The following is a 115,343-nucleotide window of genomic DNA, read 5'->3' on the forward strand; positions in this document are numbered from 1 at the left end:
GAAAAAGAAATATTAGTCTAAAATCAAAAATAGAAATTCAAAAAATTTTCAAAGAAGGTAATCTAATTAGATTTAGCAATCTTAATCTTAAAATGTTTTATAAATCAAATGGTTTGATTTATTCTAGGCTTCTTGTTACCTTTTCTAAAGGTTTTAGGAGTTCTGTTAAAAGGAATCGCATTAGAAGGCTTTTTAAAGAAGCTTTTAGGAAAAGATTGGAATTATTAGAAGACGTGGCTTTGGATATTATTTTTGTAGTTTCTTGCAATAGGTTAGCTTTGACTTATTTTAGTATTGAATCTCTTATGAAAAGTTTGGTTTTAATGGTGTTAAAGGGGCGGAGCATAAGTGAATCAAAGTAGAAGAATTTTAAGAACGGTTTATTTGTCTTTATTTTTAATAGGTCTTTTTATGCTTATTAATGATATTTTTTCTTCAAACATTTTAAGTTCTAAGTCTTCTTACAAAGAATTGCAGTTTGATTTAAACAAAAATTTTGATGATAACGAAATGTTTTTAAGTAAAAGTAATGACTTAGACTTGATTAATAAGTCTAAAGATATTGTTGTGGAAACAGGGATATATGTTGCTACTTTTTCGACATTTGGAGGAAATTTGGTTTCATTGAAGCTTAAAAATCATTTGAATTTGGAAAAAGATCCTACAGATTTGATTAATATTGATTACAAAAATGAAATTTTTTTCGGTGTTAGTTTTGACTATTTAGTAGAGGATTTGTTTTTGTATAAAAAGATAGATGATTTTAATCATGAATTTAAAGCTTATTTTAAAAATAATGGTAAAACTTATGAATATGTAAAGAGGTATACATTTTCGAAAAAAAATGAATACTTGCTGAAATTTAAAGTTACTGTAAATGGTCTTGAGGATTATAGCTTATTTGATATTGATTCTTATAAAATTATTTTTAGTTCTGAGGTTGAAAGGCTTAGCGATAAAGCAAAGCTACAATATAATAATTATTTGTCTCAAATAATTTATTATGACAATAAGCTTAAATATGGTAAAGATGGTCTAAGGATTAACAATCCTAGATGGATTGGTTCTAGTACTAAGTATTTTGGGGTGTTAGTTTGTAAAGAAAATATGGAAGTTGAGTTTAAGAAGGAAAGAGGAATTCTTAAATCGTTTATTACCAATAATATTGGAAATAAAAAAAATGTTAGTGATGAGTTTTTTATTTATGCTGGACCTAAGGATAATAGGTATCTAGATGTTTTTGACAAGAATGATGACAATACCTTTGGTTTGTCTGATATTGCTTTTGGAATGTCAGTTGAAAAGAGTTTGTGGTATTTGATTCAAGTTCCTATGCAAATGGTGATGCAAGTTTTTTATGATGTTATACCTAATTGGGGACTTTCAATTATTTTTTTGACAATTGTTGTTAGAATACTTATATTCCCTTTGACATTTAAGGGATTTAGAGCTACTGCGGAGCTTTCCAAGCTTCAACCCAAGATTAAAGAGCTTCAAGTAAAGTTTAAGCATGATCCTAAGAAGTTGAATGAAGAGATGGGAAAGCTTTATAAAGAAGAAGGAGTTAATCCTCTTGGAGGGTGTCTTCCTGTAATTTTGCAGCTTCCTATATTTTTTGCTCTTTATTCACTTGTAAATAATTTATTTTTTTTAAGAGGAGCTAGCTTTATTCCAGGATGGATTGATGATTTATCTATCGGTGACAGTGTATATCATTTTGGATATAAGCTTCATTTTGTTTCTTGGACCGATATTAGAATTTTGCCTTTTATTATGATGTTTACTCAATTGGGATCTACAATTGTTAGCTCTAATATGGATTTAAAAAATCTTGGAGCGCAGCAGAAGTTTTTGTATTTTGGAATGCCCATTATGTTTTTTTTCATACTTTATAATATGCCATCAGGGCTTTTGATATATTGGATTACAACAAATATTTTTACTATTTTGCAGCAATACTATATAAAGATGCATTTGTCTTAAAGGGGGAATAATATGAGCTATGAATTTTACGGAAAAACCGAACAAGAAGCAATAAAGAAGGCAATGAGAGATCTAGAATTAAAAGAAGGTGAGTTTGATGTAGAAATTTTAGATAAAGAAAGAGTTGGATTTTTATTTAAGAAAGAAATGATTAAAATAAGGGTTTCTCCTCATGTAAAGGAGGCTAAAAAAGGCGGCTTTGAAATTAAAATTGGTGATGAAATTTGTGATAAAATTTTAGAATTTGTAAAAGAAATGCTAATTAAAATGGGATATTCTGTACATTTGACAATAGAGCCCAAAGAAGGGGGATATGTTAAGATTTCTATTGAGACAGATAGTCCAAATATTTTGATTGGACGAGAGGGTAAAAATTTAGATTCTTTACAGCTTTTAACAAATGTTTATGCCTCTAAGCTTATTGGTGAAAATAGTGCTTTTAATAGGGTCATATTGGATATTGGAGATTATAGAGAGCGATTTAAATCTAGGTTTATTAATTTAGCAATAAATTCTTTTCATAAAGTCAAAAGAACCAGGCGTTCTATTTTGTTGCCATCAATGAATCCTTTTGAAAGAAGAATTGTTCATACAACTTTAAATCGTTATAGTGACATAAAAACTGAAAGCGAAGGAGATGGAAATATAAAAAGAATAAGAGTCTCTTATGTTAGAAACAATAGGTTTGGTATCAATAATTCTCGCAGTTATCAAAAAAGAGATATTGGTTTTAAAAAATAAATTTATGGTACTACTTTGTGTTGAATTTTAAAGAGGAATAATAGTATGAAGATTTTTTTAACCGGAATTGCAGGTTTTATTGGATTTCATGTAGCTAAAAAGCTTGTAGAAAAAGGGCATGAAGTTTTAGGCATAGATGTATTAAATGATTATTATGACCTCAAATTTAAGCATGAAAGGTTAGAGGCTTTAGGTTTTTGTTCTAAGGATGTCAAAACCCGTAAGATTATTAAGAGTGAAAAATATAATAATTTATCTTTTGCTTATATTGATATACTAAATAAAGATAAACTGTTAGAACTTTTTAAAGAGCATAAATTTACGCATGTTTGTCATTTGGCTGCTCAAGCAGGTATTAGAGATAGTCTTGAAAATCCTGATAGCTATGTTTCAATAAATATTGTTGGGTTTTTTAATGTTTTAGACGTATGTAGAGTTTATAAAGAGAACATCAAACATTTTGTTTATGCTTCAACATCATCGGTTTATGGTATAAATGAAAATATACCGTCTAGTGAAGATTCTATTACAGATCACCCTTTAAATTTATATGCAGCTAGTAAAAAATCTAATGAGATGATAGCGCATGCTTATAGTGCGTCTTTTAATATTCCTACAACAGGGCTTAGATTTTTTACGGTTTATGGAACCTATGGAAGGCCCGATATGGCTTTATATTTATTTTCAGATGGAATTAAAAATGATAAACCCATTAATATTTTTAACAATGGAAATATGGCCAGGGATTTTACATATGTGAGCGATATTGCAGATGGTGTTTACAAGGTGTTGAAAAATCCGGCTAAGAGTGATTGTAATTTTGACGTTAAAAATCCAAATTCGTCAACATCTTCTTTCCCTTACAGAATATATAATATAGGAACTGGACACGCAACTAAATTGCTAGATTTTATTAGAGAGCTTGAAGCAAATTTTGATAAAAAGGCCTTAAAAAATTATATGCCTATGCAAAAAGCAGATGTTGTGGAAAGCTGTTGTGATATTTTAAAGCTTAAAAATGATGTGGGGTATGAGGCTAAAATTTCTATTAAAGAAGGAATAAAAGAATTTTCACAGTGGTATAAAATGTTAGAGTCTACCAAGAAGGTTTGACTTTAAACTTTTTTATGCAGAATGATAGATTTTTAATAAATTTTATATTTGCTTTTGTTTTAATAATTAATTATTGATTGATTTAAATTCAATTTTAATTCTTAGGTGTATAATTTATTATTATAGGCATTTGATAAAAGAAAAAATAAAATAGAAAGGAGTTATATAAATGGGTGTTTTAGATAAGATTAAACCAGGTGTGGTTTATGGGGAAGAGCTACATTCTTTATATGAAATATGTAAAAAAGAAGGATTTGCTATCCCTTCTATTAATTGTATAGGAACAAATTCTATTAATGCAGTTTTGGAGGCGGCAAAAGAAATTAATTCTCCTATTATGATACAATTTTCTAATAGTGGTTCTGCTTTTATTTGTGGGAAAGGATTAAAGATGGAAAAACCGCAAGGAGTTTCAATAGTTGGAGCTATTTCTGGCGCTATGCATGTTCATTTAATGGCAGAGCATTATGGTGTTCCTGTTGTGCTTCATACTGATCATTGTGCTAAAAATTTACTTCCTTGGGTTGAAGGACTTTTAGAGTATGGTGAAAAGTACTATAGCCAGCACAAAAAGCCACTATTTTCTTCACATATGTTAGATTTATCAGAAGAGCCCATTAAAGAAAATATTGAAATTTCTAAAAAATTCTTAGAAAGAATGGCAAAAATTGAAATGTTTTTAGAAATAGAGCTTGGAATTACAGGTGGGGAAGAGGATGGAGTTGATAATTCAGATAGAGCTATGCATGAACTATTTTCTACTCCTGAGGATATTTATTATGGATATTCAGAGCTTTTAAAAGTTAGCCCAAATTTTCAGATTGCAGCAGCTTTTGGAAATGTTCATGGAGTATATAAACCAGGGAATGTTAAGCTTACTCCAAAAGTTTTAAAAGATGGTCAAGATTATGTCATATCAAAAACTGGAGTAAATATTGCTAAGCCAGTTTCTTATGTTTTTCATGGGGGGTCTGGATCTACAATCGATGAGATTAATGAGGCACTTTCTTATGGTGTTGTAAAGATGAACATTGACACAGACACGCAGTGGGCTGCCTGGGAGGGTGTTTTAAATTATTACAAAAAAAATGAAAGTCGTTTGCAAAGTCAATTAGGAGATGGTAAGGACATTGATGTTCCAAATAAGAAATTTTATGATCCAAGAGTTTGGTTAAGAGAAGCTGAGGTTTCTATGAAGGAGCGTGTGAAGATTGCATGCAAAAATCTTAATAATATTAATAGGAATTAAATAAAAATTAGTGAATTTTTATTTGCAAGCTGCTTTTTGAGCGGCTTTTTTATTGCTCTATTATATTTTAGATATTGAATTATAAAATTATTGATTATTTGATGTATTTTTTCTACTATTTATCAGGTATCTTTTTTATTATTTTTGTTTATTTTTCAAAACTTAAATAAAATATTAATTTATTTTTAAAATTATTGTTAATTGCTGTTTTTATGAGATTGTTTTGATTTAGAGGTAAGCAATTATAAGATTGTTTCTAAATTTTAAAAAAGCATTTTTCTTTAGATTGACTTTATGTGTTTTTATAGTGCTTGTTGTTTATGAAAAATTAAACTTGATCCTTGGGGATTTAATTTCTCGAAAGAATAGCAGGTTAGAAAAATTTCAAGGATTTGGATTAACTGATTTTTATAATTTTAAATGTGTATGGTATAAGCTATATTATGAATTAAGTGTCATCAGCAACAATATTGATTCCCAGTTCTTTGAGTTGTTCATTTGAGATTTTAGAAGGAGAATTATCAAGAGGGCTTGCTGCAAAAGAATTCTTAGGGAACAGTATTACATCTTTTATTGAAGTTGATTTTGTCATCAGCATTATTAGCCTATCAATACCAATAGCAATGCCACCATGATTAGGAGCTCCATATTCTAATGCTTTTAGAAAAAATCCAAATCTATCTTCTGCTTTTTCTTTTTGAAATCCTATTATGTTAAAAATTCTTTGTTGTAGCTCTTTATTATGTATTCTAATTGAACCTGAACCAAGCTCTACGCCATTTAAAACAAGATCATAAATTTCCCCTATGGTTTTTTTTGGATTTTTTTCTAAATTGGCAATATATCGCTTTTTGGGAAGGGAGAACATGTGGTGAGCTGGTGTATAGGTTTTTGTATTTTCGTCATATTCAAATAATGGAAAATCGTAGACCCATAGAAATTTAAATTTATTTTCATCTATTAGTCCAAGATCGTTTGCAATTTTTATTCTAATTTGACCCATTGCTTTACATGCAGTTTCCCACTTGTTATTAGCTGTAAAGAAAATTATGTCATTATTTTCTAGAGAATAGGTTTTTATTAATTGCTGTTCTTCTGTTTTTAAAAATTTTGCAATTCCTCCAGAAAATTTATTGTTTTCAATTTTTGTAAAATAAAGTCCTTGTGTTTTGTAAAGCTTTGCAATTTCTTCTAAATTATTTATTTTTGTTCTTGAAAACTTATCAGCTTTATCTTTTACTATTAAAATTTTAATTGAACCTTTGTTTTTTAGAGTATCTTTGAATATATTAAATTCTGAATTTTTTAGATTGCGACTTACATCTTGTAATGCAAGTTCAAATCTAGTATCTGGTTTATCGCTTCCATATTTGTTCATTGCCTTTTTGTATGTTATTTTTTTGAATTTTTTAGGTAAGTAAATATTAAGGCAATTTTTAAATATTAAAAAAAGCATATTTTCTATTAATTTGAAAATATTTTCTTTTTTGATAAAGCTCATTTCAAGATCAAGCTGCGTGAACTCTGGTTGTCTATCTCCTCTTGAATCTTCGTCTCTATAACAACGGGCTATTTGAAAGTATTTATCAAATCCTGCTATCATTATAAGCTGTTTGTAAAGCTGTGGAGATTGAGGTAATGCATAAAAAGATCCTTTGTGAATTCTTGATGGGATTACAAAATCTCTTGCGCCTTCTGGAGTTGATTTTACAAAAGTTGGAGTTTCTAGCTCTAAAAATTTTCTTTTTATGAAAAAATTTCTAATAAGATGAGTAGCCTGACATCTTAAAATGATTTTATTTTTCAAGGAATCTCTTCTTAAGTCTAAATATCTATATTCAAGTTTTGAGCTTTCACTTGCATTATTGTCATCCTCTATCATAAACGGCAATTCATTACACTTTGAGATAATTTCAATGTTTTTTGCCAATATCTCAAAATATCCTGTTTTCATATTTGCATTTATCATGTTAGGAGGTCTTTTTATTAGCAGTCCTTGAATTTTAATGCAGTATTCGAGTTTTATTTTTTCTGAGATCTTTAAAAGGTGCTCTTCATTTATTAGAACTTGAGCTTTTTCATATCTATCTCTTATGTTTAGAAAGGTAAATTTTCCGTGGTGTCTAATTTTTTTTACCCAAGCATTTATTTCAACTTTTTTGTTTATCAATTTTTCATTTAATTCATTACATTTGATAACTTTAAACATAATTTAGCTCACTATTATATTATAAATTTCTTTATCTGTTTTTGCATTTAAAATTTCTTTTTTATACAGATCAACTTTGCCCACAACAGATGCTAAAATTCTAGGATAGCTAACGTAATCTTTTGCTGGACACAGTATTAATATAAAAACATGACTTAAGTTTTTGTCAAGAGCATTAAAGTCAATTCCTTCATGGCTTATTCCTATTGCAATATGTATTTTTGATATTAAATTTGTTTTTAAATGAGGAATGGCAAAACCCTCTTTTAGTGCAGTAGTAATTAATTTTTCTCTTTCCATTAAATCTTGGAATATTCTTTCTTTATCAATTTCAATGTTTATTACGCTTAGAAGCTCTCTTATTACATCAGCCTTATTGCTTGATTTTAATTCTAGAATAATGTTTTCCTTTTTTATTCTTTTATTTAGGTTGATATTGCTAAGGATTTTATCATAATTTATTGAGTAATCCAGTTTTTTTGCTTTTAAAGAGACAGTTTCAACTTCTTTGGTTATTTTTTCTAGATTTAAGATTGTTTCTCTAAAAAGATCTTGCATTATAATTAAGTGATTATTTGGGCATTCGAATGTGATTTTACTACCTTCTCGCTTTATTGAGAAAGATATATTGTTTTTTCTTGCATTAATATATTGTGAAGAATCATTTTTAATTTGTTGGGTGAAAAATCCTTCTTTTCTTAACTCATTTTTCAAGTCCCATATAAGAATTTTGGCTAAATTATCATATTCAAATGATACGCATATGTTTGTATTTTGATCTGTTGGTAGTTCTTTTTTGAGTCCGCTTTTATTTATTTTAAATAAAAAGTTTATTATGGGTGTTGCAACGATTGTTGGCAAAAATACCATTATTATTATGATTCCAAATATTTTTTGGCTAATAAATCCTGAAGATAATGCTACATTTGCCATAATAAGCGAAACTTCTCCTCTTGGAACCATTCCTGTTGCAATTTTTAAGGCCCCAAGTTTATTAAATCCCAAAAAGAGTGCTGGAATAAAGCAAAATATACTTTTAGTAATTATTGCTATTGTGCTAATTGCCAATCCTAAAATAAGAACTTCTTTTGAAATTATTTCATTAATATCTGACATAAGTCCGATTGATGTAAAAAAGATCGGAATAAAAAATCTTTCAAAGATTGTTAGTTTATCTTGAATTACGTATACAATATCTGTTTTTGACATGGCAAGTCCAAATACATAGGCTCCAACAACGAAAGACATTCCTAGATTTTGGAAAATGCTTGCAATAGTAAGGGTTATAGAGAGTGTTATTACGGTTGCTAAGGTGACACTGTTTAATTTTTTCAAAAGTCTTGAGAGTGTTTCTGACATATATATTAAAGAGAAAGTTAAGCATAGCCAAATTACTATGTTTTGAATTATGGCTTTTATTGAGCTTGCTATATCAAGATCTGATATAGATCTTGATATAGTTATTACACTTGTAAGCATAAGCATTGAAAGCACATCATCAATAATTGAAGTTGAGATTATTGTTACTCCTTCTGAGGTGCTCATTTTTTTCTTTGCTGAGAGTATGCTTGCTGCGATTCCTGCTGATGTTGGGGTTCCAATTATTCCAATAAAAAGTGAAGTTGGACTTATTAGAGGAACATTAAAAATTATGCTTGCCATTAGTACAAAACTTGTGAAGGTTCCAACAACCTCTGTTATTCCAATAATTCCTCCGCGTGGTAAAAATTTGATAAACAATTTTAAGTCAGTTTCAAGTCCTGCTGTGAAAAGCAATATTATTGAAGCTATGGTAGAGATTGCAAATATTTTTTCATTTATTAAATAATTTTCTCCAATTTGAGTTATTCCTAATGGGAATAATAAAGGTATTTGAATTTTTCCAAAGGCATTAGGGCTTAGAATTATTCCCGCTGTTATTTGCCCTATTACTTTTGGAATTCCTATTTTAGTCACTAGATTGCCTATTGAAATAGATGAAATTACAATGATTGCCAGACTCATTACGAAAGCCGACATTTTTACCTCAATGTCGTATTTTGTTGAGTATGAAAATAGAAGATTAGGCAAGTGTATCAATATTGTTATGTAAAAAAATTTTTTGTTCATTTTTCAAGCTCTTTTGAAAATTACATTTTAGTGAATTTAACAAATTTTTAATTGCCAGTTTTTCTTTTTTCCCTATTACTGTTATTTTTACTTTTTCTTTGTATATTATTCCCAATATGATAATTCCGATTGTAGACTTTGCGTCAGCTTTTCTGCCATCTTTTGTTGTTATTTTTATATCGCACGAAGAGTGTTTATTTGCGAATTCAGCAATGATGTTTGCTGACCTTGAATGTATTCCATCTTTATTTATTATTTCAATTTCTACTTCTTGCATTTTTTACTTATCTTATTTGTTGTTTTTTTTCTCTTTCTCTTTAGTTGCTGTTTTATAAAGTCTTGCTATTGCGCTATCAATAAGATTGAGAAGTATTTTTCCATCTTCTCTTATATGTATTATTTTCCCCCAATTAAAGTGAATATGTGCGTCCAATTCAAAAAGCTCATGTTCTTTTTTAATTGTAATTTTTAAATTATCAATATGTTTTTTGATATGAGTGTCAAATTTTTCTAACTTTTTAAGAATAAAAATTTTTTCATTCTCATTTAATTTATAATTAACCGTTTGAATTTTAGGTTCCATAATATGTTTTCCCTTTCTCAGATTTTAATTCATTTCTATACTTATTAACTGTTCTTCTAGAAATAGAGATTCCCTTGGATTTCAGTATAGCAGAAATTGCTTTATCTGACATCTTTTTATTTGTTTCTAATAACTTTTTTACTGTTATTTTAATGCTTAATTTTGAAAATTCATTTGTTTTTGCTCCACCAACAGAGCTAAAGAGCTCTTTGATTAATATTGTACCCCATTCGCATTTTAAGTATTTATTTTTTATTGCTCTTGATATTGTTGATTTTGATACACCAATTTTTTCTGATAAAATGCCCAAGTTCATTGGCCTTAAGCTTTTAAAACCTCTTCTTAGAAATTCTTTTTGCAATGTATATATAGCTATTCCTATTTTTGCAAGTATTTCATCTCTATATCGTAGGGATTCGATTAACCATTTTGCTTTTTTTTGTTTTTGGGGATTTTTAATTGTTCTTTTAAGTTCTTTTTTAAATATGTTAACTTCTTTGATTTTAATTTTAAATTTGTTATTGTGATTTATTATTAATATATCTGGATCGACATAGAAATTGGTGTCGTCTGGATCTTTAAATTCGAGTGTTGGATTGGGGTTAAGTTTTTGTCTAATAATTTCTAAAGCTGTGTTAAATTCTTTGCTTCTTATTTTGAGCTCTTCTTTTAACTTTTCTTGAGTTTTTTCAAGAAGCTCTGCTTTTTCAAGAATTTTAATAATATTAGCTTCTAATTTATGATGTTTTGCTTGTAAAATTAACGATTCTATTATGTTGGGAACACAAATTCCAATTGGATCAAATTTTTGAATAAGTTCAATTATTTTTTTTACTTTTTCTTTTTCTTCCTTTTTGAAAAGATCGTAAGGGTTTATTATATGAAAACCCTTGCTGTTTAGATTGTTTATTAGTATTTCGCCTATTTTAAGTTCATCTTCATTTATTCTTTGAATTCTTAGTTGTAGCAAAAGATGCTCTTTTAAAGAAGTATTTGTTTGTGTTTTTTCAAGAGCTATGTCGTGTTGATTTTTTATAATATCACATTCTTTATAAAAAATTTTTTTAAACCTATATGTTTTCAATGTTTCAAAAAATATTTTATTTGAGTCTATTTCTAGGCATTCGTTATTTTCGCTTTCTTCTAGTACAAGCTTTGTTAATTCTTTTTGATTAAGACTCAATATTTTTATTGTTTGTATTTGAATTGAGTTTAAATTTTGGGATAATTTTAATTTTTGTTTAATCATATTTACATTAATGTATAAAAAAATCCGCTAAGTATAATTACTAATGCTGGGCTTATTTTATTGTAAAAAAATAAAATAAAAAAATTAATTCCCACAATAGTCAAGGTTCTCAAAAGTTCTGTTTTGTTGTTTTCTATCTTTAAATATGTGTTTTCGAGCAAAATGATTATTGTAATTATCCACAGTGCAACAATAATAGGTTTTAGATTCTCTAGGCAATAATTTAAAAAGCCGATTTTGTGTAGTATTAGGAGGATTATAATCATTATTATTATTGGAGCTGTTATTAATGCCGCTGTAGCAATTATTGCTCCTGCAATTCCTGCAGTTTTCATTCCAACGTATGTTGCTATGTTTGTTGCAATAGGCCCAGGGGTTATTCTTGATATTGTAATCATATTAACAAATTCTTCTTTTGTTATCCAATGTTTATTATTAATTATTTCGTTGTTTATTATTGCTGCAATTCCATTGCCACCTCCGAAATTTAATAATCCGATTTTTAAAAATGTAATGAATAAATTTATTAAAATCAACCGATATCCTTTTCCTGTTTAGTTAATATTTTTTTTATTGTTATATATTTAAATGTGTATACCAAAAAGAAAATTAACAATATGTATGATATTCTTATTTTTAATTTAAAGATTGCAAAAATTATAAGAAAACATATTGTCCATTTTATTACAGAATTATTCAACATTTTTTTTGAAAATTTTAAAACAACGGTTATCATTATGATAATTGAAGATATTTTTGCACCTTCGAGAAATTTTTCAACATGTATGTTATTCGGTACTAATTTTAAGTAAAAGAAAACCATTATTATTGCAATAATGGAAGGTAAAATTCCAGCAACAGTTAGCAAAAGTGCGCATGGGAAACCCCCAAGTTTTCTTCCTACTAGGAATACAAAATTAATCGCTGTAACTCCAGGAATAACATTTGATGTTGCTAGTATTTTATTAAAATCGTCCTCAGATATTATTTTTCTTTTTTTAACAAATATTTTTTTAAGCTCAGATATAATTATTAATCCTCCACCAATTGTAAATGTTGTTGTTTTAAAGACAAGTAAAAACAGGTCCAGAATTTCATATATTTTTTTTTGCTTCTTTTTATGCATTTGTTTTGTCAAATTTAGTAAAAACCTTTGAATACTAATTTTATCACAAATATTGTTGTAATGTTCATTTTGTTGTTGAGCAGCGGTGATGAAGATATGCTTTATTGTGGCTTTAAAACATTGAATTATTGTTTTTATTCGGGTTTATATTAGAAAGGTTTGTTTGCTTTTTGTGCTATAATTCAATTAATTTATGCGAAGCTTAGAAGGAAAGTTTAATTTGTTTAAGGAGCTTTTTATATTTCAAGATTATTTTAATTATATTATTGAGGGTGTGGTAGGTTATGGTTTAAAAGTTTCGATTGCTATAGCACTATGGTATTTTTTAAAGTTAATAGTTAATAAAATGGGAAAAATTTTATTTAAGACTTTAGAAAAGTCTAGATTAGAGGAGAAGTTGGAGGCTACAGTTTTTAACTTTTTAAAATCTTTTTTCAAAATATTAACAGACTTTGTTATTGTTTTAATAATATTGCCATATCTTGGGGTGCCTACAACATCTATTATTGCTGTATTTGGATCATTAGGGCTTGCCATTGGACTTGCTGCTCAGGGCATTTTATCTAATTTTGTTAGTGGATTTATTGTTTTGAATTCTAAATTTTTTAAGTGTGGAGATCATATTAAATGCGGAGATGTTGAAGGTTTGGTTGAGGATATTCAAATTTTTTTTACCACACTTAAAACATTTGACGAAGAAATTATTAAAATCCCAAACAGCAAGCTTACATCTAATTTTGTTGTTAATTTTTCGGCAAATTCTAGAAGAAGGGTTGTGTTTTCGTTTCAAGTTCCCTATGATACGAATATTGGTTTATTAAAAGATAAAATAGAAGATTTAATGATTTTCAATAATAAGAAATTTAATGTTGAGATTTGTTCTCCTACTCTTATTGTTAAAAAATATACTCCCTATTATATAGTTTTGCAGGTTAGATTTTTTGTTAATACAGAGGTTTTTTGGGATTTTAAATATTTTATTGGTGAGTCTATTAAAAATGTTTTATTGGATATGAAAATCAAGTTTCCAATTTGTTTTGCACCTTTTGATAAGCTATATTAATGATTTTTTTCTGCAATAATTTCTGAGTAATAGTTTTCAATTTTTTTTGTGAAAAAATGACTGGAAAATTTAGTAGAGTATTTTTTTGCATTTTGTTTAAATGTTTTTAGTATTTTATCATCTTTTATTACTTTTTCTATGCATTGAGATAAGTTTTCGTACTTTTTTATTAAAAATCCGTTTACTCCCTCTTTTATTACGTCTTTATATATATAATCATTTATTAAAATAGCGGGTATTCCAGCAGTTAATGCTTCTATTACTGTCATTGGATATACTTCACTTTTTGATAGACTAGCAAAAATATCGGAAATTTTGTAGTAATAGCATATTTCTTCCCACGGAATTGTTCCTATTAACAATATTTGTTTTTCAAGCCCATGTTTAATGCTAAAATTTTTTATTTCCTTTTCTTCACTTCCTTTGCCAATGATGATAAGCTTATAATTTTTGTTTTGCATTAAAAGGTCTTTCAAGTGTATTACTAATGAATTTATGTTTTTTTCTTTATTTATTCTGCCAACAAAGATGATTATTTTGTCTGTTTTCTTTATATTGTGTTTTTTCAAAATTTCATCTTTTTTTTCTTTGCTTAGAATTTTTATGAAAAGCTTTCTATCAACTCCATTTGGAATTATTTTATATTTAGAATTATTTGAAAGTTGAAAATATCTTTCTTTTGCTTTGCTTGATGGGTAAATAAAATATTTTATTTTGTTATAATGTTTTCGCATCATTTTATCGGGTTTAATAAAATATTTAAAAATTCCCAAGTAATGCAAATAATAATCCCACATTGTATGACTTGTGTGAACTATTGGTATGTTTTGTTTTAATGCAATTTGTTTTCCAATTTTTCCCATAGAAAACTCGGAGTGAGTATGAATGATGTCTGGTTTATAGCTTTGTATTATTTTATATATTTTTCTTTTGTTGGGAAAAGCTATTACAGCGTCAAGTTTTTTATTTATTTGAATAGATAAGCATCTGTAAACATTTTTTTCGTTTAAAGCTGTTTTGGATTTTGGACAAAATATGTAAACTTCATAGCCATTTTTTTCAAATCCCTCTTTAATTTGTTTTATTGATGTTGCCACTCCATTTTTTTCTGGAATATATGTATCTGTAAATATTGCAACTTTCATATTCTCCTCCTAGCTTAAGTATAATATATTTGGCACTTGGATTATAATTTACTTTGATGCAAGTGGTTTATTTATTGTTGGGTAATGAGCAAGGTTTAAAAGAAGCTTATTTAAAAGAGCTTTTAATTAAAATGGATGCTTTTAAATCGGAAGTTTTAGTTACTAAAATTTTTTTGTCAGAACTCTCAGCTGTGGAATTTGCTGAGAAACTGTTTTCTAATTCTTTTTTTTCAAAAAAAGAAATTTTTATTGTTTATGAATCTGAACTTTTAAAAGTAGGAAAAGATTTAGAACTAGTATGTAATTCAATTTTAAAATCTAATAATAAAACTGTTATTTTTGTTTCTAATAGCAATACATGTAACATTGATTTTAAAAATAAGCTTAAATTTATAAAAAAAGTTTTTTATGAGATTTCTGATGATGATAAATTTACATTTGTGAGAAGAAATTTTTTAAATCTTAATATTAAAATTACAGATTCTGCAATAAATTTAATGCTTTTAATGTTAAATTCAGATACTAAAATTTTGAAATTTTATATAGATTCTTTTGCGCTTTTTGCCAAGAATAATACCATTGATGAAGAAGATATAACTTCTTGGATTAGTTTTATTCGCTTTGAAAACACTTTTTCCTTATTTAATTCAATTTTGAGAAAAGATATGACCCATTCTTTGATCAAGATTAAGTCTATTTTGGATCAGGGAGAAGATTTGATTAATGTTTTGATGAGTCTTATTTGGCAATTTAAAAGATTATTAAAGGTGCAAATAGATTATAATGTATGTGGGAGCTTGCAGAGCGCATTAAATAAAAATAAAATCTTTTTTTCATTGAATAAAATTTATAGAGTAGGGATTAAAAATTATTCAATTTCAGAAATTAAAATTGTTTTGAAAATTTTATATAAGTTTGATTTATATTTGAGAATTTATTCTAAAAATATTCATCAAAATTTATCATATTTTTTAATATTTTCAATTTTAAAGCTTAATAATAATTTTTTAATGCATTGTTCTTCAGAATCAAAATTTAATTTTTAATGTATGAAGCAAAAATTAATTTGGATTGGATTGTTTTGTTTTTTGTCTTGTAGATCTGAATCTAGATTGGCAGAAATTGTTTTAATAGAGTTTTTTAATTCTATTAAAAATTTTCAAAGCAGTCCTGAAATATTTTTTAAATATTTGAATATTCCAAGTGATGATGATCTGAGAGCAAAAATTCGTGGGTTAAAGTCTCAAGCAAAGGACGATTTCATTTTTTATCCTTTATTTTTTAATAATCTAAGATATGAGATAATAGGTAGAAAAAATATTTCTAAGGGCTTTGAATTTGAAGTTGTTATTAAAAATATTAACTTTCAAAACGGGATAGAAAAATTTTTGGCCAAATTAAATAAAATTGAAGGAAGATCTTTAAATATTAAAAATTTAGAAAAAAAAGAGCGCAAAAAAATATTTAACAATTTAATAAATAAAGTTGTTGAAGAGTTAGATAATTTTGATTACACCGAGATTGTTCATTTTTTTAGAGTAGTTAAGAGTTCTTCTGAAGGTTATAAAATAGAGCTTTTGGGAGATGTTTTGAATATACAGGTTAGAAATAAGCTTATTAATGATCTTTTTTTGGTTTTATCGCCTGGAATTTCAAATAGTGTTTTATTTTAAAAGAATGTTAATAAATAATAATCTAGTTTAAAATTCTGTAATTTTATCGTTAATTTAGAGGTTATATAAAATTTAATTGAATTTAAAATTTATTTATCTTGATTATGATTTTTTATTGAGTTTTCTTTCATTGCAAATTCTTTTATTCTTTTTGCAAGTTGAATATTTACTTTTATTTTTTCTGAAATTTCATTTTCACTTAAAGGCAATATATCCTTATAGGTTCCAATTGATTTTAATATTTTTTGGGCTGTTTTTTCTCCAATTCCATGTATTTTTGTATACAATGGGCTTATTTTTTCTCTTCTTTTTTTGTTAAATCCGTTGGCCCTTCTGTGTGCTTCGTCTCTTACATTTTGTAGTATCCTAAGAGCAGGATGTCCTTGGGGCAGATTTATTCCTTTTTTGTTAGTTGTTAAGAATATTGTTTCTTGTTTTTTTGCCAACGAACAGACTTTAACTTTATTTTCTATTTTTAAGCCCTTTAAGATAGAAAAAGCAGCATTTAATTGTCCTTTGCCTCCGTCAATTAAAATTAAATTCGGTAGTTCTAAGTTGTTATTGATTATTTCTGAATATCTTCTTGAGATTACTTCTTTTATTGCCTTAAAGTCATCAATTTCTCCCTTTAATAGTGATTTTAGTTTGTAAAGCCTGTAGTTTTCTTTAAAAGGTATTCCCATTTTAAAAGTAACCATAGAAGCTACTGTTTCTTGACCTTTAAGATGAGCAATGTCAAATCCTTCAATTATTTTGGGAAGTTTGTCCATTTCTAGAAAAATTTTCAAACTCTCAAGTGCTTTGTTGTTTTTATTTTCATATTCTCTTAAAGATAATTCAGCATTAGATATGGCCATTTCCATTATTTTTAAAATTTCTTCTGTTTCTTTGTAAATAATTTCTGTTTTTGTATTTTTAATTTCATTTATTAGTTTTTCAGCATTTTTAGTGTCGATATCTTTGAGAAAAATATGAATTTTGTCTGGCACTATCATATTAATAGATGTATAATATTGAATCAAAAATTGTAAAATCAGTTCATTTTCTTTACATATACTCTCATCAAAGTTTGCATCTCTTTCAACTAATTTCCCATTTCTGTATTTTAATACTATTATTGTATTTACATTTTCTCCCGGATGAACATGTACATAGTCTATGTTTAAATTGTTGGTTTTTGTAACGATTTGAATTTGATTGATTTCTATTAAAGAACTTTTAATTTCTTTTAATTTGATCGCAGTTTCAAAATCTTCTTTTTGTATGGCAAGTTTTAATTTGATATCAATTTGGCTTAATATTTTGGATATATTTCCGTTTAGTATGGATTTTGCCTTATCTAGCTCTTTTTGATATTCTTTTTCAAGGTTTTCTTTGTAGCATACTCCAAGGCACTGTCCCATATGGTAATATAGGCAAGGAGCATTGGATTTTTTTTTACACTTTCTAATCTTAAATGTTTTGTTAATAAAATCTAATACTTGGTCTAATTTTTTTACATTGGTAAATGGTCCAAAATACTCGCTTTTGTCATTAATTATTTTTCTAGTTTTGAAAATTCTTGGATATTTTTCATGGGTTATCCTGACCATGGGATAACCTTTTCCATCTTTTAATTTTACATTGTAATCAGGTTTGTGAGTTTTGATTAGATTGCACTCTAGAAGTAATGCTTCGTATTCGCTATTTGTTGTAATAATTTCTATTGATTTTACATTTTTCATTAATATTTTGATTTTGTGACTATTTTTTTCTAAAAAATAACTTTTTACTCTTGATCTTAGATTTTTTGCTTTTCCAATATAGAGTATTTTTTTATTTTCATTTAGCATTTTGTAGCAACCGCTTGTGGTTGGAAATTTTATTACTTTTCCAAATAAACTTGTTAGGATCTCTTTCATAATATCAGGCAGTTTTTAGATTTTAAAAATCATCTTATGATATAATATTATATCATAAGGCGGCTTGTTTTATGTTTTGTGGTATTTAAAAATATGAATAATAACAAATAAAAGGTCAAAAATGAGATTAATTTTAATGCTCTTGCTATCTTTTTTGTGCTTTTCTATTCTTTTATCTCAAGAATTGAAGTTGATACTTGATTCGAAAAAAAATTTTAAATTTATTCAAGATTCTAGCAATGTTACTTTTGAAAGGGATATGAGGGGTTTGCTTGGTATTTATCTGGATAGATATAAAGCTTTTTTAGATTTGAATAATATTGATTTGCGTTTAGAAATAGGAAGAGATAATAAATTAAAAGATACATCTTCAAATTATTTAGTTAGTGCAAAAAGTTTGAGAGTTTCAAATGAATTTCGTAATGTTTCTAATGGCTCTTTAATTTTTTATTCAAATCAAAATCCTGTTAAGTTTAAGCCATTAACAAAGAAAGCTTTCTTTTTTTCAGGCAATACCGTTTCTGATTTTACTATTAAGTTTTGGGTATATAGAACAACTTCTGTTACAGGAGAAATTATTTTTAGTTGGGATGGTTATAAAAAGATTAATAATTCGTGGGTAGATCAGTCTATTAGATTAGAAAGTGATGAGGGAAATTTTGTTTGGGTTTTAAACAATGTATTTTTAAAAGACAATAAAAATCCTATCAAAATTAGAATGAAAAGTAATGATGATTTTATTCCAAAGAAATGGCATTTACATACTTTAAGATATAGACAAAAGGATGGCATACTTGAATATTTGATAGATTCTAAACCTCAGGCAATAGAATATGTAACAGATGACAGGAAGGAAGGATCAGGATATTTATTAAGTATTGGCAATTTTATTGATTTTACCTTGGGAACTTATTTTACTGGTGCGGTTGAGAATTTGGAAATACATAAAAGCTTTGAAGAGGTTAACAATGCTTTTTTTTCAAAGAATATGGGATACATTATTACAGAGCCTATCAAGCTTTCTAAATATTATTCTCAAATATTATCCTTTGATGTTGATTCTAATGTTCCTAAGGATACAGAGATTGTTTATTATTATAGATTAGATAATAAGGTATTTTATGATACAGATATTCATGGGAATATTAAAAAAAATTTAACTGGGGCATGGATTCATTTTGATCCTAAAAAAGATTTTCCAGATTCAAAGATATCAAAATATATTCAAATAAAAGTTGAATTTTATCCTAGTGGAGATTCTGTAAGCAGCCCTTCTCTTTATAGCATGTCAATCACTTACGTTCCTGAAGCAGCTCCATTTCCACCTGTGATAACAAAAGTTATTCCAGGCTCTAGAGAAGTTTTTATTGAATGGATTCCTGTTGTTAATAGTAGTGTTGAAGGGTATTACATTTATATTGGGGTTGCCTCTGGTAATTATCATGGAAAAACCAGCGGGGTTTTAGCTTCTCCTATTGATGTTGGAAATCAAACTTCTTTTAAGATTACAGGGCTTGAAGACGGAAGGCTTTATTATATTAGTATTGCTGCTTACAATTTGGATAAAAGTGTTAATAAGACTTCTTTTTCAAAAGAAATTTCTGTAAGGCCTATGGAGATTTTTAAAAAATATGAATAACTTTAGCTTTGAAAAAGCTTTAAATTTTTATAAAAATGGTGACTTTAAAAGTTCTCTTGACAATTTAGATGTTTTTGATGAGAATTTTGATTCTCTTTCACTTAAAGCACTTATTTATTTCAAGAAAAAGGATTATAAAGCTCTTTTATATGTTTTAAATACTTATCCTGTTGTTTTGAGTGAATATAATTTTTTAGTTAAACTTATAGATTATGGCAAAATTGAAAAAAATAAAGATGATCTAGGTCCTTTTGAGAATTATAATTTAGGTGTTTTTTATTTCAATTTAAAAGAATATGAACTTGCTTTAAGTTGTTTTTTAAAAGCTAAAGAGCAAAAATCTGATTTTGTACAAGCTTTAAACAATAGCGCTGTTTTATTTGAAATGTTGGGCAACAAGGACGAGGCTTTAAAATTATTTTTTGAGGCTAGAGATTTGGATCAAAACAATTCTCTGGTTAAGCTTAATATTTGGATTTTAAAAAACAGTAAACCCTTTCAAACAGTAAGCTTTTTAAAGGTAGATAAAATTTTTTTTGATGCTAACCTTGCTCTTGTTGTTAATTATTTAATGTATTATTTCTATTCTATTGGGGAAATAAGCAGAGCAATTAAGCTTTCTGAGAAATTTTTAACAGACTCTCATTATTCTAAGTATATTTGGCACAATAGGGCAACTATTTTTCATAAAATAGGCAACATGACGCAAGCTACAACATCTTATGTTAAAGCCATTTTAAGTTTTCCAAATATTTATACAATTTACAATATGCATATTGCAACAGTTGAACTTTTAAAATTTTCTCCTAAAAAGGCTATTGAGAGAATGGTTAATGATTATTCTAACTTAGACTTGATATATTTGTATGCAACCTTATTTTTTCTTAGAAATCGTGATCTTGAGGATGCCTATTTTTACATGAAAAAACTTTGCGAGCTTAATCCAGAGCCTTATTCAAAATTTTTAAAATTACTTGAGTCTAGTGAGGATATGTTAATTGAAGCTCTGCTTGAAGAATTTGCAGTATCTTTAAGAACAAATTGGTATTTAGATTATTTATTTTTTATTGACAATTCTTTAAATTTGAGAGATCCTGTTTTTGTTTTTGATCACAATATAAGAATAAATACATATATTTGGAGAATTAAAGATGAGTGCATTGAATTAAAATTTAGCAACAATGAGGAAAAAATGGTTCAAGAGGTCTTGCATGAAGAATGTATTTGTCCTGAAATTAACGTTTCTATTAGGGATTTTCAAAATTTAATAGAAGCTTATAAAGAGTTTAGAATAAATTACTAATATTTATAATTTATTTGGTTGACAATAATAATATCTCTAAGATAATATGTATTAATGTTATAGGAGAGATGCCAGAGTGGCCGAATGGGGCTTCCTGCTAAGAAGTTGTCCTTTTAAAAGGGGACCATGGGTTCGAATCCCATTCTCTCCGTAATTATTTAAATCTTGACAGTGTGTACTTTATTTATTAAAATTTGTTTTAACTCTGGAGAGGTGGCAGAGTGGTTTAATGCTACGGTCTTGAAAACCGTTGTAGGTGTAAGCCTACCGTGAGTTCGAATCTCACCCTCTCCGTAATTATTATATTTGATTTTAAGTATTAAGATTGAGGGTTTTTGTTGGGCCGATATTCATTTTCTGTGTTTTCATGTATGGGGAATTGAAATTCAATTTTATCGCAGTCATTACAGTCAATTGAGAATGAATCATAAAAAACTATAATTTGGTTATTTTTAAAGTAATATTTATATCTTGGAAAGATTGTTGTGAATTTTTTTTCTAATTCTTTTGGATTGAGTTTGTCTTTAGCGTAAAAATTTTTAATTCTGCTTTTTAGCTGTTCTTTCAATACGTTTATTAGAGAGTCTAGCTGATCTTTTGATATTATTTCTGAAATTTCTATTTTTTTGTTTCCTTTTAAGTTTAAAGAATAATATTTCAAGAAAGTGCTTGATTCTTTTTCTTTGAAAGATTCTTTATATAAAATAGATGTAATGCCAATATTTTCATTTTTAAATATTGTAAAGCTGGAAAAATAAAAATATTCATTTTTTGAGTTTTCGGGTTTTGATATTTTATTTTCGATGTCTTTTTTCCATTTTTTTATAAGATTTTCAAATTCAAAGTTTGAGTTTTCCATAAAAGGAATTTTTGCATCTATGTGGAGAATATTATTGTTTTTTAGTATTTCATTTTCTTTAATATTTTTAGTTTTAATTATGAGCTCAGGATTAACTGCACTTGAAGCTTTTTTAGAGCATGATAAAATAGATAATATTGAAAGAAAAATGATTATTTTAGTTTTCATCAACTTCTCCATTTTCTGTTGAATGTTTTTATTGTAATAAATAGTAATTTTTATTACAATAAAGATTAATTTTATGTGTCCATAGCTCAGTTGGATAGAGCGTTAGATTGCGATTCTTAAGGTCGGAGGTTCAAGTCCTCTTGGACACGAAAAGTTTGTTAGTTTGGAGAGATGGCCGAGTGGCTTAAGGCGCACGCTTGGAAAGCGTGTATACAGTAAAATGTATCATGGGTTCGAATCCCATTCTCTCCGATTCCTAGGACCCGTACTATCAAATATTGCTGAATCCCGTCAGGACTGGAAGGTAGCAGCGGTAAGCGATTTTTTTGATGAGTACGTAAGTCTTAGGTTTAATTTTTAACCAAAATACAATGCTTTGCTTATGTTAAGATATGGATTTATCTTTTTAAAACTTTCAATTTTAGTATATTTTTAGGAACCTTTTCTTTGTTAGATATTTTTTATGTTTCATAAAATTCTTTGGGAATTCTTTTAAAGTAATAGTTCTGAGATATAAATATGTTGTATAGTATATATTTACTAGTATTTTACTTATTAAAGCACAGGGAGGTAAAAAGTTAATGGCGTCTTCAAGAGGCACTGCTCTTAAGAAACGCCCCAGAGATTTCAACTCTCTTGAAGGGCAAGATTTTGTTGTTGAAACTCTAAAGCATTCTATAGAGAAAAATAAAATAGCCAATGCCTATATCTTTTCAGGGCCAAGAGGCGTTGGCAAGACTTCATCAGCTAGGGCTTTTGCTAGATGCTTAAATTGCAAGAATGGTCCGACAGTTATGCCTTGTGGGGAATGCAGCAATTGTAAATCTATTGATAATGATAGCAGTCTTGATGTTGTTGAAATTGATGGTGCTTCAAACACCTCAGTCCAAGATATTAGACAAATTAAAGAAGAGATAATGTTTCCTCCTGCAATTTCTAAATATAGAATATATATTATTGATGAAGTTCATATGCTTTCCAATTCTGCTTTTAATGCTCTTTTAAAGACGATTGAAGAGCCTCCCAATTATATTGTTTTTATTTTTGCCACTACAGAGTCACATAAGCTTCCAGAGACAATAAAAAGCAGATGTCAACATTTTAGTTTTAAGCTTTTATCTTTAGAAAAGATTTATAATATGCTTAAGAAGGTTTGTTTTGAAGATCATATTAAATATGAAGATGAAGCTTTAAAATGGATTGCATATAAAAGTAGCGGTAGTGTAAGAGATGCTTATACTCTTTTTGATCAGATAGTTTCTTTTACTGATTCTAATATTAAATTAGATCAAATAAGATCTAAGATGGGTTTAACTAATGATGAGTTTTTGGAGAATTTGTCAGTTAGCATTCTTGGCGAAGATATAAAAGAGTTAATTTGTGTTCTTGATTCTATTTTTTCAGCTGGAGTGTCTTATGAGCAATTTCTTTTAGATTCAATCGAATTTTTTAGAGAGGCATTATTTTTAAAGATAGGTATTAAAAATTTTGAGTTTATTGGAATTAAATCTGAGAATTTGAGAAAGAAATTAATTGAGTTTGATTTGAACTATCTTGAGAGAATTATTGTTGTTTTGCTGGAAACTTACAGAGATTTGCAATTTTCGGTTAATCCAAGATATGAGCTTGAGATTAATTTTATTAAAATTTTAAGGCTTAAAAATTATATTCCAAATCATGTTTTAATAAAGCAAATTCAAAATCTTGAAGACAATTTGTTAGAAAATGTTGCCGTAGATTCAAACAATTTTGATGCTTTGGTAAATAATAAGAACGAAGATGATTCGGCTTTTATTACAGCAGAATCTAGCTTAAAATGTGAATTTCCCGAAATCAAATCCTTAGAGAAAGAGGAAGCTAATTTTGATGGAAATTTGTCAACAAAAATTGATAAAAATCTTATAAAGACCAATAGTATTGATGAGATTGATGAAATTTTTATTGAAGATGATAATTCAAATAAAGCAAATGATTTTATTAATATAAGAGATAAATTTATTTATATTGTTTCAAGATATGTTCAAACTTTAGTTCATTCAGGAGAAGTTGTTATTGATGATAATATTCTTTATTATAAGGTGTTTAGTGAGTTTGAGTATAATGAGCTTCAAAATTATAAAGGTGAGATAAGATCTGAATTTTATAAAGAATTTCCCAATTTAAGCATTGTGTTTCAGAAAAATTTTAAAAGCCTTGAAAAGGATTTTGAAAAATTAGAAACTGTAAAAAATATTTTTGGAGCAAGTGAAGTTCTGGAGGAATAAAAATATGGCAGTAAATCCGTTAGATTTTTTGAAAAATATGTCTAGCGTTAAGAGTAATATTGACAATATTAAAAAGGAAATTTCTAAAATTACGGTTTGTGGCAAAGCTGGTAGCAATATTGTTGCTATTGAGATGGATGGCGAATTTAATGTTAAAAAAGTTTCAATCAATAAGGAATTTTTTGATGATTTAGACAAGGATGCTTTTGAACAAATGGTTAAATCTGCTTTAAATGATGCTGTTTCTAAGGTTAAAGAAGAGATAAAATTAAAAACTATGGGGGTTCTTCCTTTTGGAATGTAGTTTTTAATTTTTAAAGGTTATATTTTGATTTTTCAATATAATATTAAGCGTTTTACAACTTGTAGTATTCCATATAAATTTAATTAATCAGATATAATTTTTGTATTGAATAAGTATTTTTATTTATTTAATTATTTTTAAATACATGTCCTAAATTTTAGGAGGATTTATGTCAATGTTATTGCAAAAAACTTTATGTATTATTAAGCCAGATGGAGTTAGGAGAGGCTTAATTGGTGATGTAGTTTCTAGATTTGAAAGAGTGGGTTTAAAAATTGTGGCTGCTAAAATGCTTATTGTTGATGAGAGTTTAGCAAAAAAACACTATTTATATGATGATATTGTCTTTAGGCATAGTGAGACGGTTTGGAATTCTTTAATTAAATTTATTTCAAATTCCCCTGTTTTTGCATTTGTTGTTGAAGGGGTTGAAAGTATTGAGGTCGTTAGGAAGCTTTGTGGCGCTACTGAGCCAAAATTAGCCATTCCCGGAACAATACGAGGAGATTTTTCTTATCATAGTTTTAAGTATTCAAATGAAAAAGGTTTTTCAATTTACAATGTGATTCATGCATCTGCAAATGAAGTAGATGCAATTCGCGAAATACCAATTTGGTTTAAAGACAATGAAATTTTAAGCTACAAAAGAGATGATGAATTTGAACATTATTATTGTTAATTTTGATAATCTATTTTTTTAAAGTAATAAGTTTTAAATTGCTTTTAATGCTAGTCTAAAATAAGGACAATTTTTGTACTTTTGTTTTAATTTTTGTATTTTTGGTAGTATTTTTATACAGAAAATTGTTCTTAAGTATGGTGTTTTGAGCTTGGTTTTATGTTTTACATTATAATTGATTATGTAAATAAATTTTGTTTGATAAAGTTTTTAATGTTATGTTGTTATGTTTAATAGATTATCAATTAAAATAGAAAAAATTTTTAGTCTTGTGAAAAATATTTATGAAAATACTTAGACTATATTCATTGTTTTTGTTTTTTTCTTGTACTTTCAATTATGATGAATATTCTAATAGATCTGATTTGGCCAAAAAGTTTCCTTCAATACAAATATTAGGAATCAAGTATTATGATATTGTGTACAATAAAGAGCAAACCGTTTTAGATTCTTTAAGTTTTAGTTATTTTAATGACTATAAAATTTATAAGGCAGAGAATGGAAGATTTTTATATCATTCGCTAGATAATGAAATTTCAGGGAAGTTTAATAATTTGGAAGGTTCTTATATTACAAAGGATTTGGATATGAGAGATTCTGTAGAATTGAAAATAGAAGATAAAAATAATTATTATTTGCTTAATTCAAATAGGCTTTTATGGAAGAATAAGGACAAGAGATTGCAATCTCCTCCAAATGAGCTAGTATTAATTAGATTCAATGATAGCAAAATAAAAGGAAAAGGATTTTCTTATTTTTTAAAGAGCAATGTTTTTTATTTTGATTCTGGGGTTAAAGGAATCATGAATTGAGGGATTTAATTTTAATATGGATTTTTATTATTTTTGTTAACAATATTCAAGCAACACAATTAGAATCCAGTCTTAAATCTGAAGGGCTTAAGGGAAACGATGAGAAAAGTACTAATTTTACCTTTAAGTCAGACTTTGCACAAGGAATAGTGTCTTCTTTTTATAAAAAAATTGTTTTAAAAGGGAATTCAGAGGTTATTTCGTCAGGTTTTAAGCTTAGAGCAGATGAAATTGAAATTTATGGAGAAAATGGCTCTTATCTTGAAGCTAGAGGCAATGTTTTTTATGAAGATTATAAGAATAAGATGAATGTTAAGGCCCAGTTTTTGTTTTTTAATAGAAAATTGGATAATTTTTATCTTCAAAAAGGGGTTGAGCTTGAAGATCTAGAAAATAATATGCTTATTAAAGCGGAAAGGGTTGAAGGCAGCAATAAGGCTAATGTTTATATTATGCAATATTCTGTTAAAATATATAAGGACGATACTTTTGCAAGAGCTGAGAATGGGACTTATAATAAAGAAGAAAAAGAAATGCTTCTTGAGGGGGTTCCAGTAATTTACCAGAAAGACAACTATTATTCTGCTTCAAGAATAATTTTTAATACTAAAACTAATAGGTATAAACTTGAGGGAAGTGTTGAGGGAGAGTTTACTCAAGTTGAGGACGATGTTTCTAAAGAAAAAAAATAAAATAAAAGAGATTAAGGAAAGTCTTAACCTTGATTCTGTCAATAATGTTGTTTTAAAAGCAGACAACATTATTAAAAAGTATGGCGAAAAGGTTGCTGTTAATGGCATTACGATTAATATTCATAAAGGCGAAGTTGTGGGGCTTCTTGGTCCAAATGGAGCTGGCAAAACAACAACATTTTATACTATTGTAGGCTTTATTAGGTCTAATGCAGGCAAAGTTTTAATAAATGATTATAACATTTCATCTCTTAATATGTATGAGCGCGCACGAATAGGGATTGTATATCTTCCCCAAGATGCTTCAATTTTTAGAGAACTTACAGTTGAAGAGAATATTATGGTTGCTTTAGAGAGAAGAGAGGATCTATCTAATGCTGAGCGTAAGATAGAGCTTGTGGATTTGCTTAAAGAATTTGAGATAAAAAGAATACAAAGCCAAAAAGCTTATACTCTTTCTGGTGGAGAGAGAAGGCGAGCAGAGATAGCAAGAGCTTTGGCTGTAAATCCCCATTTTTTACTCTTAGATGAACCTTTTGCCGGTATTGATCCTATTGCGATTGGGGATATAAAGAATATAATAAAAATTTTAAAAGGTAGAAATATAGGGGTTCTTATTACTGATCACAATGTAAGAGATGCTTTTGATATAATCGATAGAGCTTATATTGTTTATCAGGGGCAAGTGCTTGATGAAGGCGATGTTGATTATATAATAAGGAGCGAGAAAGCCAAAAAGCTTTATTTAGGAGAAGAATTTAGGTTATGAAAACAATAGATCATGAACTTTATTATGAATTTAGGATAGCCGATGATGTTAAAATTATTTATACTAAAAAGCCTTTTAATCTAAATTTAAAAGAACTTAGTAATGATAATTTAAACTTTGTTCCTAAGTCTAAGAAAATAAAATATTTAAAGCAATTGCATACTGATATTATTCATAAAGTTGAAGATAATTTTATTAATTTTCAAGAAGGAGATGGCCTTATATCTAGTTCTTTAGATGTAGCTCTTGTTGCTTACTTTGCAGATTGTCTTCCAATATACTTTTATGATTCGGTGAAAAAAATTATAGGACTTGTTCACAGTGGATATAAAGGAAGCTTTAATTTGATTATTTTGAAAATGTTGTTTATGTTTGAAAAAATGGGATCAACTTTTAAGGATTTGAAAATTGTTTTTGGGCCTTATAACAGATCTTGCTGTTATGAGGTTTCTGATTTTTTTTTAAAAGAAGTAAGTAATAAATTTAGTAAAGGATTATTAAATGCTTCTTTTGTCACAAGAGATGGTAAAATATACTTTGACAATGCTAGCTTTAATTTAAATTTACTTTCTAGTTTTAATTTAAATGTTTATAATTCAAAGCTTTGTACGTATTGCTTGAAAAATCTTTATTCTTATAGAAGATTAAGAGAAAATCAAAGTTATGCTTTAATTTGGAGAATTTAATTTGAACGTAAGAGATTTGTCTTTTAAGCTTAATTCAATTTTTGATATAAATAAGTATGAGCATGTTGATAAAAATTTAAATGGACTTCAAGTAGGAAATCTTAATGCCGAGGTTAACAAGGTTGCCTTTGCTGTTGACGCTAGCTTTTCAACTTTAAAAGAAGCAAAAGGAAATGATTTTTTAATTACCCATCACGGTATTTTTTGGTCAAAAAAAGAGCGCATTGTTTCTAATATGTATGATAAAACGAAATTTTTGATTGAAAATAATTTAGCTCTTTATTCGGTACACTTACCTATGGATGCTCATTCTGTTTATTCGCACAGCAAAGTGTTTTCAGATTTTTTAGGATTAAAAAATCCTTTTAATTTTGCAAATTATGGGGGGTTTAATCTAGGAATTATTGCTGATTCTGTTTTTAGCTTTTCTGAAATTTTAGAAAAAATTAAAAAGGAAAATAAACATATTCTTTTTTCGAAAAAGTTTAAAGAGTCAGTGAATAAGGTTGCGATTGTTAGTGGTTCTGGATACTCTTTTTTTGAAGAAGCTTTATATCATGATGTAGATTTGTTTATAACCGGAGATACTTCTCATCAAATATATTCTTTAGCAGAAGAATGCAGCGTGAACTTGATTTTTGCAGGTCATTATTTTACTGAAACTTTTGGTTTAATTAAATTAATGGAAGATTTTAAAATTCAAGAAGATTTAGAGGTTAAATTTATTTGTAAAGATACTAATTTATAAGGATTTTTGTATGGGCGCTAGAAGTAAGCAATATTTCAATATTTTTATATTTATTATTAGTTTAATTTTTTTTGATCAACTTTCTAAGTATTTGGTTGCAAAGTATGTTAAATTGGGTTCAATATATTTTTCCTTTTTTGATGATTTTTTTAGGATAATACATGTAAGAAATACAGGTATTTTATTTTCTATGGGTTCTAATATTCATTATAGCTTGAAAAAAATTTTTTTTCTTGCAATGCCTATTTTCATTTTAATATTTGTTTTTTATCTTTCTTTGAAAGAGAGAAATTATATTGCCAGAATTTCACTTTTATTAATTTTTTCAGGAGGAGTGGGAAATGTTATTGATAGATTGTTTAGACCCTCTGGAGTTGTAGATTTTTTAGATTTCAAATTTTATGGAATTTTTGGACTTGATAGATGGCCTACTTTTAATTTTGCAGATAGCTATGTTGTTGTAGGAATGATTTTATTTCTGGTTTATGATTTTTTTATAAAAAGAAAAGTGCTTAATAAATGAAGATTTTGGGTTTTATTTTATGCATGTTGATGAACTTATTTTTAATGTTTTTTATTTTCTTTTTAGAATTTCTTTTAGTTGTTAAATTTAGCATTATTGTAAAGCCTTATTTGCAATTTATGTTGATTTTCATGATGATTGTTTTTGCTGTTTTAGTGGGGTATTTTGTGTCAATTTTTATTGTAAGAAGTTTGCTTATTAAGTTGTTTGAACTAGATCAATAAAAAGAGAGGCTTTGTGTCTTTAAGGGTTTTAATTACTGGCGAGGTTGTTGGTAAAGCCGGGATTATGGTTATAAAATCCTTTTTATCATCTTTTAAGGTAGAAAAAAGGATTGATTTTGTAATATCTGGTAATAATTTCACTACAGGCTTAAGGGGTCTTGGCAAGAAACATGCCTTTTTATTAAAAAAGTATGGAATTGATGTTTTGACTTTGGGTGAAAATGCTTTCGCAAGGTCTGATTTGTCTGATGATCTTGATAAATATAATTTTATTTTAAAACCTTTAAATTGTCCTGCAAAATTAAAAGGATATTCTTATTTTATTTATAATATTAATGGCAAAAAATTGGCTGTAATTAGAATTGTAGGCCAAACAGGAATAACTAAATATAAATTTAATCATCCTTTTTATAGTTTTGATTTTTTTTATCAAAGAATTAAAATGCAAACAAATAATATTATTGTTCTATTTGATTCAAATACTACGGCGGAAGTTAATGCTTTGTTTTTTTATCTAAAATCAAGAGTTAGTGCTTGTCTTGGAACCGGGAAAAGGATTTTAACAGCTGATTTGAGAATTTTAGACAATACTGCTATTATAACTGATTTGGGTAGAGTTGGGAGTTTGGACAGCGTTATTGGATATGTTCCTAATTTAGAGGCGGATAAATTTTTAAAAGGATTTTTAAATCAGAGATTTGATGAATCTTGGGAGGGCCTTGGCTTTAACGGTGTTTTAATTGATATCGATGAGAATGGGCATTCTTTTTTTGTAGAGACTGTTAGAGAATATATAAATATATAGATTATAAATCAAGTTTAAAAGATATGGATATTGTTTGATATTTATATTTTCATATGTTCTTTAAATTTTAATAATCTTGTCTGTGAGATTTAATTTTATTGGGTTTATAGGAGGATGTTTGATGCATAGTTATATTGTAGAAGGTGGTTATAAGATAGGTGGTAAAATTACAGCTAGTGGGAATAAAAATGCTGCTTTGCCTTGTATTTTGGCCGCTTTGCTTACCGATGAAGAGGTTATTTTAGAAAATATTCCTAATATTAATGATGTAAAAGTTGTTTTAGATATTTTAAGTGATATAGGGGCAGATATTGTAAGAGAAGGAAATACTTTAAAAATCAAAGTTTTAAATATTGTAAAAACAGAAATAGATTCCTCTCTTACGGATTTAATTAGGGCTTCCATACTTTTATTAGGACCCTTTGTTTCTAGATTTGGAAAAATAGATATGGCTCTTCCGGGAGGAGATGTGATTGGAAAGAGGCGACTTGATACTCATTTTTATGGGCTTTGCAAGCTGGGAGCCAATTTAAGCACAAAAGATGGAAGGATTGTTTTAAGGGCTAAAAAGCTTATTGGAGCTGAAATGTTTTTAGATGAAGCTTCTGTTACAGCCACAGAAAATATCATTATGGCCGCAGTTCTTGCTGAGGGGAATACTATTATTATAAACGCTGCTTGTGAGCCACATGTTCAAGATTTATGTAATATGTTAAATTCAATGGGTGCTAATATTTTGGGAATTGGTTCGAATATTTTAGAAATAAAGGGTGTAAAAAAATTAAGTGGAACCATATTTAGAATAGGAGCCGATTTTATGCAGGTTGGCTCTTTAATTAGCCTTGCTGCATTAACAGGGGGTGAGCTGGAAATTAAAAAAGCAGATCCTCAACATTTCAGATTAATTAGGCATGTATATTCAAGACTTGGCATTAATTTTGAATATGACAGGAAAAATGTATATGTAAGAGATAAACAAGAATTAAAAGTTAAGTTAGATTTTGGTGGACACATCCCAAAAATTGATGATGGTCCATGGCCAGCCTTTCCAACAGATCTTATGAGCATTATTATAGTCACTGCAACTCAAGTAGAAGGCACAGTTTTGGTTTTTGAAAAGATGTTTGAATCTAGGATGTTTTTTGTAGACAAATTAATAAAAATGGGTGCTCGAATTGTGCTTTGTGATCCACACCGTGTAGTAGTTACGGGCAAATCTTCTCTTAAAGGTAATATTTTGTCTTCTCCGGACGTACGGGCGGGAATGTCTCTTCTTATTGCTGCTTTTGTTGCTGAAGGTCGCAGCGAGATTCAAAATGTTTATCAAATTGAAAGAGGATACGAAGATGTAGCTAGCAAATTAATTAATTTGGGTGCAAAAATCAAAAAAGTTAAAAGCCAATAGCTTGGTGTTAGACTTTATTATATGTGCATGATTTATGGAAAATTTTTTTAAGAAAAGATAAAGATAAGGCGTTAAGATGTTGAATTATGAATGAAAATATATTACATTAATTTTTATTATTGGGATTTTTTTGTTATTTTATTTAGTTCGGCTGTGATTTGAAGTATTAATAAATTTTTATTATTTATTATATCTGATTTTAATTTTTCTGTTTTTGATTATGATTTTTTTAGTGTGGTAGGTTAATAGATTTTATTTGTACTTTGGCCATTTAATGCATAACATGTTGACTGTTAATTGTTTTGACATTGTATATTAATTTTAAATTTTTAAAATTAAATACTTTTTTATTACTAATGAATAAGTTTGAGTTTAGATTTTTATAAAAAATATTTTAGATAAGGATAAAATTTTATGTCTACAAATAAGAGTAAGACTAGAGAATTAATATTAAATGGCAATTTATATAAGGTTCTTTTTTTAATAAGTTTTCCTATTGTTATAACCAATATTATTCAAGCTTTTTATGATCTTACTGATATGTTTTATGTTGGCAAGCTTGGAGCCATGCCTTTGTCAGCGCTTTCACTTGCTGGTCCTGTAAATTTTTTTATTATGGCTATTGCTATGGGAATGGCTACAGGAAGCATTTCTTTGATTTCAAAATGTATAGGAGAGGGAAATTTTTCTCGTTTTTCAAGGTATGCAGGGCAACTTATTGTTTTAAACTTTATTTTATCTTTATTTGTTACTATTTGTGCTTTTTTTTTTATTGAGCATCTTTTAGATTTGTTGGGCGTAAAAGGTGAGCTTAAAGAACTCTCAAGAGTTTATTTTTATGTGACAATTTTTGGAATACCTATTATGTTTTTAAGTATTTCAATTACATATATTTTAAATGCTCAAGGAGAAACTATCCTTTCAATGATAATAGTTATATTTGCCAATATTGTTAATTTTATTCTTGATCCAATTTTAATATTTGATTTTAATATGGGTATTACTGGGGCTGCTTGGGCCACGTTGTTTTCAAAATTGTTAACAGTTGCTTTTTACTTATTTTTGACTTACAGACTAAATTATGGATTAAAAATTCATCCAAAGGACTTAGTGATAGATATAAGATCCATTAAAGAAATTGTTAGTCTGGGATTACCTTCAACTTTTGGGCAAATAATGGTTTCGTTGTCTTTTTTTATTTTCAATTATATAGTTATTGAGATTAGTCCTAAATTTCTAGCGGCGTATGGACTTACAAATACTATTATTTCTTTTTTATTTCTTCCTGCTATGGGAATTGGTACCGGAATTATTTCAATTGTTGGTCAAAATCTTGGTGCTAAGAAAATCAATAGGGTAGGAGAAGTTTTGAAAAAGGGGTTTTTTATTTCTTTATCAATTTTATTAATAATAAATTCTATTGTTATTGTTAATAAACAGTTTATACTGAGGTTGTTTACAAATGATTTAGAAGTTTTAAATTATGCTAATAATTATTTATTGTTAACAACTATCGGTACTTTTGGATATGGATTGCAGCAAGTATTTTTTGGGGGACTTATTGGATCTGGCAGGACAAAAATTGCAATGATTGTTATTTTTATTAGGTTATGGCTTATTCGTCTACCAGTAGTTTTTATTTTTCAATATTTTGGCATAATTGAAAATTCTTTAGGTTATGCTTTTATAATTTCAAATTATTTAGCAATTATAATTTTAGTTGCTTTTACTTGCACTCGTTATTGGGCTAAGCCCATTTTAATTAAAAAATACAAATAGTAATTAAGATTTATTTATATTTGTATTCTTCCAAAAGAAATAGTTGATTTATTTTTAATAATTTTAGTTTTAAATCGTTTCTCTTTGTTATTGTTTTTCAAAAATATATAATGTGTTTTTTCTTTTGGTGTTGATTTTAGTTTTTAAATGAAAAGTTTTTGTCTCAAGCCCATTAAGTTTTTCTCTAATTAATTCACCCGTTTTGCTGCCTTCTTTAAAAATTGCCAATGAATTTGCATTTATATCTTCTGCGCTTTTGTTTTTAAGAGTAATTATTAGATTGTTTTTGCTGTCGGATTTGTAGTTTACTATTTCCACTTTTTTGTTAGTTTTTATAGTGCTAATAAGATAGGTAATTTCTTTTGCATGTTCTTTTGATTTTATTGTGCTTGTTTTCATGCAAGACATAAAAAGAATTGAAATGTTGGGAATTGCAATTATTGGTAATAATTTAAGTATAAATTTTTGAGCTTTCATCATTTTTATTGTATTTTTTATTGGGGGTAGCGTTAACCTTTTTTATAAATAAAGATGTTTGATAAATTTTAAATAGTTGTTAGATTTCAAAAAGTATTTACTATTGTTTTGAATTTCATGTTTTTGAATGTGTTAGTTGAGAATTTCTTATTTTAAGCGGCTTGTTTTAAAGCTTTATTTTTTAGAATTTTATACTTTTCTTTAATTAATATAAAGTTTATGTTAATTTTTGATTCTATTATATGCGGGGTTAATTGAGTTTAAAAGTTTAAATGTATTGACTATATTTTATAAAATATGTAGAATTTTAAAGCTATTAAAATTTTTTAGAAAAACACGCGTAGTGCGGGTCAATTTCTAAAAAATTGATTTTTATTTTTTTGATTATTTGTAGCTATTTTCTTATTTCAATAAGAATTAATTTGTTAAAAATTTTTTAAAGAGATTAAATGTAAGTAGCTATTTAGAGTGTGAAATTTAGGAGGTTAGTCATGGCAAAAGAGGTTTTTCAAAGAACAAAGCCGCACATGAATGTTGGAACAATAGGTCATGTTGATCATGGTAAAACAACATTAACGGCGGCTATTAGTATTTATTGTTCAAAATTAAATAAAGACGCAAAAGCATTAAAGTATGAAGATATTGATAATGCACCTGAAGAGAAAGCAAGAGGAATAACAATTAATGCTAGGCATATTGAGTACGAAACAGCTAATAGACATTATGCTCACGTAGATTGTCCAGGCCATGCTGATTATATAAAAAATATGATCACAGGAGCAGCCCAAATGGATGCAGCGATACTTTTAGTTGCTGCTGATAGTGGTGCTGAACCTCAAACAAAAGAGCATTTGCTTCTTGCTCAAAGAATGGGAATAAAGAAAATAATAGTTTTTTTAAATAAATTAGACTTAGCAGATCCTGAACTTGTTGAGCTTGTTGAAGTTGAAGTTTTAGAGCTTGTTGAAAAATATGGCTTTTCAGCTGATACTCCAATAATTAAGGGTTCGGCTTTTGGGGCTATGTCAAATCCAGAAGATCCTGAATCTACAAAATGCGTTAAAGAACTTCTCGAATCTATGGATAATTATTTTGATCTTCCAGAAAGAGATATTGACAAACCATTTTTGCTTGCTGTTGAAGATGTATTTTCTATTTCAGGAAGAGGTACTGTTGCTACTGGGCGTATTGAAAGAGGTATTATTAAAGTTGGTCAAGAGGTTGAAATAGTTGGTATTAAAGAAACCAGAAAAACTACTGTTACTGGTGTTGAGATGTTCCAAAAAATTCTTGAACAAGGTCAAGCAGGGGATAATGTTGGTCTTCTTTTAAGAGGAGTTGATAAAAAAGATATTGAGAGAGGGCAAGTTTTGTCAGCTCCAGGTACAATTACTCCACACAAGAAATTTAAAGCTTCAATTTATTGTTTGACTAAAGAAGAAGGTGGTAGGCATAAGCCATTTTTTCCAGGGTATAGACCTCAGTTCTTTTTTAGAACAACCGATGTTACTGGAGTTGTTGCTTTAGAAGGCAAAGAAATGGTAATGCCTGGTGATAATGTTGATATTATTGTTGAGCTAATCTCTTCAATAGCTATGGATAAGAATGTAGAATTTGCTGTTCGAGAAGGTGGAAGAACTGTTGCTTCAGGAAGAATTCTTGAGATATTGGAATAGCTTAAGACTTTAAGGATATATTTAATACTCTCTAAAGTTTAGGAGAATAAATTGATTGCTAAAGATAAGATACGCGTAAGATTATTTAGTTTTGATGTTAAAATATTAGACCAGAGTGCCGAATCTATTGTTAAAGCTGTTCAGAAGGCTAAGGCTCAGATTAAGGGTCCAATCCCTTTGCCGACAAAAATAAAAAAATATACTGTTTTACGCTCTCCTCATGTCAATAAAAAGTCAAGAGAGCAATTTGAGATGAGAACTCATAAAAGGCTTATTGATATTTTAGAGCCCACTTCTGCTTTAATGGATTCTTTAATGAAATTAGAGCTTCCAGCAGGTGTTGAGGTAGATATTAAGCAGTAAATGATATTTTAAGTATATGAATTTGAGGTGTTTTAATGTTGGGATTGATTGGAAAAAAAGTTGGCATGACTCAGATATTTCAGAAAAATGGCATTGTGGTTCCTGTTACTGTTATAGAGTTTCAGCCCAATTATATTATAGGGAAGAAAACAGTTGATAGAGATGGTTATAGTGCTCTTATAGCAGGTTCTGTTGATCTTAAAAGTTCTAAAGTTTCAAAGCCCATAAAAGGTCAATATAAAAGTTTAAAAGATATTGAGCCCAAAAAATATGTGATAGAGCTTAAGGGGCTTGACGGGTATGATGCTGGTGATGAGATTAAGGTTGATGTTTTTAAGTCAGTTAAGTATGTAGATGTTACAGGCACTACTAAAGGCAAGGGTTTCCAAGGGGCTATGAAAAGGCATAATTTTAGTGGTGGGCCATCTTCTCATGGATCAAAATTCCATAGACATCTTGGTGGAACAGGGCAGGCCGCTACTCCTTCAAGAACATTTAAAGGGACCAAAATGGCTGGTAGAATGGGTGGAAATCAACAAACTATTCAAAATCTTGAAGTTGTTTTAATTGATGAAGAAAAGAGAGCCCTTTTAGTAAAAGGTGCTGTGCCTGGTGCCAAGGGTTCTTTTGTTGTTGTTAAGAAATCTAAAAAGTAGGTATTTAGTATGGAAAGAAAAGTTTTTTCTAAAGATGGGAAAGAGATTGGAACTATAAATTTGGATGATAGAGTTTTTAATATAGAAATTAGTCATGGGTCTATTTATAATGCTATAAAAAATGAGTTGTCTAATCTTAGGGTTGGAACATCTTCAACTAAAACCAGATCAGAGGTCAGGGGTAGTTCTAAAAAGCCTTGGAAGCAAAAAGGAACTGGTAGGGCTAGAGTTGGTACAAAGCGAAATCCAGTTTGGATTGGCGGAGGCATAGCATTAGGGCCAAAGCCTAGGGATTATAACTATAAATTACCTAAAAAAGTAAAAAAGCTTGCATTTAAGTCTGTATTAAGTTTACGTGCTGTTGATGAAAATAGTTTTAAAGTTATTGAGAATTTTAATATTGAATCTGGAAAAACAAAAGATCTTGCTTTAATAATAAAAAATTTTGCAAGTTTCAATGGTAAGGTGGTTATACTTTTGGGAAATGATGATCAGATGATCAAGAGAGCTGGTAAAAATATAAGAGATTTAAAGATTTTATCTTTTGATAAACTTAGGGTTGTTGATTTGTTTTATGCTAAGAATTTAATAGCTCTAGAATCTGCTATTAATAAGCTCAATGAGTTTTATATTAAATAAAAAGGATGTTGAGGATAAGTATGAAGGCTTATGATATAATAGTTTCACCTATGCTTACTGAAAAAACTAATACTCAAAGGGAAAGTATTAATGTTTATGTTTTTAAGGTTAATAGAAGAGCAAATAAAAAAGAGGTTAGCGCAGCAATAAAAGAACTTTTCAATGTTACTCCAGTATCGTGTAATTTGCTCAATATTAAAAGTAAAGCCAAGGTTGTGGTGTCTCGAAAAGGGTACCCTATAGGCAAGGGGAAAACTTCTTCTTGGAAGAAGGCATATGTTTGTCTCAAAAAGGAAGATAAAATAGATATTTTTTAGTGGTTTTGGAGAAAAATAAATATGGGTATTAAGACTTATAAGCCAAAAACTTCTTCTTTGCGCTATAAGACGACTTTATCTTTTGATGATTTAAGCAAAGGTAATGATCCTTTAAAATCTTTAACAAAAGGTAAAAAATTTAAATCGGGCAGAGATTCTTCTGGTAGGATTAGTATTAGAAGAAGAGGTGGTGGGCATAAGAGAAAGTATAGGTTGATTGATTTTAATCGAAGAGATAAATTTAGCATTCCTGCTCGAGTTGCTTCTATTGAATATGATCCTAATAGAAGTGCTAATATAGCTTTGCTTGTTTATAAAGATGGAGAAAAAAGGTATATTATTTCTCCTAAAGGCATTAAGGTTGGAGATGTTTTGGAAAGTGGTCCGAATGCCCCAATTAAAATTGGTAATGCCTTGCCTCTTGAAAATATTCCTATTGGAAGAACTGTTCATAATATTGAGCTTAATGTGGGAAAGGGTGGGCAGCTTGTAAGAAGTGCTGGTGGATATGCTATGATACTTGCTTCTGATGGGAATTATGTCACTGTAAAATTATCATCTGGTGAGATGAGATTGATTTTTAAAAAATGTATTGCAACAATTGGTGAAATTGGAAATGAAGATTATGCAAATATTTCCATAGGGAAAGCTGGTAAAAGTAGATGGCTTGGTAGAAGGCCCAAGGTTAGAGGCGTTGCTATGAATCCTGTTGATCATCCGCACGGTGGTGGTGAAGGAAAAACTTCTGGGGGTCGCCATCCTGTGTCTCCTTGGGGACAGCCTACTAAAGGCTATAAGACTCGCAAGAAGAAGAAATATTCAGATAAATTTATTATTAAAAGAAGAAATAAATAGGAGAGTATAGTGGCAAGATCTATTAAAAAAGGACCTTTTATAGAAAAGAGTCTTTATCAAAAAGTTTTATCATCTTTTGGAAGTGAGAAAAGGGTTGTTATTAAAACCTACTCTAGATCTTCAACAATAATTCCTGAAATGGTAAGTCTTACTATATCTGTTTACAATGGCAAGACTTTTATACCTATTTATATTACTGAGGATCTTGTGGGGCATAAGCTTGGTGAGTTTTCACCCACAAGGATTTTTAGAGGGCATGCCAAGTCAGATAAAAAGGGAAGGAAGTGAGTAGTTATGTTAGTAAATAGAAGATATACAGCAAGGGGCAAAAATTTACCCTCTTCTCCAAAAAAAGTTAGGCCAATAGCTGACAATATACGGGGGGAGTCTTATGTTAAAGCTATTGCAGTGCTTTGTTCTATTCCTAATAAAGGAGCTAAACTTTTAGAAAAAGTTGTTAAATCAGCAGCATCAAATGCGATGTATTATAATAAAAATCTTTCCGAGGATATGATATTTATTAAAACAGTTATGGTTGATGATGGGCGTCGTCGTAAAAAGATTTGGCCTAGAGCTAGGGGTAGGGCTGATAGGCTTGTTAATAGAAATTGTCATATTTTTGTTGAAGTTGATGAAAAAAAAGATATTAAAGGATAAAGCATGGGCCAAAAAGTACATCCATATAGCTTAAGGTTAAAAATTAATAAAGATTGGAAATCAAAGTGGTATTTTGATAAAAAGTTGTATTCTACAATTCTTCATGAAGACTTTTTAATTAGGCGAGAAATTATGAAGTTTCTTAAAGGGATTAAATTTGATATTTCTGATATAGAAATAATTAGGAATAATCCTCAAAAAGTAACAGTAGTAATTGTTACTCCAAGGCCTGGTTCTGTGATAGGGCTTAAAGGTTCTAATCTTGAAAAGATTGGTCAATTGTTAACTAAAAAAATTTTTAAAAAGATTAGTATTAAGATTAAAGAGGTCAAAAGGCCAGAGCTTGATGCTAAAATTATTGCTAATGGGATTGCAAAGCAAGTAGAAAATAGAGCGTCTTATAGAAAGGTTTTAAAATCATCCCTTTCTACTTCTATGTTAAAAGGTGCTCAAGGGCTAAAAATTAAGATTGCTGGTAGACTTGGTGGAGCTGAGATTGCTCGAAGCTTTGAAGTTAAGGAAGGTCGGGTCCCTTTGCATACTCTTAGAGCCAATATAGATTATGGGTTTTCTGAGGCTCAAACTACTTATGGCATTATTGGAGTTAAGGTTTGGTTATTTAAAGGTGAAGTTTTGGGGAGGCAAACCAATTCTGATGCTGGTCAGGTAATAAATAAAAAGCCTTTTAAGGAAAGAGGTGATGCTGTTAAAAATTTTGATAAAATTTTAAATAATAGAGAAAAGGCCAATGAGAAGCAAACTAGGCTTTTAAATAAAAAAGATGGGCCGTCTAAAGAAGAAGTGGGTCTTTCAAATAAAAAAAAAATTAGTGCGTCTTTTACTAAAGAAAGAGTCGATTCTAATGAGCGGATATTGGAGGATAATTAGATGTTAAGTCCCAAAAAGGTTAAATATAGAAAAAAGCAGAGAGGAAGATTGTCTGGAGAGGCGCAAAAGGGCAATAAAATTTCTTTTGGTGAGTATGGACTTATTTCTTTGGAAACAAATTTTATTACTGCTCGTCAAATTGAGGCTGCTCGTATTGCAATGACTCGTAAAATAAAAAGAGGCGGAAGGGTTTGGATAAGAATATTTCCTGATATTCCTTATACTAAAAAACCAGCTGAAACTAGAATGGGCAAGGGCAAAGGGGGTGTTGATCATTGGAATGCTCCTGTTAAGCTTGGCACTGTTATGTTTGAAATGTCTGGAGTTGTGGAGGAGCTTGCTCAAGAGGCTATGTCGCTTGCGAGTTCTAAGCTTCCAGTAAAAACCATGTTTGTTGTAAGGCGAGATTTGAGGTAATTATGTTGAAAAATTTTAAGAATTTTACTCTTGAGGACATGAAGGCTAAAAGGCTAGAATTAAAAAAAGAATATTTGGATTTAAGATTTAAATCTGTTGTTGGTCATGTTGAAAATCCTTTAAAGAAAAGAGAGGTTAGACGTGATATTGCAAGGCTTAATACAATGATTTGTGAATATGAATTGGGTATTAGAAAGGTTTAGATATGGCAAGAGAAAATAAGAAAGAATTAATTGGCAAAGTTGTTAGTGATAAGATGTCTAAGACTATAGTAGTAGAAATTGTTCAAAGAAAGATGCATCCAATTTATCATAAGTATTTAAAGGTTAGTAAAAAAGTTAAAGCACATGATGAGAAAGAAGTTTCACGGGTTGGCGATAAGGTAAAAATTATTGAGGTTCGACCTATTAGTAAAGATAAAAGATGGTCTCTTGTTGAGGTTTTAGAAAAATTAAAATAGTTTTGATTTTTCTAAAGGAGGTTGATTATGATTCAGATGCAAACTTATTTGACAATTGCGGATAATACTGGTGGCAAGGTGGCTCAATGCATTAAAGTGCTTGGTGGTAGTAAAAGGCGTTATGCCAAAATTGGGGATATAATAACCATTGTAGTAAAACAAGCAATTCCTAATTCTTCTGTTAAAAAAGGAGATGTTTATAAAGCTGTAATTGTTAGAACTTCTAAAGAAGTAAGACGTAAGAACGGAACTTATGTTAGGTTTGATGATAATGCTTGTGTGATACTTGATGCTAATTTAAGCCCTAAGGGCAAAAGGGTGTTTGGCCCTGTTGCAAGAGAACTTAGGGATGCTAATTTTATGAAGGTGGTATCGTTAGCTTCAGAGGTTATATAGCAAAAGGGGGGTTTTGTGAAGACAAAGTTGAAGATAGGTGATAGTGTAAAAATTCTTTCTGGAAAAGATAAGGGAAGAATAGGTAAGATTGCTAGTATAAATAGAAAAAAAAATAAAGTTATTGTTGAATCTTGCAATATGGTTAAAAAAGTTATTAAAGCTAGGACGCCCCAAGAAAAAGGTAGAATAATAGATAAGGAGGCCGCTATAGATATTTCAAATGTTATGATATTTGCTAAGGGAACTTCTTCAAGATTAGGCATTAGATTTGAAAATAATGAAAAAATAAGGTATCTTAAAAAAAATGGACAGAGGATATAGAGTTTATGAATTATGTTCCTGAATTAAAGAAATATTATAAAGACATTGTTATAAAAGAGCTTGTTAAGGAATTTGAATATAAATCTATAATGCAAGTTCCCAAGCTTGAGAAAATAGTAATTTCTGTAGGTGTTGGTGAGGCTGTTAGGAATAAGAAGTTATTAGATTCTGCAGTTTTAGAGCTTGCTCAGATTACTGGTCAGAAAGCTGTAAAGACAAAAGCAAAAAAAGCAATAGCCGGGTTTAAAATTAGACAAGGGCAAGAAATAGGTGCTAAAGTTACACTTAGGGGCAATGCAATGTATGAATTTTTATATAAGCTTATTCATTTAGCATTGCCAAGAGTTAAGGATTTTAGGGGAATCAATGGGGATGCTTTTGATGGTAATGGAAATTATTCTTTTGGTATAACGGAGCAAATAATATTTTCTGAGATAGACTATGATAAAATAGAGAGAATATCTGGTTTGAATATTACAATTGTGACAACAGCTTCAAATGATAAAGAAAGCAAAGCTTTGCTTTTGAAATTAGGAATGCCGTTTAGCAATTAAGGGGATTTATAAGGTATATGGCAAAAAAATCAATGATTATTAGGGCTTTAAGAAAGCCTAAATATAAAACAAGGCAACTTAATAGATGTAAGTTGTGTGGTCGTCCAAGAGGATATTTGAGAGATTTTTGTATGTGTCGAATATGTTTTAGAAAGTATGCGTCTGAAGGATTAATTCCTGGCGTTTCAAAATCAAGTTGGTAAGGTAATTTTATGGCGATTACTTATTCAGTAGGAGACATGCTAACTAAATTGAGAAATGCAAGCAGAGTTAGGCATGGGTCTGTAGATTTAAAGATGTCTAATATGAATAAATCAATATTAAGCATTCTTAAAGAAGAGGGTTATATTAAGGATTTTAATTCCTTAGAAAAGGAAGGAGTTGCTTTTATTAGGGTTTTGCTAAAGTATGACAGCAAAAGAAATCCTGTTATAAATAAAATAGATGCCATTTCCACTCCCGGTAGAAAAATTTATTCTTCATATAAAAATATGCCAAGAATAAAGAATGGATATGGAATATTAATTATATCTTCTTCTCAAGGTGTTATTACTGGCAAGGAAGCTAAAGATAAAAAAATAGGTGGTGAGTTGATTTGCTCAGTTTGGTAGTTTAATAGGGGGATATATGTCGCGTATTGGGAGACTTCCGATAAAGATTCCAGATGCTGTTAAGGTTGATGTTAAAGACAATTTGGTAATAGTTGAAGGTATTAAGGGAAGATTAGTTCAAGATATAAAAGACAGTATTAATGTTAAAGTTGAGAATGGTAGTGTTATTGTCGATCGAGCTTTTAATGATAAAAAATCAAAAGCTTATCATGGTCTTTACAGAAGTTTAATTTTTAACATGGTAAAAGGAGTCACTGAAGGATTTTCTAAGTCTCTTACTATAAATGGTATAGGGTATAGGGTGGAGCAACAAGGCAATAGTCTTTTTTTAAGCCTTGGTTATTCAACTCAGTTTGAATATGTTATTCCGGATGGTATTAGTGTAAAGCTTGACGGGAATACTAAAATTTCTGTTGAAGGAATAGATAAGTTTAAGGTTGGTCAGGTTGCTGCTGAGATTAGAAGTTTAAAAAAACCAGAGCCATATAAAGGAAAGGGTATTAAGTATGATAATGAAGTTATTAGAAGAAAAGTTGGAAAATCTGGTGTAAAAAAATAAATTTTGGGTTATAGTTATGAAAAAAATAAAAGAAGCAGAGCAGAGAAAGCTTAGGCGTAAAAAAAGAATAAAGGATAAAATAGGGCGCGGAGTAGCTAGTAGGCCACGAATTACCATATTTAAATCTAATAGATATTTTTATGCGCAAGTTATAGATGATAGTAAGGGACATACTGTTGTAAGTATTTCTACTATTGAAAAAGGTCTTAATTTAGGCAAAAATATTGATGATGTAAAAAAACTTGGAGAAGTTCTTGCTAAAAGGCTTAAGGAGAAAAATATAAATAATCTTATTTTTGATAGAAATGGTTATAAGTATCATGGACTTATTGCAAGTTTTGCAACTTCTTTGAGAGAGTTTGGTATTAATATTTAAGGGAGTGTATTTATGGTAGATGTTCAGGCTCAGAGAAAGCAGATAGAAAAATTAATATCACTCAACAGAGTTACTAAGGTTGTTAAGGGTGGGAGAAGATTTTCTTTTTCTGCTTTCATGGTTGTTGGAGATGGGGAAGGACATGTTGGTTGGGGTTTTGGTAAAGCTAATGATGCTAGTGATGCAATAAAAAAAAGCTTAACAAGTGCTAAGAAAAATTTAAGATTTGTTCCTATTCGAAAAGGAACATTGCCACATGAGGTTATTGGTTGCTTTAAAAAAGCGAAAGTTTTAATCAAGCCAGCTACTCATGGTACTGGTGTTATTGCAGGAGGCCCTGTTCGTGCTGTAATGGAGGCTTTAGGAGTGCATGATATTTTAAGTAAATCTCTTGGTTCTAATAATTCTATGAATGTAGTAAAGGCGACTTTTAAGGCATTTGACCTGGTTTTAGATGCTGAAAAAGTGGCAGAGCTGCGCGGGAAAACTTTGAAAACTTTATGGGGTTAATGTATGATTAAAAGAAAATTGAGATTACAACTAAAGAAAGCTAGGTTTAATGCTTCAAGGTCTAGATCTAAGAATAAATATTTTATTAGAAGGATGGAAAATAATAGAGAAATTATTTCTAAAAACAATATTAATGTGCAAGTTTGTCTTGTAAGAAGTCTTATTGGGAAATTAAATAAAAAGGTCAAAGTTTTAAAAGCATTGGGTTTGAATAAAATAGGTGATAAAAAGGTGCATTTTTTAAATGAACCTATTAAGGGTATGCTTAACGAGACTATTAATATGATTTTATTAAGCGAGGTAAGCAATGTTTAACCTATTAAAGCCTAAGGGAGCAAGTAAGCGACGTAAAATTGTTGGCAGAGGCCCTGGTTCAGGACTTGGTAAAACTTCTGGGAGAGGGCAAAAGGGGCAAAAAGCAAGAAATACTTCGCCAAGGCTTGGATTTGAAGGTGGTCAGACACCTCTTTATAGAAGATTGCCGAGGAAAGGTTTTTCTAATAATGATTATAAATTGGAATATACAATTGTTAATCTTGGAGATATAGATAAAAAATTCAAAGATGGACAAGTTGTTAATTATAATACTTTGCTTGAAAATAAACTTATAAAAAAGAAAAATAAAAAAATCAAGATTTTGTCTAATGGTAATCTTACAAAAAAAGTTTCCTTTGAGGTTTCTAAAATTTCTAAATCGGCTGAAAGCCTTGTAATAAAAATTGGCTGTACCGTTAAATTAGTTTGAAGTGGAATAAAGATGAAAGAATTGTTTTTAAGTTTATTTACCGTTAAGGACTTGAGAAATAAGTTCTTGTTTACTTTATTTGTTCTTTTTCTTTTTAGAGTTGGTTCATATTTGCCGATACCAGGAATAGATTCTGTAGCGCTTAAAAGTTATTTCAAGTCGCAGTCAGATTTTTCAATTGCTAATTATTTTGATTTTTTTTCAGGGGGAGCTTTTAGTAATTTTTCTATATTTATGCTTAGTATAGGGCCCTACATTTCAGCATCTATTATTGTTCAGCTTCTTGTTTATTCTTTTCCTTCTTTAAAAAAAATGCAAGAAGGTGATGGCGGAAGGCAAAAGGCTAAAAAATATACAAAATATTTAACAATAGTTGCAGCTGTAGTTCAAGGATATGCAACAAGCCTTTATGCTAAGGGTATTCCGGGAGCCGTTACCATTCCCTTTTATAGATATATATTTATTGCTATTTTAACAGTTACTACGGGAACATTTATCCTTTTGTGGTTTGGAGAGCAGATTAATCAAAGAGGTGTGGGGAATGGAACATCTTTAATAATTTTTTCTGGCATAGTGGTTAGACTTCAAGCAGCTTTGTTTAACTTATTCCAAAGCATGCAGGATCCTTCTCAAAATGTTAATCCTGTTTTTGTTATACTTATTATAAGTATATTTATTTTAGTTGTTATATTAATTATATATGAATATAAGGCCCAAATGCGAATTGCTATTCATTATGCTAGGTCAAATTCTAATAGTACGGTTAGTTCATATTTGCCAATCAAGTTGAATCCATCGGGCGTTTTACCTGTTATTTTTGCCTCTGTTTTAATTACTTTACCTTTACAAATTTTAAGTGGGTTTGCAGAAACTTCTTCTATAGCTAGACAAATTTTATCTTATTTAAGGCCTAATGGTTTTTATTATACTTTTTTGAATGTAATTTTGATAATTGGATTTACGTATTTTTATTCTAAGATTCAGTTAAGTCCTAAAGATATAAGTAATAATATTCGTAAGAATGGGGGCGCTATTCCAGGAATAAAGTCTGATGAGATGGAAAAATATTTAGATGAAATTATGAATAAAACTTTATTTTCAGGATCTATTTTTTTGTCAATTATTGCAATTATTCCATTTTTAGTGCAAAATATTTTTAGATTTCCGCACGATGTTTCTAGGATAATGGGGGGGTCTTCTTTGCTTATTATGGTAGGAGTTGCTCTTGATACATTAATTCATATTGATGCTTATTTGAAAACTCAGGGATTTTCTCATAGAAATAGAAAGAATTATGCATTTTTGCAAAAAATTTAGGAGTGTTTGATTATGAAAGTTAGGGCAAGTGTAAAGCCAATTTGTGAAAAATGTAAAGTTATAAAAAGAAAAGGTGTATTAAGAATTATTTGTGATAATTTAAAGCATAAACAAAGACAAAAGTAAAAGTTAAAGGAAATAAAATGGCTAGAATATCGGGAATAGATTTACCAAATAATAAACAATTAAAAATAGCTCTTACTTCTATTTATGGCATAGGTAGAACAAGGGCTTTAGAAGTTTGCAATAAATCAAGCATTTCTCCAAGCAAAATTGCTAAAGATTTAGATAATGATGAGGTTAATCGACTTAGGAAGGTAATTGAGAGCGATTACGTTGTAGAGGGAAAGCTTAGAAGTGAAGTTGCTATGTCTATTAAAAGACTTATGGATATAGCATGTTATAGGGGTATTAGACATAGAAAAGGATTGCCTTTGAGAGGACAGAGAACTAAAACAAATGCAAGAACTAGAAAGGGAAAAAGAAAGACCGTAGCTAATAAGAAAATAGCTAGCAAATAAAATTAGTTTTTAAGATTTGGAGGGCAAGTTGAGCGCAAAATTATCAACTAATAGTAAAAAAAAAATTAAAAGAAATATTGGAGAAGGAAACGTTTATATACAAGCTACTTTTAATAATACCATAGTTACTGTATCTGATATAAAGGGGAATGTTTTAGCTTGGGCAAGTGCTGGTGGGATGGGTTTTAAAGGGGCTAAAAAGTCGACCCCATATGCTGCTCAAATAACAGCAGAGTCTGCTTTAAATAAAGTGAGAGATTTTGGAATTAATTATGTTCATGTATATGTAAAAGGGCCGGGTATTGGCAGAGAATCTGCAATAAGAGCTATTGGTTCGATTGGTATGACTGTAAAATCAATTTCAGATATTACTCCTATTCCTCATAATGGATGCAGACCGAAAAAAACCAGACGAGTTTAGTTAGAAGGAGTTATGATGCCTGTGGAAAAATTTTTGAAAGATTTCACTATACCTGAAAAAATTGAATTTTTGAAAAGCCAAGGTGATGGATCTTATGGTAAATTTACGATATATCCTTTTGAAAGAGGCTTTGGGATTACTATAGGTAATACTTTAAGGCGCGTGCTACTTTCTTCTATTGAAGGGTATGCGATTACTGCTATGAGAGTTCAGTCTAGCAATAAAGACTCCTCGTCAAAGGTTGTTTCAAGTGAATTTGATTTGATTCCTGGAGTTTCTGAAGATACTCTTGAGGTTATTGCTAATATTAAAAATATCCATTTGAAACTTGGAGAAGGAGAGCAAAGAAAGACAATAAGCTTTAGTGTTAGTGGCAAGGATACCAATGTTTTGAAAGCTTCTCATTTTGAAAGAGATGGAGTTGAGGTTTTTAATAAAGATTTAGTTATAGCTACTTTATCACATGATGTGAATTTAGATTTTGAATTTCAAATTAATTATGGTAGAGGCTATGTTTCTTCTGAGCAAAATTCTAAGTATTTAGAAGAAGTTAATGTTATTGCTTTGGATTCTATATTTTCGCCTATAGAGAAAGTTTCATATTCTGTAGAAGATACTAGGGTTGGTCAAAGGTCAGATTATGACAAGCTTGTAATGGAAATTTGGACTACAGGCGTGATTTCCGCCAAAGATGCAATAAAAAAGGCTGCATCAATAGTAAGAGAGTTTTTATTTCCCCTTGTTGATTTTGAAGAGAATGTTAATACATCTTTTGAGAAATCAAAATCAGAAAGTTCTAACTTGCTTGATATGAGTATTGAGAAATTAAATTTGTCAGTCAGGTCTTTAAATTGTTTAGCTAAAGAAAATGTTAGAACTTTAGGAGAACTTATTAGTAAAAACGCAGAAGAGCTTTCTAAAGCTAGAAATTTTGGAAAAAAAAGTTTAGAAGAGATAATCGAAAAACTTGGTTCTTATCGATTATATTTAGGAATGTCTAAAGAAGATGCTCTATCTGTATTGAGCAAGAATGTTAAAATATCTGAATAAAAGGAGAGTTTAGGCTGTTTCATGAAAACAAAATTGGGTTTTAATAGATTAAGTAGAAAGTCTAGTCACAGGAGAGCGCTTTTAAAAAATATGGTAATTTCTTTTTTAAAGCATGAAAAAATTTCTTCTACTAAGGCAAAATTGTTTGAAGTTAAAAGATTTGCTGAAAGATTAATTACAAAGGCAAAAGTTGATACTGTGCATAATAGGCGAGAATTATCAAAATTTATACATGATAAGTATATTTTAAATAAGCTGTTTACCAAAATTTCTCCTGTTTTTAGACAAAGAAGTGGTGGGTATACTCGGATGATTAAATTAGGGAAAAGATATGGAGATTCGGCTGAAATGGCTATCCTAGAATTAGTTGAAAAGCCTTTAAAAGTTGAATAATTAATAATTTGAGCGCACTGTTTTAAAGATTAAAGTTTAAATTGCTTTTAAACAGCATAGGAGTTGAATGATATGATATATATTATTTTTTCTTCTATTTTTGCTGGCTTTATATTAGGATTTTTAGTAAGAGTTTTTTTAGGTAGATTGTCTTTATTAGATTTAGAAAAAAATCTGAAAAAAGTAAGAGTAGAATCACAATTAGAGATAGAAAATGAAAGAAGGCAAATTATTGCTAATGCAAAATCTCAAATGCTTAAAGAAAAAAACCAGCAAGATAGGGATATAAGAGATCGGAAAAATGAAATTGTTAATCTAGAAAAAAGATTATTACAAAGAGAAGAAACCTTAGATAAGAGAATATCTGCTCTTGATAAACAGCAGTCTAGAGTTGATTTTAAAATTAAAGAATTTGAACAAAAAGAAAAAGTAATAAGAGAAAAAGAGGCCGAGCTTGTTAAAAGATTGGAGAATATTTCTGGTCTTACAAGAGAAGATGCAAGAAAAATTGTAATTGAAAAAGTTGAGCATGAATCTAGAAGAGATGCTCAAGCTATTATCAATAAAAGTGAACAGGAAGCACAGTTATTAGCAGATAAGGTTGCAAAAGATATTTTAGTATCTACTATGCAGCGTATTGTTACGGAGGTAAGTTCTGAGTTTACAGTAGCTTCTGTTGAACTGCCTAATGATGAGATGAAAGGTAGGATTATAGGTAAAGAAGGGCGTAATATTAGGGCTCTTGAGACCTTAATAGGAGCAGATATTATTATTGATGATACGCCTGAAGCTGTTGTTATATCTTGCTTTGATCCAATAAGAAAAGAGCTTGCTAAGAGGACTTTAGAAAGACTTGTTACAGATGGCAGAATTCATCCTGCCAGGATTGAAGAAGTCGTGTATAATGTTACCAATGAGATAAATAGCATTATTCAAGAAGAAGGTGAGAAAGTAGTTTTTGACCTTAATATACATGGGCTTGATAAAAGACTTATTAGAGGGTTGGGAAGGCTTTACTTTAGAAGTAGTTATGGTCAAAATGTTTTAAGCCACTCTAAAGAAACGGCTATAATAGGAGAAATTTTAGCCAAAGAGATGAAATTAGACCCTGTTGTAGTAAAAAGAGCATGTCTTTTACATGATATTGGGAAAGGGATGGAAAGTATTTCTGATAATAGTGAGGGACATGCTATTACTGGTGCTGAACTTGCTCAAAGTTGCGGAGAGAGCGAAATTGTTGTTAATGCTATTGCTGCTCATCATAATGAGGTTAAGCCAGAGAGTCTTGAGGCTATTGTGGTTCAAATAGCAGATGCCATCTCAGCATCTCGTCCTGGAGCAAGGCGGGAAAGTTTAAATAACTATATAAATAGACTTAAAAGACTTGAAGACATTGCTTATAGTTTTGAAGGTGTTCAAAAATGTTATGCTATTCAGGCTGGTCGTGAAGTTAGAATTATTGTTGACAATGCCTTGATTAATGATGAAAAATCAATTTTACTTGCAAGAGACATTGCTAAGAAGATAGAAGCTGAAATGAGATATCCTGGAAAAATTAAAGTTACAATTATTCGTGAAACCAGAGTTATTGAATATGCAAGATAGCACTATTAAAACCTTGATAATTGGGGATATAATAGGCGAGAGTGGATTAAAAAAAGTTTTTTTTAATCTTAAAAACATTAAGAACAAATATAGAATAGATTTGGTAATTGCTAATGGAGAAAATTCTTCAAATGGCTTTGGAATAACTCCAGAAATAGCAAATAATCTTTTTAGGTCAGGTGTTAATGTTATTACTACTGGCAATCATGTGTATTCTAATTATAAAATAAATGATTATTTAAATAAACAAACGTATATCTTAAGGCCAAATAATTTTTCAGATTTGTTAGATGGGCATGGTTATTGCCTTCTAACTGTTAGAGATGAAAAGGTTGCTGTTGTTAATGTTCAAGGGGGTTTAAATATGAATTTTATTGTTAAGAATCCTTTTGATAATACAAAAAAATTGGTTAATATGTTGAGTAATAAGGCTAGAACTATTTTTGTAGATTTTCATGCTGAGAGTAATTATGAAAAAGAAAGTTTTGGATATTTTTTAAATGGTTTTGTAACAGGTGTGGTCGGTACTCATACCCATGTTATGACTCAAGATGAAAGAATATTGTCAAAAGGGACAGCCTATATTAGTGATGTTGGGATGACAGGTGGATTAAATTCTGTAATAGGATTTAATCCCGATATTTCTCTTAAATGTTTGCTTGAATATATTCCTTTAAGAGCTGAAGTTGTGGAAGATGACATAATTTTACAAGGAGTTATTATTACTTCTAATTTAAAGACAGGCCGTGCTTTAAAAATTGAAAGGATTCAGAAATAATTTATTAAATATACTTTGTAAAAGGTATCCAGAAAAAACACGAAAAGAATTAATGATTTTAATTCTAAAGGGTAATATATATGTAAATTCTCATAAAGAAAAAAATCCTAAAGTGTTAATAAACAAAACAAGTAAAATAGATTTGGTTGAGAATGCTTGTCAAACATTTGTATCAAGGGGGGGGTACAAACTTTTAGAGGCTCTTAAGTATTTTGAGATCGAAGTTAAAAATAAAATTTGTGTTGATGTTGGCTCTTCAACCGGTGGTTTTACTGATTGTTTGTTGCAGTGTGGTGCCAATTTTGTTTATTCAATTGATGTGGGTATTAATCAACTTTCTTATAAATTGAGAATTGATCCAAGAGTTAAAGTTTTAGAGAGAACTAACATTTTTGATGTTACAGAATTTAAGATTGTTCCCAATTTTGCAGTTGTAGATGTTTCTTTTAGATCATCAATAAGCATATGTGTAAATTTAATAGATAAACTTTATGATAATTTTATTATAGCTTTGATTAAGCCTCAGTTTGAGTTTAAAAGTTTAAATTTAGATATAAAAAATTTTAATGGTGTTGTGAATGGTAAGTATTTGAAGATAATTTTGCAAAGCGTAATTAAAAAGTTCTATAAAAATAAATTACAGGTTAAAAATATATTAAAGTTAAAAACTAAAGGTAAAAAAGGTAATCAAGAATTCATGTTTTTGGTTGTTAAGTCAAGTGTTTTAAATATTGCAAGTTCTATGCAATTGCTTAGCAATATTGAATTTTAATATTTGTCTAAAGTTTTTTTATTTAATATTCCTGAAAAATTTAAGTTTAATTCTTCAAGTATTATTGGATTATTTTCTATTGTTAAAATTATTCCATCAATTCCTTTAATTTCAAGACATGTTAAGGTTATTTGAGCGATTTGATTAATTATTCCTTCAATTCCAAAACTATTTTCATAAAATTCTTTAGATAAGTTTATTTTGACAATTCCTTCGCTTAGGTTTAAGTTTAAGAGTTTGGTTTTTATAGGAATTAAACTTAAAAAATTATTTTTTAGCTCGTATTCATTTGGGCCTTTGATTAAAGATTTTAGTGTTTCTTCAAGAATATTTTTGTCGTAATATATAGCTCTTTTTACAGTTTGTCTTAAGAAATAACCTTCTGGAGTGACTTTTATAAAATAAAGTTTAATAATTTTTTTGTTTTTAAGGTTATTATTTCTTTGATTTTGTTTGAGTTCTTCTTCAAGTTTTTTTATTTCTGGTGGTTGGATTAAAAAACTTTCATTTTTAAGTATTTTTACATTTGTATTTTTATTGGTGGTTTTTTTAGCTTCAATTAATTTATTATCTTGTGTTTGGCTTGATTCAAATAAACTATTATCGTAATTTTTTTCTTTAAAAATATGCATAATAAGCGAATTTTTAGTTATTAATAGTACGCTAATTATTGTTAAAACAATAGCAATTAAAATTAAAAGTATGTCTGATTTGGTTGAGCTTGAACTTTTTTTTCTTTTCAATATAAACACTCACGTGTAATTGGCATAAATACTAATATTTGCTATTATAATGGAAATATCGGAATAAATAAAGGGGTGTATTTGCTTTGCTTAATTATAAAAAGGTTCTTATTGTTGGTAGACCAAATGTTGGTAAATCTGCTTTATTTAATCGAATTTTAGATGCAAAAAGAAGTATTACTGAGAGTACTTACGGTGTTACTAGGGATTTAGTTGAAGAGGTTTGTAAGGTTGGTTCTTTTAGTTTTAAATTAATTGATACTGGTGGATTTACGATCTTAAAAGATGAGATTAGCAAAATTGTTGTGCAAAAGGTTTTAAGCTCTTTAGAAAAAGCTGATTTAATTTTATTGGTTTTAGATATTAATGAAATTTTACTTGAAGATTATCAGATTATTGAAAGACTAAGAAAATATAGTAGTAAGGTAATTTTGGTTTTAAACAAAGTAGATACTAAAGATAAGGAAAGTTTGGCTCATGAATTTCATAATTTAGGGTTCAAGCGCTATTTTTTGGTTAGTGCGGCTCATTGTCGAGGTATTACTAAGCTTAGAGATTTTTTAAAAATAGAAGCTGGTGAAGCTGATATTGAGAATGAAGTTGATATTAAGGTTGGGATTATAGGTAAGCCCAATTCAGGCAAATCTACTCTTATTAATTATTTATCTGGAAATGAAATTTCAATTGTTTCAGATCAACCTGGTACTACTAGAGATTTTATTAAAACTAAGTTTACTGGAAATGGGAAAGTTTTTGAGGTTATTGATACAGCTGGGATAAGGCGAAGGGCAAAAGTAAATGAAATTGTTGAATATTATTCTGTTAATAGAGCATTGAAAGTAATTGACATGGTAGATATTGTGTTTTTGTTGATTGATGTTAAAGAAGAATTAACTTCTCAGGATAAAAAGATTGCTCATTATGTTACTAAAAAAGGGAAGGGAATTATTATTGTATTTAGCAAATGGGACCTTGTGGAGGAATCTAAAGGGCATTTTGAAGCCTTAAAGAGTCGTGTGAAGTTTTTTTTTCCTATTTTAGATTTTGCCCCTATATTTAGAATTTCTGTTCATAAAAAGATAGGTCTAGATTCCCTTTTTAAAGAAGCTTTGAAGTTAAAAGATCAGATTGAGCTTAAAACCAGTACTCCAGATCTAAATAAAATGTTAAATTTATGGATTAAGGATTATCATTTAAATATTTCTCATAAAATAAAATATATTACACAAGTTAGCACTAATCCTGTTAAGTTTATTCTTTTTGCAAATAAAATAAAGAATTTTCCAAATTCTTACTATAATTATTTAGTAAATAATTTGCGTAAAATTGGATATAAAAATATTCCAATTTTAGTAGAATTAAAGGAAAAAATAAGAGATTTAAAGTGAAATATATATTTTTATTCTTAATAATTAAGAGTCTAAATCTATTTGCGTTTGAGAGTTTTTTTTATGATTTTGATGTAAGGACTAAATATTCAAAATATTTTAATTCAAGCTATGTGCAAAAAAAAATAAGTCCAATAAAACATTTTATTACAGAAGATTGTTACATTGAAGTTTCAAGTAAAGTTTTTTCTGGGCATGTTTATTATTCTTTTTTTAATAAAAAAAAGAATGTGAATTATATTTTTCCAGGGTCTTATGTGATTAAAGTGGGCAAAGATGGTATTGAACAGATAAAAATATTTTTTATAAACAGAGGGGATACGTTTATTAGGATAAAGTCTGCAAAATTTTCTTCTAGTGCCGATTTTTATTTGGTAAATACTTTAATTTATAAAGACGTTAAATTGCCTTTTAAGATTGAAGACATTGCAGTAATTTCTCTTAGGAATATAATAAATTATATTAGTAGGGTTATTGATTTTAGATATTTTATTCCTGAATATTTTGATATTTATAAAAATATTTCTAATATGGTAATTAGTTTAAGGGAATCCCTTATATCTTTTCCTATTGCTGAGGTTGTTGATGGCGCAATGGATGAGTATGGCAAAATGGTGCATATAGAAACTGGGTTATTGCAAAAAGATCCTGTGGGATTTAATTGCTCGGGATTTGTTAAATGGGTGGCAGATTCGATTTATAAATCAATAACAGGAAGACTTTTAAGAATTGATGATCTTAAGCTTAGGCATATTGGTGTTAGAGGTAGTGGTTTTACTAAAAGTCAAGAATTTAATAAGGATCCTTTTTTTGGTCTTGATTGGATTCGCAATATTGCTTATAGGATAAATAATATTAATGTGGATTTAAATTTATCTAAAATCAAGGAAAATGATGTCAATAATATTAAGTTTTTTGATTATATTGATAATCGTGGTTATAAAATTGAAAATTTAGAGTTTTTATTATATAGTTTGGCTTTAGATGAGCCTGGATATATTTATTTAGGATCTATTAGCACGGGTGTTAACAATTTATCAAGCATGATGCTTCACAAGCATGTTGTTTTTTTTCTTCCATTTCTTGATGAAAATAGGATTTTTAGAGTTTCTGTTAACGAGGTTAATGCTGAAACTTCAATCAAGTCTCTTCAGAAAAGATATCCAAAATCTTATATTCATTTAGTTAGAGTTAAGGTTCCTGAAAATTTACCAATAGTACCTATACCTATAAAGGCAAATAATCAATCATCATGATTAAAGCTGTAGTATTTGATTTAGATGGCACCTTGTATCCTGAGGTGGATAGAAATAAACTAATGTTTTTTGAATTCTTAACTAATCTCAAGTTTTTTTTAGCTTTTAAACAGATTAGAAAAAAAATACGAATTTTACAAAGCAATAAATTTTCAACTTCAAATAGGGATGAATTGTTTTCTCTTCAGGTTAAAATGCTTTCTGAATATTTAAATCTTGATGAGAATCGGTGTGCTTTTTTATTAAATAAAATATATTACAGTCAGATTTTTAGCGACAAGTTTAAAAAACTCAAGCCATATCTTGGAGTTCAAGATTTAATCTATTGGCTTAAATTTAAGGGAATAAAATTGGGAGTAATGTCAGACTTTCCTATTTTAGGTCGTGTCAAAAATTTATTGGGCATTCAAGACAGTTTTTGGGATATTCTTTATTCCTCAGAAGATACTGGATATTTAAAGCCACATAAAGCACCTTTTTTAAAAGTTATTGATGATTTGAATTTAAATAGTAAAAATATTTTGTATGTAGGGAATTCTTATGAATATGACATTTTAGGCGCTAAAAATGTTTCAATGAAAGCAGCTTTTTTTTCAAAAAAGAATATAAATTACAAAGGGATGATTGATTTTATTTTTCATGATTATAAAGACTTAAGAGAATATATACGTTTGAATATATAGAATATGGGTAAAATATTTTATGATAGATTTTGCGACTATTTTGGTTAATCTTTTTTTAGTTTCAATAGTTTTGTTTGTTTATAGACAATATGATAAACGTTCTAGAGCATTAGATAAAATTAAAAAGTTTGTCGATCTTACAAAGGTTAATCTTGAAGATTTTATTGAAGATAAGACAAAAGAGATTAATGATCTTGCTGTTGATATGGAAGCTTATCAAAGGTCTAGTATAGAAATAATAAAAAAGATTGAGGAAGTTCAGCAAAAGATTAGAAATAAGAGCAATGATTTTGCAGAGGTTGAAAAAAAGATAGCTTATCATGATTCTATGCTTAAAGATCTTGATGAGATGACTTTTAAAGTTCAAGAGAATATACAAAGATTGCAGGTTGACGGGAAAATAGTAGATAAACTTTCAAAAACTTTAAAAGGATTTAATACTCAGATTGATTCGGTTGAATCAAATTTGAATTCTGTGTTAGAAAAATTTGACAAGACTAATAAAGAAAATCTCGAGTCTATTAAAATTGCTAGTTGGGAAAAGTTTGACACTAATATTAAAGAACTTGTTTTTAAAATGGATAATTTGAATAAAGAGATTAGTCTTTATGAAAAAGATTTAGCAAATATTGAAGAGAGAAAAAAGGATATTTTAGTTAAGGGTAATGAGAAATTAGATTTAGAATTTAATGATTTTCTTGAAAAGGTCGAGTTTAATATTGACAAATATAGCAAAGAGATTGAAAATTCTTTTACTTTTTATGAAAACAAATATAAGTTAATAGAAGATTCTATAGGGCTTATTATGGAGAGCGTAAAGAATAAAATTAATGAGAAAGAAGATTTTATTTTAAATAGACTAAATGAAGAATTACAAAATAAATTTAAGGATATCTTTACATATGTTGATGATCGCTCTAAGGAAATTCAAGATAAACTTGAAAATAAATTGGTTTTAGTGGACAATGAGATTTCTTCCATGAGTTCTTCTTTTAAAGACAATGTTTATTCAAGAATTAATTCACTTGAAGAGTCAATGCGAATAGAGATGGTAAAGTATGAGGAGCAAGTTGATGATGTTTTTGATAAATTTAGATCTCAAGTTGAGTTGAATCTTAAAAATATTTATGAGGATTATGAAGATAAAATAAGTCAAGTTGATAATAATATTAGAGAAAGGGTAGATCTTAGTTTGTTAGATTTGAATTCTAAAATGGAAAGTGTTCAGGTAGGTGCTATTGATTTAATTAAGAGACTTGAAGATGATTCTAATGGAATATATCTTGAATTTAAAAGTAAGTTTGGGGCAGATATTGAATTATTTAGTGAAAGTTTTAAAGGTGATATTAATCAACTTAAAATGCAATTAGAATCTCAACTCTTAGATGTTGATTCAAATGTTCAAGACAAGCTTGTTAAGCTTAATGATAATTTAATTTCTAATTTTGAAGAAATTAATGGTAGGTTTAATAATAGTTACTCAAATTTGAGTGATAATATAAATGCCAAGTACACAGCTCTTTTTGAATCTTTGGATTCTAGTAGCTCTAAATTTGAAGATCAAATGGAATCTAAATATAATAGCTTTACAGATAAATTAACAGCAGAAATGGATGAGTTTTCTTTAATTTATGGTGAGAAATTTGAGACACTCTCTCAAGAAGCTATCAATAATTATCAAGGATTTCAAGAATTAAACAAAAAATTAGAAAATGAAATTGGATCTTTTTATAATATGTTTGAAAAAACTCAGGAGACTTTAAAGGGAGATTTTAATGCCATTTTAATTAACATTAAAGAGGAAATTGATAAGAATATAATAGAGTTTAAGGATCGTTATTACGATGAAATAAATATTTTTGTTGCTCAGCTAGAAAAAAGCAAACTTCAATATTCAAAGTGGCAAGATAAAATAGATTCTAATTTAAAAAATATTGAATCTCAAATAAATAAAACAAATGAAGAATTTTTAAGTTTAATTCAGATTCAAAAAGACAAAGGAATAGAACTTAGCGAGAGCGTTTTTAATGATCTTTCAGATCATATTCAAAAAAAAGCTATTGATATGCATGGCAGTTGGAAAGATGAGCTTATTGCTTTAAATAAATCTTTACTTGATATTAAGATTTCTAGTGAAGAGTTACTATCATCTGCTACTTTAAAAATTGAAAATCTAGAAAAAGATGTTAATGATAGAATGGAATATGTTTTATTAAAAACAGGCGATATTGAGAGTTTGGTGATAGAAAAATACAAAGAATTAAAAGATATGTCATATTCACAAAGTGATGAGGCTATATTAGGAATTAAAGAATTTATTAATAGGCAAACAGAAGTAATTAAAGATAAAAGTGTATTTATGCTTGAGGATTTGAATAAAAAATTTGATGATAAGAATAATTTTGTTATAAGCAAGATTGAAGAATGTGATTATAAATTAAAAGATTTCAAGATTGAATCAGAAGATATTTTAAATAATTTTAAATCTGATCTTAATGAATTTATTGAGTCAAAACTGCAAATTGTCTCTAATATAAAATCGGACAATCAAAAGCAAATTGATGATTTTTTAGATAGAATTTCTAAAGATATTTTAAACAGGAAGGATTTAATTAACAATGAAGTAGACAGTAAGCTTAGTGATTGGCAAAGTAAATTAAACGAAATAACTGTTAAAATTGAAAATTTATTGTCTTCAGGCAAAGTTGATTTGGATTTAATAGATTCTGAGGTGACTACAAAAATTAAAGAGCTTAGATTTTCCATAGAAAGTCTTGAGAGTTATTATCTTGAGAAAATAGATGAGTTTAGAAATCAAGGTGCTATATATTCTGATGAGCTTTTGCAAGACATAATGAACCATTTTAATAAAGAGACTAGAGAACTTGAGGAAAATTTGTCAAAGAAATTTGCTTCAGTTTTAAATAATTCAGAGGAATTTGTTAAAGAGGTTGATAGTTTATTGCAGGATAAAAGAACCGATATTGCTTCTTTTCAGGCTAATATAGACATTACTCTTGATTCTCTTAGTGTAAAGTTTAATGATATAAACAAAGAAATTAATGGAAAATATAATGAGGTGATATCTAATTATAGGGGGTATTCAGAAAATATTTCTAGTAAACTTGAAAATGAAATAATGCATGAGATTGAAAATCTAAGTAGAAGATTAACAGATAGAATAGATAGTCTTAGCAAAAGTATGGATGAAAACCTTCAAAAACTTAAGGAATCTTTTGATGTATCAAAATATCAAGTTGAAAAATTTGAATTGAAAGTTAAAGATTTAACAGATGCTGGAGAGGTAAAAATTAGCGAGTTTGTTAAAGAGATTGAACAGTATTATAAATCTAGATTAGAAGAAGCAATTGATTATAGGAGAACGATTGATAGTGATATTATGCAAGCAAAAGAGAGATTTGGGGAGATAACAAATGATCTTAAAAATAATATTGAGAGCAAGTCTGAGTTTTTAAATGATCTTTATAAGGAAAGATTTAAACTTATTGAGAGTAATTTTGAAGAGAGATATTCTACATTTCTAATTGAAAGTGAGGGAGCTATTTCAAAAATTAGAGATGAAATCTATAAAACACTTACAAGCAATGATGAAAATTTGCAAATTAAGATTTCTGAAATGGATAATAATTTTGAGATAATAGAGCAAAGATCAAAAGATATTTTAGAGCTTGAAAAAGAATTGCAAGATAAAATTAAAGATTGTTATGGTGTTATAAATTCTCAATTTGGAGAGATTAAGGTAAGCGTTGAAGAGAATATAAAAAATCATTTTGAGCTTTGTATAAAAAAGGTAAATACTTTAATTAATGATGACATTGTAAAGTATGAAAATGAAATTCACAAGAGAATTGATTCTTTAAAATCGATTGAGAGCACTTTTGATAGCATAGAGAAAGATTTGAATGATAAAGTGAGTGGGTGTATTGATAAAATAGCCAATAATTTTAATCTTAAGTATGTTGAACTTGAAGAAAGGTGTAATGAAGGGCAATTAAATTTAGAGAATAAAATTGACAACAAAATTAAAGCCATTGATAATTTAGCTTTAAGTCAATATGATGGACTTGAGAAAAAGTATGCTGATATGTACGATGAGTTTTCAGAGAGATTAAATTCTTATATTACAACTTTAAATGAAGAGTTTAAGAGATCTAATAAAGAGATGATTTTTGAACTTGAATCTCAACTGAAAAATCTTAAAAATCTTGAATCTGATTTAAATAATATTGAAAAGGATGTTATTAGATTAAAAGAAGAGTCTTATCACAATGTTTCATCGCATCTTAAACTATTAGAAGAAGACTTTTTCAAAGATTTGAAAATTAGAGGGGAAGAGCTTAAATATTCTTTAGAAAACTTTATTGCCTCATATAATGATAAAATTCAAAATTTAGAATATGATTTGTCTAAAAATTTGGAAAACAAAACAGAGCTTATTCAAAGTTTCCGCTTAGATATTGAACAAAAAATGAAAGAAGATAAAGAAAATTTTTATTTGGATTTTACTAAAGAATTTTCTTCCAAAAAAAAAGATATGCAGAGTGAGATAGCTTTAATGGAAACCAATATTACCGGGAAAGTAGATGAATTTGTTGATTTTGTAAATAATAAGCAAAGCATTATTGATTCTTGGTTTTTAAATATTAAAGGTGATGTAAAAAATTGGCAAGAAAAATCTTATAGCACAATAGAGGAGAGAATAAATCTTGCTGAACTTGGAATCAGATCATTTGAGAATGATATTTTTAATGTTAAGATTGGTTTAGAATCTTTTAAAGATGGTTTTGAGATTAAGGCTGAAGAGATTTTTAGCAATTTGCAAAACGAGGCTAAAAAAATTGAACAATCAGTTCATCTCGATTTTAAAAATATTGGTGAGTCATTAAATCTTAAAGTTTTAGATCTTGAAAAATTTGTTGATTTTAAAGTAGAAAAGATAGATGAAAAGGTTAATAAGAAAACTGAAGACATCTTAATTCAGGCAGAAGTGAAATTTTTAACTCAGCAAAAGGATCTTGAAGATAAGATTTTTGAACTTAATCAAAAATTAGAGCATGAATTTACAACTTTGTCTTCTAATCTTGATAAGGCAAGGCAGGAAATGGTTGATGTAATTTCTAGTGATAAAGAAAGCTTTGAAGGTCAAATTGAATTAATGAATAAAAATATTTCAGAATTTTCTGAAAAAATTAGCTTATACAGAAATAATATTGAGACATCAATTGATAATGAATATAATTCGTTTTCTAAATCTATAAAATCTGAGTTCGGTTTACTTGAGGATGAGCTTAAAAAAAGTTTAAAACATTCAACATTAGAGATTGAAACCATAAAGAATGGCTTACAAGAGCAAATTGATAAATTTGAGGCTGAATTCAACAAAAACCATAAAAAATTATTGAAAGAAGTTGATACTAATATTTTAGAACTTGAATCTAAAATATTAAATTGTGATATTAAATTTAATAAATTTATTAGCGAGATTAAAGACAATTTAGTTGAATATAAATCTGATTTGAGAGCAGAATTTGAAGACAGTTATGATAAAATAAATTTTCAAATTGAAAATCAAATTGAGAATTTTAAAAAACTGGATGCTGAGCTTGAAAAAAATAATTCGATATTTTTGGAGGCTTATTCTCTTAAGGATAAGTTGGAAAAATTATGGGAAACTTTAAAAAATGAGATAGATCTTGCTCAGGAATATAAAAATAATTTTGAAAATGTTAACAAAGAATTCTATAATATTCAAAAAGAAACATTAGGCATTGTTGAAACTTTTAATGCATTAAAGTTGGAACAAGAATCAATTAAATCTATTAAGAATGATTTTAATAGATTTTTTGAATTTTACTCTTTATTTGATAGTAGATATAAAAGTTTAATTGAATCTTATGATGAAATGCAAATTTATAAAGCTAAAATAAAAGAGATAGCTGACGAGCAGAGAACTATTCTTGATAATTATGAAAGAATTAGCAATAAAGAGGGTATATTAAAGAGCACTATAGAGTCTGTTGATAAAAATTTTGATTTAATAAATGAAGTGGAGAAAAGATTTAATACTTTAAGCAAAGAGAGCGCTAAGTTTCAAGACAATCTCAAGGATATGGAAAATGTTGTTTCAAGTCTATTATTAAACAAAGGGTTGTCAGAAGAGGTGTTGATTAATGCTCAGAATTTAAAGGAAATGCTCTTAGATATTGAAAATAGATTGAAAAATACTTTGACCATGAGAGAGAAGGTAGTGAAATCTGAGACAAGGTTAGAAAATTTAAATATTGCAGCAGAAGAGAGAATAAAAACTCTTGGCATTCTTGTCAAAACTGATTCTAAGTATCAAGATAATGTTGGTCTTAATAATGAAACTGTTAGGAATTCTGTAATAAAGCTGATGAGGCAAGGATGGAGTGCTGAAGAGATTTCTAGAGCTACCAAATTATCTATTGGGGAAGTTGAGCTTATTTTAGAGCTTGGTATAAGTAATAAAGGTGACTGAAGGTTATATTTATGAAGGCAGATTTAAATTTAATAAAAACATTGCATCCTCTTGAGATTAAAGTAATTTTAAATAATAAAGAAGAGGACGATATTTCTGCTTCAATTATTATTGAAAAATTAGGGTTTAATGAAGGTCAGGCAAATAAAACAATTGAATGGTTAAATTCTAAAAGGATTATTGAAGAGATTTATAGGAAATTAAATGTATTTTATAAGGCAACAGAAAGGGGTCTTAGTGCTTTAAGAGATGGGTTTGTTGAGGAAAAAATAATAAATCTAGTATCTCGAAAGGCAGTGCTGGCTTCAAATTTAGCCTTAGAGCTTGATATTGATACTAAAGAAGTGAGAAAGGCTTTTGGCAGTTTGTTAAAAGAGGGCATTCTTTCTCTTGATTCGAATAAACAGATTATTATAAATTGTTTAGACGGTATAGAGGCTAATTATCAAAAAATACGTGTTTTATTAGAAAGAGCAAAAAGTAGCGATCTTCTTAGAGAAAGTTTGACAACCGAAGAGCTTTTATTAATATCAAATTTTGCTAAGAAAAAAGGAGCAGATTCTGTATTTTTTAAAATAATAGAAAAACTTGATTTAAAGTTTAGATTATCTAGTTTTGGATTGGAAGTTAAAAATTTTTTAATGAGAAGTGAATTAACTGGGGATGAGCTTGCTAAGCTTACTCCTGAAATTTTAAAAAATAAAACATATGAGAATAAAAAATTTAGAGCTTATAATATTCATATTCCATCAGCTAAAACTTTTATTGGGCGTGCCAATTCTTATTTAGATTATATTTCTAAAATTAAAGACAAATTAGTAGGGCTTGGTTTTGAAGAGTTTGATGGTCCTTTAGTAGAAACAGAATTTTTTAACAACGACGCTCTTTTCATGCCCCAATTTCATCCTTCTCGTGATATTAAGGATGTCTATTACATTTCAGATCCTAGCATGCAAAAATCTTTACCCGAACCTTATTTTTCTAATGTAAAATTAGCCCATGAAACAGGATATGCAACAGGTTCAAGAGGTTGGAGATATAGTTTTAGCGAAGATCTTTCTAAGAGATTAGTTTTAAGAACCCATGGTACTGTTCTTTCTGCAAAACAATTAATTAATGCCAAAAGTCCAAGCAGATATTTTGGAGTTATTAGATGTTTTAGATATGATCAAGTAGATGCAACTCACGGAGTAGATTTTTATCAAACTGAGGGGATTGTTATTGAGGATGGTGTTAGCATTAAAACTTTGCTGGGCCTTCTTGAAATTTTTGCCAAAGAGCTTGCGGGCGCTACAGAAGTTAAATATGTTCCTGCATATTTTCCATTTACTGAACCTTCGATTGAAATACATGTGAAACATCCTGTTCTTGGCTGGTTTGAACTTGGAGGAAGTGGAATTTTTAGGCCGGAAGTTACAAAGCCTTTGGGTATTGATTTACCTGTTATTGCTTGGGGGATTGGAATAGATAGAATGGCTTTAATGCACTTGGGTCTAAATGATTTAAGAGATCTATTTACTTATGATATTGGTGATGTTATTTTGAGGCGAGGAAAGATAGATGCCAAAGGTAGAAATTTATAAAAATCTTTTTTTAGATAAAATAGGAAAAAATTTTACAAATTTAGATATTCCAGAATTACTTGAGCCATTTAAAGCGGAATTTGATGGGTTTGATGAAAGTTCAGGAAAAATCAAAATAGAATTTAATGATACAAATAGGCCAGATTTGTGGTCTTATACAGGACTTGCTAGGCAGATAAAAACTTATTTTTTTGGAGAAATGCCTTATTATGATTTTTTTTCAAAAAGGGGAGATTTTAAAAATTGTTATGGTGAAATTTTAGTGGATGGAAAAATGTCTCAAATCAGACCATTTATTTTTGGATTTTTGGCAAAAGGATTGATTGTTGATGATAGAATGCTTGAGACACTAATTCAATTTCAAGAAAAACTTTGTCAAAATTATGGACAAAAGAGAAGAAGAGTTGCAATGGGGATGTATAATTCTGATTTTATTAAATTCCCAATAAGGTATGTTGCATCATCTCCTAATCACAAATTTGTTCCTCTGGGAATGGATTACGAGCTTTCTCTTTTAGAAATAAATGAAAAGCATCCCAAAGGATTGGAATATTCCCACATTATCAAAAATTTCGATAAGTATCCGTTATTATTAGATGATAACAATAATGTAGTATCTTATCCTCCAATAATTAATTCTAACAATATTGGATCTTTAAAGGTTGGTGATACTGATTTATTTATTGAGGTTACGGGTATCGATTTTGAAGCAACTTTGTTAGCGCTATCTGTAGCAGCTTGTGATTTTTATGATATGGGTTTTGAAATTTTGCCCGTAAAAACTGTGTTTAGAGAGCCTTTTGGTTTAGATTTTGAAGAATTAGTATGTCCTTATTATTTTCAAGAAGAAGTAGAGTTTAATGTTGAAAATGTTAATAGATTGCTTGGAGGCAATTTAACATTAGAGCGTATTTGCCTTAGTTTGAAAAAAATGGGAGTAAATTCTTATTCTAGAGGTTTGAAAAACTATATTATTCCACCTTTTTATAGAAATGACTTTCTTCATGAGGTTGATGTAATTGAAGATGTAATGATAGGAGAAGGTCTTTCAAGTTTTCATCCAGAGCTTCCCAAGGCTTTTGCAGTGGGAAGGCTTAGTGCTTTAGAAGAGTTTTCAAGGAATGTTAGAAATTTAATGGTGGGTATGGGATTTCAAGAGATGATTTATAATTATATGGGCTCTAAGAAAGATTTTATTGACAAAATGAATATTAATGATCAAAATTTTTTAAAAGTATCTAATCCAATGACAGAGAGTTATGAATATATTAGGGCATCAATAATTCCTAATTTATTAAAATCAGAAAGCGTTAGTTCTAATTTTCCTTATCCACATAAAATTTTTGAAGTTGGCAATGTAGCTTTAAAGAATTTGGATACTATTGAGGGAACAATCACTTTTACTAATTTAGCTTTTTTAATATCTGGTAAAGAAATTTCTTTTAATGAAATTAATTCAATTGTTGCAACGCTTTTTTATTATTTAAATATTGATATTAGTTTAATAGAATCAAAAACCACTTTTTATATTAATGGTAGGGGAGCGGATATTTTGATTGAAGGCTTTAATATAGGTAGTTTTGGCGAAATTTCACCTTATGTTTTAAATAATTTTGGTATTTTTATTCCATGTTCTGTTTTTGAGGTTAATATCAACAAACTTATGAGTCGATCTTAAGCATTGAATATTAATTTTAGCAACGTTAAGAATAATATTCAAATTTTTAAGAGAGGCTTGAAGTTTAGATATGTTAGAATTTGAAACTATTGAGATGAATCTTCCCAAAAAGGAAAATTTATCTCGAAAAGAGGTAGAATTTGTTGAAGATGTAATAATTGTAGGATCTGGCCCAGCTGGGCTAACGGCTGGGATTTATTCTGTTATGAGCAATTATAAGGCTGCTATTTTGGAAGGCCCTGAACCTGGAGGACAGCTTACTACAACTACAGAAGTTTATAATTATCCTGGTTTTAAAAATGGAATAAGTGGTAGAGATTTGATGTTAAATATGAGAGAGCAAGTAGTAAATCTTGGGGCTAAAACTTTTTCCGAAACCGTTTTTTCTATAAAAAGGAAGAATAATATTTTTTACCTTTATACAGAAAATTATATTTATAAAAGTAAAGCTGTTATTATTGCCGTGGGATCAAAACCCAAAAAACTTGAAACTCTTAAAAATTCGGATTTATTTTGGAATAAGGGTATTTCGGTTTGTGCTATTTGTGATGGACATCTTTTTAAAGGGAAAAGGGTTGCAGTAATTGGTGGAGGTAATACCGCCCTTTCAGAAGCAATTTATTTAAGCAAATTGGTGGACAAGGTTTATCTTATTGTAAGAAAAGATAAACTTAGAGCTATTGCTATGCTAAAAGATAGTGTTGCTAAATTACCCAATATTGAAATTTTGTATAATTCAGAAGCTATAGAGGTAGATGGCAAATATTCTGTTTCTTCGGTTAAGATTTTTAATAAAAAAGATAATTTTATTTATGAATTAGAAGTGAGTGCTGTATTTATGGCTGTTGGCTATAAGCCGAATACAGAATTTTTAAAGGGATTTTTAGATTTGGATGAAGAAGGATTTATTATTACTAAAGATGTTGTTAAAACAAGTGTTGATGGTGTTTTTTCGTGCGGAGATGTTAGTAACAAGCTTTATGCCCAAGCTATTACTGCTGCTGCTGAGGGGTTTATTGCATCTGTTGAATTGGGAAATTTTTTAAAATAGTTTTTATTAAGGTGTTTTTGGTTTTAAATGAAGTTTTTATTTAATTTAATGCTTTAGAGTAGATTTAATTGCCTTTTGATTTCAAAGATTAAAATGCCTGTAGACACAGAGACATTAAGTGAGTCTATTTTGCCGCTAGTTGGGATCCTTATTAAAAAATCAGAATTTTCTTTTATTAGCTTGTGTACACCTTTTCCTTCATTTCCTGAAATAAGTGCAATTTTTTTGTCGTTTATTTTGAGCTTGTTTATATCTTGTCCTTTAATATCGCTAGTGTATATCCAAAAGCCGTGTGTTTTTAATAGATTTATTGTGTTGTTTATGTTTGTCACTGTTATTTTTTTTACATATTGACTTGCGCCAGAGCTAGTGCGCAAAACTGTCGAATTGTCTTTTGCGCTACGTTTTTGAGTAGTAATTACAAGATCTATACTAAACTGTTCTGCTGTTCTAAGGATTGCTCCAAAGTTTTGGGGATCTTCTATTTCGTCTAGAAGCAAAATGAAAGCATTTTCTTTTTTTTTAAATGTTTCTAGTAAGTTTTCAAAATCTTTGGTTTGTGTTTTAACATTTTTATTTTTTTCAAGTTTTAATTTTAATGCAAATCCTCTGTGATCTTTGTTTTTAAGAATTTTTTCAAGTTCATTTGTACTTATTCTTATTATTTTTACATTTTGTGTTTTAGCCAGTCTTTCGATTTCTTTAGTTTTTGAACTTTTTTTTGATATATAAAGTTCAAATCCTTTATTATTTTTTATGCTTTCAATTATTGAATTGGCATGAGTTATATACATATTATACTTTAAGTAAATCTATTTCATCACCGTCTCTTAATTCTTTACCCAAGTTTTCAAAAAGTTTAATAGCATTAGAATTTAAATTTTTAGGTGTTTTTATTTTAGTGATTAATATTAAGTTTCCAAACTTTTCGGTTTGAAGAATTGGCATTCCTGCGTTTTTAATTAAAATTTGTTCTTCATTTTCTATTCCTTTTGGAATTTGTATTTTAATCTCTTTTGAAGCGATTGTTTTTATTTTTACTTCTTTTCCAAGGGCTGCTTGAGTAAAGCTTATTGGAAGCATTGCATAGAGATCTTTGCCATTTCTTTTAAATATTTTATGAGATCTTATCAATATTTTTACATAAAGATCACCATATTCTTGGTTGTCTGGATTAACATTTCCCTTGCCTTTCATTTTTATTTGTTGGTTATTATCAATGCCTGAGGGAATATTTAATTGAATAGTTTCTTGCTTTGCAAGGCTTCCTTTTCCCTTACAAGATTTACAAGGGTTTGATATTATTTTACCCTCGCCGTAACATTTAGAACATGTTGTTGTAACCCTGAAAAATCCTCCGCCTTGTACGACTCTTCCGCTGCCATTACACATATTACATATCGAAGGACTTGTGCCTTTTTCGGATTTTTTACCGAAACAAGAATTGCACAGTATTTGTCTTGTTATGTTTATATTATTTTTGTATCCAAAGTATGCATTTTCAAGAGATATTTCTATATTATATCCTACGTCTTCACCTTTTGCATATTTTCTATTTTTTTCTTGTCCTTTGTTTCCAGTGAAAAATGAATCAAAAATATCGCCAAAATCTTCAAAGATGTCTGAAAATCCACTAAATCCACCTGAAAATCCTTCAAATCCTCCCCCTTCAAAAGCAGAATGTCCAAATCTGTCGTATTTGGCTTTTTTATTATCATCTATTAAAACTTCGTAAGCCTGAGTAGCTTCTTTAAAGATAGAAGCGGCCTCTTCATTACCTTGATTTTTGTCGGGATGATATTTAATTGCTATTTTTCTATAAGCTTTTTTTATTTCATCTTTTGAGGCTCCTTTTGAGAGCCCCAAAATTTCATAATAATCTTTTTTCACTATTTTTTATCCTCGTCAACAACTTCGTAATCAGCCTCTTTACCCTCTTCGCTTGTATTGCTTTGGGGGCCAGTTTCTTGTTGGTTGCTTGCATTTTGCTGGGAAGAATCTTTATACATCATCTCAGCTATCTTGTAAGAAGCTTTTTGAAGTTCTTCTGTTCTAGATTTTATAAGTGAAATGTCTTCTTTTTCAAGACTTTCTTTTAATTCTTTTATTTTACTTTCAATAGCTTCTTTGTCTTCGCTTGAAATTTTTTCAGAATATTCTTTTAATGATTTTTCTGTTTGATAAATTAAAGAATTGGCTGTATTTTTTGCCTCAATATTTTCTTTTAATTTTTTATCTTCTTCCGCATGAGCTTCTGCATCTTTTACCATTCGATCTATTTCTGATTCAGAAAGCCCTGATGATGATTCAATTCTAATTTTTTGTTCTTTGCCTGTTCCCATATCTTTTGCAGACACGTGAACTATTCCATTAGCGTCAATGTCAAAGCTAACTTCAATTTGAGGCACTCCTCTTGGCGCTGCTGGTATTCCATCAAGTATAAAATTGCCAAGTATTCTATTTTGTGCTGCCATTTCACGTTCACCTTGAAGAACTTTAATATCAACAGAGGTTTGATTATCAGCAGCTGTTGAGAATACTTGACTTTTTTTTGTAGGAATTGTAGTGTTTCTTTCAATAAGCTTAGTCATAACGCCACCTAGCGTTTCTATTCCTAGTGAGAGCGGAGTAACGTCAAGGAGTACCATGTCTTTAGTTTCTCCTGTTAGAATGCCACCCTGAATAGCAGCTCCAATTGCTACAGCTTCATCTGGATTTACTCCTTTGTTAGGGTCTTGTCCAAAGATATCTTTTACAATTTTTTGAATAGCAGGAATTCTTGTTGATCCGCCTACAAGTATTACTTCATTGATATCAGAAGCTTTAAGCCCCGCATCTTTAATAGCTTTAAGGCATGGTTCTTTTGTTTTTTGAACCAAATGGTCTACCATTTGTTCGAATTTTGCTCTTGTTAGAGTGTATTGTAAGTGTTTTGGACCATTTGCATCTGCTGTAATAAATGGAAGATTTATTGAAGCCTCTTGAGCACCTGAAAGCTCTATTTTAGCTTTTTCGGCTGCCTCTTTGAGTCTTTGAAGAGCCATTTTATCGTTTGATAAATCAATAGCGCTTTCTTTTTTGAATTCTGAAATTAAATGCTTTATTATCTCATCGTCAAAATTGTCACCACCAAGATGTGTGTCTCCGTTGGTTGATTTTACTTCAAAAACACCATCTCCAAGCTCCAATATTGAAATGTCAAATGTTCCTCCACCAAGATCATAAACTGCAACAATCTCTTCGTGTTTTTTTTCAATTCCATAAGCAAGAGCAGCAGCAGTTGGCTCGTTAACAATTCTTTTTACTTCAAGACCTGCTATTTTACCAGCATCTTTTGTGGCTTGTCTTTGAGCATCATTAAAGTAAGCAGGAACTGTAATGACAGCCTCTGTAACTTTTTCACCTAAGTAAGCTTCTGCTGTTTCTTTCATTTTTGTAAGAGTTGCTGCTGAGATCTCAGGTGGTGACATTTGCTTTTTTATATTGGAAATGTTTACTCGTGCATCACCATTTAGTCCTTTTTCTATTTTATAAGGAACCATTTTTATTTCGCCTGCAACCTCTTCAAATCTTCTTCCCATAAATCTTTTAATAGAATAAATTGTGTTTTCAGGGTTTGTAACCATTTGGTTTTTTGCGACTTGCCCTACAAGTCTTTCGCCTTTATTCGTGTAGGCAACAATAGATGGAGTAGTTCTTCCTCCTTCTGAATTTTGTATTACAACTGGTTTTCCATGCTCCATTATAGCTACGCATGAGTTTGTTGTTCCTAGGTCAATACCTATTATTTTGCCCATATTATAAACCTCCTTTTTTCTAATTAATTTTTACTTTGAGCAACCTTAACTTTCGCTGTTCTTAATATTCTATCGTTGTAGCAATATCCTTTTTGATATACTTCTACTATTTCTGGATTTTTAAGACCTTCTTTCTCTTCAATGCTTATTGCTTCATGACGACTTGGATCAAAGCTTTCGCCATTTTCTCCAAATTTTTTTAAATTATATTTTTTATCAAAGATTGATAGTATTTCATTTTCAATCATACTGATTCCTGTTAATAAGTTATCAAAATCTTTAGATTTTTTTGAAGAGTTAATAGCTCGTTCTAAGTTATCAAGAAAATTAACGATATCTTTCATTATGGTTTCATTTGCAAATTTGACAAAATTGTCTTTTTCTTTTTCTAATCTTTTTCTGAAGTTTTCAAATTCTGCTTGTTTTCTTAAATACAAATCTTTAAGATTGGAGATTTCATTTTCAAGCTCAGTAATTTTTTTATCAGAATTTACTGAATTTAAGTTTTCTTTTTTTTGAGATTTTGTATTTTTATTATCTTGTTTGTTGATTTTTTCAGATTCGATTTTAGTTTCTTTTTTTTCCATTTTTCCTCCTTTGATAAAGCATTTTATCTTTTAAAAAAATATTTTACAAATTTTTTTCTTTCTTAAAATTTATTAAAATTGATTCATTTTGATCATTTATAAGATGTATATTTTTCTTAAGCTTTCAGTAATAGTGTTGTATTGATACATATTATTATTTAGTAAAATGTTCGTGTGTATTTTTTTGTCAAAATAAAAAAATTAAAATTTTTTATTTTGACAAAATATTTTTGGCATTATTTTTTGATTTTGTTTGTTTTTAGTGTGTTTATGGCAATTCTAATTTTAGGGTATGATTAGAATATAAATAAGCATTGCTTTTGCGAAGCTATTAATTTTTTATTGTAATTTAATGTATTATTGCTTATTATTTACCTATGAAAATAAGCATTGCTCAAACGAAATACAGGGCTTTAGATTTTGATAAATGTATTGTTGATTTTAAAAATAATTATGATGAAGCCTTGCTAAGGGGATCAGACGTTTTAGTTTTTCCCTCTATGCTTTTAGCCGATACTAAGTATAGTGATTTGTTTGGACCTTCTAAATATTCTCAAAATATATGTAAATGCATTGAATTTATGAAAGAACAGGTTAATGATAGCACTTTAATTGTTTTTGGTCATAGTGTTTATAAGGACGGCAAATTTATAGATATTGTTTCTGTCATTAGTAATCATAAAGTTATTCTAACTGTCTCACAATCTAATTTGCCTGGTTTTTTTAGTTATAAGGACAATGTATTTGCTGTATTAAATTTTGAGGATGCTTTATTATTTAAAGAATTAATTCCTAAATTTAGTGAGAATTTAAAGAAGGCTCAGTACTTAATAATACCGTCTAAATCTTATTTTACTAAGGAAAAGAATAATCTTAGATTAAAATTTTTTGAAAGAGTTGCTATTGAGAATAATCTGGATGTTGTTTATTCGAATTTTTATGGATCTGAAGATTCTGCAGTTTATGATGGGTGTAGCTTTTTTATTAATAGTTTTGGCAAGATAAAACAAGCCAAAGGATTTGAATTTGATTTTATATCTAATGATGCATTTCAAGATTTAAAATTTGATACATGTAATGAGCTTTTTGAAAAGATTATTTTAGCAATATCTCTTGTTTTAAGAGAATATGTTTCTTTTTCAGGATTTTCTAAAGTTCATTTGGGGTTGTCTGGAGGCATTGATTCTGCTCTTGTCGCGTGTCTTGCATGTTTTGCTTTGGGGGCTGAGAATGTTGTTGGAATTTCTATGCCTAGTAAATTTTCATCAGCAGATTCTATTTTTGATGCTAAAGAACTTTCTAGTAAATTAGGTTTTAAATTGATTGAAATGCCAATAAAAGATTTGTTTGAAGTAAGTGGTAGGTTTTTTGAAGGGTATTTTAATGTTAAAGGTGTTACTAGTGAAAATTTACAAGCTAGGTTAAGAGGGCTTTTATTAATGTCTTATAGTAACTCTCAAAATTCTTTGCTTTTAAATACTGGTAACAAAAGCGAGATTGCAGTTGGTTATTGTACCCTTTATGGGGATACTTGTGGAGGACTTGCCTTGATTGGAGATCTTTTTAAGACGGAGGTTTATGATCTTGCAAAGCATATTAATGCAAAGTTTGGCCAATGTATTATTCCTATTAATATTATTTTAAAGGAGCCTTCGGCTGAGTTAAGGTTTGATCAAAAAGATAGTGACTATCTTCCAAAATATGAAGTTCTTGATGATATTTTAAATAGATATTTGGTTGACAATGAATCTGTAGATTCAATTTATCTTCATTTTGAAAAAGGTATAGTTGATAAAGTTTTAAATCTTTATTTTAAAAATGAATACAAAAGAAGGCAGGGGGCTCCTATAGTTAAAGTTTCTAAAAAAACCTTTGGTTTTGATCTTTCAGCACCTATTTTAAATAATATGATTTGAAATTATGATTGGAGCTTAGTTTTTTAAATTCTTTTCTTTTTTTTAAATTTTGTCAGTAATATTTTTTACTGTAAAAATTGGAAAACAGCCTTTAAAGTTCAAATTGAATTTTTATGTCTTTTAATATATTAATAGACATATCTGGCCATAGTATAGGATCTGCTTTTTTATTGCTTAGTATATTAATATTTATTAATTTTTATGTTGTGATAGCTTGAATAACACAAGTTTTTTTGAAGTATTAAATTATGTTAATAATTATTTATTGAATTTAAAAGTGATATTTTAGTATTTAAAAAAAATAAGAAAATGTAAGTATTGATATTTATGATTTTTATACTTTTTTTTAATAAAAGCTATTCTAATTTGGGGCATTTTGTTTTAGAGGTGCTTTATGGAAAAATATTAAATTTTATCAAAGCATAATGCTTTTAGAGATGATTTTTCAATTTTAGAATTTATTATTAATAAGAGAATTGATATAAAAATGGATTGGAATTTTGAAAAATTATATTTTTATTAAATGAGTCAACTAGGCTTGCATTAAGTGGTTGTACTAAATTAATTTTAGATTTTAAATCTGATGGATCTATTAACTCAGGTTGATAAGCAAATTGAGCAATTTTTATTCAAAGCAATCAAAAAGTCTGGTAATTTTGTTCTTAGAGAAGAGACAATATCTACTTATGAATAAGAGTATATAAAAGACGCGTTAATTTCAGGGAGTACTTTTATTATTGATCTTATTAATGGAACTTCTTCTTTTGCAGCAGGCCTTCCTTCATATGAAATATCAATAGCATACGCTTGTGGAGGCAAAATTATTGAAGGAGCTATTTCTCTTCCTTTAAGCGGAGAGTTTTTTATTACTTCTAAAGATAGTGTATTTTATGCTAAAAAAACATTGGTAGCTATCCTTTAAAGAAGGATTTTAATAAATTTATTTTTACTAATTTTGAATGTTATAATGTTCATAGTTTGCTTACAGTTTCAAGGTTTATTATAAGGTCATTTAATCTTGATATTTCTTCTAATATTCATATTAATGGCTCTTGTGTCTATTCTTTTGCCAAACCTTTTACAGGTTCTTATAAGGCTTATTTTTCTTTTGTAGGGCTTTGGGATATTGCAGCGTGTTTAGCTATTAGAAATAAATTGGTCATGGTTGGTGAATTTTATTGTGGTAATAAGATGACATTAGATATCTTAGATTCAATGTATATTTTAGAGCCTAATAATTATAAAAGATGGTTCTTGAAAGATTTTTTTATTTATTCTGATAATAAATCAACAATAGTAGACATTGTAAGAAAAGATGCAAATAAAAAAATTAATAAGTAAGATATAAAAAGAATTTGAAAATTGTTATTTATGTTTTGCAGTTTTGTTATTATTAGATTCAATGTCGAGCGTTTTGATTAGCTTGTTTAAAGTCCAGCTTGAAAATTTTATGTAAAGCATTTTAAGTGGATTTTTTGTATTTTTTTTTAGCACTTTTAACGATTCTATATTCATTAAAGCTATTATTTCTTTTAGTGTTTTTGGCAAATTATTGAAAATTTTGGAACCAACTTTATGTCCTTCTAGAATAAAATTTTGAAGAGTTATTTGATCTTTTTTTTGTAGGCGTCTCATATATAACTTCAAAATACGCTCTTGTGATTTCATAATTTCTGAATTAATTTGTTCTTGTTTTTTAGTAATTTTTTTCTTGTTTTCAATAATAGGTTTTTTAGGTAGAGATTTGTAAGGGTTTGTTCCTGGAATATAATTTTTAGGAATTTTCATATATTTTGCTCCTATTTAACTAGCTAACCTATAATTTTATTATTTTTTTTGTTTTTATGCAATCAATATTGATATTTTAATTTTTTATGATTAGAATCATCATATGAAGGAGTTTCTAAGGGCAGGGGCTTTTAATTTATTGCTTGGTGCTTTAATATTGTTTGTTGTTATTTTTTTACAATTTAGGAATTTAAACTTAAATATATTTTTTTTAAAAGATATAAAATTAGAAGTTAATAATAAGGTTGAAAATAGTGAATATATTTTAAATGATATTGTTGTTAATGTTAGGGGACTTAGGATATTTTTGTCCAAACTTAATCCACTTGTTGTTTTAGAGACAGGGTTGAATCTTTTACCCATTTCTTATAAAGTGCAAGACATAGGTATTTATGTTTATTTTGAGAATAATATTTTTATCGGATTTTTACTTGATTCAGAAAATAATTTTAGTATTGAATCAAATCTTTCTAAGAGCTTTTTGCTAAGTTATGAAGTTGAAGATCATTATGAAGTTTTATTAGATAAGGCTACTATTTCAATAAGACAAGGGGATAATTTAGAATATAAAGTTTTTTTAGGAGAAAATGTAAAGATAAGAGAAAAAGATATTTTAATTTCTCCTCAAGCAACATTTAGAATTAGTAATGCTATTTATATCGATTCACCAAAGAAAAATATTCCAAATTCCATTATAGAGAGCAATCAAAGTAATAAAAGTAATGTATTAGATTATTCTATTATGTATTCAAAAATTAAAGAGGTGGATAATAAAATTTTTAATGATGCTTTAAATAATTTTAGACAAAGTGCTTATGATTCTTGGAACAATTCTGTTAATTTTAATGTTTCAAAGGGAGGATGGCTAAAATACGGTGATTATAGCTTTGATGAAAATTTAATGGTTTGTTTTTTAGCAGAATCTTTAATCAGAGGTGATCATGAATCAATATTTTTAAAATTAGACTCTTTATTAGTTAAAAATGAACATAAACTGACTTATTTGAGTTTAAATTATTATGCTAATTCAGATCAAATCGATAAATTTTTTTCTTATTTATCAAGAAATAAAACTTTTATTGAATCTCTTGAAGAAGACAGGCTTATGGTTTATTTAAAGGAAGATCCTCGTCTTTTGGAAAAAATTTTTTTATCAGAAAACGGTTTTAAATTAAATGTTGCTTTAAATCTTCTCAAAGATCCTAAAAAAATATTAAGTTCTAATTTTAATTTTAGCCAAACCTACAACATTCTCTCTAATTATCTTACTTTCCTTAAGATTGGGGGTGACGATTCTGTTTATTCAAGTTTTAAAAAGGAGCTTTATAAATTTGTATTTACTTTATTTGGTGTTACAGATGAAGGAAAAGTGTATATTTTAAATAATAATATTAATTCATCTGATGTTGTTGAGTATGCATTAAAGATTTCTGGGATTCTTAAAAGAATAGCATCTTATTTGAAAGACAATTTAATATTAAAGCTTTCATTTAATGTGATTTATTATTCTTTAATGAGTGATTATGTCAAAGGAATTCCTTATGAAAGTTATTATTCTGATATTATTGATAATCAATATATGCCCCAATTTATCTTTATTTCTGGCTATGGATCTATCAGGTGGATATATGTCGCTTCTAAGATTTTAAATCGTGAAATTACTGATTCTAATGTTGCAATTGATTTTGATCAAGAGATTAATTATTCAAGCTATATATTTTTTGGAAATATTTTAAATCCAACTTTAGTTAGATTTAGAGAAATTGATTGGTTTACAGATTATAAGTTTTACATATATTCTGATGGCTGGAAGTATTATCCTTTGAGCAAAATTTTGGTTATTAAAATAACACCTAAGAAAAAGAAAGCTCTTAATCTTTTATTAAGATTTGACAAAATTGCAAAAAAAATAAATATTTATGAATAAACCTTTATCGTCTGAATTGATAATTGATATTGGAAATACTAGCATTGCTTTTGCCTTATTTAAAGATAATCAAGTTAATTTATTTATTAAAATGAAAACAAATCTTATGTTAAGGCGCGATGAGGCTTATAGTTTTTTTGAAGAAAATTTTGATTTTAATGTAAATCAAGTTTTTATAAGCAGCGTTGTTCCTGTTCTTAATGGAATATTTGAAAATGTCATTTTTTCTTTTTTTAAGATAAAGCCTTTGTTTATTAGTTTTGATTTAAATTATGATTTAACATTTAATCCTTATAAAAGTGATAAATTTTTGTTAGGATCAGACGTTTTTGCCAATCTTGTTGCGGCCATTGAAAGTTATTCATTTGAAAATGTTTTGGTAGTAGATCTTGGAACAGCTTGTACTATTTTTGCTGTTAGTAGGCAATATGGAATACTTGGTGGTCTTATTAATTCTGGTCCTTTGATAAATTTTAATTCTTTATTAGACAATGCCTATCTTTTAAAGAAATTTCCCATTAGCACTCCAAGTAATCTTTTAGAGAGAACCACATCTGGAAGTGTAAATAGCGGTTTGTTTTATCAATATAAGTATTTAATAGAAGGTGTTTATTGTGATATTAAAAAGATGTATAAAAAAGAATTTAATTTAATAATTACCGGGGGTAATGCGAACTTAATTTTGCCATTAATTGAGGTAGAGTTTATTTTTAATATTCATTTAACCGTAGAAGGTATTAGAATTTTAGGAAATTCTATTGTTTTTAAGTTTGTTAATTGAAATATCTATTTTTATAGAGTTTTAAATTTTTTTGTTAAATAAATTTGGGAATTTTTTTGTTTGATGATTGAAATTATCTAAAATTAATGTAATCTCTTTGTATACTTCATCATTAATTTCTGCTTTAAATGAATTCAAGTTTGATTCTACATAATTTTCCTTGCTGAAACCCACTATAAATCCATTTAATTTTGTTTTTTTAAGCCATGAATATGTTAATTCTAAAATTGTTAAGTTATTTATCTTTGCTATCTCTTCAAGTTTATTTATGGTTTTTAAAGTATAAGGCCAAATTTCTTTTTTGAAAAGTATCAATTTTTCTGTTCTAATGTCATTAAATTTGTTTTTATCTTTTATATTAGCTTTAGATAAAAGTCCTTGAGCAATTGTTGAATATGATATGGTTGCAATATTGTTGTCTTCACAGTAAGGAATTACATCTTTTTCTTTATTTCTAAATAAGGGGTTGTATCCTATTTGGTTTACGTCAATTTTGCAAACTTTTTTTATGCTTTCCATGTGTGATATTTCAAAATTACTTACACCCACATATTTTATTTTTTCTTTTACTCTCATTTCTTCAAGAAATGATGCGATTGGTCTTAGGTCAAAATCGTTTTTGGGCCAGTGTATATAATAAATATCTATATAATCAGTTTTTAAATTTTTAAGACTTTCATTAAAGTTTTTTGTATATTCTGAAATTTCCATTGGGTAGCATTTACTTGCAACTAAAATATTTCCTCTTATTGTTGGATCTTCTTCTATTATTTCACCAATTATTTTTTCTGAAATTCCATTTCCATAAGCTCTTGCAGTATCAATATTTCTGATTCCGTGTTCATATGCTTTTTTTAATATTTTTTTAGCAGTTTTTTTTTCAACCTGTTTAAAATATCCTCCCCCAAATTGCCAAGACCCTAAAATTAGTTTGCTATGGGTATTTATTTTTTCTTTAAGATTATTCACAGATTCTCCTTTTGATTTTATGATAAATTGTTTTTTTGTTTTACTAATTTAAGTATTTCATACTTTAAGGTTTTATTAATAAAATTTTATAGTTTGTTAATATTTTTTAGTAATTTCTCTTTATTAAATTCTCTATTTATTCCAAATCTGGTTAAAGAGAAGTCGTATTTTACAGGATCTTCATTATTTTCTTTTAAAAAATATTTTGTAATTTCTATTGCTTTTTTAAGATTTACGTTTTTTATTTCTTTGATTTTAAATAGTTTTGAGGCAATGTTTGTCATATGAGTATCCATTGGCACTATAAGCTTATTAGGATTGAATTTGTTCCAAATTCCTAGATCTACGTCATCTTTTCGTATCATCCACCTCAAGAATAAAAAAAGTCTTTTACAAGAACTTCCCCTTGAAGGCTTTGGAAGTAGCATTCCGAATTCTCTTCCATTTATTTTTTCCATATATTTTATTAATTCATCTATGCTGAGTATAAAATTTTGGTTTTTATAATAAATACTGTAAAGAAGATTTTCAAGTGTAAGATGCTGTTCTTTTATTATCTTAAGGGTACACAGTAGTCTTACAATGTCTTCTCCTTTAAAAAATCTATAAACAAATCCTTTAAATATTTCTTTTAAATCTTTTTCGTTTACTAGCTTAAGGTTCTCAGAAGGGGAGTTGCCAAGTGGTTTGAGTATTCTTTCTATTGCTTCTAAAATTTTTTCTACTCTTCCAAGAGACAATGAAGAACTAATTAGGCCTACAAGTTCAATGTCTTCTTTTCCTTTATACCTGTATAAAAATTCTAAAGGATCAGGATGTATAAATTTTTTTTTATTGTATTTTGAATATATTCTTTCTAGAAAATCATATAGTGAGCTTTTAGCTTTTATTTTCATTATTGTATTCTAATAGTTCTAATAATATTTTTTTAAGCTTTTTATCGTAAAATTTATCTTTTGCCCATTTTCCAGTCAAATCATATATTGTTGGAGCAGATCCTCTTTTAACAAGGTAAAATCTAGGATCAACCATATTTGATTTGATATTTTGTTTTGATGCATAAGCTTTTAAATGTTGAATATGAGCTTTTATTCCTTCTTTAATGTTGGAAAAAGAATTTCCTTTTGTAAGATTATTAGTAGCGCCTATTCCTGAAAAATTGTGCTGCTCTTTTGAAACTATTCCATTAAATTTTAGAGCTCCTGTTTCTAGTATCATTTGAGCATAGGCAATGTCGTAATTAATCCCTTCAATCAAAGATTCGTCTATATAGGTTTTAGCAATAGTATTTACATAGTTTTTGTCAAGGTCTGGATTTATTTCTAGAGTGTATTTTACAAGGTCTTCTAGTTGAGTTTTTCCTCTGCTTATTAAAAAGGGAATATATTTTTCTTTTTGTATTTCAGTACTTATTTCGATTACCTCTTCATTACTATAAGCTTTATTTGTTAGGAAGATGTTGATCATTGCAAATAGCAAGATTTTTTTTATCATTATTATTTTTCCTCTTCAATAAATTTATTAATTTCATTAACTATAGAATTAAATCTTAATAACATTGATTTTTTGTTTTTTAAAAAATCAAAACTTTTTAAATAGTTTCTGCTAAAAATAAGATCAGAAATTTCTGCAATATTACTTATGTCTGTTAGCTTTATAGAGTGTATATTAGTAGCTTTTGTGGGGAGGTCCTTTTTATTTTCTTTTAGAATTAGTTGTAAGTTTTTTAAATTTCTTATTGTTTGTGGTTTTCCCCCTATATTGATATATTTTGTTATGTTTGTGTTTTTTGCAAGGATAAAATTAGCAATATTTGCTTGATTTCCTAGTGTAATTAACGTTAGTTCATTAAGGTTCATTTTTGAATTTAAAAATTTTAAATTTTGGCTTGATTTTACTAGTTCAATAATGCTTTGGATATCATTTTCAGTAGATGCAATATCGGCTTTTTCATTAAGGATATTGGCAGGTTCAATTAAATAACTAATGCTTTTATTGATTACATAGCTAAATATACTTTTATGGCTATTTTTAATAAAATCGTAGCTTTTCATATGTTTATATTTTGGTGAATATAAATAAACAATTTTTCCTTTCTTAACAAGCCCGCTAACTAGGGATTTAAACATTGAATCGTGAGAATAATAAGGAAGTATAAGTAAAACAGAATCATATAATTTTTGGTTATTGCTAATAAAGGCTTGTTTATATATGTTATTCTGTTTTGGTAAATAATTCATTTCGTTTATAAAAAAAGGATTAAATTCGTACAAAAGAAAGGGATTTTGTTTTTTTAGGCCCAATGTTGAGCTTACAGGATACCAAATCGATAAGTTTAAATCATTTTTATGATCTTTAATCCTTATGAATCCAATTTGATAGCTATTATTTTCATCTTTGGGATAATTTACAAAAAGTGCTAAGTATGAAAAAATGGTTGCAATAATAACGGTTAAAATGGCAGGTATTACAAGTATTGTTTTTAGTAAAATTGAAATAAATATTCCTTTTGATTGTTTTATAGATCTGTTATTATTTCTTCTTCTACTATTTATTATTGTTTTTACGTTTTTAAAGAAGATGATTACCATAAAGATTAAGAATATACTACCAATATATAACATTAACGGTCTGATTTCTGTGAAGTATAAAGTTATTACAAAAAACGTGCCTGGGAATATTATGAAGTAGTCTTCATAGGTAAATTCTTTTTTAAAATTAAATAAATTTACTATTAAAAATATGCTAAAACTGGTTAAGAAAACGAGTTCATAAATTTGCGTATCCATAAAAATAATTTTTCCTTAAATAATTATAAGCATAAAAGCAACTTTTCCAAAATAGTTTACAAAATTGCTTATTAAATAGTATTAATCTAATTTTAAATTTAAGAGAGAGTGTTTACTTGAAGGAGTTTATTTTTGTTTAATATAAAATGTTGTGTTAAAATAGATTATGTTTACAGGCAAAAGGTAGTAAATATGGTCGGAACCTTTTTAGGAACTGGTGCTTCAAGTGGTGTTCCTATGTTAAATTGTAGCTGTAGAGTCTGTACTTCAAGTTTTAGCAAAAATAAAAGATTGAGAAGTTCTTTTTTCCTTAAGTTATCTTCTGGTATTAAATTGTTGATTGATACAGGGCCTGATATTAGACAACAACTTTTAAGAGAGAATATAGATAGGTTTGATTTAGTGCTTTACACACATGAACATTATGATCATATTATGGGTTTTGATGATATAAAGTTTTATACACGAGCTACTCCTTTAAATATTTATGCTAGAGATACTACTATGGTTCACATAATGAATGCTTTTCCACACAATTTTTCATCCAAACCTTCTTTAAGTGGAAAAGCAGACATTATTCCTAATGTGGTTAAAGATTTTGAGCCTATTTTTTTTAAAGGTCTAAAGATAGTACCAATTCCTTTAATTCATGGAGAGATAGTTAGCTTAGGCTATAGGGTGGGCAATTTAGCGTATCTTACTGATGTTAAATCTATTCCTGAAGCGTCCTATGATTATTTAGAAAATTTAGATCTACTTATAATAGATGCTATGAGGATTAAGCCCCATCCGACCCATCTAAATTTTTCAGAAGCTATTCGTGAGATTAAAAAAATCAATCCCAAGGTTTCTTACTTTACGCATATTGCACACGATATAATGCATGAAGAATTTGATTATTTGGAAAAAGACAATATCTATTTAGCTTATGATGGATTGAAGATTTATATTTGATTTAAATTTAAAGAGGATTTATGAAATTAATTTCATGGAATGTAAATGGAATTAGAGCTGTTTTAAAGAAAGGTTTTCTTGAGTTTATAAAAGAATATACTCCAGATATTTTGTGTGTTCAAGAAACTAAAGCTTTAAGAGAACAGTTGCCAAAGGATTTAATTCTTGAAAATTATTATTCTTATTTTTCAAAGTCAAAGATTAAAGGCTATAGTGGCGTTTGTATTTACTCTAAAGTTAAGCCTATTGCTGTAAATTTACTTGGAAAAGAAATTTTTGACAATGAAGGTAGAGGTCTTGTAGCATACTATGATGATTTTGTGTTAATTAATGGTTATTTTCCTAATTCTCAAGCTTTAAGAAAAAGACTTGTTTATAAACTTGATTTTTTATCTTATGTTGAGAATCTTATAGATTCTCTTGTGGGTGGTGGAAAAAATGTAGTAATTTGTGGTGATTTTAATATTGCTCATACTGAGATTGACCTTGTAAGTCCTGATTCTAATAGAGACTCTCCCGGATATTATATTGAAGAAACGACTTGGCTAGATAGCTTTTTAAACAAAGGATATGTGGATACATTTAGGATATTCAACAAGGAGCCTGGTTGTTATACTTGGTGGAGCTATAGAGCAAGAGCTAGGGAGAGGAATATGGGTTGGAGAATTGATTATTTTATTGTTAATGAATTTTTTAAGAGAAATGTTAAAAAATCTCTAATTTTAGACAAAGTAATGGGAAGTGATCATTGTCCTGTTTTTTTAGAGTTAGCCTATGTAGTTAGCTAAAGGGAGGAAGCTAGATTGAAAAAAAACATTGCAATTTTTTATTTAATATTTAGTGTTAATTTTAGTTTTGGCATTGATTTGAATGATTTTGATTTTTACCGTAGTCTTGAAAGGGAAGAATTGATATTTCTTATTAATTTGCTAAAGAGAGAGCAACTTGTTTTGGAAAATAGTTGTGCTTTAGAGTATATTGAATTAGCTTATAAGGTGTTAAAAGAAAAAAATATAAATTTATTAATAAAAAATGACAAAGAATTAGCAGTAGATAGTAATACTAAGCATTTAAGACAATCTAAGGCATATAACAATGCTAGGCTTATCTTTAAAGCCACAAAGGATTTAAATGCTTTGGTTCATATTAGTAGGGATGGGCTTTTAAAGACTTTAGATGGTAGAAGCGTAGGTGTTAAGGAAAATAAATTTATTATTTTAGATTCTTTTTTGAATAACGATTTTTATGGTGATGTTCCAAGTGAATATACTACTATTGAAATTTATAATAAAAGTATTTTAATGCCTAATTTAAATAAATTTCTTCTAGATAAGCGTTCAAATCCTTTTATTTATCTTGAAGATTTTAATAAAAACGTTTACTTAAATGATATTCCAAAATTAAGCAAAGAAGAGTTATTGTTTTTATTTTATGAACTATTTCCAGTTTCTAAGTTAAAGAGCTTAAAAGATTGGAATGATTTTGGATTTTCATCTATTTTAAAATCATTGAATAAAATTTATTCTGAAAAAATAAATTCAATAAGAGGGAGTGCAAATGAATTATCAAAGAATTAAAAATTATTTTAAATTTACAAGTGTTTTTCTATTTTTTTTGTTTTCCTGTGTTTCTAATGAGTTGAAGTTAGATCAAAGTTTGGTAAAGGGGAAGCTTGTTAATGGGCTAAAATATTATATTTATAAAAATCAAACTCCAAAGAATGCCGTTAATATGGGGATTGTCTTTAATGTAGGCTCTCTTAATGAAGAAGATAATGAGAGGGGAATAGCGCATTATCTTGAACATATGGCTTTCAATGGTACAAAAGATTATCCAAGAAATTCTATTGTTGATGTCCTTAAAAAATTTGGAATGCAATTTGGTGCTGACATTAATGCTGCTACTAGTTTCGATTTCACTTATTATAGGCTTGATTTGTCAGACGGTAATAATAAAGATGAAATTGATGAATCTATAAATATTTTGAGGAACTGGGCTTCTCAAATAAGTTTTATGAAAGAAGAAATAGATTTGGAGCGAAATATTATTATTGAAGAAAAAAAGCTTGGCGAGACTTATCCTAGAAGGATTTATGAAAAAATGTATAAGTTTTTGACAAGTGGAAGTCTTTATGAATTTAGAAATCCTATTGGGCTTGAAGAACAGATTTTGTCTTTTCAACCAGAGGATTTTAAAAAATTTTATCGAAAGTGGTATAGGCCAGAACTTGCAAGCGTTATTGTGGTAGGAGATATTGATCCTAAAGAAATTGAAGAGAAAATAAAAAAACAATTTATTTCCTGGAAAAGTCCGGTCGATAAAATTAAAAAGGTAGAAGTAAGTTTAGATGTGGAGCTTAAAGATAAGTTTTTACTTTTAGAAGATTTGGAAGTAGGGGATCCTAGTTTAATGTTCTTTAAAAAGGAAATTATTAACTTTGTAAAGACTAAGGATGACCTTTCAAATGCTATTAAAAGGTCTTTGTTGGTCACTCTTTTTGAAAATAGATTTTCTGAATTAAAGATTGCTGGGGTAAAGCATTTTAAAAATGTTTCAAATAAAGATTTTTTTTCATTTAAATCAGATAACAATACTATTGTTGCAAGATCTATTTCTTTAAGCTTTGATCCAGATTATTTAAATGAAGGAATAGAAGACTTTTTTTATGAGCTTGAGAGAATAAGAAAATTTGGATTTACCCAGGGTGAGTTTGAAAAAGTTAAATCTCAATTTTTCAAATCTTTAGAATTAAGGAAAAAAAATATAAATAAAACAAATTCATGGGCTATTTTTCAAGATTTGATAGAAATTGCTATTGATGGTTCTAATAAATTTGATATGAATGAATATTGCGATCTTTCTGTTCAATATTTGGAAAAAATTGATTTAAAGACAATAAACAATCTTGTAGAAAGAGAGTTTGATGTTAAAAATTGTGCAATTTTTTATTCTTACCGTGGAGGATCACATCCTGTTTTAGCTTTTAAAGATATTGACAATCTTCAAAAGACAGCTTTAAAAAGAGAGTTAAAGTCTTATGAGAATTCTTCAATTGAAGGTAAATTTTTTAATAAGTCTTTAGATGATAAAGATATTATTAGAGAAAATAAGTTTGAAAATGAAATTTCATCATTTGTTCTTGAAAATGGAGTTGAAGTTTATTTTAAATATAATGATCAAAAAAAGGGAGTAATTGATTTTAGTGCAGCTTCTTGGGGAGGTTTAATTAATGAGGATTTAAGGCTTATTCCTGTTTTGTCTTTTGCGCCTGGAGTAGTATCTGGTTCAGGTTACGGAGATTATTCTGCATTACAGATTGAAAAATATTTATCAGATAAGGCTATTTCTTTAAGTGTTAGTGTTGGAGCTCAAGAATCATATATTTCTGGAAGTTCAGATAAAAAAGATCTTGAAACTCTTTTTCAGCTTATATATTTTACTTTTAAGGAGCCCAAGATAGATGATGTTTTTTTGCAAAATGCTATTAATAATATAAAAGCATTAATAAAAAGCAATGAAAATAGTTCTAATTATCATTTTAAAAAAGCTATTAGTAAATTTTTAAACAATAATGATCCTAGGTTTGAAGATGCAAAAGATAGTGATTTACAATATTTTACAAAAGAAAATATTTTGTCTTTTTATAAGAAAAGGTTTACTTATGCAAATAATTTTAAGTTTGTCTTTGCTGGAGACTCAGATATTCAGACAATAAAGGCGTATTCAAAGAAATATTTAGGGAATCTTAGCTTTAAAGAAATAAGCGAGTATAAAGATTTAGATTATTCTTACAGTAAAAATTTTAATAAAATAGTTGTAAGGAAGGGAAAAAATTCAACTAGCTTTGCTTATGTAGTTTATCCTTTTAAATTTGAGTATTTAGCAGAGACCTCATTAAATTTAAATGCTTTAGCAGATCTTTTAACGGATGGTCTTATAAAAAATATTAGAGAAAAAATGTCTAGTGTTTATGCAATTCAAGCCTCTTTTGACTCTAATTTAAGGAAAAATGTAGATTCCGATGGTATTTTGTCTATTTTTTTTACTACTGAGCCTAAGGAGCTAGATAATGTTTTAAATTCTATTAATCGCTATATGATCGAAAGGCAAAAAATAGATTTTAATGATAAAGATTTTTCTTATGTTAAGAAAAATTATATCAAAAATACAAAAATAAATTCAGAGAAGAATAGTTATTGGATTTCAAATATATTGGCGTCATTATCCTGGTATGGGGTATTTAAAAATAATTTTGGTGTTAAGTTTGTAGAGACAAGCTTAAACAAAGATTTAATAAATGAGTTTTTTAAGAAAATTAATCTTGACGAAAGAGCAGAGATATTATTAATACCTGAATAGCTTATTTTACTTGAAAAACATTCTTGTTTTTTGGGTTTGATAGAAAGCAAGAATGTTAAGCCGATTTTTATTAGCAAGACATCCTCTAGGGGAATCGAACCCCTCTTGCCAGGATGAAAACCTGGAGTCCTAACCGATAGACGAAGAGGACAAAAGTGAGCTCAGTAGGACTCGAACCTACGACAAACGCCTTAAAAGGGCGCTGCTCTACCACCTGAGCTATGAGCCCAAAAGTCACTTTATGACCATTAAAAGTAATAATATATTTATTTTCCAATAATGTCAAGTTAAATTGGCATAAAGTTGATAATTTATACCAAAAATGTATTTAACAATTTGAGCTGCACAGGACTTGAACCTGTAACCAGCGGATTAAGAGTCCGATGCTCTACCACTTGAGCTAGCAGCCCAGTTTATTAATTTGCTAACAATAAGAATAAATTTTTATAAATTGAATGTCAAGGTTTGCTGTTGCTTTTTTTTAATTCTTCTAGTAAATTTTTTGCTTCTAGATTATTAGGAGAGATTGTAAGAAGTTTGATTAGTGCTTCTTCTGCTAAGATTTTATTTTTTGCATTTATTCTTGATCTTGCTAATTTTATTAATAGATTTTGGTTATTAGGAGAAAATCGTAATGCATGTTCGTATGCAAAATCTGCTTCATTATATCTTTTTAGCTCATAGAAAGAATCTGCGATCAAATTGTAAACTTTTATTATTCTTGCTCCTTTAGAATCAAGGCTAATGTATTCTTGAAAGTATTTTAATGCATTTTCATAATTTTTTTGAAAAAAATAAGCTTCTCCTAGTGCTTGAATAATTCTTATGTCATATTTTTTAATACCAAGTCCTATAATTGCTTCTTTTTCAGCTTTCTTGTATTCTCCTATGGCTATTAAGCTCCATATCAATATTGCCCTGGCATCTAAGTTGCTAGGATTTAGCCGAATTTCTTCTGACGTGTTTAAAATAGCTTCTTTAAATTTTCCTTCTTTATATAGAAGAAGAGAGTCTTCTTTTTCTATAGCCTGTGATTGTCCGAATAATAAGATTGAATTGGATAGTAGAATTAAAGTTATTTGTAATAGATAAAAAAATTTCATTCTTCTAAATCCTTCATTTCGCAATTCCCTTTAAATATTGCTCCAGAGTCAATAAAAAGTTCTTTGGTTTTAATATTCCCTATTAATTTACCTGTTTTATAGATTTTAATTGTTTTTAAAGCTTCAATATTTCCTTTTATTTTGCCATGATTTAGCAAATGTTGGCATTTTATTTCAGCTTCAACATCAGCTTTTTCCCTTAGATAGATTGAGTTTGATGAGTTTATTAAGCCTTTTAGCTTTCCTTCTATTATTATTGGCTTATTGCTTTCAATATATCCTTCAAATTCAAAATTTTTTTTTATTACATTTTGAGTATTGCTTTCTTCGAATTCTAAGCTATCTATGCTCATTGAAACCTCTAAAAATGAATGCTTTAATTTTAAAGCATTCATTTTTGATTGAATTTTTTATGAATTTTTTATTATTTTAGTCGTTTCTTCTTTGGCCCAAAAATCTTAAAAGATATAAGAATAAATTTATAAAATCCAAATAAAGTTTAAGTGAGGCTACAACTGCCATTCTGTTTTTTATTTCAGTGTTGTCTTGTAGCATTTTATCCATTTTAGAAATATTTTGAACGTCATAAGCTGTTAGGCCTGTAAATATGATTACGCCTAAAATAGATATAAGGAAATTAAGACCTGAGCTTCTAAAAAACATATTAACAAGAGATGCAATAATGATTCCCCATAGGCCCATTATCAGATAGCTTCCCATTTTTGTTAGATCTGTTGTTGTAGTGTATCCATAAACAGACATTCCAAGAAATGTTCCAGCAGTAATTCCGAATGTGAATACTATTGATCCTTGTGTATAAATCATAAATATAGAAGATAATGTTACTCCTGTTAGTGCTGAGTAGAGCAAGAAAAGAGCTATTGCAGTATTGCTTGATATTTTATTAAGAGCACCACTTATTGCATATACAAGCCCAAATTGTATAAGTATTATAGCCATAAATGACATTGAATTTGAGAATATTATTGCTTTGATTGTTTGATTTTCTGAGGTTGCATATGCAAACATTGCTGATATTAAAAGTCCAATTGACATAAGCCCGAAAACTTTGGCTAAAAACTTGTTTTTTATTAGTATTTCTTGTTTTTCTTGTGTTAAATCGATCATAATAAAGCCTCCTTATTATTTTATTAAGATTTGTTTTGATCGTTAAATTTTTTGCGAAGTTCATCAAATATAGCGCTTGGAACTTTTCCATACTTTAAAAATTCCATTGAGAATTCTGCTTTTCCTTGGGTAGAGGATCTAAGGACTGTTGAAAATCCAAACATTTCGCTTAAGGGCACCTCAGCCTCAACTTTTGAAAAACTTCCATCTTCTAGCGAACCTGTTATTATTCCTCTTCTTTGGTTTAAAAGTCCAAACATATTACCTTGAAATTCGGTAGGTCCTTCAAGAGTAACTTTCATTATTGGTTCAAGGATTGTAGGCTTTGCTTTTTCATAGGCCTCTCTAAAAGCACCAATTGCTGCTAATTGGAATGCAATATCAGATGAGTCAACAATGTGATATTGGCCATCATTGATTGTGATTTTTATGTCAACTATTGGAAAGCCAATTAACGTTCCCCTTTCCATTGCTTTTTGGAAGCCTTTGTCACATGATGGAATGTATTCGGTTGGGATTACTCCTCCTTTTATTAGATTAACAAATTCGTATGTCTCTCCTTCTTTATTAAGAGGTTCCATAAACCCTGCAACTCGTCCAAACTGACCGGCTCCTCCAGATTGCTTTTTGTGAGTATAGTTGAATTCAGCTTTTCTTGTAATTGTTTCTCTATAGGCTACTTGCGGCATTCCGGTTTCGACTTCTGCTTTGAACTCTCTTTTCATTCTTTCAATGTAAACTTCTAAGTGTAGTTCTCCCATGCCTTGAATTATTGTTTCGTTTGATTCAATGTCAACATAAGTTTTAAATGTTGGATCTTCTTTTGTAAATCTTCCAAGGGCTTTAGCCATATTGTCAGCAGATTTTTTGTCTTTCGGTTTTACAGAAAGAGAAATCACTGGATCTGGAATAAACATTGATGTCATTGAATAGCTAATCGATGGATCACAAAATGTATCTCCTGATGCACATTCTATTCCAAATAAAGCAACAATGTCGCCACTTCCTCCAAATTCAATATCTTCTGTATTATTGGCGTGCATTCTGATAAGTCTTCCCACTTTGAATTTTTTAGAAGTTCTTGAGTTGATAAGTTCTTGTCCTTTTTTTAAAATTCCTTGATAGATTCTGACATAGGTTAATTGTCCGTATTGACCGTCTTCAAGTTTAAATGCAAGAGCAACAGTTGGGAGTTCGTTGTCAATTTTAAGATCGATTTCTTTTTCATTATTATTGAGGTCAAGAGCGGTGTTTTTTATATCATGAGGGGATGGTAAAAATTTGGTTACAGCATCTAAGAGCAATTGCACTCCTTTGTTTTTATAAGCAGATCCCATAAATACAGGGCATAATTTTAAAGCCAATGTTCCTGTTCTAGTCGCATTGTATATTATCTCAATAGGTATATCTTTTCCTTCCATGTGCAATTCCATAAGTTCATCATTAAAGTCGGAAAGAGCATCAAGCATTATTCCCCGTTTGCTTTTTGCTTCTTCTAGGAGATCTAAGGGTATTTCTTTTTCTATTATTTCTGTTCCATCTTTTCCCTCAAAATAGTAGGCTTTCATTAATATAAGGTCTATTACCCCAATATGTTTGTCTTCTAATCCAATTGGGATTTGCATTAAAACGGAGTTTAAGTCAAGCTTTGATCTTAGTTGATCTTTTACATTGTAGGGATTTGCTCCGGTTTTATCGCACTTGTTTACAAATGCAAGTCGCGGCACACTATATCTTTTAAGTTGTCGATCAACAGTTATTGATTGGGATTGAACTCCTGCAACAGAATCAAGAACTAATATTGCTCCGTCAAGCACTCTAAGAGATCTTTCAACTTCAATTGTAAAATCTACGTGTCCGGGTGTATCAATAATATTTATTGGAAAATCTTTCCATTCAACGTGAGTTGCGGCTGATGCTATTGTGATTCCTCTTTCTCTTTCAAGTTCCATTGAGTCCATTGTTGCGCCAACTCCATCTTTGCCTTTTACTTCGTGAATTGCATGAATTTTATTGCAATAAAAAAGAATGCGTTCTGTAAGGGTAGTTTTTCCTGAGTCGATGTGCGCGCTAATACCTATGTTTCGTAATTTGTTGTAGTCCATTAGACTTTGTCCCTCCTGATGATATGTGAGTAGAAGATTAACTATCTTAGTAATTTTACAAAATTTTTTTTTAAAAATCTATCTTATATCGTTTTATATTGCTAAATATTTGGAAGTTTAAACTATTTTATATGATGTTTGTCAGTTGATGTTTGTCAGTTTGCTTGATTAAATTTGTATTAATGTATATTCTTATCTTAGGGAATATATCATTTAGTAGATTTTGATTTTATTGATTAAAATTTTTTATTTAGTGAATTAACTCTTACTTTATTATTATACTCCTAAGATAATTATTTGGAGGAATTTGAGTTGGAAACTTTAACAATATCTAATGAATTGAGCAAAATATCACAGGTAGGGTACGATTCTTCTGTGTCTGAGCTTTCTGTATTTTTTAAGGATGGAAGAGCTTATAAGTATTTTAAGATTGAACCAAGGCATTTTAGTGCAATATCTAAACTTGTTGAGGACAGAAGATCAGTTGGCAAATATTTAACAGAAAATGTATTTAACAAGTATGACCAGGAAAAGCTTTAATTTATTTTTTAGATAGTATTAAAAGCCCTTTTGTTTTTAAAGCAAGAGGGCTTATTTATGTTTATGCTTAGCTTTTAGAGTGATAAATTTTATTTTATAATCATCAATATGGTTTATTTAATTTTAAAATTTAATAGAATTGAAGTTTTATATTTTGATTATTATTGGATTTAGTTTTATTTTGTTGCTTTAAATAACTTAAATAGTATTAAGGATTCAATTAAATTTTTTATGTATAAATTGTTTTTTATTGTTATTTTTGTATTGTCTTGCAGTTCTATTTTTAAGGAATATCAAAACATATCAGGTGAATATTATAAGCTTGCTAAATTAAATGAAGAGCTTGGCAATGATGAGACTTCTGTTTTACTTTATGAAAAATCTATTAAATTTAATATTAATGCTGGTGATGATTCAAGTTACAATTTTATTTTAGCTTGCATTAATTTGAAAAAATATGTAGAGGCTGAGTTGAAGCTTAATTCTATTATAAAAGAAGATCCAGAAAATATTTTGTTAATTAATCTTAAGGGATATTTGCTATTTAAGAAAAATGATTTGGATAATGCTTTGATTTATTATTTGAAAACTTTAGAATTTGCGCCTGCAAATAAAGAGGCTTTATTTAATATTTTTTACATTTATCATTTAAAAAGTGATAAAAAAAATGCAAAAAAATATATCTTAAAATATAAAGAGCTAAATCATCCTATACCAAGCAGTACAGAAGAAATAGTTTCTTCTGTACTTAAGAGCTAATTTTTTAATTTTTTTACTTTTTACTTTATGGTAATTATTATATAATAAGGTATATAATATAAGCCCTGTTTTATTTTTCATAAATTTTTGTAGGAGAGTTTGTATATGATTAGGCTTAAAGTTTTAATTTTGTGTTTGTCTGGGATTGTTGTAACCAATGGTTTTACAGATACTAATTTTGAATTCAATTTTGGTGGTGGGGTTGCTTTTCCTGCTAGTCCCTTTTCAAGCTTTTACAACGAAGCTTTAGAGATTAATGCAAATCTTAAGCAAAATTTGCCTTCAGATTTATCCCCAATAGAAAAAGAAGAGATAGTTCAAAATTTTTCCGATTTAGCTAATATTGCTAAAGCTGGAATAAGATATGGAACTTATGCTCAATTTGGTGCTAAATTTGACGATTTTATTTCTATTGGATTTGAGCTTTTGTTTGACATGAATCTCCTTAAAGCAATAAAGCGTTCAGATGGAACCGCAAATGAAAATTTCTCGTTTATTATGGGAATAACACCAAGATTTTATACAAAATTAGATTTTTTTGTTTTAGCTTTAGCGTTTTTCACGGGTCCTAAGATCAATATAGCGACTTCTTCTGCAGATTCTGTTTTGGCAGAACTGGGAACAATGGGCTGGGATATTGGTGCTAGACTTTCATTTTCTTTTTTAATTCTTGAAGGTTACTATGCTTGGAATATTAAAAGTCCTAAATTTTCTGATTTCAAGTTTGGAATAGGCTTTGAATTTGGGATTGTATAGTTTAGTTAATTTTGTTTTTAGGAATATGCATAATATTTGTTTTTGCTGTTAATAGGATTTTTCTTTTTATTATTAAAGCTAAAATGTTTAATGACCTTGCTTTAAAAATTTTTAGTTATTTTTGTGTGTATAGGTTTTATTAATTATCAAATTAAGATTGTTAAGATTTTAAAAAAAGAACGAGGAGCTGGGTGAATTTACTTAAAAAAAAATCAATAGGAATTATTGCTTGTCCTGGGGGTAGGGTTTTTGCTAGTAAAATAATAGAAGAGCTTGAAAGAATATTTATAAACATTGAAAATGAGATCATAGATAGTATATGTCAAGATTCTAAAGCTTTAAAGGAAGAAATTTTTAAGCTTGAAAAAGTTCTATCTCCTTTTTTGGAAGGTCTTAGTTTATCTACTCTTAAAAGCAACAAAGAGCCTTTAGAAATTCCTGTAAAATTTGTTAAATTTGCCAATGGTGAATTTAAAACTGAAATTTTAAAAACAATTAGGAATAAGGATATTTTTATTGTTCAAGATGTTGCCAATACTTATGAAGTTGAGATAAACAGTAGTGAAAAAATAATTATGACAGTTAATGATCACATAATGAATTTAATGACAACAATAGATGCTTGCATGCAGGCTAAAGCCAATTCTGTCAGTGTTATTATTCCGTCTTATCCTTATTCAAGGCAAGATAAAAAGCATTCAAGAGAATGTTTAACAGCAAGTCTTATTGGAAGATTTTTAGAAGAGTTGGGAATTAGACATATTTTAACCTTGGATATTCATTCAAAGGCTATTGAGAATGTATTTAGAAAAGTTTATTTTGAAAATTTAAATGTTTCTTATGAAATCTTTAATTCTCTTAAGGATTTAATCGATATTAGAGATTCTAATTTAGTTATTGTTTCACCTGATACAGGTGCTGTAAGTAGAAATAAATTTTTTGCATCAAGTCTTAAGAGTCCCCTTGCTTTGCTTTATAAGGAGAGAGATTATTCAAGAGTTTCAAATGATGTTGTTGATTCAAATATTTCTGTAACCAAGCTTTTAGGAGATGTTGAAGGTAAGAATGTTTTTATGAGTGATGATATGTTAGCTACTGGGGGCACTTTGATTAAGGCAATGAAATTGCTTAAAAGCATGGGCGCTAAAAAGATTATATGTGGGATTAGTTTGCCGTTTTTTAATGGAGATGCTATTAAATATTTTGACAAAGCTTATGAAGAGGGGTTTTTTTATAAAATAATTGGAACGAATGCTGTTTGCCATAGTGATGAGTTGATAAATAAGCCTTGGTATCATGAAGCTAATGTTGCGCCTCTTTTTGCGGAGGCAATATTTGCAATTTATAATAAAGTTGGTTTACAAAAAATTCTTGATAGAAAGGATGATATTCAAAAATTGATTACTAAGAGTTAGCTTATGAATGCTCTTAGTATTGATATTGGCACCAGTGTTTTAAAGGCAGCATTAGTTAGTTCTGAAGGTAGAGTTTTAAGCTATATTGATGTTAGTTATTCGGATTATTTTGATGTTGATTTCGAAAATTTTGACTTCAATATATGGCTTTTTTCTTTTAAAAAAGCCATATCCAATTTTCAGTCTAGCAAAATAGATTGCATTTCTGTTAGTGGTATTTCACCATGTTTAATTGCTTTAAATTCAAATTTAATTCCTTTGGAAGTGTTACATTGGAATTCCCTTAAAATCAAGCCTGATTTTAAGGGCAAGTCTGTATTTTTACCCTATGTACTTAGTACTGTTGAAAGAGGAACATATTCTAAGATAAGCTATTTTGTTTCTTGTTTTGAGTATTTTATTTATTTGCTTACAGGAAAGCTTTTTACAAGCTTTCCGAGCATAGAGTATATCCCTTTTATTTGGGATGATGTAGAGATAAAAAAATATGGACTTGACAAGAGCAAATTTCCTCCGTTCATAAAAATGGGAGAAAGTGTTGGTGTTGTAACCTATAAAGCAGGAGCTGAATTTGGGTTAAATAGCGGAATTAGTGTAATTAATGCGGGATCAGATTATTTGAGTGTTTTGGTGGGGAGCGGTGCTTTTCAAGAAGGAATTGTGTCAAATAGAATGGGTACAAGTGAAGGGTTTAATTTTCTTTCAAGTACATATTTACCAGGATTTTCTCTAGAATATCCTTATTTTTTAGAAGGATATTTTATTATTGGCAGAATTGTTCCTTTTGGATATTTGATTCAATTATTAAAAGACAGTTTTTATAAAAAAAGTTTAACTTTTGAGTTACTCTTAAAAAAAATTGTTAAAAGTGCCACTTTAAATAATGTATACTTTTATCCAAGCAAAATTAAACTTTTTAATGATTTATTTATTTTAGATCCTTGTCTTTGCAAAGATTTAAGTAAAGGAATTTTTGGCAGTATTAAAAATCCATTAGAGATTGGTTTAGCAATGCTTGAATTTGTATGTTTTGCTTTTTACAACAGATTGGTAGAGCTAAAAGCCTGTAAAAAAGAAATTTTGAGCATTTTTGTTAGTGGCTCTAATTCTGACAATTTGCTTTTAAATCAAATAAAAGCAAATATTCTTGGCAAAGATTTAAAGATTTTTGATTTTAAGCATTCAGAGATTATTGGGGGAGCAATTCAAGCATTCTATTCTTTAAGAGAATTTGGCAGCTTAAATGATTCTTTTTTAAAGCTTGCAAAGATTAAGCATGTTGTTTCGCCTATTATTGAGGTTCATGAAGAATATTTAGAAAAATATCAAAAATATATTAATAATTATAGTCTATTTGTTAACGGATAATATGTAAGTTTCTTTAAATTCGCTTATTCCTGCTATTTTTTTAAAGTCTGCTTTTGCTTCCGATTTTGTTTTATAAGGGCCAGATCTTACTCTGTAAATATCATTATTATCTATTGTTGCAGAATATATTTTAGCAATGATATTATATTTGAGTAATTTTTGAATATAGTTGTCAGCATTGATTGGGTCTGAGAGTGATACAAATTGTATGTAATATTCTGTATTAGGATCATATATGTTATCAATATTCAAAGTTTTTTGGGCTACGGGTTGAGGCTTTTCAATAGTTTTTGATTTCTGAGAAGTATTAGGTATTTTTTGAGTTGTGGGTTGAGGCTTTTCAATAGTTTTTGATTTCTGAGAAGTATTAGGTATTTTTTGAGTTGTGGGTTGAGGCTTTTCAATAGTTTTTGATTTCTGAGAAGTATTAGGTATTTTTTGAGTTGTGGGTTGAGGCTTTTCAATAGTTTTTGATTTCTGAGAAGTATTAAGTATTTTTTGAGTTGTGGGTTGAGGCTTTTCAATAGTTTTTGATTTCTGAGAAACATTAGATGTTTTGTTTGTAGTTTTTTTTTCTTTATTTAAATCTTGTGTTAAATCTATGATTATTTCATTTTGAGTTTCAGATACCTTTAAAGATTTTTCATTTTGGTCAACGTTTTCTAAGGTTTTTTGATCTTTGTCTTCTTCTAGAACAATATTTTTTTCTGCAATGTCTGAGGCCAAATTTTTGTTTGGAAAGAAAATAATTGTTCCAAGAAATATTATGATACAAACTGTTGCAATCGAGGTTAATGCTACAAAAAATCCTTTATTATTATCATTGTTTTCATTCAAATCTTTCATAGTTAATTACCTCCTGCATTTTTTTTTCAATTTCTTTTTCTAGATGTGCATAATTCTTGTTATTAATTATATTGATTATTCTTAAGTTTATAATATTTTTTTTAAAAAAAATATCTTTTTGGATTTTGAGTATTTTATTGATTATATTCAAGTCAATGCTTGGTATAGAATATAATAATCTATTTTTTATTATAGAATTCTTTGCCTTAAGCACAATTATATAGTTGCAAAGTTTTTCTAAATTTATTTTAAAAAGTAAAGCAGCATTGATTATTATTTTTGTAGATTGGTTTTGAATTAGGATTTTTTTTGTTTTGCTAAGTATGATTGGGTGTGATATGCTTTCAAGCTTTTTTAATTCTTTATTGTCATTAAATACAAGATTTCTTAGAAAGAGTTTATCTATTTCATTTTTAGTATTTAATATTTTTTTACCAAATATTTTAACTATTTCTTCTTTTTTTTCATTTAATACTGAATGTCCAAGCTTGTCTACATTTATTTCGTAAAATCCATATTTATTGCTAATTATTTTTGAAGCAGTATCTTTGCCAGATGCAATTCTTCCTGTTATTCCAATGATTAATGGATTTCTCCCCACGATTTACCCGTTTCAATATTTGCTCTTAAAGGTAGGTTTAATGTGTAAGCAGTTTCCATCATAATTTTTAATATTTTCTTTGCTTCATTTTCTTCTTCAATAGGAGATTCGATGAGCATTTCATCGTGTACTTGCAGTAATATTTTCGATTCCATTTTTTTACTTTTAAATTCATTAAATACTTTGACCATTGCAATTTTCATGATATCAGCGGCACTACCCTGAATTATGCTATTTATTGCTATTCTTTCAGCGGCAGATCTTTCTAGATAATTATTGCTATTAATTTCTTTTATATATCTTCTTCTTTTTAAGATGGTTTCACTATATCCAGCATTTCTTACGAAGTTTATTTGATTTATTATAAACTCTTTGATTTTTGGATAAGATTCAAAATAAGAGTTTATAAATCCTTTTGCTTCTTCTTTTGCGATTCCCAGCTCTTTTGCAAGTCTAAAATCTGACATTCTATAAATTATTCCAAAATTAATAGATTTTGCTATTCTTCTCAAGTTAGGAGTAATTTCTTTTTCCTCTATTTTGAAAAGCTTAGAAGCAGTTTCTGAATGAATGTCTTTATTGTTTTTAAATGCTTTAATAAGGACTTCATCTTGTGATAAATGAGCAAGTATGGCAAGCTCAATTTGAGAATAATCAGCTGAAATAAAAATATTTCCATTTTCTGGTTTAAATGCTTTTCTTATTTTTCGTCCTTTTTCATCTTTTATTGGTATGTTTTGTAAGTTAGGATTTATGCTAGTTATTCTACCAGTTGCTGTTTTTGTTTGTATGAAGCTTGTATGCACTCTGTTTGTTTTATGGTTTATTAATTCTATCAAATTGTCTGTGTAGGTACTCTTCAATTTTGCAATTTGTCTGTATTTTATTAAATTTTCAATTGATTCATGCTGTCCCCTGAGAGATTCAAGCACTTTTATATCAGTTGAATCTTTTTTCATTTTTTCTGGTAATTTTAGATTTAATTTTTCAAATAAAATTTCATGCATTTGTTTTGGAGAATTTAGATTAAAATCAATTCCTATGCTTTTTATTATTTCATTTTCGATTATTTCTAATTCTTTTCCAAGTTCTTTTCCATATTCTTTTAAATATTCTTTATCAAGGTAAATGCCATTTTCTTCCATTTCTATAATTACCTTGTTAAAGGGCATTTCTATTTCGTGCATTAACTTGCCAAGTTTATCTTCTTTTAATTTTTTGGTAAATATATTAAATAATCTAAATGTAATATCAGCATCTTCAGATGAATAACTTGTTGCCATTTTTAAAGATATATTTGCGAAGTTATCATTTTTTTGTATAACATCTTCGTATTTAATATTTTTATGCATTAAATATTTTTCTGCAAGAAAATCAAGCGATACTTTTGAGTTTGTGTCAATAAGGTATGCTGCAATCATTGTATCAAAATAAGGTAGTATAGGACTAAATCCATTATTTTTAAGTATTTTATAGTCAAATTTATAATTTTGACCAATTATTTTTGGATTTGATTCAAAAAGATTGTTAAATTTTTGTATTATATAATTTTTTTCTATGTAAATTTTTCCTTTGGCTTCTATTGGAATGTAGTACCCTTCAAATTCTTTAAATGAAATGGAAATCCCAATTAATTTTGCTGTGTAGGTGTCAAGCGAAGATGTTTCTGTGTCTACTGATATGTATTTAGCCTTTTTAAGGCTTTCTATTAAATTGTCAAGCTCTATTTTTGTTGTTATTGAGCGGTATTGAACATTCTCTGTGTCAATTGTATTTATTTCATCTAATCTGTTAGTAGTAGATTCTTGCTTAAATAGGCTTTTTTGGTCTGCATTTTCTTTTTCTTGTTTTAAGATATCCTTTTTATAAGTTTTTATTAGAGCAATTGCTGAGTGCTTTTCAAACAAGGGTATTATCTCTTCACTAAAATTTTTTAAGGCGAAATTTTCAATTTCTGGAATTTTTAAATTTTCTTCAAGACTTACAAGTTCGTAGCTTAAAAAAGCATTTTCTTTTTCTTTGGTTAAAAGTTCTTGATGTTTTTTATTTATTAGTTTTAAATTTGAATATATCCCTTTTAAGGTTTTAAATTCTCTTAATAAATTTGCTGCTCCTTTTGGTCCAATTCCTTTTATTCCGGGTATATTATCAGATCTGTCTCCAACAATAGCTAAATAATCTTTTATTTGAAAGCTATTTACTCCAAATTTTTTTATTACGTATTCATTATTCATTTCAATAAAGCTGTTGTTTTCAATTTTAAGTATTTTTATGTGCTCTGACATTGTTTGCAGCAAGTCTTTGTCAGGGGAAATAATGTAAGTTAAATAGTTATTATTAGCAGCTTTTTTGGCAAAACTAGCTAAAAGATCGTCAGCTTCGTAGCCTTCGATCTCAAAGATTGGTATTTTTGCCTTTAAAAGACCTTCTTTTATCCATCCGATTTGAGGTATTAAATCATCCGGAGGTGAATCTCTTGTTGCCTTGTAGTTTGGATATTTTTGTTTTCTAAAAGTTGGTACCTCTGAGTCAAAGGTGATAATCAAATGTTCAGGATTTTTTTCTTTTATTATGAAAAATAATGTTTTAAAAAAACCAATAAATGCGTTTACATTTTCTCCTTGTGTGTTTAAAAGTGGATAATTTTTCATTACGTGATAATTTCTAAATATTATGTTTAGTGCGTCAATTAGGTAAATTTCTTTCATATTTTAATATCTAACATTATAGGTGAATTGTTTAATGCAAGGTTTTGATGTTTTTTAATTTTTGGAATTTTTCTTTTTGCATTTGCAATTTGTTGTAAGATTTTATAACAAATTTGATATTTAATATATATTTCTTCTTTTAGTAGATTAATTTCTTTAATCAAGTAATCGAAATTATCTAATTTTTGGTTTTTGGATTTCAACCATGCATTTATTGTTTTATAATAGTTTTTGATTGATTCTAAAATTAAATCTTTTTTAGGATTGGTTATATTTAATATTCTTATTTCTTCTTTTTGCAATTCATCACTTTCTATTGTTAATATTAGCTTTAATTCTTTTAATTCTAACAATAAATTGCTAAAATATTTTTTTAAAATTTCATTAGCTGACAATATTGATTCCTAATTTACCTTGAGTAACATTATTTTCTTTTTTTCTTAACTCTTTCCATGTAAAGTTTAATATTTGCAGTTGTTTTATAACATTGTCAATTTTGTGTATTTCTTTTTTTAAAAGAACATTTTCTAGCTCTTTGTTTAGAAATAAGTATATTGAGAGTAAGTTTGTAGAGATGTTTCCACCTTGTTCAAAATTTAAGGTTGACATTAATTCAGTAATGATTTCTTGTGCATGAAAGATTTTTTCATTAGCTTTAACCGCATTTTGCCAATTACCATCTTTTATAAGCTCTTTTGCAACTTTTAAATCCTGTATTGCTTTCTCATAAAGCATTATCAATATTGAGAGGGGATTTGATGTGTTTACTTGTGTTTGTTTGTATATTTTTTCTTTTGCTACCAAAATTTCCTCTAATCCAAAAGTTTAATTTGTTCTATTATTTGGTCTTTTTTAAAAGGTTTTGTAATGTATCCTCTAGCTCCAAGAGATAAAGCTTTTTGTATTAATTCTTGTTTTCCAATAGCTGTAACCATTAATATATTAACTTTTTTAAGCAATTTTTTATTAATTTCATACATTCTCTCAAGAGCCGTGATTCCATCCATTCCCATCATTGTTATATCGAGTGTTATTAGATCAATATTATTTTGTTTTTCAAATTCTTTAACAGCTTGAATGCCATCTTCGGCTTCTAAAAATTCTTTAAATCCTAATTGACTTAGGATTTTTATTAGGTTTTTTCTCATAAAAAGTGAGTCATCAGCTATTAAAGCTTTTTTGCTTTCTTTCAAACTAGCACTCCTTTTATCCATTTTAACATATTAAAATATCTTTAACGACAATTTAAATATAATTCACATTTTTATAATATTGGCTTTTTGATTGATATTTTTCTTTAAAGATTATTTTAATTTGAACATAAATAAAATAATATGTATTTCTGGCGATATTTTATAGCTTTTATAGTAAAGTCGATTTTTACTTGTTAAGGTTGTTTGATAAAATAATAAGGAATATGTTAAATTTTACCCTATGAGCAGCGAAGTACAGCAAGAAATTGCAGACTTGAAGAAGTTGATTAGAAAGTGGGATAAAGAATATTATGTCGATTCTTTGCCTAGTGTTGAAGATATTGTATATGATAAGCATATTTTAAGGCTCCAAGAGCTAGAAAGTAAGTACCCCGAATATAAGACCTTAGATTCTCCTACTCTTAAATTTGGCAGTGATCTTTTAAATAACTTTAAAGAGGTTGAACATTCTGTTCCTATATTAAGTCTTGATAAGGTTTATGATCTTAATTTGCTAAAATCATGGATAGATAAGATTGATTTTAATAATTCTTTTAATATTTCTGTTGAGCCAAAGATAGATGGATGTTCTATTGTTCTTTATTATAAAGATGGGATTCTTGAAAAAGCTCTTACTAGAGGTAATGGAAAATTTGGTAATGATGTTACTAAAAATATTAGAACCATTAGGTATATCCCTTTATTTCTTGATGAAAAAGTTGATTTAGTATTAAGGGGTGAGGTTTATATTGCTAAAGAAAATTTTTTAAAAATAAATAAATTTTTAGAAAAGCCTTATACTAATTCTAGAAATTTGGCTTCGGGAATACTTAGAAGGGTTGATAGCAGAGAGGTTGCTAATTTTCCTTTAAATATTTTTATTTATGATTTTTTGAATGCTGGATTGGAGTTTAAAACCAATGATTTAGCTACTGCAAGACTTAAGAAATTGGGGTTTAAGGTTAATCCTTTGATTAGATTTTTTGATCAAAAAAGTTCAATTCGAGAAGTTTTAAATTACATAGTAGATATAACAAAAAAAAGAGATTCTTTTGAATATGAAATAGATGGTGTTGTCCTTAAGGTTAGTGATTTTGTTTTAAGGGAAAGATTGGGATATACTGCGCATCATCCTAAATGGGCAATGGCTTACAAATTTGAAGCGCTTTCAGGTTTTAGCAAGGTAAATAGTATTGTTGTTCAGGTTGGACGTAGTGGTAAAATTACTCCTGTTGCTAATATTGATAAAATTTTTGTTTCAGGGGCTTTTATTACTAGTGCAACATTGCACAATCAAGATTATATAGCATCTATTGGTTTGAATGTTGGTGATGTTGTTAAAGTTTCAAGAAGAGGGGATGTAATTCCTGCTGTTGAAATGGTGATAAATAAATTTTCAACAGGATTTTTCAAGGTTCCTGATAATTGTCCGGCTTGCAAAACGGTTGTAGTAAAAGAGGGGTCACATTTCTTTTGTACAAATAATAATTGTCCTTCAGTAGCAGTTGAGAGAATAAAATATTTTTGTAGTAAAAATTGTATGGATATTGAAGGGTTTTCCGACAAAATAATTTCTTTTCTTTTTGAGAAAAAATTTATTTCTTCAGAAATTGATCTTTATACATTTGATTTTTATAAACTTCTTAAATTTAAAGGGTTTAAAGATAGAAAGATAAATAATTTAATAAATTCAATTGAAGCTAGCAAAAAAAAGCCATTTAGCAAATTACTTCTTAGCATGGGAATTAAAGATTTAGGAGAAAACACAATAAGGTTATTATTTCTTAATGATTTAAATTCATTTTCAAAGCTTTTTAAGCTTTGTCAAGATAGATATTTTGCTTTTTCAACATTGTTGAAAATTAAAGGCATAGGAGAAAAAATTGCTTTTAATATTATTGAAGCTTTTAATGATTCAATAATGCTTAATAAGTTTAAATTTTTTGAAAATTTGGAATTTAAAATGGAAGAGTTTATCAAGATTGATGATGAGAATAAGTTATTAGTCGGTAAAAAGTTTTGCATTACTGGAACTTTTAATGGTTATTCTAGATCTATTGTTATTGACAAGCTAAAAAATAAAGGAGCAATTTTTAACACTTGTGTGACTAGGAACTTAGATTTTCTTATTGTAGGAGAAAAAGCTGGATCAAAGCTTGAAAAAGCTATGAGTTTAAATATAAAAATTATTTCTTTTGAAGACATAAAAAGCTACTTAGATTAAGCTATATAAAAGGGTTTATTTTATTTAATTATTTTTATTTGCTTAAATTCAGACTTTAGGCTTTTATACATAATTCCTAGTTCGTGGACATTTTTAACTTCTATTAAGTTTCTAAAAAATTCTTCTTTATTTTTTAGAGTAGGGTTAATGAAATATTTTTCAAATTTATATTTTGAGATTATTTCATGATTTTTTAAAGCCTCATTTAAATTATTAGTTGGATTTATTTCAATATAATATGTGTTTTCTTTTTTAAATGCAAATTGATCCCCCTTTTCTTTAAAATTGTAGTTATTAAGATATATGTCGGGGTAGATTTGAAAATCTGCTGTTTTGATCATAGTTGTTTTTGATGTGCTTTTAGTATTTTCTTCTAGATCTTGGCTTTCATTTTTTTCTATGGGCTTCAAATATTCCTTTTCTAATTTTTTATTTTCTTCTAAGTCATCATTTTTTTTTGTAATACTTGGAATGAAAGTTTCTTCGTTTAAGGGTTTTTGAGAAATTTCTTTTTTTTTAAAATTGTTTAATTCTTTTTGAAGTTTTAAAATAGTCTCTTCATTCTCCTTTATTTTATCTTCTAATTCTTTGAGTTTGTGTTTATCAGTTCTTATTTTTTTTTGATTTTCTTTGTTTATTGCTTCATTTGCGATAATTTTTCTTTTTAGATCATTTATTATTTTTCCTATTGAAGATAGGTTTTCTTCAATTTCTTCCAAGTTTTTATCTGAGTTATCTTTTTTTTTAAAATTTCTTAACTCTCTTTGCAAGTCTAAAATAGTATTTTCATTATCATTGATTCTGTCTTCAAGTTCGTCGATTTTTTTTTCATTAATAGCATAATATTTTTCGTTCTCATGAAGATTTTCTTTTAGATTGTTTATTATTTCTTCATTAGAAGGGTAGTTATCCTCATTTTTTTCTTCAATCTCATTATTATATTCATAATTTTCTTCAAAATCATCATCAGTTTCTTCTTCAATGTCTTCAATATTTATTTTTTCGTAATTTTCATCTTCTTTGTGTCTGGTCTTTTTATTAAGGAGCTTTTTTATTTCTACTATTTCGTTTTTTAATTTATTGGTTAAAATTTCATATTTTTTTGCTTTTTTTTCGATTGCTTCTATTTTTTCATTTTCTGATGCTTTTTGATTTTTGGTTTTTAAAAGATTTTCTATGTTTTTAATTTTATTTTCATAATTTTCAATTACAGATTTTAGATCATTTTCGTCCATTCTTTTTTTAGGCAGTTTTTTGTCTCTTATATTTTCTGGCAATTTTAGATCTTTGCCCTTTTTGGGGTCTTTATAAGAAACTATGTTTTTATTTAAATGTTTTAATGTATTTATTTGATCGCTTTTATTCCTAGCACTTTTAAATTCTTCACTTAAGTCTTCTAGGGGAATTTCAATGCTGGAGTAGTTTATTGTATTATTAGCCCCAAATAATGATATACATGAAAGTATTATAAAATACTTAAAGCTTCGATTTTTTGTTTTATTCATAAGGTCCTTGTTTTTATTTAGAAAATATCTATAATTTATAATGTTAGCATAATTTGTCCATTTATCAAAAGTGATAAAAAATCGCGGTGGGAGCTATTTTATTGACAAATAATGTTGATTTCAAATTAGTTTTAAGTGAATTTTTTGTTAAGTTGCTTTAAGATTGTTGCATATGTTGGCAGGTCATCTGTTTTTGAAATTTTATTTTTTAATCCTTTTTATTTATACAATGTTAGGTTCTTGTTGATTTAAATTTTTTTGCTTAGTGGAGTTTGCAAGTTTGACAAATGTGGATGCGCATGAATTTTGGGCTTTGCCGGTTTGCTGTAATGCTAAAGATTCTATTATTGAGGATTTTGGCTTTGTAGATGAGCATGTAGATTCAATTTTTAGCATCAGTTATAAAGATAATATAACTTTAAAGTTTAGAGATTTTGTTGATTCTAATGAATTTAATTTAAAGCTTTTTGATAATAAAATAAGCTTTGAAGGTCAAATTCCTTTGGTTTTGTATTCAGATAATTTGGATTATTTGTTAAAAGCAGAAAAAAGTGTTCTTTTTAATCTAAGAGTTGGCGAAATGAGTAATAGTTATTCTTCTGGATTTACAAAGAAAGAATCTGGAACTTGCAATGTTTTGAATGCTTGTTATAAATTTAGTGATTACAATAGTTTTTCAGACGACTTTATTTTAGTTAAAATATTTTTTGATTCTGAAAATTTAATTATTGATGCTAATGTAGACAATATTTCTTTTTTGAAATTTTTTATTAGTGAAAATTTTGGTGTAAGTAAAGATAAAATAAAAATTAATTCTATTGATAATTACTGGGCTAGTTCTATTTTTCCTATTTCTTTTAATGCAATTTTACAAGGCATTGTAATTGCAAAAAAAATTAATAAAAAGGTTAATGTTGTTTACTACAAAAGACATTTTGGAATTTTAGATAATTTAAATTTAACTTTTTCAGTTTCTAATTGTTTATTGGCAGATAATAAGCTTTCAAAGATTATTTTAGAAATTATAATAAATAGACCTTTAAATTTTTTATATAAGTTTTATTTTAAATTTATTAATAATATTTTCAAAAATTTGTTTTTTGATGGGTTTTTAGAAATTTTTTTTATTGAAAATAAAAGTGATTTTATTTTTTTTTATGATAATCTTTTGGCATTTGAGACTTCTGTTTATAATTTTATTTATTCCAATTTTTATAATCTTGCTTTATCGATGTCTTGTGAGCCAATAGGTTATTTGCTTACTCAAATTAAAGGCGATTATACTAGTTTTTTAAAAATTTTTAAAAAACTAGATTTAAAAAATTCTTTAATAAAGAAATCTTCTGTTTTAAGTGTTAATAAGGATTATAATATTTTTAATACTAGCCGAAGGGGAGTTGGTTTTGCCTATTTGAATTCAAACACTTATTTTTTAAGTGAAGAGCAATGTGTTGTTGCTTTCTTGTATAAGGATGGATTAAATGTATTTTTGCCCTACAGCATTATTGACAACAATTTAAGCAACTATTTAAAAAATAGTTTGGCTAAAACATTGGGCTTTGCTTATAGCAGTGTAAATTTTTTGATAGACGATAGCGTATTAGATTTTTCTAATTTTTATAATCTTCTTTTCAAAGATCCTTATTTTATTGAAAAAGCAATTTTAAATATTAGGGATAATTTTTCTTCTTTGATGGGTACGGATTTTATAAATGAATATCCTGTTGTTTTTAAGAAAAAAATAGCTATTAGTGATGTTAATGATTGTATGCTTGGGTGTTCTGTTGAACTTAAATTTGAATTTTATTCTCTTAGCGCTGTTTTTAGTAATGTAAGCTTTTTTGTAGAGCAAGGCAAATTTATCAAGCTTAAGTTAAATAACAAAAGAATTCGTACAATATTTGGGTTAGCGGTCGATTATGTATTTTGCCGTGCTAATGTAAGTTGCGATATTAAAGATTGTTTAACCTTGGAGTTTATTGAAGATGGTGAGTTTGTTTTTTCTTTTAGAAGTGTTTTTATTGTTTCTGTTTCTGCAATTCGAACTGCTTTGATTCAGGTATTTGATTTTAATGCAAGCAGCACGCCTCTTGATTTTGAAGAAATTTTAAATAGTTGGAGTATAAAAATTGACATTAATTAATTTTAATTTAAATGGAGAGAGTATTTCAAAAAAGATTAGTCTTTCTTTTGGGACTAGAAATCTTTTGGATTCTATTTTTTTTGCCAAGAGTAATAGTTTAGAGTACATGTTTAATAACAGATTTTTTTTAATTTTGCTGGATTTTAAGCTTGTTTATTCTGATTTAATTCCTGCTTTTATTTTGAATGGTCGTAGTGTGGTTACCCTTGAAGGACTCAAGAAAAAAAGTTTTTATAAGCACATGCAAAAGATTTTATTAGAAGATGATTTTAATTTTTGTAGCAATTGTTTTGAATCTAATATTTTGCTGTTTTATTACTTTTTGGAAAACGAGATTGTAAGCAAATCAGATATTTTAGGCTATAGAAATTCATTAAAATGTAATTGTATGGATGTTAATACTTTTTTATCTCTCTATTTGAAGGCTGAAGAATTGTATAGAAAAAATGGCTAATGTTAAGGTTTATTACCCTGAAAGTTTTAATATACTGTCTAATTTATTTAACAAAAATTTAAATAATTATATCATTTATAATGAGCTAGATTTTAAAAAAAATCCTAATTTATTTGATATAGAAACACTCATTGATAATTTTTTTATTGTTGGTAATTTTGAAAAATTTAATAAGGTGTCTTTAAGGGGTAATTTTCTTGAGATGGGGCCATGTGTTACTTACAACGAGATACTTCAGATTGGTAAGAAAAATATTCCAAGTTTGTTTTATGAATTTATTTCAAAATTTAATGATAAAATATATTTAAATAGTATTAACCTTGCAAATGGGTTTTATTATAAAAACACTGTTTTTGATATTTATCCTTTGTTGTTAAGCCTTGATGCTCAAATTGAGTTTAAAAATGTTTTAACCAAAAAAACTTATGTTTTTAGTGCTTATAATTTAAATAGAGCCGAGTATATTGCAAATCGAAACACTGTTCTTGTTACTAAATTTAAATTTCCAATGATGAATTTATGGAACAGAAGCTTTTATCATAAAATATTTTTCAATACCTTGTCTTTTGACATTTTGGAAGAAGCAGACATTATTTTTATATGCATTCTTTTAAACATAAAAAGAGACATTATAAATGATTTTTTGTTAAAAATATTTTATGATGACAAGTTGATAGTTATAAAGGATTTTCAGATTTTACTTTTAAACAAATCTTTGCCGCTTTCATTTTCTGAGATAGAAAATTCTCTTAAAATGTTGGATAAAAATATAAGAGATTCTAAAAATTTCAATATAGGAGAAAGAAATTTAAAGCTGATAAAGAATTTTTATTTAGACATATTAATGAGTTTTAATTTTTAATTGTTCGAATAAGTTTAATTACTATCTTTATTATGCTATATTTCTTATATAAAGGGAATATATAATTTATTTTTATGTATTATAATGTAAAAAGTTAATCAAAAAAAAATAATATTCATAATGAGGGGTTTCTGTACTTATGGTAAAAAAAGAAGCAATTATTAAGGCTGTAAACGGTTTGCATGTTAGGCCTGCATCAACTTTTGTAAAAAAAGCCAAAGAATATTCTAGTGAGATAACAATAGAATCTGACGGAAAGTCTGTTAGCGGGAAAAGTTTGTTCAGGCTTCAAACTTTGGAATTATCATCAGGTAAAAAGCTTTTGATATGTGCTGAGGGTGAGGATGAGGAGATTGCTGCTTCAGAGCTTGCAGAGCTTATCGAATCTTTTAAGGAATGAATTTTAGAAGGATTTAGGTTATGACTTTATCGGGCAAAAGAATATCCAAAGGAATAGGTATTGGAGAAGTTCTTTGTATTAGGAAAAATTTTGATAAAATTATAAGTAGAGAAAAAATAGACTTTTCTCAAGTTGATAGCGAGATATCAAAATTCAATAAAGCGAAGTTAAAAGCAATTGAAGCGCTTAAGGATCTTGAGGGAAAAGCTGTGCTTCAATTTGGAGATGATAAAAAAGGTATTTTTGAAGGTCAGGTGTTGATCGTTGAAGACGATGAGCTTTCTGAGATTGTTATTGAGTTTATTACAAAGGAAAATTATAGTGCCGCTTATTCTATTTATTTAGCGTTTGAAAATTTGGTTAAAAGTGTAGAAGATTATAAAGATCCTTATTTAAAAGAAAGAGCGTCTGATTATAGGGATATTAGAAATAGATTAATTTCTACCATTTTGGGTCAAGTAACCGATTTTTCTGAGATTAATAAAGATATTATTCTTGTTACCGAAGAATTAACCCCATCTGATACCATGCAATTTGACTTAAATTATGTTAAAGGGTTTTTAACTGCGGTTGGGGGAGAAACTTCTCATGCTGCTATTTTGGCAAGAACAATGGGGCTTCCAGCGCTTGTTATGACTTTGTTAGATATCGATGCGTTAAAGGATGGTGATAAAATAGTAATTGATGCAATATCTTCTATTGTTATTAAAAATCCCTCTTCTGATGAGATTGATCTTTATGAAAGCAAGATTTTGCGCCAAGTAGAGATGGAAAAAGAGCTTTTTTCTTTAAAAGACAAAGATGCTGAAACAAAAGATGGCGTGAAAGTCTTTTTAAAGGCAAATATTGGAACACCTATTGATGTTGCCTATGTTAATAAATATGGTGTTGAGGGAATAGGTCTTTTTAGAACAGAATTCTTATATATGAGATCTTTACAACCTCCAACAGAAGATGAGCAGTTTGAAACTTATAAGAGAGTTATAGAAATAATGGAAAAAAAGGGGGTTGTTACGATTCGTACTCTTGATGTTGGCGGGGATAAAGAAATTCCTTATCTTAATTTTAAGAAAGAGGAGAATCCCTTTTTAGGCTTTCGGGCGCTTAGGATGTATAGGGAATATGAGGAATTGATTCAAGCGCAGTTTAATGCTATTTTTAGGGCCAGTCATTATGGTAAGATAAGAGTAATGGTTCCTATGCTTACCAGATATGAAGAGATTGAAACGATAGAATATTTTGTGAATAATGCAAAAATTAACTTAAAGTCTAGAGGTTTGCCTTTTGATGAAAATTTGGAAGTGGGTTGCATGATAGAAGTTCCTTCTGCAGCTTTAATTTCTTCTAAACTTGCCAATAAATTAAATTTTTTTAGTATAGGGACTAACGATTTAACCCAATATGTTTTAGCTGTTGATCGTGGTAATCAAAAAATATCAAATTTATATGACAAGTATAATCCTGCTGTGCTGAAATTAATCAAAAAGGTTCTTGATGATGGAGTTAGTTCTGGAATTGATGTGTCTGTTTGTGGTGAGCTTGGAGGAGATGATGCTGGAGCGTTGCTTCTTGTAGGCCTTGGATTTAGGTCTTTGAGCATGATTCCTAGTGCTACACTTAGAATTAAATATTTGCTTAAAAAGTACACAATAATGGAATTAGAAGAATTGGCAAATAGAGTTTTAAATAGTGATTCCGAGCAAGAAACTTTAAGTTATTTTGATAAATTTATAGGAGATTATTTATGGGGTTTTTAGATTTTTTTAAAAAAACCGCTACATTGGATTTGATTGCTCCGATTAGTGGAAAAGTTATGTCAATTGATAAGGTTCCCGATGAAGCGTTTGCTGAAAAAATAGTTGGTGATGGAATTGCAATTCTTCCAACAAGCAATGAGTTGTTAGCGCCTTGTGATGGGAAAATAGGTAAAATTTTTAAAACTAATCATGCCTTTAGCCTTGAAACTAAAGAGGGTGTTGAAATTTTTGTTCATTTTGGAATTAATACCCTTAATTTAAATGGCAAAGGTTTTACAAGAGTTGCTGAAGAGGGCATTAATGTTAAACAAGGTGAAGTTATTATTAGGCTTGATCTTGAATATTTAAAAGAGCATTCAGAATCCGTTATTACTCCGGTTGTTATTGCAAATTCTGATGAAGTTTCAAGCATAGAATATTCTTTTGGAAAGCTTGAAAATGATACTGAATATATTTTGTTATCCTCAACTGTTTTGACAGAAGAAATTAGGCATAAAATATCTCAAACAAAGCCTGTTACAGCAGGCAAAGATTTAGTGTTGCGAGTTAAAAAGTAAAAAGAGAGAGTTTTAAACTCTCTCTTTTTACTTTTAATTATAACAAGTCCTTTTCTATAAGTTCGTTTATTATATTTATGAATTTCCTTGGATTTTTGCTAGGCATTCCTGAAGTTAGCATAGCTTCCTCAAAAAGTAGAATACTTATTTTTTCTAATTTTTCAGGTTCTAGATTTTTTAAATTTTGGACTATTTTGTTATTAGGGTTTAATTCAAGTATTGGTTTAATTTCTTTTACTTCTTGTCCCATTGACAGCATGATTTTTTGCATTTGGTAAGTTGGATCATTGCTATCAATTATTATTGCTGAAGGCTCTTTTATCAGTGTTGCTGATAAATTGACTTCTTTTATGTGGTCCTTAAGGATTTCTTTTACTTTTGTAAGGGTATCTTTGAATTCTTCTTCAATTTTTTTGAAATTTTCATCTTTTAATTCGTTGCTAGTTTCATTTTTGTTTATTGCCTTTAGTTTTAATCCTTCGTATTCTGGAATTAGATTTAAGATAGCCTCATCAAGTTCATCGTCCATGATTAGGATTTCAAATCCTTTTTCTTTATAAGCAGTTACTATTGGGTTTTCTTTTAATATATTTTCTTTACCACCTGTTATATAGTAAATGCTTTTTTGGCTTTCATTCATTCTTTCTTTATACTCTTTAAAAGACACAAACCCATCTACACTTGAAGATTTAAATCTTATTAATGAGATAAGTTTTTCTCTGTTTTCAAAGTCAGAATAAACACCTTCTTTAATGCATCTCCCAAATTCTTTAGAAAACTCTGAAAATTTTTCAGAGTTTTTTTTGCTTAGCTTTTCAAGCTCGCTTAGTATTTTTTTTACAGAAGATGATTTTATTTTAGATAAAATTTTATTTTGCTGTAAAATTTCTCTACTTACATTAAGCGGTAAATCTTGGCAATCTATAATTCCTTTTATAAATCTTAGATAGTTTGGAAGTAAACTGCCTTCAGAATCTGTAATAAAGATTCTATTTATAAATAGCTTTACCCCAGGTTTAGTGTTTGGGTAATATAAATCATAAGGAGCTTTACTTGGGACATAAAATAAATTAGTATATTCTAAATTTCCTTCGGCTTTTGTATGAATATGCATCAATGGGTTTTCATAATCAAAGGTTGTATTTTTATAAAATTCATTGTATTCTTCTGCTTTAATTTCGCTTTTATTTTTTGTCCAAAGAGCAGTGGTTTCATTTAATTTTTCTTCTTTTTCTTCTATTCCCTCTTGTTTCCCGTCCTTCATTATAGGTTCGCTGTATTTAATATAAATGGGATAATTTATGTGATTTGAATATTTTTTGATAATTTCTTGAATTTTCCATTTATTGGCATACTCAAGGCCTTCTTTATTAAGATAAAGTTTTATTTCTGTGCCTGTCTCTTCTTTTTTTGCTTTTTCTATTTCATATCCTGTTTTACCGTCGCTAGACCAAATATAAGCGTAGCTTTCTAGCGCTTTTTTTGATGTAACTTCTACTTTTTCTGATACTATGAATGCACTGTAAAATCCAACTCCAAACTGGCCAATTAAACTTGCAGATTTTTTTTCATCTTGTTTTAAATTGTTAATAAATTCTTTAGTTCCTGATTTTGCAATTACTCCAAGATGATTAGTTAAATCTTGTTCATCCATTCCTATTCCATTATCTTTAATTAGGATGCTTTTATCATCAAATGATATTTCTATTTTTGGTTCTAGAGTAATGTTTTTAAATTTTTCGTTTGTCAAGCTTAAAAACTTGAGTTTATCAATGGCGTCAGACGCATTTGATACCAATTCTCTTAAAAATATTTCTTTATGGGAGTAAAGAGAGTGGATGATTAAATAAAGCAAATCATTTACTTCTGTATCAAATTGTTTTTTCATGCAATTTTTCCTTTTCAATTTAATCTTTACTTTTTTTATAATATAACATAATCTAAAAATAATAAATAAAGCAATTTGTTTAAAATAGAAAATTAGAATCAAGGAGAATGCAATGGATGTAGGAATTTATGGACTTGGTGTTATGGGCGGCAATTTAGCTCTAAATATTGCTGATAACGGTTTTAATGTTTCTGTTTACAATAGAGATAGTGAAAAAACTGAAATTTTTGTTAAACAAAATTCTCATAAAAAGATAAATGGCTTTAAAGATATTGAATCTTTTGTTAAAAGCTTGAAAACTCCAAAAAAAATTATCTTAATGGTGACAAGTTCGGCTGTAGAAAAGGTTGTTGAACAAATTTTACCCTTTATGAATAAATCAGACATAATTATTGATGGTGGAAATTCTCATTATAAGAGCACAATGAGATTGGAAAAAGAATTGTTTGCCAGGGACATTTATTTTGTAGGACTTGGAATTTCTGGAGGGGATAGAGGGGCAAGATTTGGTCCTGCTTTAATGTATGGAGGAAGTAAATCAGCTTATGAAATTCTTGAGCCTATGTTAAATAAAATTGCAGCTAAAACTAAAAACAATGATATTTGTTCAACTTATATTGGAGAGAACGGGTCTGGACACTATGTTAAAATGATACATAATGGAGTGGAATACGCTGATATGCAGCTTATCAGTGAGGTTTATTTCTTCATGAAAAAAGCTTTCAATTTAGATAATTCAAAAATTTCTGAAGTTTTTGAAAAGTGGAATGAAGGCGATCTTTCAGGTTATTTACTAGAAATAACTTCTAAGATTCTCAGGTATAAAGAAAATAATGAATATTTAGTTGATAAGATTTTAGACATTGCAAATCAAAAAGGCACTGGTGTTTGGACATCTATTGACGCTCTTGAATCTAGTATGCCTGTAAATTTAATTGTTGAATCCGTTTTTTCAAGATTTATGTCGGGGTTAAAACATGAAAGGATTATTGCCAGCGATTTGCTTAAGATGGATACTGCTTCTTTTGAGTTTGAGCTTAGTGATTGGATTTTAGATCTTTATTATGCTCTTTTGGTTTCAAAAATAGTAGCTTATGCTCAAGGTTTTATGATGCTTAAGACTGCATCTGTGAATTATGGTTGGGATTTAAATTTGGGTAAAATTTCTTTGGTTTGGAGAGAGGGTTGTATTATTCGTAGCAGCTTTTTAGATAAGATTAAATTAGCTTATGATAAAAATCCTCATCTTATTAATTTGCTTTTTGATGATTATTTTTTGGATTTATTAAAAAATAATCACAAGTCTTTAAGAAGAATAATTTCAAAGGCTAGTGAAATTGGGATTCCTTTGCCGGCATTTTATGCCAGCCTTTCGTTTTTAGATTCTTATTCCACTAATTATCTGCCTTCTAATCTAATTCAAGCACAAAGAGATTTTTTTGGTGCTCATTCTTTTGAAAGATTAGATTCAAAACGAGGTGAATTTTTTCATAGCGATTGGCAATGAATTTAATGAATTAGTATTAAAAGATATAGTACTTAGCAAATATTCCCCCAGCAAAGTTTGATTTTATGCCCGAGTAGGTTCTGTGTTGAGCAAGAGATCTTGTGTTTGAGATAAATTCTATTGAAGCTGCTATTTTTATGCCTATTTCTAAATTTTCTGTAATGTCATAAAAAATAACCAGTGGAATTCTTGTTCCAAATCCCAATTCTACATTTATTAATTTAGATGTTTGAGACGATATGCTTATATTTCCTCCTATTCCAATTCCTAAATTTAAGTTTTTTATCAAAGATATTGTAAAAATGAAATCAAGTGCTGCTATTGCCAATAAATTAAAATCATAAAATTTTGATTCAAGTTTAGGGCCTGATAAATTTATTCCATTACTACCACCATAGCCTATTTCAAAATCAATGAAAGGAAATGACATTATTAAGTTAATAATTGGATTTCCAATACTTGCTCCAAAGCCAATTCCTCTGTTTAAATATGAATCTTTTGCAAAACTATTTGTGGATATGTTTGCAATTATGATAAATAATGTAAAGATTTTTTTCACCGCTGTCTCCCAAATTTTGTCTTATTATTATATTTATTTTTGAATTTTAAAACAATCAA

Annotated in this window: 115 protein-coding genes, 6 tRNA genes, 1 other RNA gene and 2 pseudogenes (2 of these 124 running past the window's edge); 88 read left to right on the plus strand and 36 right to left on the minus strand. The window is 28.2% G+C overall.

Going from position 1 to position 115,343, the window contains the following annotated elements; translation table 11 throughout:
* Positions 1 to 16, plus strand: the 3' portion of a protein-coding gene (gene rpmH / locus Bmayo_RS02200; RefSeq protein WP_075552119.1) for a 50S ribosomal protein L34. The gene continues 140 nt to the left of window position 1, outside the view; 16 of the gene's 156 nt are visible here — the last part of the coding sequence; its start codon lies off the left edge, out of view; the stop codon is at positions 14 to 16.
* Positions 1 to 362: the 3' portion of a ribonuclease P protein component gene (rnpA, locus tag Bmayo_RS02205; protein WP_075552120.1), read on the plus strand. 4 nt of this gene lie to the left of the window's left edge; 362 of the gene's 366 nt are visible here — the last part of the coding sequence; its start codon lies off the left edge, out of view; it ends in the stop codon at positions 360 to 362. The genes rpmH and rnpA overlap by 20 nt, the downstream gene beginning before the upstream one ends.
* Entirely contained in the window at positions 349 to 1,983 is a 1,635-nt protein-coding gene (gene yidC, locus Bmayo_RS02210) for a membrane protein insertase YidC (protein WP_075552121.1), read from the plus strand. Before rnpA ends, yidC begins: the two co-directional genes overlap by 14 nt.
* A 12-nt stretch (positions 1,984 to 1,995) precedes the next feature.
* Positions 1,996 to 2,724, plus strand: coding sequence for an RNA-binding cell elongation regulator Jag/EloR (gene jag, locus Bmayo_RS02215; RefSeq protein ID WP_075552122.1), 729 nt, complete (start codon positions 1,996 to 1,998; stop codon positions 2,722 to 2,724).
* Positions 2,725 to 2,769: 45 nt separating this feature from the next.
* Positions 2,770 to 3,837 (plus strand): NAD-dependent epimerase, encoded by a 1,068-nt coding sequence (locus Bmayo_RS02220; protein WP_075552123.1) that lies wholly within the window; start codon positions 2,770 to 2,772, stop codon positions 3,835 to 3,837.
* 169 nt (positions 3,838 to 4,006) lie between these two features.
* Positions 4,007 to 5,086, plus strand: a complete 1,080-nt coding sequence (gene fbaA / locus Bmayo_RS02225) for a class II fructose-bisphosphate aldolase (RefSeq protein WP_075552124.1) — start codon at positions 4,007 to 4,009, stop codon at positions 5,084 to 5,086.
* A gap of 448 nt (positions 5,087 to 5,534) precedes the next feature.
* Here the strand turns inward: fbaA and aspS are convergent, their stop codons facing one another.
* Genes aspS through Bmayo_RS02260 form a run of 7 tightly spaced genes read right to left on the minus strand, consistent with a single transcriptional unit; the run spans position 5,535 to position 12,374 of the window.
* Complete coding sequence (gene aspS, locus Bmayo_RS02230; protein WP_075552125.1) at positions 5,535 to 7,295, minus strand: aspartate--tRNA ligase; 1,761 nt, start codon at positions 7,293 to 7,295, stop codon at positions 5,535 to 5,537.
* Between the two features lie 3 nt (positions 7,296 to 7,298).
* A complete protein-coding gene (locus Bmayo_RS02235; protein ID WP_075552126.1) occupies positions 7,299 to 9,404 on the minus strand; it encodes a cation:proton antiporter domain-containing protein in 2,106 nt (701 codons plus the stop codon).
* Positions 9,358 to 9,681, minus strand: coding sequence for an HPr family phosphocarrier protein (locus Bmayo_RS02240; RefSeq protein ID WP_075552127.1), 324 nt, complete (start codon positions 9,679 to 9,681; stop codon positions 9,358 to 9,360). The genes Bmayo_RS02235 and Bmayo_RS02240 overlap by 47 nt, the downstream gene beginning before the upstream one ends.
* A gap of 12 nt (positions 9,682 to 9,693) precedes the next feature.
* Entirely contained in the window at positions 9,694 to 9,987 is a 294-nt protein-coding gene (locus tag Bmayo_RS02245) for an HPF/RaiA family ribosome-associated protein (protein ID WP_075552128.1), read from the minus strand.
* Positions 9,977 to 11,236: an RNA polymerase factor sigma-54 gene (rpoN, locus tag Bmayo_RS02250; RefSeq protein ID WP_075552129.1), complete on the minus strand. Its 1,260-nt coding sequence runs from the start codon at positions 11,234 to 11,236 to the stop codon at positions 9,977 to 9,979. Before rpoN ends, Bmayo_RS02245 begins: the two co-directional genes overlap by 11 nt.
* A gap of 2 nt (positions 11,237 to 11,238) precedes the next feature.
* Positions 11,239 to 11,772 carry a chromate transporter gene (locus Bmayo_RS02255; RefSeq protein ID WP_075552130.1) on the minus strand — a complete coding sequence of 178 codons (534 nt, stop codon included), beginning with the start codon at positions 11,770 to 11,772 and terminating at the stop codon, positions 11,239 to 11,241.
* Positions 11,769 to 12,374, minus strand: coding sequence for a chromate transporter (locus tag Bmayo_RS02260; RefSeq protein WP_075552131.1), 606 nt, complete (start codon positions 12,372 to 12,374; stop codon positions 11,769 to 11,771). The genes Bmayo_RS02255 and Bmayo_RS02260 overlap by 4 nt, the downstream gene beginning before the upstream one ends.
* Positions 12,375 to 12,582: 208 nt before the next feature.
* On the opposite strand from Bmayo_RS02260, the gene Bmayo_RS02265 reads away from it, so the two are divergent.
* The gene (locus tag Bmayo_RS02265; protein WP_075552132.1) at positions 12,583 to 13,425 is read left to right on the plus strand and encodes a mechanosensitive ion channel family protein; all 843 of its coding nucleotides are present in this window, start codon (positions 12,583 to 12,585) and stop codon (positions 13,423 to 13,425) included.
* On the opposite strand, the gene Bmayo_RS02270 is transcribed toward Bmayo_RS02265, so the two are convergent.
* Positions 13,422 to 14,570 carry a glycosyltransferase family 4 protein gene (locus Bmayo_RS02270; protein ID WP_075552133.1) on the minus strand — a complete coding sequence of 383 codons (1,149 nt, stop codon included), beginning with the start codon at positions 14,568 to 14,570 and terminating at the stop codon, positions 13,422 to 13,424. The genes Bmayo_RS02265 and Bmayo_RS02270 overlap by 4 nt on opposite strands.
* Before the next feature lie 56 nt (positions 14,571 to 14,626).
* Here Bmayo_RS02270 and holA point away from each other — a divergent pair, with 56 nt between their 5' ends.
* On the plus strand, positions 14,627 to 15,616 hold the full coding sequence (gene holA, locus Bmayo_RS02275) for a DNA polymerase III subunit delta (protein ID WP_075552134.1): 990 nt from the start codon (positions 14,627 to 14,629) through the stop codon (positions 15,614 to 15,616).
* Positions 15,617 to 15,619: 3 nt separating this feature from the next.
* On the plus strand, positions 15,620 to 16,243 hold the full coding sequence (locus Bmayo_RS02280; RefSeq protein WP_075552135.1) for a hypothetical protein: 624 nt from the start codon (positions 15,620 to 15,622) through the stop codon (positions 16,241 to 16,243).
* Positions 16,244 to 16,332: 89 nt separating this feature from the next.
* Here Bmayo_RS02280 and uvrC read toward each other — a convergent pair whose 3' ends face one another.
* A complete protein-coding gene (gene uvrC / locus Bmayo_RS02285) occupies positions 16,333 to 18,144 on the minus strand; it encodes an excinuclease ABC subunit UvrC (RefSeq protein WP_075552136.1) in 1,812 nt (603 codons plus the stop codon).
* A 121-nt stretch (positions 18,145 to 18,265) separates the two neighbouring features.
* Here uvrC and Bmayo_RS02290 point away from each other — a divergent pair, with 121 nt between their 5' ends.
* The 4 genes from Bmayo_RS02290 to Bmayo_RS02305 all read left to right on the plus strand — a co-directional run bounded on the left by Bmayo_RS02290 (position 18,266) and on the right by Bmayo_RS02305 (position 21,380).
* Positions 18,266 to 19,783 carry a fibronectin type III domain-containing protein gene (locus Bmayo_RS02290; RefSeq protein WP_075552137.1) on the plus strand — a complete coding sequence of 506 codons (1,518 nt, stop codon included), beginning with the start codon at positions 18,266 to 18,268 and terminating at the stop codon, positions 19,781 to 19,783.
* Positions 19,776 to 21,086, plus strand: coding sequence for a tetratricopeptide repeat protein (locus tag Bmayo_RS02295; RefSeq protein ID WP_075552138.1), 1,311 nt, complete (start codon positions 19,776 to 19,778; stop codon positions 21,084 to 21,086). Before Bmayo_RS02290 ends, Bmayo_RS02295 begins: the two co-directional genes overlap by 8 nt.
* 62 nt (positions 21,087 to 21,148) lie before the next feature.
* Positions 21,149 to 21,237: transfer RNA gene (locus Bmayo_RS02300), tRNA-Ser, on the plus strand.
* A gap of 56 nt (positions 21,238 to 21,293) precedes the next feature.
* Positions 21,294 to 21,380: transfer RNA gene (locus Bmayo_RS02305), tRNA-Ser, on the plus strand.
* Between the two features lie 25 nt (positions 21,381 to 21,405).
* On the opposite strand, the gene Bmayo_RS02310 is transcribed toward Bmayo_RS02305, so the two are convergent.
* Positions 21,406 to 22,113, minus strand: coding sequence for a hypothetical protein (locus Bmayo_RS02310; RefSeq protein ID WP_075552139.1), 708 nt, complete (start codon positions 22,111 to 22,113; stop codon positions 21,406 to 21,408).
* Positions 22,114 to 22,188: 75 nt separating this feature from the next.
* On the opposite strand from Bmayo_RS02310, the gene Bmayo_RS02315 reads away from it, so the two are divergent.
* The 16 genes and pseudogenes from Bmayo_RS02315 to Bmayo_RS02390 all read left to right on the plus strand — a co-directional run bounded on the left by Bmayo_RS02315 (position 22,189) and on the right by Bmayo_RS02390 (position 33,803).
* Positions 22,189 to 22,262: transfer RNA gene (locus Bmayo_RS02315), tRNA-Arg, on the plus strand.
* A 16-nt stretch (positions 22,263 to 22,278) separates the two neighbouring features.
* Positions 22,279 to 22,365 (plus strand) — tRNA-Ser (locus Bmayo_RS02320).
* 3 nt (positions 22,366 to 22,368) lie between these two features.
* An RNA gene (ffs, locus tag Bmayo_RS02325) (signal recognition particle sRNA small type) lies at positions 22,369 to 22,465 on the plus strand.
* 229 nt (positions 22,466 to 22,694) lie between these two features.
* Entirely contained in the window at positions 22,695 to 24,377 is a 1,683-nt protein-coding gene (gene dnaX, locus Bmayo_RS02330; protein WP_075552140.1) for a DNA polymerase III subunit gamma/tau, read from the plus strand.
* A 4-nt stretch (positions 24,378 to 24,381) separates the two neighbouring features.
* Positions 24,382 to 24,681, plus strand: a complete 300-nt coding sequence (gene efbC / locus Bmayo_RS02335) for a nucleoid-associated protein EbfC (RefSeq protein WP_075552141.1) — start codon at positions 24,382 to 24,384, stop codon at positions 24,679 to 24,681.
* A 169-nt stretch (positions 24,682 to 24,850) separates the two neighbouring features.
* Entirely contained in the window at positions 24,851 to 25,360 is a 510-nt protein-coding gene (locus Bmayo_RS02340) for a nucleoside-diphosphate kinase (protein WP_075552142.1), read from the plus strand.
* Between the two features lie 284 nt (positions 25,361 to 25,644).
* Positions 25,645 to 26,172, plus strand: coding sequence for a hypothetical protein (locus Bmayo_RS02345; protein ID WP_075552143.1), 528 nt, complete (start codon positions 25,645 to 25,647; stop codon positions 26,170 to 26,172).
* Positions 26,169 to 26,864: an LptA/OstA family protein gene (locus Bmayo_RS02350; protein ID WP_075552144.1), complete on the plus strand. Its 696-nt coding sequence runs from the start codon at positions 26,169 to 26,171 to the stop codon at positions 26,862 to 26,864. Before Bmayo_RS02345 ends, Bmayo_RS02350 begins: the two co-directional genes overlap by 4 nt.
* Positions 26,842 to 27,633: an LPS export ABC transporter ATP-binding protein gene (gene lptB, locus Bmayo_RS02355; RefSeq protein WP_075552145.1), complete on the plus strand. Its 792-nt coding sequence runs from the start codon at positions 26,842 to 26,844 to the stop codon at positions 27,631 to 27,633. The genes Bmayo_RS02350 and lptB overlap by 23 nt, the downstream gene beginning before the upstream one ends.
* On the plus strand, positions 27,630 to 28,319 hold the full coding sequence (gene pgeF / locus Bmayo_RS02360; protein WP_075552146.1) for a peptidoglycan editing factor PgeF: 690 nt from the start codon (positions 27,630 to 27,632) through the stop codon (positions 28,317 to 28,319). Before lptB ends, pgeF begins: the two co-directional genes overlap by 4 nt.
* Position 28,320: 1 nt before the next feature.
* On the plus strand, positions 28,321 to 29,067 hold the full coding sequence (locus tag Bmayo_RS02365) for a Nif3-like dinuclear metal center hexameric protein (RefSeq protein ID WP_075552147.1): 747 nt from the start codon (positions 28,321 to 28,323) through the stop codon (positions 29,065 to 29,067).
* Positions 29,068 to 29,077: 10 nt separating this feature from the next.
* Positions 29,078 to 29,590 carry a signal peptidase II gene (gene lspA / locus Bmayo_RS02370; RefSeq protein ID WP_075552148.1) on the plus strand — a complete coding sequence of 171 codons (513 nt, stop codon included), beginning with the start codon at positions 29,078 to 29,080 and terminating at the stop codon, positions 29,588 to 29,590.
* Positions 29,591 to 29,634: 44 nt separating this feature from the next.
* Positions 29,635 to 29,814 (plus strand): hypothetical protein, encoded by a 180-nt coding sequence (locus Bmayo_RS02375; protein WP_083651419.1) that lies wholly within the window; start codon positions 29,635 to 29,637, stop codon positions 29,812 to 29,814.
* Between the two features lie 13 nt (positions 29,815 to 29,827).
* A pseudogene (locus Bmayo_RS02380) lies at positions 29,828 to 30,657 on the plus strand (YmdB family metallophosphoesterase).
* Between the two features lie 83 nt (positions 30,658 to 30,740).
* Entirely contained in the window at positions 30,741 to 32,024 is a 1,284-nt protein-coding gene (gene murA, locus Bmayo_RS02385; protein WP_075552150.1) for a UDP-N-acetylglucosamine 1-carboxyvinyltransferase, read from the plus strand.
* 414 nt (positions 32,025 to 32,438) lie between these two features.
* On the plus strand, positions 32,439 to 33,803 hold the full coding sequence (locus tag Bmayo_RS02390) for an MATE family efflux transporter (protein WP_075552151.1): 1,365 nt from the start codon (positions 32,439 to 32,441) through the stop codon (positions 33,801 to 33,803).
* Positions 33,804 to 33,890: 87 nt separating this feature from the next.
* On the opposite strand, the gene Bmayo_RS02395 is transcribed toward Bmayo_RS02390, so the two are convergent.
* Complete coding sequence (locus Bmayo_RS02395) at positions 33,891 to 34,280, minus strand: hypothetical protein (RefSeq protein ID WP_075552152.1); 390 nt, start codon at positions 34,278 to 34,280, stop codon at positions 33,891 to 33,893.
* A 491-nt stretch (positions 34,281 to 34,771) separates the two neighbouring features.
* On the opposite strand from Bmayo_RS02395, the gene tuf reads away from it, so the two are divergent.
* The 31 genes from tuf to Bmayo_RS02550 all read left to right on the plus strand — a co-directional run bounded on the left by tuf (position 34,772) and on the right by Bmayo_RS02550 (position 52,137).
* Complete coding sequence (gene tuf, locus Bmayo_RS02400; RefSeq protein ID WP_002657015.1) at positions 34,772 to 35,956, plus strand: elongation factor Tu; 1,185 nt, start codon at positions 34,772 to 34,774, stop codon at positions 35,954 to 35,956.
* A gap of 51 nt (positions 35,957 to 36,007) precedes the next feature.
* Positions 36,008 to 36,319: a 30S ribosomal protein S10 gene (rpsJ, locus tag Bmayo_RS02405; protein WP_002557068.1), complete on the plus strand. Its 312-nt coding sequence runs from the start codon at positions 36,008 to 36,010 to the stop codon at positions 36,317 to 36,319.
* 35 nt (positions 36,320 to 36,354) lie between these two features.
* Positions 36,355 to 36,975 (plus strand): 50S ribosomal protein L3, encoded by a 621-nt coding sequence (gene rplC, locus Bmayo_RS02410; RefSeq protein WP_075552153.1) that lies wholly within the window; start codon positions 36,355 to 36,357, stop codon positions 36,973 to 36,975.
* A 9-nt stretch (positions 36,976 to 36,984) separates the two neighbouring features.
* The gene (gene rplD / locus Bmayo_RS02415; protein WP_075552154.1) at positions 36,985 to 37,614 is read left to right on the plus strand and encodes a 50S ribosomal protein L4; all 630 of its coding nucleotides are present in this window, start codon (positions 36,985 to 36,987) and stop codon (positions 37,612 to 37,614) included.
* 20 nt (positions 37,615 to 37,634) lie between these two features.
* Positions 37,635 to 37,931: a 50S ribosomal protein L23 gene (gene rplW / locus Bmayo_RS02420; RefSeq protein WP_075552155.1), complete on the plus strand. Its 297-nt coding sequence runs from the start codon at positions 37,635 to 37,637 to the stop codon at positions 37,929 to 37,931.
* A 21-nt stretch (positions 37,932 to 37,952) separates the two neighbouring features.
* A complete protein-coding gene (rplB, locus tag Bmayo_RS02425) occupies positions 37,953 to 38,786 on the plus strand; it encodes a 50S ribosomal protein L2 (RefSeq protein ID WP_075552156.1) in 834 nt (277 codons plus the stop codon).
* Positions 38,787 to 38,795: 9 nt separating this feature from the next.
* Positions 38,796 to 39,074, plus strand: coding sequence for a 30S ribosomal protein S19 (gene rpsS, locus Bmayo_RS02430; protein WP_002557073.1), 279 nt, complete (start codon positions 38,796 to 38,798; stop codon positions 39,072 to 39,074).
* A 6-nt stretch (positions 39,075 to 39,080) separates the two neighbouring features.
* Entirely contained in the window at positions 39,081 to 39,443 is a 363-nt protein-coding gene (gene rplV / locus Bmayo_RS02435) for a 50S ribosomal protein L22 (protein WP_075552157.1), read from the plus strand.
* Between the two features lie 3 nt (positions 39,444 to 39,446).
* Positions 39,447 to 40,331, plus strand: coding sequence for a 30S ribosomal protein S3 (gene rpsC, locus Bmayo_RS02440; protein WP_075552158.1), 885 nt, complete (start codon positions 39,447 to 39,449; stop codon positions 40,329 to 40,331).
* The gene (gene rplP, locus Bmayo_RS02445; RefSeq protein WP_075552159.1) at positions 40,332 to 40,748 is read left to right on the plus strand and encodes a 50S ribosomal protein L16; all 417 of its coding nucleotides are present in this window, start codon (positions 40,332 to 40,334) and stop codon (positions 40,746 to 40,748) included. It begins immediately after the preceding gene.
* A gap of 2 nt (positions 40,749 to 40,750) precedes the next feature.
* Positions 40,751 to 40,951, plus strand: coding sequence for a 50S ribosomal protein L29 (rpmC, locus tag Bmayo_RS02450; RefSeq protein WP_029362293.1), 201 nt, complete (start codon positions 40,751 to 40,753; stop codon positions 40,949 to 40,951).
* A 2-nt stretch (positions 40,952 to 40,953) separates the two neighbouring features.
* Positions 40,954 to 41,208, plus strand: a complete 255-nt coding sequence (gene rpsQ / locus Bmayo_RS02455) for a 30S ribosomal protein S17 (RefSeq protein WP_075552160.1) — start codon at positions 40,954 to 40,956, stop codon at positions 41,206 to 41,208.
* A 27-nt stretch (positions 41,209 to 41,235) separates the two neighbouring features.
* Positions 41,236 to 41,604 (plus strand): 50S ribosomal protein L14, encoded by a 369-nt coding sequence (gene rplN, locus Bmayo_RS02460; RefSeq protein WP_075552161.1) that lies wholly within the window; start codon positions 41,236 to 41,238, stop codon positions 41,602 to 41,604.
* Positions 41,605 to 41,619: 15 nt separating this feature from the next.
* Complete coding sequence (rplX, locus tag Bmayo_RS02465) at positions 41,620 to 41,925, plus strand: 50S ribosomal protein L24 (RefSeq protein ID WP_075552162.1); 306 nt, start codon at positions 41,620 to 41,622, stop codon at positions 41,923 to 41,925.
* 5 nt (positions 41,926 to 41,930) lie between these two features.
* Positions 41,931 to 42,479: a 50S ribosomal protein L5 gene (gene rplE, locus Bmayo_RS02470; protein WP_075552163.1), complete on the plus strand. Its 549-nt coding sequence runs from the start codon at positions 41,931 to 41,933 to the stop codon at positions 42,477 to 42,479.
* Between the two features lie 17 nt (positions 42,480 to 42,496).
* Positions 42,497 to 42,682, plus strand: a complete 186-nt coding sequence (locus Bmayo_RS02475) for a type Z 30S ribosomal protein S14 (RefSeq protein ID WP_075552164.1) — start codon at positions 42,497 to 42,499, stop codon at positions 42,680 to 42,682.
* Positions 42,683 to 42,691: 9 nt separating this feature from the next.
* On the plus strand, positions 42,692 to 43,090 hold the full coding sequence (gene rpsH, locus Bmayo_RS02480) for a 30S ribosomal protein S8 (protein ID WP_075552165.1): 399 nt from the start codon (positions 42,692 to 42,694) through the stop codon (positions 43,088 to 43,090).
* A gap of 16 nt (positions 43,091 to 43,106) precedes the next feature.
* Positions 43,107 to 43,649, plus strand: coding sequence for a 50S ribosomal protein L6 (gene rplF / locus Bmayo_RS02485; protein ID WP_075552166.1), 543 nt, complete (start codon positions 43,107 to 43,109; stop codon positions 43,647 to 43,649).
* 16 nt (positions 43,650 to 43,665) lie between these two features.
* Complete coding sequence (rplR, locus tag Bmayo_RS02490; RefSeq protein WP_075552167.1) at positions 43,666 to 44,025, plus strand: 50S ribosomal protein L18; 360 nt, start codon at positions 43,666 to 43,668, stop codon at positions 44,023 to 44,025.
* Positions 44,026 to 44,037: 12 nt separating this feature from the next.
* Positions 44,038 to 44,535, plus strand: a complete 498-nt coding sequence (rpsE, locus tag Bmayo_RS02495) for a 30S ribosomal protein S5 (RefSeq protein ID WP_075552168.1) — start codon at positions 44,038 to 44,040, stop codon at positions 44,533 to 44,535.
* Positions 44,536 to 44,538: 3 nt separating this feature from the next.
* Positions 44,539 to 44,850 carry a 50S ribosomal protein L30 gene (rpmD, locus tag Bmayo_RS02500; RefSeq protein WP_075552169.1) on the plus strand — a complete coding sequence of 104 codons (312 nt, stop codon included), beginning with the start codon at positions 44,539 to 44,541 and terminating at the stop codon, positions 44,848 to 44,850.
* Positions 44,843 to 45,280, plus strand: a complete 438-nt coding sequence (rplO, locus tag Bmayo_RS02505; RefSeq protein ID WP_075552170.1) for a 50S ribosomal protein L15 — start codon at positions 44,843 to 44,845, stop codon at positions 45,278 to 45,280. The genes rpmD and rplO overlap by 8 nt, the downstream gene beginning before the upstream one ends.
* Before the next feature lie 12 nt (positions 45,281 to 45,292).
* Positions 45,293 to 46,597, plus strand: coding sequence for a preprotein translocase subunit SecY (secY, locus tag Bmayo_RS02510; RefSeq protein WP_075552171.1), 1,305 nt, complete (start codon positions 45,293 to 45,295; stop codon positions 46,595 to 46,597).
* Between the two features lie 12 nt (positions 46,598 to 46,609).
* On the plus strand, positions 46,610 to 46,723 hold the full coding sequence (rpmJ, locus tag Bmayo_RS02515; protein WP_004790059.1) for a 50S ribosomal protein L36: 114 nt from the start codon (positions 46,610 to 46,612) through the stop codon (positions 46,721 to 46,723).
* Positions 46,724 to 46,740: 17 nt separating this feature from the next.
* Entirely contained in the window at positions 46,741 to 47,118 is a 378-nt protein-coding gene (gene rpsM / locus Bmayo_RS02520) for a 30S ribosomal protein S13 (protein ID WP_075552172.1), read from the plus strand.
* 28 nt (positions 47,119 to 47,146) lie between these two features.
* Positions 47,147 to 47,539 (plus strand): 30S ribosomal protein S11, encoded by a 393-nt coding sequence (gene rpsK / locus Bmayo_RS02525; protein WP_075552173.1) that lies wholly within the window; start codon positions 47,147 to 47,149, stop codon positions 47,537 to 47,539.
* Between the two features lie 15 nt (positions 47,540 to 47,554).
* Positions 47,555 to 48,589, plus strand: coding sequence for a DNA-directed RNA polymerase subunit alpha (locus tag Bmayo_RS02530; RefSeq protein WP_075552174.1), 1,035 nt, complete (start codon positions 47,555 to 47,557; stop codon positions 48,587 to 48,589).
* 21 nt (positions 48,590 to 48,610) lie between these two features.
* Entirely contained in the window at positions 48,611 to 48,982 is a 372-nt protein-coding gene (rplQ, locus tag Bmayo_RS02535; protein ID WP_075552175.1) for a 50S ribosomal protein L17, read from the plus strand.
* A gap of 72 nt (positions 48,983 to 49,054) precedes the next feature.
* Positions 49,055 to 50,587, plus strand: coding sequence for a ribonuclease Y (gene rny, locus Bmayo_RS02540; RefSeq protein WP_075552176.1), 1,533 nt, complete (start codon positions 49,055 to 49,057; stop codon positions 50,585 to 50,587).
* Positions 50,577 to 51,365 (plus strand): TIGR00282 family metallophosphoesterase, encoded by a 789-nt coding sequence (locus Bmayo_RS02545; protein ID WP_075552177.1) that lies wholly within the window; start codon positions 50,577 to 50,579, stop codon positions 51,363 to 51,365. The genes rny and Bmayo_RS02545 overlap by 11 nt, the downstream gene beginning before the upstream one ends.
* Positions 51,346 to 52,137: a TlyA family RNA methyltransferase gene (locus tag Bmayo_RS02550; RefSeq protein ID WP_075552178.1), complete on the plus strand. Its 792-nt coding sequence runs from the start codon at positions 51,346 to 51,348 to the stop codon at positions 52,135 to 52,137. The genes Bmayo_RS02545 and Bmayo_RS02550 overlap by 20 nt, the downstream gene beginning before the upstream one ends.
* On the opposite strand, the gene Bmayo_RS02555 is transcribed toward Bmayo_RS02550, so the two are convergent.
* Positions 52,134 to 52,880: a GerMN domain-containing protein gene (locus tag Bmayo_RS02555; protein ID WP_075552179.1), complete on the minus strand. Its 747-nt coding sequence runs from the start codon at positions 52,878 to 52,880 to the stop codon at positions 52,134 to 52,136. The two genes, Bmayo_RS02550 and Bmayo_RS02555, sit on opposite strands and share 4 nt — an antisense overlap.
* Before the next feature lie 86 nt (positions 52,881 to 52,966).
* Between Bmayo_RS02555 and der the strand changes: the two genes are divergently transcribed.
* The 7 genes from der (at position 52,967) to trxB (ending at position 67,039) form a co-directional block, all read left to right on the plus strand.
* The gene (der, locus tag Bmayo_RS02560; RefSeq protein WP_075552180.1) at positions 52,967 to 54,268 is read left to right on the plus strand and encodes a ribosome biogenesis GTPase Der; all 1,302 of its coding nucleotides are present in this window, start codon (positions 52,967 to 52,969) and stop codon (positions 54,266 to 54,268) included.
* The gene (locus tag Bmayo_RS02565; RefSeq protein WP_075552181.1) at positions 54,265 to 55,524 is read left to right on the plus strand and encodes a DUF8515 domain-containing protein; all 1,260 of its coding nucleotides are present in this window, start codon (positions 54,265 to 54,267) and stop codon (positions 55,522 to 55,524) included. Before der ends, Bmayo_RS02565 begins: the two co-directional genes overlap by 4 nt.
* On the plus strand, positions 55,521 to 56,207 hold the full coding sequence (locus Bmayo_RS02570; RefSeq protein WP_075552182.1) for an HAD family hydrolase: 687 nt from the start codon (positions 55,521 to 55,523) through the stop codon (positions 56,205 to 56,207). Before Bmayo_RS02565 ends, Bmayo_RS02570 begins: the two co-directional genes overlap by 4 nt.
* A gap of 19 nt (positions 56,208 to 56,226) precedes the next feature.
* The gene (locus Bmayo_RS02575) at positions 56,227 to 62,727 is read left to right on the plus strand and encodes a SpiroCoCo family coiled-coil protein (protein ID WP_075552183.1); all 6,501 of its coding nucleotides are present in this window, start codon (positions 56,227 to 56,229) and stop codon (positions 62,725 to 62,727) included.
* 11 nt (positions 62,728 to 62,738) lie between these two features.
* Positions 62,739 to 64,310 carry a phenylalanine--tRNA ligase subunit alpha gene (gene pheS / locus Bmayo_RS02580; protein ID WP_075552184.1) on the plus strand — a complete coding sequence of 524 codons (1,572 nt, stop codon included), beginning with the start codon at positions 62,739 to 62,741 and terminating at the stop codon, positions 64,308 to 64,310.
* Complete coding sequence (gene pheT / locus Bmayo_RS02585) at positions 64,288 to 65,988, plus strand: phenylalanine--tRNA ligase subunit beta (protein ID WP_075552185.1); 1,701 nt, start codon at positions 64,288 to 64,290, stop codon at positions 65,986 to 65,988. Before pheS ends, pheT begins: the two co-directional genes overlap by 23 nt.
* Before the next feature lie 70 nt (positions 65,989 to 66,058).
* Positions 66,059 to 67,039 (plus strand): thioredoxin-disulfide reductase, encoded by a 981-nt coding sequence (gene trxB / locus Bmayo_RS02590; RefSeq protein WP_075552186.1) that lies wholly within the window; start codon positions 66,059 to 66,061, stop codon positions 67,037 to 67,039.
* Between the two features lie 53 nt (positions 67,040 to 67,092).
* Here the strand turns inward: trxB and rlmB are convergent, their stop codons facing one another.
* Genes rlmB through grpE form a run of 4 tightly spaced genes read right to left on the minus strand, consistent with a single transcriptional unit; the run spans position 67,093 to position 71,423 of the window.
* The gene (gene rlmB, locus Bmayo_RS02595) at positions 67,093 to 67,833 is read right to left on the minus strand and encodes a 23S rRNA (guanosine(2251)-2'-O)-methyltransferase RlmB (protein WP_075552187.1); all 741 of its coding nucleotides are present in this window, start codon (positions 67,831 to 67,833) and stop codon (positions 67,093 to 67,095) included.
* Position 67,834: 1 nt separating this feature from the next.
* The gene (dnaJ, locus tag Bmayo_RS02600; protein ID WP_075552188.1) at positions 67,835 to 68,929 is read right to left on the minus strand and encodes a molecular chaperone DnaJ; all 1,095 of its coding nucleotides are present in this window, start codon (positions 68,927 to 68,929) and stop codon (positions 67,835 to 67,837) included.
* A complete protein-coding gene (dnaK, locus tag Bmayo_RS02605; protein ID WP_075552189.1) occupies positions 68,929 to 70,836 on the minus strand; it encodes a molecular chaperone DnaK in 1,908 nt (635 codons plus the stop codon). The genes dnaJ and dnaK overlap by 1 nt, the downstream gene beginning before the upstream one ends.
* A gap of 23 nt (positions 70,837 to 70,859) precedes the next feature.
* On the minus strand, positions 70,860 to 71,423 hold the full coding sequence (grpE, locus tag Bmayo_RS02610; RefSeq protein ID WP_075552190.1) for a nucleotide exchange factor GrpE: 564 nt from the start codon (positions 71,421 to 71,423) through the stop codon (positions 70,860 to 70,862).
* Positions 71,424 to 71,800: 377 nt separating this feature from the next.
* Here grpE and nadE point away from each other — a divergent pair, with 377 nt between their 5' ends.
* The gene (gene nadE / locus Bmayo_RS02615; protein WP_075552191.1) at positions 71,801 to 73,339 is read left to right on the plus strand and encodes an NAD(+) synthase; all 1,539 of its coding nucleotides are present in this window, start codon (positions 71,801 to 71,803) and stop codon (positions 73,337 to 73,339) included.
* 487 nt (positions 73,340 to 73,826) lie between these two features.
* A pseudogene (locus tag Bmayo_RS07070) lies at positions 73,827 to 74,680 on the plus strand (inositol monophosphatase family protein).
* 24 nt (positions 74,681 to 74,704) lie between these two features.
* On the opposite strand, the gene Bmayo_RS02625 reads toward Bmayo_RS07070, so the two are convergent.
* Positions 74,705 to 75,127: a hypothetical protein gene (locus Bmayo_RS02625; RefSeq protein WP_075552192.1), complete on the minus strand. Its 423-nt coding sequence runs from the start codon at positions 75,125 to 75,127 to the stop codon at positions 74,705 to 74,707.
* A gap of 103 nt (positions 75,128 to 75,230) precedes the next feature.
* On the opposite strand from Bmayo_RS02625, the gene Bmayo_RS02630 reads away from it, so the two are divergent.
* Positions 75,231 to 77,054: a hypothetical protein gene (locus tag Bmayo_RS02630; RefSeq protein ID WP_075552193.1), complete on the plus strand. Its 1,824-nt coding sequence runs from the start codon at positions 75,231 to 75,233 to the stop codon at positions 77,052 to 77,054.
* Positions 77,047 to 77,835, plus strand: a complete 789-nt coding sequence (locus Bmayo_RS02635; protein ID WP_075552194.1) for a type III pantothenate kinase — start codon at positions 77,047 to 77,049, stop codon at positions 77,833 to 77,835. Before Bmayo_RS02630 ends, Bmayo_RS02635 begins: the two co-directional genes overlap by 8 nt.
* 21 nt (positions 77,836 to 77,856) lie before the next feature.
* Here Bmayo_RS02635 and Bmayo_RS02640 read toward each other — a convergent pair whose 3' ends face one another.
* The 4 genes from Bmayo_RS02640 to Bmayo_RS02655 all read right to left on the minus strand — a co-directional run bounded on the left by Bmayo_RS02640 (position 77,857) and on the right by Bmayo_RS02655 (position 81,593).
* Positions 77,857 to 78,804: an aldo/keto reductase gene (locus Bmayo_RS02640; protein ID WP_075552195.1), complete on the minus strand. Its 948-nt coding sequence runs from the start codon at positions 78,802 to 78,804 to the stop codon at positions 77,857 to 77,859.
* A gap of 86 nt (positions 78,805 to 78,890) precedes the next feature.
* Positions 78,891 to 79,700, minus strand: coding sequence for a TIGR02757 family protein (locus Bmayo_RS02645; RefSeq protein WP_075552196.1), 810 nt, complete (start codon positions 79,698 to 79,700; stop codon positions 78,891 to 78,893).
* Positions 79,684 to 80,298 carry a glucosaminidase domain-containing protein gene (locus Bmayo_RS02650; protein ID WP_075552197.1) on the minus strand — a complete coding sequence of 205 codons (615 nt, stop codon included), beginning with the start codon at positions 80,296 to 80,298 and terminating at the stop codon, positions 79,684 to 79,686. The genes Bmayo_RS02645 and Bmayo_RS02650 overlap by 17 nt, the downstream gene beginning before the upstream one ends.
* Positions 80,299 to 80,300: 2 nt before the next feature.
* A complete protein-coding gene (locus tag Bmayo_RS02655; protein ID WP_075552198.1) occupies positions 80,301 to 81,593 on the minus strand; it encodes a hypothetical protein in 1,293 nt (430 codons plus the stop codon).
* 192 nt (positions 81,594 to 81,785) lie between these two features.
* Here Bmayo_RS02655 and Bmayo_RS02660 point away from each other — a divergent pair, with 192 nt between their 5' ends.
* From Bmayo_RS02660 to Bmayo_RS02675, 4 genes are read left to right on the plus strand one after another with little or no spacing between them, the layout of a single operon-like run.
* Positions 81,786 to 82,547 (plus strand): MBL fold metallo-hydrolase, encoded by a 762-nt coding sequence (locus tag Bmayo_RS02660; protein ID WP_075552498.1) that lies wholly within the window; start codon positions 81,786 to 81,788, stop codon positions 82,545 to 82,547.
* Positions 82,548 to 82,567: 20 nt separating this feature from the next.
* The gene (gene xth / locus Bmayo_RS02665; protein ID WP_075552199.1) at positions 82,568 to 83,335 is read left to right on the plus strand and encodes an exodeoxyribonuclease III; all 768 of its coding nucleotides are present in this window, start codon (positions 82,568 to 82,570) and stop codon (positions 83,333 to 83,335) included.
* Between the two features lie 15 nt (positions 83,336 to 83,350).
* Complete coding sequence (locus tag Bmayo_RS02670) at positions 83,351 to 84,124, plus strand: hypothetical protein (protein ID WP_075552200.1); 774 nt, start codon at positions 83,351 to 83,353, stop codon at positions 84,122 to 84,124.
* Positions 84,105 to 86,906, plus strand: coding sequence for a M16 family metallopeptidase (locus tag Bmayo_RS02675; protein WP_075552201.1), 2,802 nt, complete (start codon positions 84,105 to 84,107; stop codon positions 86,904 to 86,906). The genes Bmayo_RS02670 and Bmayo_RS02675 overlap by 20 nt, the downstream gene beginning before the upstream one ends.
* Before the next feature lie 156 nt (positions 86,907 to 87,062).
* Here Bmayo_RS02675 and Bmayo_RS02680 read toward each other — a convergent pair.
* The 6 genes from Bmayo_RS02680 to fusA all read right to left on the minus strand — a co-directional run bounded on the left by Bmayo_RS02680 (position 87,063) and on the right by fusA (position 91,242).
* A tRNA-Lys gene (locus Bmayo_RS02680) sits at positions 87,063 to 87,135 on the minus strand.
* A gap of 108 nt (positions 87,136 to 87,243) precedes the next feature.
* Positions 87,244 to 87,316, minus strand: a tRNA-Lys gene (locus Bmayo_RS02685).
* Between the two features lie 48 nt (positions 87,317 to 87,364).
* Positions 87,365 to 88,009, minus strand: a complete 645-nt coding sequence (locus Bmayo_RS02690; protein ID WP_075552202.1) for a tetratricopeptide repeat protein — start codon at positions 88,007 to 88,009, stop codon at positions 87,365 to 87,367.
* Positions 88,006 to 88,404 carry a bactofilin family protein gene (locus tag Bmayo_RS02695; protein WP_145924588.1) on the minus strand — a complete coding sequence of 133 codons (399 nt, stop codon included), beginning with the start codon at positions 88,402 to 88,404 and terminating at the stop codon, positions 88,006 to 88,008. Before Bmayo_RS02695 ends, Bmayo_RS02690 begins: the two co-directional genes overlap by 4 nt.
* A 34-nt stretch (positions 88,405 to 88,438) precedes the next feature.
* Entirely contained in the window at positions 88,439 to 89,137 is a 699-nt protein-coding gene (locus tag Bmayo_RS02700) for a Bax inhibitor-1/YccA family protein (protein WP_075552204.1), read from the minus strand.
* Between the two features lie 23 nt (positions 89,138 to 89,160).
* The gene (gene fusA / locus Bmayo_RS02705) at positions 89,161 to 91,242 is read right to left on the minus strand and encodes an elongation factor G (RefSeq protein ID WP_075552205.1); all 2,082 of its coding nucleotides are present in this window, start codon (positions 91,240 to 91,242) and stop codon (positions 89,161 to 89,163) included.
* A 312-nt stretch (positions 91,243 to 91,554) separates the two neighbouring features.
* Here fusA and Bmayo_RS02710 point away from each other — a divergent pair, with 312 nt between their 5' ends.
* The 5 genes from Bmayo_RS02710 (at position 91,555) to Bmayo_RS02730 (ending at position 96,080) form a co-directional block, all read left to right on the plus strand.
* On the plus strand, positions 91,555 to 91,782 hold the full coding sequence (locus Bmayo_RS02710; protein ID WP_014023757.1) for a KTSC domain-containing protein: 228 nt from the start codon (positions 91,555 to 91,557) through the stop codon (positions 91,780 to 91,782).
* Between the two features lie 231 nt (positions 91,783 to 92,013).
* The gene (locus tag Bmayo_RS02715; protein WP_075552206.1) at positions 92,014 to 92,541 is read left to right on the plus strand and encodes a tetratricopeptide repeat protein; all 528 of its coding nucleotides are present in this window, start codon (positions 92,014 to 92,016) and stop codon (positions 92,539 to 92,541) included.
* 105 nt (positions 92,542 to 92,646) lie between these two features.
* Positions 92,647 to 93,297 (plus strand): hypothetical protein, encoded by a 651-nt coding sequence (locus Bmayo_RS02720; protein WP_075552207.1) that lies wholly within the window; start codon positions 92,647 to 92,649, stop codon positions 93,295 to 93,297.
* Positions 93,298 to 93,488: 191 nt separating this feature from the next.
* On the plus strand, positions 93,489 to 94,712 hold the full coding sequence (prs, locus tag Bmayo_RS02725) for a ribose-phosphate diphosphokinase (RefSeq protein ID WP_075552208.1): 1,224 nt from the start codon (positions 93,489 to 93,491) through the stop codon (positions 94,710 to 94,712).
* A gap of 3 nt (positions 94,713 to 94,715) precedes the next feature.
* On the plus strand, positions 94,716 to 96,080 hold the full coding sequence (locus tag Bmayo_RS02730) for an FGGY-family carbohydrate kinase (RefSeq protein ID WP_075552209.1): 1,365 nt from the start codon (positions 94,716 to 94,718) through the stop codon (positions 96,078 to 96,080).
* Here Bmayo_RS02730 and Bmayo_RS02735 read toward each other — a convergent pair.
* Genes Bmayo_RS02735 through Bmayo_RS02760 form a run of 6 tightly spaced genes read right to left on the minus strand, consistent with a single transcriptional unit; the run spans position 96,063 to position 101,428 of the window.
* Positions 96,063 to 96,926: an SPOR domain-containing protein gene (locus Bmayo_RS02735; RefSeq protein ID WP_075552210.1), complete on the minus strand. Its 864-nt coding sequence runs from the start codon at positions 96,924 to 96,926 to the stop codon at positions 96,063 to 96,065. The genes Bmayo_RS02730 and Bmayo_RS02735 overlap by 18 nt on opposite strands.
* Positions 96,910 to 97,527, minus strand: coding sequence for a dephospho-CoA kinase (gene coaE / locus Bmayo_RS02740; protein WP_075552211.1), 618 nt, complete (start codon positions 97,525 to 97,527; stop codon positions 96,910 to 96,912). Before coaE ends, Bmayo_RS02735 begins: the two co-directional genes overlap by 17 nt.
* Positions 97,509 to 100,235: a DNA polymerase I gene (polA, locus tag Bmayo_RS02745; protein ID WP_075552212.1), complete on the minus strand. Its 2,727-nt coding sequence runs from the start codon at positions 100,233 to 100,235 to the stop codon at positions 97,509 to 97,511. Before polA ends, coaE begins: the two co-directional genes overlap by 19 nt.
* Positions 100,232 to 100,630: a hypothetical protein gene (locus tag Bmayo_RS02750; RefSeq protein ID WP_075552213.1), complete on the minus strand. Its 399-nt coding sequence runs from the start codon at positions 100,628 to 100,630 to the stop codon at positions 100,232 to 100,234. The genes polA and Bmayo_RS02750 overlap by 4 nt, the downstream gene beginning before the upstream one ends.
* Positions 100,620 to 101,039: a flagellar export chaperone FliS gene (gene fliS, locus Bmayo_RS02755; protein ID WP_075552214.1), complete on the minus strand. Its 420-nt coding sequence runs from the start codon at positions 101,037 to 101,039 to the stop codon at positions 100,620 to 100,622. Before fliS ends, Bmayo_RS02750 begins: the two co-directional genes overlap by 11 nt.
* A gap of 8 nt (positions 101,040 to 101,047) precedes the next feature.
* Positions 101,048 to 101,428: a response regulator gene (locus tag Bmayo_RS02760; RefSeq protein ID WP_075552215.1), complete on the minus strand. Its 381-nt coding sequence runs from the start codon at positions 101,426 to 101,428 to the stop codon at positions 101,048 to 101,050.
* 241 nt (positions 101,429 to 101,669) lie between these two features.
* Here Bmayo_RS02760 and ligA point away from each other — a divergent pair, with 241 nt between their 5' ends.
* Positions 101,670 to 103,652 carry an NAD-dependent DNA ligase LigA gene (ligA, locus tag Bmayo_RS02765; RefSeq protein ID WP_075552216.1) on the plus strand — a complete coding sequence of 661 codons (1,983 nt, stop codon included), beginning with the start codon at positions 101,670 to 101,672 and terminating at the stop codon, positions 103,650 to 103,652.
* A 20-nt stretch (positions 103,653 to 103,672) separates the two neighbouring features.
* On the opposite strand, the gene Bmayo_RS02770 is transcribed toward ligA, so the two are convergent.
* Complete coding sequence (locus Bmayo_RS02770) at positions 103,673 to 105,157, minus strand: coiled-coil domain-containing protein (RefSeq protein WP_075552217.1); 1,485 nt, start codon at positions 105,155 to 105,157, stop codon at positions 103,673 to 103,675.
* Between the two features lie 280 nt (positions 105,158 to 105,437).
* Between Bmayo_RS02770 and Bmayo_RS02775 the strand changes: the two genes are divergently transcribed.
* The 6 genes from Bmayo_RS02775 (at position 105,438) to crr (ending at position 111,330) form a co-directional block, all read left to right on the plus strand.
* Positions 105,438 to 107,300, plus strand: coding sequence for a hypothetical protein (locus Bmayo_RS02775; protein WP_075552218.1), 1,863 nt, complete (start codon positions 105,438 to 105,440; stop codon positions 107,298 to 107,300).
* On the plus strand, positions 107,287 to 107,754 hold the full coding sequence (locus Bmayo_RS02780) for a hypothetical protein (protein WP_075552219.1): 468 nt from the start codon (positions 107,287 to 107,289) through the stop codon (positions 107,752 to 107,754). Before Bmayo_RS02775 ends, Bmayo_RS02780 begins: the two co-directional genes overlap by 14 nt.
* The gene (locus Bmayo_RS02785) at positions 107,747 to 108,616 is read left to right on the plus strand and encodes an FAD binding domain-containing protein (RefSeq protein WP_075552220.1); all 870 of its coding nucleotides are present in this window, start codon (positions 107,747 to 107,749) and stop codon (positions 108,614 to 108,616) included. The genes Bmayo_RS02780 and Bmayo_RS02785 overlap by 8 nt, the downstream gene beginning before the upstream one ends.
* A gap of 139 nt (positions 108,617 to 108,755) precedes the next feature.
* Positions 108,756 to 109,016, plus strand: a complete 261-nt coding sequence (locus Bmayo_RS02790; protein WP_002557145.1) for an HPr family phosphocarrier protein — start codon at positions 108,756 to 108,758, stop codon at positions 109,014 to 109,016.
* 20 nt (positions 109,017 to 109,036) lie between these two features.
* Positions 109,037 to 110,773, plus strand: coding sequence for a phosphoenolpyruvate--protein phosphotransferase (gene ptsP, locus Bmayo_RS02795; RefSeq protein WP_075552221.1), 1,737 nt, complete (start codon positions 109,037 to 109,039; stop codon positions 110,771 to 110,773).
* On the plus strand, positions 110,761 to 111,330 hold the full coding sequence (gene crr, locus Bmayo_RS02800; RefSeq protein ID WP_075552222.1) for a PTS glucose transporter subunit IIA: 570 nt from the start codon (positions 110,761 to 110,763) through the stop codon (positions 111,328 to 111,330). The genes ptsP and crr overlap by 13 nt, the downstream gene beginning before the upstream one ends.
* A gap of 37 nt (positions 111,331 to 111,367) precedes the next feature.
* Here the strand turns inward: crr and htpG are convergent, their stop codons facing one another.
* Entirely contained in the window at positions 111,368 to 113,218 is a 1,851-nt protein-coding gene (gene htpG / locus Bmayo_RS02805; protein WP_075552223.1) for a molecular chaperone HtpG, read from the minus strand.
* 112 nt (positions 113,219 to 113,330) lie between these two features.
* Here htpG and gnd point away from each other — a divergent pair, with 112 nt between their 5' ends.
* Positions 113,331 to 114,725 carry a decarboxylating NADP(+)-dependent phosphogluconate dehydrogenase gene (gene gnd, locus Bmayo_RS02810; RefSeq protein WP_075552224.1) on the plus strand — a complete coding sequence of 465 codons (1,395 nt, stop codon included), beginning with the start codon at positions 113,331 to 113,333 and terminating at the stop codon, positions 114,723 to 114,725.
* Positions 114,726 to 114,741: 16 nt separating this feature from the next.
* Here gnd and Bmayo_RS02815 read toward each other — a convergent pair whose 3' ends face one another.
* Entirely contained in the window at positions 114,742 to 115,284 is a 543-nt protein-coding gene (locus Bmayo_RS02815) for a DUF3996 domain-containing protein (protein WP_075552225.1), read from the minus strand.
* Positions 115,285 to 115,343: the final 59 nt, after the last annotated feature.

Source organism: Borreliella mayonii (assembly GCF_001945665.1).
GTDB lineage: Bacteria > Spirochaetota > Spirochaetia > Borreliales > Borreliaceae > Borreliella > Borreliella mayonii.

Excerpts from the sequence above, each read along its gene's own strand:
- jag (WP_075552122.1), top strand. The coding sequence starts at position 1,996 with ATGAGCTATGAATTTTACGGAAAAACCGAACAAGAAGCAATAAAGAAG.
- Bmayo_RS02220 (WP_075552123.1), top strand. The coding sequence starts at position 2,770 with ATGAAGATTTTTTTAACCGGAATTGCAGGTTTTATTGGATTTCATGTA.
- fbaA (WP_075552124.1), top strand. The coding sequence starts at position 4,007 with ATGGGTGTTTTAGATAAGATTAAACCAGGTGTGGTTTATGGGGAAGAG.
- aspS (WP_075552125.1), bottom strand. The coding sequence starts at position 7,295 with ATGTTTAAAGTTATCAAATGTAATGAATTAAATGAAAAATTGATAAAC.
- Bmayo_RS02235 (WP_075552126.1), bottom strand. The coding sequence starts at position 9,404 with ATGAACAAAAAATTTTTTTACATAACAATATTGATACACTTGCCTAAT.
- Bmayo_RS02240 (WP_075552127.1), bottom strand. The coding sequence starts at position 9,681 with ATGCAAGAAGTAGAAATTGAAATAATAAATAAAGATGGAATACATTCA.
- Bmayo_RS02245 (WP_075552128.1), bottom strand. The coding sequence starts at position 9,987 with ATGGAACCTAAAATTCAAACGGTTAATTATAAATTAAATGAGAATGAA.
- rpoN (WP_075552129.1), bottom strand. The coding sequence starts at position 11,236 with ATGATTAAACAAAAATTAAAATTATCCCAAAATTTAAACTCAATTCAA.
- Bmayo_RS02270 (WP_075552133.1), bottom strand. The coding sequence starts at position 14,570 with ATGAAAGTTGCAATATTTACAGATACATATATTCCAGAAAAAAATGGA.
- holA (WP_075552134.1), top strand. The coding sequence starts at position 14,627 with ATGCAAGTGGTTTATTTATTGTTGGGTAATGAGCAAGGTTTAAAAGAA.
- Bmayo_RS02280 (WP_075552135.1), top strand. The coding sequence starts at position 15,620 with ATGAAGCAAAAATTAATTTGGATTGGATTGTTTTGTTTTTTGTCTTGT.
- uvrC (WP_075552136.1), bottom strand. The coding sequence starts at position 18,144 with ATGAAAGAGATCCTAACAAGTTTATTTGGAAAAGTAATAAAATTTCCA.
- Bmayo_RS02290 (WP_075552137.1), top strand. The coding sequence starts at position 18,266 with ATGAGATTAATTTTAATGCTCTTGCTATCTTTTTTGTGCTTTTCTATT.
- Bmayo_RS02295 (WP_075552138.1), top strand. The coding sequence starts at position 19,776 with ATGAATAACTTTAGCTTTGAAAAAGCTTTAAATTTTTATAAAAATGGT.
- Bmayo_RS02310 (WP_075552139.1), bottom strand. The coding sequence starts at position 22,113 with ATGAAAACTAAAATAATCATTTTTCTTTCAATATTATCTATTTTATCA.
- dnaX (WP_075552140.1), top strand. The coding sequence starts at position 22,695 with ATGGCGTCTTCAAGAGGCACTGCTCTTAAGAAACGCCCCAGAGATTTC.
- efbC (WP_075552141.1), top strand. The coding sequence starts at position 24,382 with ATGGCAGTAAATCCGTTAGATTTTTTGAAAAATATGTCTAGCGTTAAG.
- Bmayo_RS02340 (WP_075552142.1), top strand. The coding sequence starts at position 24,851 with ATGTCAATGTTATTGCAAAAAACTTTATGTATTATTAAGCCAGATGGA.
- Bmayo_RS02345 (WP_075552143.1), top strand. The coding sequence starts at position 25,645 with ATGAAAATACTTAGACTATATTCATTGTTTTTGTTTTTTTCTTGTACT.
- lptB (WP_075552145.1), top strand. The coding sequence starts at position 26,842 with ATGTTTCTAAAGAAAAAAAATAAAATAAAAGAGATTAAGGAAAGTCTT.
- pgeF (WP_075552146.1), top strand. The coding sequence starts at position 27,630 with ATGAAAACAATAGATCATGAACTTTATTATGAATTTAGGATAGCCGAT.
- lspA (WP_075552148.1), top strand. The coding sequence starts at position 29,078 with ATGGGCGCTAGAAGTAAGCAATATTTCAATATTTTTATATTTATTATT.
- Bmayo_RS02375 (WP_083651419.1), top strand. The coding sequence starts at position 29,635 with ATGTTTTTTATTTTCTTTTTAGAATTTCTTTTAGTTGTTAAATTTAGC.
- murA (WP_075552150.1), top strand. The coding sequence starts at position 30,741 with ATGCATAGTTATATTGTAGAAGGTGGTTATAAGATAGGTGGTAAAATT.
- Bmayo_RS02390 (WP_075552151.1), top strand. The coding sequence starts at position 32,439 with ATGTCTACAAATAAGAGTAAGACTAGAGAATTAATATTAAATGGCAAT.
- Bmayo_RS02395 (WP_075552152.1), bottom strand. The coding sequence starts at position 34,280 with ATGAAAGCTCAAAAATTTATACTTAAATTATTACCAATAATTGCAATT.
- tuf (WP_002657015.1), top strand. The coding sequence starts at position 34,772 with ATGGCAAAAGAGGTTTTTCAAAGAACAAAGCCGCACATGAATGTTGGA.
- rplC (WP_075552153.1), top strand. The coding sequence starts at position 36,355 with ATGTTGGGATTGATTGGAAAAAAAGTTGGCATGACTCAGATATTTCAG.
- rplD (WP_075552154.1), top strand. The coding sequence starts at position 36,985 with ATGGAAAGAAAAGTTTTTTCTAAAGATGGGAAAGAGATTGGAACTATA.
- rplW (WP_075552155.1), top strand. The coding sequence starts at position 37,635 with ATGAAGGCTTATGATATAATAGTTTCACCTATGCTTACTGAAAAAACT.
- rplB (WP_075552156.1), top strand. The coding sequence starts at position 37,953 with ATGGGTATTAAGACTTATAAGCCAAAAACTTCTTCTTTGCGCTATAAG.
- rplV (WP_075552157.1), top strand. The coding sequence starts at position 39,081 with ATGTTAGTAAATAGAAGATATACAGCAAGGGGCAAAAATTTACCCTCT.
- rpsC (WP_075552158.1), top strand. The coding sequence starts at position 39,447 with ATGGGCCAAAAAGTACATCCATATAGCTTAAGGTTAAAAATTAATAAA.
- rplP (WP_075552159.1), top strand. The coding sequence starts at position 40,332 with ATGTTAAGTCCCAAAAAGGTTAAATATAGAAAAAAGCAGAGAGGAAGA.
- rpmC (WP_029362293.1), top strand. The coding sequence starts at position 40,751 with ATGTTGAAAAATTTTAAGAATTTTACTCTTGAGGACATGAAGGCTAAA.
- rpsQ (WP_075552160.1), top strand. The coding sequence starts at position 40,954 with ATGGCAAGAGAAAATAAGAAAGAATTAATTGGCAAAGTTGTTAGTGAT.
- rplN (WP_075552161.1), top strand. The coding sequence starts at position 41,236 with ATGATTCAGATGCAAACTTATTTGACAATTGCGGATAATACTGGTGGC.
- rplE (WP_075552163.1), top strand. The coding sequence starts at position 41,931 with ATGAATTATGTTCCTGAATTAAAGAAATATTATAAAGACATTGTTATA.
- Bmayo_RS02475 (WP_075552164.1), top strand. The coding sequence starts at position 42,497 with ATGGCAAAAAAATCAATGATTATTAGGGCTTTAAGAAAGCCTAAATAT.
- rpsH (WP_075552165.1), top strand. The coding sequence starts at position 42,692 with ATGGCGATTACTTATTCAGTAGGAGACATGCTAACTAAATTGAGAAAT.
- rplF (WP_075552166.1), top strand. The coding sequence starts at position 43,107 with ATGTCGCGTATTGGGAGACTTCCGATAAAGATTCCAGATGCTGTTAAG.
- rplR (WP_075552167.1), top strand. The coding sequence starts at position 43,666 with ATGAAAAAAATAAAAGAAGCAGAGCAGAGAAAGCTTAGGCGTAAAAAA.
- rpsE (WP_075552168.1), top strand. The coding sequence starts at position 44,038 with ATGGTAGATGTTCAGGCTCAGAGAAAGCAGATAGAAAAATTAATATCA.
- rpmD (WP_075552169.1), top strand. The coding sequence starts at position 44,539 with ATGATTAAAAGAAAATTGAGATTACAACTAAAGAAAGCTAGGTTTAAT.
- rplO (WP_075552170.1), top strand. The coding sequence starts at position 44,843 with ATGTTTAACCTATTAAAGCCTAAGGGAGCAAGTAAGCGACGTAAAATT.
- secY (WP_075552171.1), top strand. The coding sequence starts at position 45,293 with ATGAAAGAATTGTTTTTAAGTTTATTTACCGTTAAGGACTTGAGAAAT.
- rpmJ (WP_004790059.1), top strand. The coding sequence starts at position 46,610 with ATGAAAGTTAGGGCAAGTGTAAAGCCAATTTGTGAAAAATGTAAAGTT.
- rpsM (WP_075552172.1), top strand. The coding sequence starts at position 46,741 with ATGGCTAGAATATCGGGAATAGATTTACCAAATAATAAACAATTAAAA.
- Bmayo_RS02530 (WP_075552174.1), top strand. The coding sequence starts at position 47,555 with ATGCCTGTGGAAAAATTTTTGAAAGATTTCACTATACCTGAAAAAATT.
- rplQ (WP_075552175.1), top strand. The coding sequence starts at position 48,611 with ATGAAAACAAAATTGGGTTTTAATAGATTAAGTAGAAAGTCTAGTCAC.
- rny (WP_075552176.1), top strand. The coding sequence starts at position 49,055 with ATGATATATATTATTTTTTCTTCTATTTTTGCTGGCTTTATATTAGGA.
- Bmayo_RS02545 (WP_075552177.1), top strand. The coding sequence starts at position 50,577 with ATGCAAGATAGCACTATTAAAACCTTGATAATTGGGGATATAATAGGC.
- Bmayo_RS02570 (WP_075552182.1), top strand. The coding sequence starts at position 55,521 with ATGATTAAAGCTGTAGTATTTGATTTAGATGGCACCTTGTATCCTGAG.
- Bmayo_RS02575 (WP_075552183.1), top strand. The coding sequence starts at position 56,227 with ATGATAGATTTTGCGACTATTTTGGTTAATCTTTTTTTAGTTTCAATA.
- pheS (WP_075552184.1), top strand. The coding sequence starts at position 62,739 with ATGAAGGCAGATTTAAATTTAATAAAAACATTGCATCCTCTTGAGATT.
- pheT (WP_075552185.1), top strand. The coding sequence starts at position 64,288 with ATGCCAAAGGTAGAAATTTATAAAAATCTTTTTTTAGATAAAATAGGA.
- trxB (WP_075552186.1), top strand. The coding sequence starts at position 66,059 with ATGTTAGAATTTGAAACTATTGAGATGAATCTTCCCAAAAAGGAAAAT.
- rlmB (WP_075552187.1), bottom strand. The coding sequence starts at position 67,833 with ATGTATATAACTCATGCCAATTCAATAATTGAAAGCATAAAAAATAAT.
- dnaK (WP_075552189.1), bottom strand. The coding sequence starts at position 70,836 with ATGGGCAAAATAATAGGTATTGACCTAGGAACAACAAACTCATGCGTA.
- grpE (WP_075552190.1), bottom strand. The coding sequence starts at position 71,423 with ATGGAAAAAAAAGAAACTAAAATCGAATCTGAAAAAATCAACAAACAA.
- nadE (WP_075552191.1), top strand. The coding sequence starts at position 71,801 with ATGAAAATAAGCATTGCTCAAACGAAATACAGGGCTTTAGATTTTGAT.
- Bmayo_RS02625 (WP_075552192.1), bottom strand. The coding sequence starts at position 75,127 with ATGAAAATTCCTAAAAATTATATTCCAGGAACAAACCCTTACAAATCT.
- Bmayo_RS02630 (WP_075552193.1), top strand. The coding sequence starts at position 75,231 with ATGAAGGAGTTTCTAAGGGCAGGGGCTTTTAATTTATTGCTTGGTGCT.
- Bmayo_RS02635 (WP_075552194.1), top strand. The coding sequence starts at position 77,047 with ATGAATAAACCTTTATCGTCTGAATTGATAATTGATATTGGAAATACT.
- Bmayo_RS02645 (WP_075552196.1), bottom strand. The coding sequence starts at position 79,700 with ATGAAAATAAAAGCTAAAAGCTCACTATATGATTTTCTAGAAAGAATA.
- Bmayo_RS02650 (WP_075552197.1), bottom strand. The coding sequence starts at position 80,298 with ATGATAAAAAAAATCTTGCTATTTGCAATGATCAACATCTTCCTAACA.
- Bmayo_RS02655 (WP_075552198.1), bottom strand. The coding sequence starts at position 81,593 with ATGGATACGCAAATTTATGAACTCGTTTTCTTAACCAGTTTTAGCATA.
- Bmayo_RS02660 (WP_075552498.1), top strand. The coding sequence starts at position 81,786 with ATGGTCGGAACCTTTTTAGGAACTGGTGCTTCAAGTGGTGTTCCTATG.
- xth (WP_075552199.1), top strand. The coding sequence starts at position 82,568 with ATGAAATTAATTTCATGGAATGTAAATGGAATTAGAGCTGTTTTAAAG.
- Bmayo_RS02675 (WP_075552201.1), top strand. The coding sequence starts at position 84,105 with ATGAATTATCAAAGAATTAAAAATTATTTTAAATTTACAAGTGTTTTT.
- Bmayo_RS02690 (WP_075552202.1), bottom strand. The coding sequence starts at position 88,009 with ATGAAATTTTTTTATCTATTACAAATAACTTTAATTCTACTATCCAAT.
- Bmayo_RS02695 (WP_145924588.1), bottom strand. The coding sequence starts at position 88,404 with ATGAATGCTTTAAAATTAAAGCATTCATTTTTAGAGGTTTCAATGAGC.
- Bmayo_RS02700 (WP_075552204.1), bottom strand. The coding sequence starts at position 89,137 with ATGATCGATTTAACACAAGAAAAACAAGAAATACTAATAAAAAACAAG.
- fusA (WP_075552205.1), bottom strand. The coding sequence starts at position 91,242 with ATGGACTACAACAAATTACGAAACATAGGTATTAGCGCGCACATCGAC.
- Bmayo_RS02715 (WP_075552206.1), top strand. The coding sequence starts at position 92,014 with ATGTATAAATTGTTTTTTATTGTTATTTTTGTATTGTCTTGCAGTTCT.
- Bmayo_RS02720 (WP_075552207.1), top strand. The coding sequence starts at position 92,647 with ATGATTAGGCTTAAAGTTTTAATTTTGTGTTTGTCTGGGATTGTTGTA.
- Bmayo_RS02730 (WP_075552209.1), top strand. The coding sequence starts at position 94,716 with ATGAATGCTCTTAGTATTGATATTGGCACCAGTGTTTTAAAGGCAGCA.
- Bmayo_RS02735 (WP_075552210.1), bottom strand. The coding sequence starts at position 96,926 with ATGAAAGATTTGAATGAAAACAATGATAATAATAAAGGATTTTTTGTA.
- polA (WP_075552212.1), bottom strand. The coding sequence starts at position 100,235 with ATGAAAGAAATTTACCTAATTGACGCACTAAACATAATATTTAGAAAT.
- ligA (WP_075552216.1), top strand. The coding sequence starts at position 101,670 with ATGAGCAGCGAAGTACAGCAAGAAATTGCAGACTTGAAGAAGTTGATT.
- Bmayo_RS02770 (WP_075552217.1), bottom strand. The coding sequence starts at position 105,157 with ATGAATAAAACAAAAAATCGAAGCTTTAAGTATTTTATAATACTTTCA.
- Bmayo_RS02785 (WP_075552220.1), top strand. The coding sequence starts at position 107,747 with ATGGCTAATGTTAAGGTTTATTACCCTGAAAGTTTTAATATACTGTCT.
- Bmayo_RS02790 (WP_002557145.1), top strand. The coding sequence starts at position 108,756 with ATGGTAAAAAAAGAAGCAATTATTAAGGCTGTAAACGGTTTGCATGTT.
- ptsP (WP_075552221.1), top strand. The coding sequence starts at position 109,037 with ATGACTTTATCGGGCAAAAGAATATCCAAAGGAATAGGTATTGGAGAA.
- crr (WP_075552222.1), top strand. The coding sequence starts at position 110,761 with ATGGGGTTTTTAGATTTTTTTAAAAAAACCGCTACATTGGATTTGATT.
- htpG (WP_075552223.1), bottom strand. The coding sequence starts at position 113,218 with ATGAAAAAACAATTTGATACAGAAGTAAATGATTTGCTTTATTTAATC.
- gnd (WP_075552224.1), top strand. The coding sequence starts at position 113,331 with ATGGATGTAGGAATTTATGGACTTGGTGTTATGGGCGGCAATTTAGCT.